The sequence below is a fragment of the Streptomyces subrutilus genome (genome assembly GCF_008704535.1).
Taxonomy (GTDB): domain Bacteria; phylum Actinomycetota; class Actinomycetes; order Streptomycetales; family Streptomycetaceae; genus Streptomyces; species Streptomyces subrutilus.
Genome location: NZ_CP023701.1, coordinates 7,360,866 through 7,476,208 on the forward strand (window position 1 = coordinate 7,360,866; position 115,343 = coordinate 7,476,208).

Sequence of the window (115,343 nt, forward strand, 5' to 3'; positions counted from 1 at the left end):
TCCCGGCCGTCCTCCACCATTTCCCCTACCGCCCTGCTGCCGCCCCGTGCCGCTGCGCCGGAGTCCGAACATCGATGCCCACCCGACTGTACGGGGCGGGTACCGACGGAAGGCCGGCCGCCCGGCCGGGCCCGCAGGACCACCGCCGTGGCCCCCGGGGCCGTGCGTCCGGCAGGGCCGGCCGGAGCGGTCCGCGTGGGCGTCCTCGCGCGACTCCGTCGACGTCCCGCCATCGAACGCCGCATTCTCCCGAAGCCGTTCGGACATCCCCGTGCCGTGCCGTGTCGTGGTCCGTGCCGTGCGCATGCGCCGGAAGCCCTTTCGAGCCCTCCGGCGCGGCGCGGATGTGCGGGCAGCACAGAGCGTGGGCCCCTCCCGGAGGGGAGGGGCCCACGCCTTTCGGATCCGGTAGGACCGCCGTCTACCAGCGGTACCAGCGGCCGCTGCCGCCCTTGGGACGGGCGACGAAACCGATCAGCCACAGCACCAGCACGGCGATGGCGACCCACCAGAGGATCTTCACCGCGAAACCGGCACCGAAGAGGATCAGGGCGAGCAGAAGAACGAGAAGCAGGGGAACCATGATTATCAACCTCCGAGCAACCTGGTGCCCGGCGCTCCCTCGACCATGCACCCGGAATTTAATCGGTTCTTATCGGTCCAGGTGGGAAGTGGAATGCGCCAGGGCGTCAGAGCCGTGGACCGGAGGATTTCCCCGCACCCCGTTTGAGACGTCCGTGACGGGCCAGACGAAGTGATGCAAGGCGATTTCCGATGCGAGGAGTGATGGTTGTGTCTGCTGACGAGAAGACCCAGGCCAAGACCGATCAGGCCAAGGGCAAGGTCAAGGAGGCCGCCGGTCGCGCCGTGGGCAACGAGCGCCTCACCGCCGAGGGCCGCGCCGACCAGGCGAAGGGCGATGCCCGCGAGGCCAAGGAGAAGGTGAAGGACACCTTCAAGCACTGACGTGCACGGAGGAGCGCCGGCCGGTGGGCCGGGCGCCGACGAGAACGCACCGCACGAGCGGTACACGCGTGGGGCCCCGGCCGAGAGCCGGGGCCCCACGCGTCATCACGGCCCCGCACCGGCGGCCGCGCGTCCCGCGCGCGGCCCCGCCCGGGCCGTCCACCTGAAGCACCTCGCCGACCGGAGAGCGAAGCGACGTGGACCAGATGATGCTGCTGTTCGCCGCCCGCCGCCCCGACGGACCCTCGTGGTCGCCGTACCTGGCCGTGGGCCTCTTCCTGCTCGTGACGACCTTCGTCGGGATCATGTACGGCAGGAAGCGCCGCTGACGGCCCGCCCGCGGGGTCCGGTGCGGACTCAGGGCCTGACGACCGCCGACCAGCCCACCGTGCAGCTCAGGGTCACGGTGCAGGAGGTCTCGTAGATGTCGCCCGCGGTCGTCAGGACCTTCACGTACACGCGGCCCGCGTCCAGCTTCACGGCGACCCCGCAGGCGTTGCGCGGGTATCCCGGCGTCCCCGCCCTGGTGAGGTCCCGCCAGGTGTAGGCGCTGGTCGCGGAGGCGCGGTAGCCCGCGAAGACCTTGCCGCGGGTGAGCGCCGCGCTGTACTCGCTGCCGATCACGGCGCCCGGGACGGTGTCGATGTTCACGCACGGACCGGCCGGTCCGCGGTCGCCCTTGGGGCCCTTCGAGCCCTGCGGTCCGCGCGTCCCCGTACAGCCGTCGTTCGCGCGGACCGGCTTCGCGGCGGGGCGCTTGCCGGGCTTGGCCTTGCCCGTCCGGTACTCAGGAAGCGTCTTGGCGCACTCCGCCCCCGCCACCGCCGCACCCCCGGGGGCGGCCATGGCCGGGGCGGACACCGAGGTGAGCCCGAGCGCCATCGGCAGGGCCAGGCCGCCGGTCAGCCACGCACGACGAGCCGTCTTCGATACAGCGATCATTCCTACTCCCTGTCTCGTACCTTCGAACAGAGGGGAGCATGACCTGAAAAAAGGATATGAGGACGGTATGGCGGCCAAAGTCGTGCGAACATCAGCGTTTTGGCGCAACGACGCGCCGTGCACCCGGGGCGCCGCCGCCCCGGGACGGCCTCGGAACGGAGGCCCGGATCGGACGGGAAGGCGCGCTGTGGGAGGATCAGCGGGCTTGGCGGGCCGCGAACGAGTGAGGGAGTTATGACACACGCGTCAGGGGACGACGCCCCGGGGACCGGTACGGGCATGCCGCTCGGCGCCCCGCCGCGCCCCGAAGCCGCGCCGCTCACCGAGCCCGCGGGGTACGCGGCGCCCGCGGGGTACGCGGCGCCCGCGCCGACCGGGCCCGCTCCGCTCACCGTGCCCGTCGGGTACGCACCGACCGCGCCCTCGCCGCTCACGGCGCCCGCTCCGCCCACCGCTGCCGTCCCGCCCTCCGAGACCCCGCCGCCCGCGACGGTCGCCGCCGCCCGCGCGGTGGTGGCGGCGCTCCTGGAGACGTACGGCCTGCCCGGGGAGGGCCGCACCGTCACGGACGCCCTGCTGGTCACCTCGGAGCTCGTCACCAACGCGATACGCCACGGCGGCGGGCTGGCGGCCTTCCGCGCCGAGGTGCACGACGGGGCCCTGCGCGTCGTGGTGGCCGACCGGACGCCGGAGCTCCCCGCGTCCCGGAGCGGCGACCCCGCCCTCGGCCACCAGATCGGCGGCTACGGATGGCCCCTGATCCGCAGCATCGCGGACGAGGTCACCATCACCCCGCACGCCGCGGGCAAACACATCACCGCGACGCTCCGCCTCCCCTGAGCCGGGGATTGGATCACGTTCCGCCGGGTAGGCGACGGCGAAACCGATGATCACAGAAGATCCACTGGTGAAGGGAACACCCATGCTGATGGCCCACCCGGCGGTACTGCCCGGCCTCGTCGACCGCTACTGGGCCCTGGCCGTGCTCGACGCCGCGGAGGGCGGCTCACCCGTGGGCAAGGAGATCGAGGACGTCGCGCGGGCCCTGTGCGTGGCCACCGGCACCACGGACGTGCACGCCGCCCTGATCGCGGCCCGACACCACCTGCCCGGCGCCGGCGCCCTCGACGACTCCGTCCTCGCCTCCTGAGCGCCCCGGCCGACCCCGGACGGGAGCACCTCCCGCCCGGGGTCGCGCCGGTCAGGTGCGGGGCGGGCGGGTGGCGGTGTCGAGGTAGAAGGCGTCGATGCTCTGCACGGCCCTCTCGAACTCGTCGAGGTTGACCGGCTTGGTCACGTACGCGTTGGCGTGGCTGTTGTACGCACCGGTGACGTCCTCGGGCGCGGAGGACGTGGTGAGGACGACGACGGGGATGGTCTGCAGGTTCTCGTCCGTCTTGAGGATCTGGAGCAGGTCGCGGCCGTTCATCCGGGGCATGTTGAGGTCGAGGACGATGAGGTCCGGACGGACGCTGCCGGGCGCGCGCAGGTGTTCCAGCGCGGCGACCCCGTCGGTGACCTGGACCAGGTTGCGCGTCCCGCGCTCGGAGAGGGCCTCCTCGATGAGCATGGCGTCGGCCATGTCGTCCTCGACGAGCAGCACGTCGTAGGCGCGGGCGGGAACGGTCATCATCGGATGCTCCGTGGGCTTGTCGTGTGAGTGGTTGAAGAGTCCGGGCCAGCGCCGTCGGGCGCCCTGCCGCGTGATGCCGCAGGCGTCGCCGAGCTGCGGGTAGCCCGCGCCGGCCCGCGCGGCGTCCGCGGCGGCGTCCTGCTGCAGTCGCTCCGCGGCCAGCCGTACGTGGTCCAGGACCCGCAGCAGGGCCAGCGCCTGCGCGGCGCCGTCCGCGTGTGGCGGCGGGCCGTCCGGGATCAGGCGGGTGAGGCGCTGCGCGAGGTCGGCGACCGCCCCGTCCACGGCGGCGGCCGTCTCCCGGGGCGTCGCCCCCGGTACGAAGTTGTTGCCCGGCATGTCCGGCACTCTAGCCTCCGGCGGCGGGACCTCGACAACAGTGGTTGTCCCGAACCGCTCTACAGTATGCAGGCCGCACCCGCATCCGGGTGAGCGGCCGCGACAGCAGAGGGGCGTACGAAATGACCGGCGAAGAGGGGCTGCCGCCCGCACGGGGTCTGTCCACCTGGACGACCCGGCGGTGGCTCCGCGCGGGCGTGGCCGCGTCCCTGGCGGTCCTGGCCCTGCTCGGCGTGACGGGGGCGTGGGTCCTGGGACGGACGGCGTCGATCAGCCAGGAGCTGGTGGACGTGAAGTCGCCCGCGCTGAACAGCTCGATCCGCCTGGAGTCGGCCCTGCTCAACCAGGAGACCGGAATCCGCGGCTACGGGCTCACCGGCACCGCGGCGTTCCTCGCCCCCTACCACCAGGGCCTGACCGAACAGAAGGCGTCCACCGCCCGGCTCGCGGAACTGCTGCGCGGCGACGCGACCGAGAGGAAGGGCCTGAAGGCCGTCGAGGACGCGGTGGAGCGGTGGCACGAGCGCTTCGCCCGGCCGATCGCCGCTTCGCCGGCCGGAGCGCCGACCCCGCTGGCCACCGAACGCGCCGTGGAGGGCAAGGCCGCCTTCGACGCCGTGCGGGCGGCCATGGCCGCCCAGCAGGAGGAACTCCAGACGGCCCGGGAAGAGGCGCGGGACGACCTGCTGGGCACCATGACCCTGCGCAACTGGGTCTTCTCCGCGATCGCCCTGGTCATCGTCGCGCTCGCCACCCTGGTCTTCGAGGGACTGCGCCGCGGCATCACCACCCCGCTGGACCGGCTCGGGGAGGACGCCCGTGCGGTCACCGGCGGAGACTTCGAACACCCCATCGCCCAGACCGGCCCCGCGGACCTGCGCCGGCTGAGCGCCGAGATCGACTCCATGCGCCGCCGCCTCGTCCGGGAACTGGCCTTCACCGAGGAGGCGCGGCTGCGCCTCGACGCGCAGGCCGCGGACCTCAAGCGGTCCAACGCCGAACTGGAGCAGTTCGCGTACGTGGCCTCCCACGACCTCCAGGAGCCGCTGCGGAAGGTGTCCAGCTTCACCCAGCTGCTGCAGCGCCGCTACGGCGGACAGCTCGACGCGAAGGCCGACCAGTACATCGACTTCGCGGTGGACGGCGCGAACCGCATGCAGATCCTCATCAACGACCTCCTCGACTTCTCCCGGGTGGGCCGCGTCCACCACACCCACCAGAGCGTCGACCTCGGGGCGGTCCTGAAGCGGACCCTGTCGGCGCTGAGCGTCGGCATCGAGGAGTCCGGGGCGGTCGTCACCCACGACGACCTGCCGAGCCTGGTCGCGGACCCCACGCAGATGGGGATGCTCTGGCAGAACCTGATCGGCAACGCCGTGAAGTTCCGCAGGGCCGGTGAAACGCCGAGGATCCACGTGTCGGCCGAGCAGGAGGGGGAGCTGTGGCGGTTCGCCGTCACCGACAACGGCATCGGCATCGCCCCCGAGTACGCGGAGAAGGTCTTCGTGATCTTCCAGCGCCTGCACACCAAGGACGCCTACGACGGCAGCGGAATCGGCCTGGCCATGTGCAAGAAGATCGTCGAGTTCCACGGCGGCACCATCGGGATCGACCCGGCCCACACCCGCGGCGCCCGCATCACCTTCACCCTCGCCACCACCCTGCCCGAGCACGCGGGGCACGCGGACGAGGGCGACGACGCGCGGCGGGCCGGGTGAACGGGGCGGACGGCGGGACGGCGCGGGCACCACGGCCGGGCCGGACGCGGCGCGGGGCCGTGTCCGGCGCCGGACGGTGAGCGGCGGCCCGGGACCGGGGTCAGTTGCCGGTGGTCAGGACCATGCGGAAGCGGGCCGCACCGCTGAGCATGCGCTCGTAGGCGTCGTTGACCTCGTCGAGGGGCACGGTCTCGATCATGGGGCGGATCCCCTTGAGCGCGCTGAAGGCCAGGGTGTCCTGCACGTCCTGCGCCGTGCCCGAGGGATGGCCGACGATCGAACGGCTGCCCATGATCAGCTGGATGGGGCTGATCTTGAGGGGCTGCGGGACGGCGCCGAGGACGATGAGCTGTCCCCGGTGGGTGAGGCCGTCGATGGTGGCGGTCATGGCGTCGGAGTTCGCGGCGGTGGCGAGGACCACCTTCGCCCCGCCGAGCCGCTTCAGCGCGTCGGCCACCTTGCCCGCGGTGCTGTCGACGTAGTGGTGCGCGCCCAGTTCCCGCGCCAGCGGCTCCTTGTCCGTGCCGCGGGCGATGGCGATGGTCTCGAAGCCGAGCTGCTGCGCGTACTGGACGCCCAGGTGGCCGAGGCCGCCGAGGCCCAGGACGGCCACCCGGTCACCGGGGCGGGCGGCGCTGTGGCGCAGGGCGTTGAACGTGGTCACGCCGGCGCAGCCCAGCGGCGCGGCCTCGGCGGCGCTCAGCTCGTCCGGAATGCGGGCGAGCGCGCTGACCGGGGCGACCATCGAGTCCGCGAAGCCGCCCTGATAGGCCCAGCCGGGCACCCGGAGGCGGGTGCAGTCGATGAAGTCGCCCTCGCGGCACGGCACGCAGTGGCCGCAGTTGCCGCCGAACCATCCGACCTCGACGCGGTCGCCGACCTTCCAGTCCGACACCCCTTCGCCGAGGGCGTCGATGCGGCCGGCCACCTCGTGCCCGGTGACCAGCGGGAACCGCACACCGGGGAAGGCCGCCTGGACGAAACCGGCATCGCTGTGGCAGATGCCCGCGGCCTCTACGGTGATCCGGACGTGGCCGGGGCCGGGCTCCTGCAGCTCACGCCGGACGATCTCGAACTTCTGGCCCGGGGAGCCGACCTGGGCGACACGCATCGACGTCATGGGGTTCCCTTTCACGGGGGAGTGCGGGGCGGACAGATGCAGGTACGACCTCAATCTATTGAAATGAGCTGATATCTTCCGCTACATCTGGTGACCGGTCGGGAAAAATCGAAACTGGTGCGGTGCCTGCGGTGCCGCACCGATGACACCCGCCGCGCGATCCGCCGAGAGCGGGGCGGGCGTCGAGGAGAGCGTGGAGGGTCATGGGGGCGGACGCGGTGGCCTTTCCGGCCGATCGGGAGGGCGCGAGGCTCCGGGCGCTGGCCCTGACGGGGCTGTCCGCGGCGCCGGATGTGGGGATGGAGCGGTTCGCGGGGATGGTCGCGCGGCTGCTCGACGTACCGGTGGCGCTGGTGTCGCTGGTCGAGGCGGACCGGCAGGTCTTCCCCGGGATGGTGGGGCTGGCCCCGCCGTGGGCCGGCGCCCGGCAGACTCCGCTCTCGCACTCGCTGTGCCAGTACGTGACGGCCTCCGGCCGGCCCCTGGTTCTGGCGGACGCCCGGTCCGAAGAACTGACCTGCAGCAGCCTCGCCATCCCCGACCTGGGCGTGGTGGCGTACGCGGGCATGCCCCTGACCGACGCCGAGGGCAACGTCCTGGGCTCGCTGTGCGCGATCGACACCAGCGTGCGGCACTGGACCGAGCGCGAACTGCGCGACCTCACCGACCTGGCGGCGGCCTGTTCGTCCGACCTCCAACTGCGCATCGCCTCCGGCCACCGCGAGCAGGCCCGCAGAGAGGCCCAGGCCGCCCGCGACACCGCCGAGCAGGCACTGGCCGGTACGGAACTGCTGCTGCGGGCGGCCGAGGAGCTGACCGGCGCGACGACCCTGAGCGATGTCCGCCGCCGGGTACGGGACCTGGTCTCGGGCCCGCTCAAGCCCTCCTACGTGGGGCTGATCCTGCTCCAGGACGGCGCCCTGCAGCGGATCGCGGACCCCGACGCCGTCCTCGCGATGGAACTGCACCACGAGCGCTACAGCGAGCACGACGGCTTCCCCACCGCCCGCGCACTGCGCGAACGCCGCACCGTGACCGTCCCCGACCGCGACCACCTCGTCGCCCACTACGCGCCCGAGGCGGTCGCCGCCTTCGACTCCCTGGGCCTCGCCTCGGCGGTCTGCCTGCCCCTGCACGGAGCGCGGCGGCTGCTCGGGGTCATCGTCCTGGGCTGGCCCCAGCCGCACGAGGCCGACCTCCGGGAGCGCGCCGTCCTGACCGCCGTGGCCGGCTACACCGCCCAGGCCGTCGAACGCGCGGTGTTCCTGGAGGAGCGCATCCACGTGGCCCACCAGCTCCAGCGCGCCATGCTCACCGCCGTGCCCGAGGTGCCCGGGTTGGAACTGGCCGCGCTCTACCTGCCGGCCGTCGCGCACGACATGGTCGGCGGCGACTGGTACGACGCCGTCACCCTGCCGGACCCGGCCGAGGGCCCGGACACCGACTCCGACGGGCCCCTCGACGCCGGCCCCCGCACCGACGCCCGACGCCCCCTGGCCGTCACGGTCGGCGACGTCACGGGCCACGACATGCACGCCGCCACCGTCATGGGCCAGATCCGCAGCATGATGCGCCAGGCGGCCCTCTCCCGCCCCGGCCGGGGACCGGCGGCCACCATGAACGACCTGGAGCGCGCGTTGCAGCACCTGCCGCTGAACGCCAGCGGCACCCTGGTCCACGCCCATCTCCATCCCCTCGGCGCCGACCGGGGGTGGCGGCTGACCTGGACCAACGCAGGGCATCCGCCGCCCCTGCTGCTGCGGCCCGACGGGCGCACCCGACGCCTCGACGCCCACGGCACCCTGTTCCACGAGGCCCTCGGCGCCCACCCGCGCACGGACCACGAGCTCGTCCTGGAACCGGGCAGCACCCTGCTCCTGTACACCGACGGCCTGATCGAGCAGCGCGGTCGCGACCTCGACACCGCCATCGACGACACGGCCGCCGCTCTGGCGGCCCACAGCGGCCTGCCCCTGGCCGACCTGCTCCGGCGCCTCGCCGCCCAGGTCGCGGGCGGCGGCGCCCGCGACGACATCGTGCTGCTGGCCCTGCGCACCGACGGCCGGACCTGACCCGCGCACGGGCGCGGGCGGAGCTCAGCTCAGCGCGTCGTGCACGGCGGCCGCGGCGCGGGCGGACAGGAACAGGCTGCTGCCGAGCACCAGGACGAGCGCGATCGTCGCCGGCCCGCCGCCGGGAGCCGCGGGAGGGCCGCCGAGGCGGATCGGGACCCTGCCGTCCGGATCGCGGGTCACCTGCACGGCCGCGCCGACCGGCGGTGCCCCGGCCCCGTCGAGTTCGAGCCGCGCGGCGCCACCGGCGGGCAGCGCCAGCTCGATCGCCGTCACCGCGTCCCGCACCCCGGCGAACGGGTCCGAGGTGCGGATCCACTGCGTCACCACGGCCCGCTCGGTCACACCGCGCTCGTGCACGGCCCTTTCCTCGCGCAGGTCGATCCTGAGGTGGACCAGCAGCATCCACGACAGGTTCAGGACCAGCACGACCACGGCGACGGCGGCGCCGTCGTGCCGGGCCGCCCACCAGACGGCCACCCAGTGGAGCAGGACCACCGAGAGGAACAGCGGCGCCGTCCACGGCCCGAGGCGACCCTCCCACGCGGCCCACGCCGCCAGGTACGTCCCTACGGGGACGCCCGCCAGCACCGCTCCCGATACGGCGAACCCCGCCACGCGCCCCGCCATGCGTCCCCCTGCCCCGTGACGGCGGCCCCCGCGCGCCGTCCCCCGTGAGTACCCCGCCCGGTCGGGCCGGAACCGTCCGAATGCGCCCCCCGTGCGCTCCGCCATTGTGGTTCCGTCGGCCAATTCAGGAACGTTTCAGCGGGATTCGGGTGATCCGGAGCGCAGCGCGGCGTGAAATGTCTGGACGCGGGAACCGAACCGCGGCTTCCCGGAGAGGTCGTGATGCGTACGCTCCACCGATTAGCCGTCGGCCCCCCCGCCCCGCGGCAGCCCGTACGCGCATCCGGGCGTGCGGGTGCCCGCGCGGGCGCATGCGGTGTGCGTGAGACGGCGGATCGTGGAGGAGAAGGGGCGGCCGTGGCTGCGAGATCGCGACGCGTGTTGCGGCATGCCGCCTATCCGGTCCTGCTGTCCGCCTTCGTGTCCACGACGTACTGCGCCCTGTCCCGGCAGTGGGACACCGGCCGCACCACGCAGCTCTTCCTGTTGGGGTCCATCGGCTATCTGGCGCTGCTGGAACGGCTGATCCCGTACGAGACGACGTGGCGGCCGAGCCGTGCCGAATGGGGCTGGTACGGCGCCTACTTCGTGCTGACGATGCTGGGCGGATCGCTCGCGCAACTGCCGGTGCAGGCCGTCGTGCGATGGCTGGCGCCCCTCCACCCGGCCCTGCCGCTGGGGGTCGAGATCCCGGCGGCCGTGCTGCTCGGCTCGCTCGCCAACTACCTGGTCCACCGCTGGTGCCACACCGACCGGCGGCTCTGGCGGCTCCACGGCGTGCACCACGTGCCGGACAAGGTGAGCGTGGGCAACAACGGCGTCAACCACATCGCGGACGTCGTCCTGACCCAGGCCGTCGTGCAACTGGCGCTCGCGCTGGCCGGCTTCTCCGTCGAGTCGGTGTTCGTGGTGGGCCTCTTCGTGATCGCGCAGGGGTACTTCGTGCACGCCAACATCGACGTCCGCATCGGCGTCCTGAACCACGTGCTCGCCAGCCCGGAACAGCACCGGCTGCACCACAGCACGGACCTGGCCGAGGCCGGCCACTACGGGTCCGACCTCTCGGTCTGGGACCACGCCTTCGGGAGCTTCACCTGGTACCCGGGACGCCGCCCCGCCGAGGTGGGCCTGGCGCGGCCGTCCGACTTCCCCCGTACGGACGCGCTGTTCGCCAGCCACCTCCAGGCCTGGTACCGCCCCGCACGGACCGGCGGCCGACGGGCCTGACCGGCGTTCCGCCACCACCGCACCCCTCCGCGCACCTCCCGCCCCCCGCTCGCCGGAAACGCTCCCGGCCCGTCCGGGACGGTGCGCGGCACCTTCCCGATGCCCACGCGACCCTGTCCCGCGCACAGGGCGCGCGACAGCAGCGACACAAGGACACCACCATGACGGATCCACGCCCCGCGACCTCCGCCTCCCCCGCCGTCCCCGCCGGACCCGACGGCCAACCGGAGAAGATCGCCATCATCGGGATCGGCTGCCGGCTGCCGGGCGGCGCCAACGACCACCGGGCCTTCTGGCGGAACCTGGTGGAGGGCAAGGACTGCATCACCGCGACCCCCGCCGACCGCTACGACGTCGCCACCCTCGGCAGTGCCGACCCGGCCCGCCCGGGACGGCTGGTCGGCGGCCGCGGCGGATACATCGACGGCTTCGACGAGTTCGACCCGGCGTTCTTCGGGATCAGCGGCCGCGAGGCCGACCACATGGACCCCCAGCAGCGCAAACTGCTGGAGGTGGCGTGGGAGGCGCTGGAGGACGGCGGACAGCGGCCCGCCGACCTGGCGGGCCGCCGGGTGGGCGTCTACATCGGCGCCTTCACCCTCGACTACAAGATCCTCCAGTTCGCCGACCTGTCCTTCGAGTCCATCGCCGCGCACACCGCCACCGGCACGATGATGACCATGGTGTCGAACCGCATCTCGCACTGCCTCGACCTGCGCGGCCCGAGCCTGTCCATCGACACCGCGTGCAGCTCCTCGCTGGTCGCCGTCCACCTCGCCTGCCAGAGCCTGCTGCGGGGCGAGACCTCGCTGGCCCTGGCCGGCGGCACCCTCCTGCACCTGGCGCCGCAGTACACCATCGCGGAGACCAAGGGCGGATTCCTCTCCCCGCACGGCCGGTCCCGCACCTTCGACGCCTCGGCCGACGGCTACGTCCGGGCCGAGGGCGTCGGCGTGGTCACCCTCAAGCGGCTCTCCGACGCGCTGCGCGACGGCGACCCCGTACACGCCGTCATCACCGGCTCCGGCGTCAACCAGGACGGCCGCACCAACGGCATCACCGTCCCCAACCCGGACGCCCAGGTCGAGCTGATCGAGCAGGTCTGCGCCCAGGCCGGGATCCGCCCGGGCGACCTCCAGTACGTGGAGGCGCACGGCACCTCCACGCCGGTCGGCGACCCGATCGAGGCCGGCGCCCTGGCCCGCGCGCTCGCGATCGGCCGGCAGCCCGGAGCGCGGTGCTACGTCGGCTCCGTCAAGACCAACATCGGGCACACCGAATCCGCGTCCGGCATCGCCGGGCTGGTCAAGACCGCGCTCGCGCTCAAGCACCGGCTGATCCCGCCCCACCTCCACCTGGAGCGGCTCAACCCCGCGATCGACCCGGACGGCCTGCCGTTCGAGATCCCGGCGACGGCCGTGCCGTGGCCCGACCACCAAGGGCCCGCCCGGGCCGGGGTCAACTCCTTCGGCTTCGGCGGCACCAACGCCCACGTCGTGCTGGAGGCCGCCCCCGACCGCGAGCCCGCACCTGCCCCGCCCGAGCCCGCCGGCCACACCGTGCTCCCCCTCACCGCCCGCGACGCGGCCTCGCTGCCCGGCCTCGCCGCCGGCATCCGCGGCGAACTGGCCGGCGTCCCGGACGGGGCCCCCGTGTCCCTGGCCGACCTCGGCCACACCCTGGCGCACCGCAGGGACCACCACGACCACCGCCTCGCCGTGACGTACGACTCCCGTGCCTCCCTGGACGAGGCGCTCGGCGCCTACCTGAACGCAGACCCCCACCCCCGGGTGTCCACCGGCAGGCGCCGCGCGGCCCGCCACCGCCGACTGGCCTGGGTGTTCACCGGCATGGGCCCGCAGTGGTGGGCCATGGGCCGCCGGCTGTTCGCGACCGAACCGGTCTACCGCGAAGCCGTCGAAGCCTGCGCCGCCCACGTCACGGAGCTCGCCGGATGGTCACTGCTCGACGAGCTCGCCGCAGACGAGCGGCGCTCGCGGATGGCCGAGACCTGGCTCGCCCAGCCCGCCAACTTCGCCCTCCAGACGGGGCTCGCCGCGCTCTGGCGCAGCCGCGGGGTCCACCCGGACGCCGTGGTCGGCCACAGCACCGGCGAGGTCGCGGCCTTCCACACGGCCGGCGTCTACGACCTGGCCGACGCCGTCAGGATCGTCGTCCACCGCAGCCGGCTCCAGCACACCCTCGCCGGGACCGGCGGCATGCTCGCCGTCGCCCTCTCCGAGGGCGAAGCCCACCGGCGCCTGCGCCCGTACGGCGACGCCGTCTCCGTCGCCGCGGTCAACGGCCCCGCCTCGCTCACCCTCGCCGGCGACGAGGGCGCCCTCGCCGAACTGGCCGCCGCACTCACGGCCGAGCAGGTCTTCGCCCGGCCGCTGGCCGTCGAAGTGCCCTACCACAGCGCCGGGATGGACCCCATCAAGGACGAGCTGCTCGCCTCCCTGGCGGACATCAAGGCGCGCCCCGCCCAGGTGCCGGTCTACCTGACCGCCCGGGAAGGCACCGCGACCGGTCCCGAGCTGGACGCGGACTACTGGTGGCACAACGTCCGCGACCGCGTCCGGTTCCGCCAGGCCGTGGAGCGCCTCGCCGACGACGGCCACCGCGTCTTCCTGGAGATCGGACCGCATCCCGTGCTGGGCCGCGCGATCGAGGAGAGCCTCGCGGCGGCCCCCGGCGGCGCGGACGGCGCCGGCGTACGGGTCCTGCCCTCGATCCGGCGCGAGGAGGACGAGGGCGCCCGCTTCACCGCCTCGCTGGCCGCGCTGTACGGCATCGGCGTCGAGGTGGACTGGTCCGTGCTGCAACCGGCCGGACGTCCGGTCCCGCTGCCCCGCTACCCCTTCAAGCGGGACCGACACTGGGCGGAACCCCGGGCCGTCGCCCAGGTCCGCCTCGGCGAGGTCGACCACCCCCTCCTCGGACGGCGGCTGGCCGGCGCCGAACCGGCCTGGGAGGCCCGGCTCGACGCCGAGGCGCTGCCCTACCTGGAGGACCACCGGATCGAGGGCAGCGTGCTCTTCCCGGCCGCCGGATACCTGGAGATGGCCGCCCAGGCCGTCCGCGCCGTGACCGGTGGCACGGACGCCGTACTGACCGACATCCACCTGCGCAAGGCGCTCTTCCTCCCCGACGGCGACGGCCGCACCGTCCAGCTCACGCTGTCGGCGCAGACCGGCGACTTCACGGTCTCCACCCTCACCGGCGACGGCCGGGAACGGACCGTGCACGCCTCCGGGTCCGTCCGGCCCGCGCAGCGCGGACGCCCCGGCCACGGCCTGGACGCCGACGCGGTGCGCGGACGCGCCGACCGCCGGCTGGCGGGCGCCGAGTGCTACCGGGCACTGGCCGGCCTCGGCTACCACTACGGCCCCGCGTTCCGGGGCATCGACGAGGTCTGGATCGGACCCGGCGAGGCCCTGGCCAGGATCCGTCCCACCCCGGCCATCGAAGGACACGACGGCCACCACGTCCACCCGGCGCTGATGGACGCCTTCTTCCAGACCCTGCTGACCCCCCTGCTCCTCGCCCCCGACACCCCGTCCGGCGCCGGCGTCAGACTGCCGGTCGCCATCGACGAGGTGCGGCTCGACGCGATCGGAGCACGCCCGGTCTGGGTCCACGCCACCGTCACCGGCGACAGCGCCGACGGACTCGTCGGCGACCTCGCCGTCTACGCCGAGGACGGCGCTCCGCTCGGCTCCGTCACCGGCTTCCGCGCCGCCGACGTGGAGAAGGCCGCCGGCGCCGCCGGCCTCGCCACCATCGACGGCTGGCTCGCCGAACTCTCCTGGACCGAGGTACCGGGGGAGGAGGCCCCGGACGCGGTCCGGGACCACCCCGACCACTGGCTGCTGTTCGCCGACGCCCACGGCGTCGCCGACGCACTCGCGGCCCGCGTCACGGCCCGCGGCGGCAGCTGCCGCACGGTGCGCCCCGGCGCGGCGTACGGGCGCACGCCCGACGGCGCCGCGTTCACCGTCCGGCCGGACCGCGCCGAGGACATCGGCCGCGTACTGGCGGCCGTCCGGGCGGACGGCGCCCCCGCCCCGGCCGCCGTCGCCCACCTGTGGAACCTCGACCGGCCGGCCCTCGCGCACGCCGACCGCACGGCCGTGGCCGCGCACACCGGCGCCGGCGCGTACAGCCTGATCGCCCTCGCCTCGGTGCTGCCCGCCGCACTGCCCGGCAGCCACCTCCACATCGTCACCCGCACCGCCCAGGCCGCCGCGCCCGGCGACCCGGTCGAACCCCTCGGCGCCCCGGCCTGGGGCATCGGCCGGGTCCTGCGCCACCAGGAACTGCCGGACCACCCCGGCAAACTCGTCGACCTCGGACCGGCCGCGGACCCCGCCGAGGAGGCCGAGGCCCTGCTGCGCGCCTTCGCCCTGCCCGACGCCGACGAGATCGCCCTGCGCGACGGCCGCCGCCTGACCAGCCGGCTCCGCCCGGCCGAGGGCCTGACCGGACCCCTGCCGCCCAACCTGCGCCCGGACGGCAGCTACCTGGTCACCGGCGCCTTCGGCGCGCTCGGCCGGCTGCTCTGCCGCACCCTGGTCCGCCGCGGCGCCCGCCGGCTCGTCCTGATCGGCCGTAGCCCGCTGCCCCCGCGCGACCAGTGGCGCGACCTCGACCCGCAGAGCCCCGCCGGGCGCGGCGTCGCCTTCCTGCGCGAGCTGGAGGCGCTCGGCGCCCACGCGGTCCCGGTGGCCCTGGACATCACCGACGAGACCGCCCTCGGCGCCTGGCTGGAGCAGTGGCACGCACTCGGCCGGCCGCCGATCCGAGGCGTCTTCCACCTGGCCGGACAGGTCCGCGACACGCTGGCCGGCGACCTGACCCGCGAGCTGTTCGACACCGTCCACGACCCCAAGGCCCTCGGCGCCCTCGCCCTGCACCGGCAGCTCTCGGGCGAACCCCTCGACCACTTCGTGCTGTTCGCCTCCATCGCCTCCCTGCTCACCACCGCGGGACAGACGAACTACGCCGCCGGCAACGCCTTCCTCGACGCCCTCGCGCACCACCGGCGGGCCCACGGCCTGCCCGCGCTCAGCCTGGACTGGGGGCCCTGGGCCACCGGCATGATCGAGGAACTCGGTCTGATCGACCACTACCGCACCAGCCGCGGCATGAGCTCGCTCGCGCCGGAGACGGGCATGGCCGTACTGGAGCGCGTACTCGGCCAGGACCGCGCGCAGCTCCTCGTCGCCACCGTCGTCGACTGGCCGGCCTTCCTGTCCTGGTACCCGGCGCTGCCGCCGCTCGTCGCGCACCTGGCCGCGGCCCGGGGCGAGGCCGCCCCCGACCGGCCGCGGAACAGCCTGCTGGAGCGGTTGCGGACCGCCGGCGAGGCGGAGCGCCGCACCCTGCTCGCCGAACGGTTCACCGCCCTGGCCGCCGCCGTGCTGCGGGTGCCCGCCGAACAGATCGAGCCCGGGACCGGGCTGAACGCACTCGGCCTGGACTCGCTGCTCGCGATGGAACTGCGGGCCCGCCTCACCACCGAGCTCGGGGCCACCGTGTCGGTGGTGGCGCTGCTCGGGGACGCGCCGGTCGGCGAACTGGTCGCCCAGCTCCACGACGGCCTGGCCGCGTCGCTCGCGGACGACGGCGAGGACCCGGCCGGGACCGCCGTCGAGCAGTACCGGGACGAGACGCGGTTCCCCCTCACCCAGAACCAGAAGGCGCTCTGGTTCCTCAAGCAGCTCAATCCGGACGGCTTCGCCTACAACATCGGCGGCGCGGTCGAGGTCCGGGCCGAGCTGGAACCGGAGCTGATGGCCGCCGCGTTCCGGGCGATGGTCGAGCGCCACTCCAGCCTGCGGGCCAACTTCGTGCTCGAAGACGGCCGGCCCGTCCAGCACATCGCGGCCGCGGCCGACCCGGACTTCGAGGTCTTCGACGTCCGCCACCTGGAGTGGGACGAGATCCACGAGATGATCGTCCGCGAATACCGCAGTCCCTACGACCTCGCGCACGATCCGCTCGTGCGGCTGCGGCTGTTCCGGCGCGGGCCGGACCGCTGGGTGATCATGAAGGCCGTCCACCACATCATCTCCGACGCGATCTCCACCTTCACCTTCATCGAGGAACTCCTCGCCGTCTACGAGGGACTGCGGCAGGGCCGGGCCCCCTCCCTGCCCCCGGTCGCCGCCCGCTACCTCGACTTCCTCAACCGGCAGAACGCCTTCCTGGCCGGCCGCGAGGCACCGCGGATGCTGGACTACTGGCGCTCCCACCTGCCCGCGGACGTGCCCGTCCTCGCCCTGCCCACCGACAAACCGCGCCCCGCCGTGCAGACCCACAACGGCGCCTCCGAGTTCTTCGCCCTGGACGAGGAGCTCAGCGCCCGGGTGCGCGCACTGGCCCACGAGCACAACGTGACCGTCTTCGTGGTCCTGCTCACCGCCTACTCCCTGCTGCTGCACGCCTACTCGGGCCAAGAGGACGTCGTCATCGGCAGTCCGGTGACGGGCCGCACCGACGAGGAGTTCGCCTCCGTCTACGGGTACTTCGTGAACCCGCTGCCCCTGCACGTCTCACTGGCCGGCGACCCCACGGTCGCCGCCCTGCTGGACCAGGTCCGTACGACGGTGCTCGGCGGCCTGGACAACCAGGAGTACCCGTTCGTGCTGCTGGTGGAGGAGCTCGGGCTCCGGCACGACCCGAGCCGCTCCGCCGTCTTCCAGGCGATGTTCATCCTGCTCCACCACAAGGTCTCGACCGAGCAGTACGGCTACCACCTCGACTACATCGAACTACCGGAGGAGGAGGGACAGTTCGACCTGACCCTGTCCGCCTACGAGGACGAGTCCGAGCGCCGCTTCCACTGCGTCTTCAAGTACAACACCGACCTCTTCCTCCCCGAGACGATGGCCCGCATGTCGGGCCACTTCGTCAACCTGCTCGACGCACTGACCCGTGCGGGCGCGGACCACCCGGCCACCGGGCTCGAACTGCTCGGCAGCGGCGAACGGGACCTGCTCCTGCGCCGGTGGAGCGGCGCCGGACACCGGGTGGACCACGAGGAGCCGCCCGTACACGAGCTGATCCTGAAGGCCGCCGCGACCCGCCCGGACGCCATCGCGGTGGCCGCGCCGGCCGGGGGCGGCCCGACCGCGCACCTGACCTACCGCGAGCTCGACGAGCGCTCCGGGCGGGCCGCCGCCGCACTCCGGGCGAGGGGCGCCGGACCGGGCACGGTCGTCGCCGTCTGCCTGGACAAGTCACCCGAGCTGATCGTCGCCCTGCTGGCCGTGCTGCGCACCGGCGCCGCCTACCTGCCGCTCGACCCCTCAGGCCCGGCCGACCGGCTCGCGTACATGACCGGGCACGCGGGCTGCACGCTGCTGATCGGCGACGCCGGGCGCCCGGGCGACCTGCCGCTCCCGGTCCTCGCGCTCGCCGACCTGACCGGGCCGGCCGACGCGCGCGCCGGAGGAGGCCCGTCCGCCGACCTCCCGGTGGACCCGGGCGCGCCCGCCTACGTCATCTACACCTCCGGCTCCACCGGCCGGCCCAAGGGCGTCCGCGTCAGCCACCGCAACCTCGCCTCGGCCTACCACGCGTGGTGCGCCGCGTACCGGCTGGACACCGACGTCCGGGTCCACCTGCAGATGGCCGGCGCCGCCTTCGACGTGTTCACCGGCGACCTCGTGCGCGCCCTCTGCTCGGGCGGCACCCTGGTCCTCGTCGACCGTGACCTCCTGTTCGACACCGCCCGGCTGTACGAGGTCATGCGCGCCGAGCGGGTGGACACCGGCGAGTTCGTCCCCGCCGTGGTCCGCCCCCTGATCCGGCACTGCGAGGACGGCGGCCTGCGGCTGGACTTCATGCGGCTGCTGGTGGTCGGCTCCGACGTCTGGAAGGTCGAGGAGTACCGGAGGCTGCGGGCGCTCACCGGCCCCGGCACCCGGCTGGTCAACTCCTACGGCCTGACCGAGGCCACCATCGACAGCGCCTACTTCGAGGGCCCGACCGGGCACCTCGAACCGAGCCGTACCGTCCCCATCGGCCGCCCCTTCCCCCACACCGCCCTCTACCTGCTGGACGCACAGGGCCGCCCCGTACCCCCCGGCGTCGCGGGGGAGCTGTGGATCGGCGGCGCCGGGGTCGCCCTCGGCTACCTCGGTGACGAACCGGCGGCCGACGCCCGTTTCGCCACCCTGCCGCTCGGCGGCGCCGACTGCTCCGAGCCCGTCCGCGTCTACCGGACCGGCGACCTCGCCCACTGGGACACCGAGGGCCGGATGCACCTGCTGGGCCGCGCCGACGCCCAGGTCAAGGTCCGCGGCCACCGCGTCGAGCCCGGCGAGATCGAGGCCCGGCTCGCCCAGTGGCCCGAGCTCGACCAGGCGGTGGTCACCGTCCGGCCCGACCGCGGCGGCGAAGAGGTGCTCTGCGCCTACTGCGTGCCCGCCCCCGGCCGGACCCTGGACCGACGGGCCCTGCGCCGCGACCTGGCCGGCCACCTGCCCACCTTCATGATCCCCACCCACTTCACCGAACTGGCGGCGCTCCCGCTCACCGCCAACGGCAAGGTGGACCTGGACGCGCTGCCCGAACCCGCCTCGGACGCCGGAGCCGAGGACGCCGAACCGCCCGTCACCCTCTACGAGCTCCGGATGGCGGAGCACTGGCGCGACCTGCTCGGCATCGAGGAGGTCGGCCTGCGGCACGACTTCTTCGAGTGCGGCGGCAGCTCCATCAAACTGATCGAGCTCATCCACGGCCTGCAGCGCGAGTTCAACATCGGCATCACGGTCAGCCAGCTCTTCAAGGTCACCACCCTGCACGGGATGGCGAGGACCGTGGAGCACATCGTCACCGGCCGCACCGAGGGCGCCGAACCCTACCTCTGGTTCAACCGGGAGCAGCGGCAGACCCTCTTCTGCTTCCCGCCCGCCGGCGGACACGGACTGGTCTACCGGCAGTTCGCCGCCCACCTGCCCGACTACCGACTGGTCGCCTTCAACTACCTGGCCGGGGACGACAAGGTGAGCCGCTACGCCGACCTCGTCGAGGCCGTCCAGCCCGACGGCCCCTGCGCCCTCCTCGGCTATTCCCTCGGTGGCAACCTCGCCTTCGAGGTCGCCGGAGAGCTCGAAGCGCGGGGCCGCACCGTACCGGACGTCGTGATCATCGACTCGCACCGCATCGCCGAGCCCTTCGAGCTCGCGGACGAACACCTCCGCGCCTTCGACCGGGAACTGTCCCAGCACCTGGAGCGGCACACCGGTTCCGCCATCGTCGCCCGGGAGACCAGCGAACAGGCCCGGGACTACCTGCGGTTCTGCAGCAGGACACCCAACCTCGGCGTACTCACCGCCCGCGTCAGCGTGGTCTCCGACGACGAGAAGACCGCCCTCTACGCCGCCGGCCGGCAGGGCGCCTGGTACGGCACCTCGACCACCGGCACCGCCGTCTTCACCGGGTTCGGCGCCCACGCCGACATGCTCGACCCCCGGTACATCGACCGCAACGCCGGACTGACCCGGGACATCCTCACCGGAGCCGCCGGCCGCACCACCTGACACCGGGCGCCCCGGTCGCCCCCACCGGAACCGGGACGCCCCCTCGGCACACACCCCCAGACCCCGACGAGAAGAGGCCCCCATGGCCGGGCAGCACGAGACGCTGGCCTACCCCTTCGAGCCCTCCGGACTCGAACTCCACCCCGACTACGCGGACCTGCGCAAACGCCCCCCGGCCAAGGTCCGGCTCCCGTACGGCGACGCCGCCTGGCTGGCCACCCGCTACGAGGACGTGCGCACCGTCCTGGCCGACCCGCGCTTCAGCCTCGCCGAGGCGATGGGCCAGGACCAGCCCCGCATGCGCGCGGTGGCCCGCACCGGAGCGGGCCTCTTCTCCACCGAACCGCCCGAGCACACCCGGCTGCGCTCGCTGGTGGCCAAGGAGTTCAGCGCCCGCCGCGTCGAGCGGCTGCGCGACCGGGCCGGTGAGCTGGCCGACACCCTCGTCGACGCGATGCTCGCCGCCGGCCGACCCGCCGACCTGGTCGAGGACTTCGCCGTCCCGCTGCCCACCACCATCATCTGCGAACTCCTCGGGCTGCCCGCCGAGGACCACCGGATGCTCTGGCACTGGGCCCAGACGGTCCTGTCCGCCGTCACCCCCGGCGAGGTCCTCGCGGTCGACGGCCGGGCCTTCATGGCGTACATGGCGGGCATCCTCGACCTGCGCGGACGCGAGCCGGGGGACGACCTGCTCACCGTCCTGGTCCGGGCCTGCCGCGAGCAGCACGTGATCGACGAGGAAGAGCTGCTGTCGATCGCCTGCGACCTGCTGATCGCCGGCTTCGTCAGCACCACCAACCAGATCGGCAACTTCTTCCACCAACTGCTCGTCACCCCCGGCGCGTGGGAGCGGCTGCGCGACCACCCCGAGCTGGTGCCCAAGGCCGTCGAGGAGCTGATGCGCCACGTACCGCTCCTCACCGGATTCAGCCTGCCGCGCTACGCCACCGCCGACGTGGAACTGGGCGGGGTGACGATCCGCGCCGGCGACGCAGTGATGATCGCCACCGCCGCCGCCAACCGGGACCCCGAGGTCTTCGACGACCCCGAGCGCCTGGTCCTGGACCGGCCGGCGAACCCGCACATCGGCTTCGGACACGGGGTGCACTACTGCATCGGCGCGCACCTGGCCCGGCTGGAACTCCAGGTGGCGATCGAGACCGTACTGCGCCGGATGCCCGGCCTGCGGCTGGCGGTCCCCGAGGACGAACTGTGCTGGAGGAAGGACGCCATGGTCAACGGGCTCCAGGCCCTCCCGGTCGCCTGGTGACCGGCCCGACCACCCAGAAGGACGCGAAGGACGAGAAGGACGAGGAGGCGACGGAAATGGCGCGGGTGACCGAGCCCGGTCGGCAACGGGAATCGATGATCATCATCGGGGGTGGCCTCGGCGGCCTGTCCACCGGCTGCTACGCCCGGATGAACGGCTACCGCACCCGGATCTTCGAGATGCACGAGATCCCGGGAGGCTCCTGCACCGGCTGGGAACGCAGCGACTTCACCTTCGACTGGTGCATCAGCTGGCTGCTCGGCAACGGCCCCGGCAACGAGATGTACCAGATCTGGCTGGAGCTGGGCGCCCTCCAGGGCAAGGAGATGCGGCACTTCGACACCTTCAACATCGTCCGCGGGCGGGACGGCCGGGCGGTGCGGTTCTACTCGGACCCGGACCGCCTGGAAGCCCACCTGCTGGGCATCTCCCGGGCCGACGCCCGGCCGATCAGGGAGTTCTGCGACGGCATCCGCACCTTCCGCAAGGCCCTTGCCGTCTATCCGTTCCTCAAGCCCGTCGGACTGATGGGCCGCGTCGAGCGGTGGCGGATGCTCGCCTCGTTCCTCCCGTACTTCAACACCGTCCGCAAGTCCCTCACCGTGCTGATGACGGACTACTCGACCCGCTTCCGCGACCCCCTGCTGCGCGAGACGTTCAACTTCATCCTCTACGAGAAGCACCCGGCCTTCCCCGTCCTGCCGTTCTACTTCCAGCTCGCCGCGCACGCCAACCACGCGGCGGGGGTGCCCGAGGGCGGCTCGCTCGGGCTGGCGCGGTCGATCGAGCAGCGCTACCGGCGGCTCGGCGGCGAGATCACCTACAACGCCAAGGCCGAGGAGATCATCGTCGAGGACGACCGGGCCGTGGGCGTCCGGCTCAGCGACGGCCGCGAGTTCCGCGCCGACATCGTCGTCTCCGCGGCCGACGGGTACACCACGGTGATGGAACTGCTCGGGGGCCGCTACCTCAACGACACCTACCGCAGGCTGTACACGTCGCTGATCGACGAGCCGGGCCAGCTGTCACCCGGCTACGTCAGCCTCTTCCTCGGCCTGCGCAAACCCTTCCCTGAAGGCGACCCCTGCACCACCTACCTGCTGACGGAGCAGGAGGCGCACGGCCTCACCGGCCTGCGCTGCCCCAGCATGAACGTGCAGTTCCGCACCCGGCACTACCCGGAGCAGGCGCCCGAGGCGTCCACCGTCGTCTTCGCCACGTACTTCTCGGACATCGAGCCCTGGCGGGCGCTGCGCGAAGGCCCCGAGCGGGCCTCCCGGATCCGGCGGGGCGAGGAACTGCACACGCTGCCCGTCCGGCACGGCCGCGAGTACACGGCGGCCAAGCGCCGGGTGCGCACCGGCATCGAGTCCTTCCTCGACGCGCGCTTCCCCGGGTTCACGTCGGCCGTCGCGGTCGCGGACGTGTCGACACCGCTGACACAGGTCCGCTACACCGGAGTCCACGACGGCACCTTCCCGGGCTGGAACCCGTTCGTGGAGGGCAGCGAGACCATCGAGCAGGAGATCAACAAGAACGGTCCGGTACTGCCCGGGCTGTCCGGCTTCTACCTCTCGGGTGTCTGGGCCACCATCGGCGGCCTGATCCGGGCCGCCGCCGCCGGCCGGCACGTCGTCCAGTTCATCTGCCGCGACGACGGGCGGGAGTTCACCGCCGGCATCGACGACACCGCGCCGCCGCCCACGCACCGCGTCCTGCCCGTCGAACGCCCGACGCGCCGGGCCGTACGGGACCGAGCGACCCGCCCGGCCGCCGCCGCCGAACCGGCGACCACGGAATCGGTCGGCACGGAATCGGTCGGCACGGAAACAACCACCGCAACGACAAGGACCCCGGTATGAAGATCGAGCAGTGGGTGGTCCGCGAGCACCTCGGCGGGGTGCCGGACGTCAACCGGATCTACCAGAAGACGGTGGAGGACGTGACGATCGACCTCCGCCCCGACGAGATGCTGCTGCGCACCAGGTACGTATCGGTCGACCCGTACCAGAACGGCCTCGCCCTCGAAACGCCGATCGGCCAGGCCATGGGCGCGGACTCGATCATGGAGGTGCTGGAGGCGGGCCCGCAGGCCGCCTTCCGGGTCGGCGACCTGGTCCAGGGCTTCGGCGGCTGGCGCAGCCACGTGGTCCACACCGGGGCCCAGGAGGTCTGGAAGACCGGCACCTTCCCGATGGTCTTCCCGGCCTACCGCCGTCTCGACCCGGCCGACCACGACGAGAAGCTGCCGCTCACCACCGCCCTCGGTGTGCTGGGGGCGCCGGGCATGACGGCCTGGGGCACCCTCGCGCACTTCATGACGGTTCGCCCGGGCGACACCGTCGTGATCAGCGGCGCGTCCGGCGCGGTGGGCACCCTGGTCGGCCAACTGGCCCGGCTCTCGGGCGCGGGACGCGTGATCGGCACCACCGCCTCGCGGGCCAAGGCCGCGTACCTGCGCGAGCTCGGCTTCGACGCGGTGGTCCTCTACGACCAGGCGGACGACGCGGACACGGCACGGCAGGCGCTGCTCGCGGCGGCTCCGGACGGCATCGACCGCTACTTCGACAACCTCGGCGGCACCATCACCGACGCGGTGTTCCCCCTGCTCAACGTGGACAGCCAGGTCGCCGTGTGCTGGCAGTGGGCGACCACGGTGAACGGCGAACACACCGGGCCCCGGCTCCTGCCGTACATCATGTTCCCGCGCACCACGATCCGCGGCATCTTCGCCCAGGAGTGGTTCACCGAACCGCTCCTGGCGCAGATGCGGGGCGAGCTGGGCGCGCTGATCCGGCGCGGTGACGTCCGCTACGACCAGACCGTCTTCAAGGGTTTCGACGAGATCCCCCATGCCTACGGCAGCCTCTACAGGGACCGCGACGCGAACCGGGGGAAGGTCCTGGTCGAGGTGTAGGCACCTGCACCTGCGCGACCGCCGCCCGCACGCCGGACGGCGGTCGGCGGTCGGCGGCGCTCCCGGGCGTGGCCGGTCCCGAGGGGGGAAGGCGAGCCCCGGGGCGCGTCGCGCACGCGTCCCGCCCCGCCGTGGGGCCGCCGTGAGAAGGAGCAGGGATGTTGGTGAAGGGCCTGAAGGGTTTCCGCGGATTCATCCTCCGCGGGAACGTGGTCGACCTCGCGGTCGGCATCGTGATCGGAGCGGCCTTCACCGCCGTGGTCAACGGGTTCGTGAAGGCGTTCCTCACCCCGCTGGTCGGCCTGGCCGCAGGGGTGCGGGGCAACTTCACGGCCCGGACGTTCAAGGTCGGGGGAACCCCATTCCCCTACGGTGCCTTCGTCGACGCGGTCATCAGCTTCGCCTTGGTCGCGGCCGCCCTGTATTTCCTCGTCGTCCTGCCGGTCAACAAGCTGCACGAGCGCTTCGCGCCCCACCAGGACGTCCAGGCCGACAAGAAGGACTGCCCGGCCTGCCTGAGCCCCGTCCCCGTGGCGGCCCGGCGCTGCGCGCACTGCACCGAGGAGCTGACGCCCGGACCGGCGGCGCCGCGGTACCCGCACGACGCGGTCGCCCGGCCGCGCGAGCGGGGATGAGCGGGAAGCCGCTGCTGCCGGGCCCCGGGCACCCCGGGCCCCCGGCGCGGGCCGCCCGGCAGCCCGAAGCGCCCTACCCGGCAGCCATGTCCGGCCCCGGCCGCAGCGTCTCGTCGAGGTGGTAGCCGAGCTGCGCCAGCCCGCGCGCGACCGCGACCGCCCGGCGGTGGCGTGCGGCGAGTTCCGCGGACGGGCCGGTCTCCGCGGTCGGGTCCGGACCCGGGTCCGTGCTCGGGTCGGGCGCCGGCGGGGTCGCGTCCTGCACGGCGTCCCAGGCCGCCCCCGCGACCTGCGCCGCCAGCCGGTCGTCGATGCGGCCGGTCGCACGCCAGCGCTCCAGATCCGCCCCGGCCGGGCCCTCTCCACGGTCGGCCGAGGGGCCCGCGAAGAAGGCGTCGATGGCCAGCCGTGCCTCGCGGACGTCGTCCGAATCGGCCGAACCGGCCGCACCCAGCTCAGGTTCTGTGGTCATGGGGCCAACCTAACGCGACGGGTCGCCCGCGGCCCGTACGGCAGCGCGGAAGGCGCCGCGCGTCCCCTCGCGCCCCTGCCGGAGCGGCCGGCGCAGGGCAACCGGCCGTCGGAGGGGTGCCGGGACGGTTGCGGGGTAGTCGCGCCGTCAGGGACGGAGCGGGTCGCCGACATCGGCGCCCACGGCCCCGAGCACACCCTCGACAGCGTCCAGGCCGACCTGGCCGAGATCGACGAGCCCCACGAGATCAAGGAGCAGGCACCGATGAACGACGACGCCCGAACCACCCTCGGCACCCCCGGCCCCCACCCCGGGAACCCCAGCCCCCTCCAACTGCGCGAGCAGATCGAGCGCACGCGCGACGAGCTCGGCCGGACCGTCGGGGCACTGTCGGCCGACACCGGTACCGCCGCGCACACCGACTCCCGCACCGACGCCGACGCCGACGCCGATGCCGACGGTACGGCCCGGGCCGCGGAGAACAGCGCCCCGGTCTCGGACCGGATCCGTCTCCGGGCCCGGCGGGCCGGGCAGTTGGTGACGGACCGTACGCCCGAACCCGTCCGGGAGAAGGCGGCCCGGGCCGCGGCGCGGGCACGCCGCAGTGCCACCCGGGCGGGGCGGTACACGGCGGCCAGGACGCCCGATCCGCTGCTGGACCGGGCCGGACGGGCCGCGACGGCCGCACGCGCCCACCGCACACCGCTGCTCGCGGTCGGCGCCGCCGTGACCGTCTTCCTGCTGGGACGCCGCAGCAGGGGACGCCGCCGCTGATCCGCGCGCCTCGGCACGTACCGCCGTGGCGGCTCCGGCCGCCGACCCGTTCCGGCGGCGGCCGGGCGGGGTCCGCGACCGTCAGGAGCCGTCCGCGAAGACGGCGTACACGGACCGCCGGCCCGCGTACTCGCCGAGGGTCCAGATCACGGACTCGCGGTAGGCCCAGTCGGCCGCGGTGGCGCTGTGGAAGCTCAGGTCCTCGCAGCCGACGCCGAGGCGGACGACGGTCGAGGGTGTGTCGGCCCCCGACCGGACCGTCCGCAGGTAGCCGTTGGAGGCCGGCCCGTCGCTGCGCGACAGGTAGTGCGTGCTCTGGCGGGAGACCACGCCCTGGAGCTTGCCCTGCTTCACCGTGACGGCTTCGGTCGCGGTGGTGGAGGCCGGTGCGCGCGTCGTGTGGTCGAGCGGCCACCGCACGATCTTGGGCGTCGCGATCGTGGTGCCGTTGCCGTTCCATCCGCTGCCGGAGTAGTCCACGACGGGAGAGTCCAGGCTGGTGGCGAACTCGGTGACGGTCAGGCTGTCCGGGCTCGACGCGCGGTCGAGGCCGATCGCCGAGAAGCGCAGCAGGGTGCCCGTGTTGTCGTAGGCGGCGATCTGCGGCGCGACGAACCGGTAGTCGTAGGCGTGGTAGTCGCCGTCCGTGTGCTTCCCGCAGACGTCCGGGAGGCCGTTCCCGACCTCGAACATCCGGTCCAGGTCGAAGACCCGCAGCCCCTTGTACGTGTCGACCACGTACAGCCGGTTGCCGTACCACGCGATCCCGCCCGCGTGCTTGGTGATGGGCTGGTAGCTCGCGGTGCCGTCGGCCAGCCGGACGGGCTCGACGAGCAGCACGTGCCGGTACGCGGGCGCGGAGGCGGAGCTGTGGTCGACGAAGCTGACGCGGATGCCCTTGTCGATCGCGAACTCGTCCGTCTTGTCCTGGTCGGGGTCGGTCTCGAAGTACCAGGACACCAGGACCACCCGCTTGCCGCCCGCGGGCCACAGGCCGGCGCCGAGCGCGTCGGCGCTGGTGGTGATCCCCTGCGGGATCCATTCGACGGCGTCCTGGTCGCCCGGGTTCCAGGTGAAGCCGTGCGAGAAGCCGCCGACGCCCGCCGGCGCCGAAGCGAGCCTGGTCGCGGGGCGGTTGGCCGTCGCCAGCACGTCGGAGACCCCTGCGGTGGGCAGGACCCGCGCCAGCGCCGCGATGTGGTCCGCGAACCGCCCCGAGGCGTTCGCGGTCCGCTCGGCCAGGGTGAACTGCCCCGCCGGGAGGGTGGCCGCCCGGGCCGTGGCGGGGGCGAAGGCGGCGCCGGCCGCGGTGACGAATGGCGCGGCGGCCATCCCCTTGATGAGCGTCCTGCGCGACATGGTCATGCGGCGAGAATGTAGATCGTCACCGGGCGCGGGGGCAAACTCCTGATGCGCGGTCAGATCGGCTGCACGGCGGACTGGTTCCACCAGGTCCGGGGGGTGGGCCGGAGTCGGGACGCCCGGGGCGGGCGTCCGTCGCCGGTGGCGCGGCCCGGGCGCGGTCAGGTCAGGCGGAGGGTGGCGCTGATGGTCTTGCCGCCGGGGTGGCTGCTGACGCTGACGCGCTCGGTGAGGCGCTGGATGAGCGGCCACCCGTAGCCACCCGGCTGGTCGGGGCTGCCCGTGCGCGAGAAGGGTGCGTGCGGGTTCGGGTCGCTGACGGCCAGTTGCAGGGCCTCGTCCACGATGGTGGTGTGGAAGGCGGTGACGCCCCCGCCGTGGCGGATGGCGTTGGTGACGAGCTCCGAGGTCACCAGCAGCGCGTCGGCGGCGGTGACGCTGTCCAGGCTGATGCCCGCGTGCCGCAGCAGGTCGCTGACCTTGCCGCGGGCCGCGGCCGCGGTCGAGGGCGTGACGGCAGCCGGACGGACGCGGTCCGTTCGCTGCGTGGAACCGCGGGTGCCGTCGGAAGCCGTGGGCGGGTTCATACCGTCATCGCCTGCCCCTGCTCGTGCGGGTCATGCCGGCACCTGCCGGCCGGGATCCGCTGTGTGGTGGTCAGCATGTCCTCGCGGTCTCCAGGCTGTCCGCCATCCGGAACGCCGATGCCGTCCCGGTGACCTCGAACAGCCGGCGGACCGCGACCTGGAGCGGACCGGCCAGGACGAGCGCCGTTCCGGCCGCCGCGTGGGCCTGCTGGGCGTCCAGGAGGACGTGGAGGACGGAGGAGTCCGCGAAGCGCGTACGGGACAGGTCGACCACCGTGCGCGGCGGTCCGCCCGTCGCGGCCTCGGTGAGGAACCCGGCGAGGACGGGCGTGCTGTCCTCGTCGATGTTGCCGCGCAGGCGGATGACAGTCACGTCGTCGTGCGTGGTCGTGGTGACCACCGGTTCGTCTCCGATCACCTCGACATCCTCCTACATCCGGCACCCGGGCCGGAATCCGGAGTCGGGTCTGGCGGGAGCGGGGTCGCCGTCAGGACGAGGGCGGCCTGGTCGTCGTCGATGCCGCCCGCCCCGGTGAAGGCGCGCACGGCGCGGGTCAGCGCGGTGATGACGGCCGGTGCGGTGGCCGGGCAGGGCGCCGCGGCCAGGGCCGCGACGAGCCGCTCCTCGCCGAACTGCTCGCCCGCGCCGTCACGGGCCTCGGTGATGCCGTCGGTGTACAGGAGCAGGCTTTCACCGGGCTGCAGCCGGATGCGGCGCGCGACGAGGTCCGGGGCGCGGGTGATGCCCAGGAGCAGGCCGTCGCTGGCGACGGGGCGCGGTTCCCGCCCGACCCCGATCAGGAGCGGGTGGGTGTGGCCGGCCCGGACGAAGGTGAGGTCGAGGCCGCCGTCGGGCACGGGGGAGAGGTGCCCGTAGACCAGGGTGACGAACCCGGTTCCGTGACTGCTGGGGCGGTCGAGGAGTGCCTTGTTCACCGCGCGGACCACGGCCTCGGGGCCGGGGAGCAGCGGGGCGACGGCGCGGGCGGTGTGGCGCACGAGGGCGGTGGTGGTGGCCGCGGTGGCGCCCCGGCCGCAGACGTCGCCGAGCATGAAGGCCCAGGCGCCGTCGTCGAGGGGGAACACGTCGTAGAAGTCCCCGCCGACGTCGAGGCCCTCACCCGCGGGATGGTAGTACGTGGCGATCTCGGTCCCGGGCACGGTCGGGACCTGCGGCAGCAGCAGCCCGGACTGGAGGTCGCGGGTGAGGGCGGCGCGCTGGGTGTACTGGCGGGCGTTGAGGGCGGCCGAGGCGGCGCGGCGGGCCAGTTCCTCGGCCAGCGCCACGGTGTGCCCGTCGAAGGCGTCCTCGCCGGTGGTCAGCAGGGTCAGGACGCCGAAGGCCTCGCCGCGGTCCAGCAGCGGGGCGCACAGGTACCCCGTCACCCTCAGGGCGCTCCACGGCCCGGACCCGGTGGGGGCGCGGCGCGCGACCTCGCTCTGCCCGGTCGCGAGCACCCGGCCCACGGCGTCGTCCACCGCGTCGTAGACCGGGAGGTGCGAGGCGAGGAGCCCTTCCTCGCGGGCGGTGGGCGCGGTGACGGCGAGGCGTTTGACGCGGCCGGCGTCGACCACGTCGACGGTGCACAGCGGGGCCAGGGCGGGAGCGCAGGCGGTGGCCAGCCGGCGCAGGGTCTCGGTGTAGTCCAGGTCGGAAGAGAGCGAGGTGCTGGCGGCGAGCAGGAAGGCGAGGTCCCTGCGCGCGGCCTGCTCACGGGCCTCGGCGGCGGCCCGGGCCTGCTCGGCCTCGTGCCGCTCGATGGCGAGGGCGGCCGTGCCCGCGAACACCCGGGCCAGGGCCAGGTCGGACTCCTGCGGCGCCCGGGGCGCGCGGTGGTACATCGCGAACGTGCCCAGCAGCGATCCGTCCCGGGCCAGGATCGGGGTGGACCAGCAGGCCCGCACGCCCGCCTGCTCGGCCAGGTCGCGGAAGTCGTCCCAGAAGGGGTCCGTGGCGATGTCCGTGACGATGACCGACTCCCGCCGGTGCGCCGCCGTGCCGCAGGAGCCCACGCCCTCGCCGGCGGCGATGCCGTCGATGGCCCGGTTGTAGAAGTCGGGCAGGCTCGGGGCGGCTCCGTGGCGCAGGTGGCGGCCGTCGGCGGCGGCGAGGAGGACGGAGACGAGGACCTCTTCGGGCGCGAGGTCCTCGATCGCGCGGGCCATCCCGTCGAGCACCTGCTCCAGCGGTGCCTGCCGGGCGATCTGCTCCAGCAGGGCCCGGTGTTCGGCCGTCAGCCGCTGCGCCTGTTTGACCTGCGTGGTCTCCACGCCGGTGACGAGCACGCCCATCACGTTGCCGCCCACGTCCAGCCGCGGCTCGCAGGTGAGGTCGAAGGATGCCTCGCGCAGGGAGGGACCGCGGCCGACGACGACGCGGGTGTCCGGGCCGGTACGGGATTCACCGGACCGGTAGACCCGGTCCAGCAGCGGCAGGAGCCCCGCGCCACCGCCACGGGGGAACAACTGCCCGAGCGGTACTCCGGTGCGGACGCCGAGGTCCTCGGCGCCGATCACCGCGAAGAAGGCCTCGTTGGCGTGCTCCACCATGTGGGCGGGCCCGGCCAGGGAGGCGAAGACGCCCGAGGACTCGCCGAACAGGACCCGGATGTCCTGGTCGGCCCCGCGGACAGCACGGCCCGGGTGCCCCCCGGTGCCGGGCGCCGCCGGAGGCTGCTGCTGCGGAGCGCGGGTCACCGGCCCGCCGACCTCTCGCCGAGCGCACGCCCGGGCGCCGCGGCGTCCGAGGGCGCACCGCCGCCGTTCAGGGCGGTCTCGGCCGTCGGGTGTACGGGGATCACCCGGTCCAGGCCGGTCAGCGCGAGCACCCGCGCCACCGACCCCGGAACCGCGGCGATGCGCAGCGCGCCGGAGTGCGCCGACAACTGCTGGTAGATCTTGATCAGTCCGCCGATGCCGGAGGAGTCGCAGAAGGCGAGGGCGGTGCAGTCGACGACGACCAGCCGCGGCTGGTCCGGCCCGGTCAGCACCGAGTCGGCGGCCTCCTGCAACTGGACGGCGCTGTCGAAGTCGAGTTCGCCGCACAGCGCGAACACGCATCCTTGTTCGGCCCGCCTGATGTCTACCGCGAACACCCGCACCTTCCTCCACGTCGTCGTCACCCGTACCGACCCGATGATAGTGACCGCCCCGGCGTGACCGCGGGGCCCGGTCCCCGCCGGGGCGTCCGACGCGACGGGAGGCGGCCGCTGCCGCCTTCGTGTGACTGCGGTCACGCGGGCCCGTGTTGCGGAGGCGGTGTGCCCATCCCGTGCCCGTGCGGTGGCGAACGGCCTTGCGAGGGCGGCGCGGTTGCGAGAGGAGCGTCTGATGGAGGATGGTTGCCGCAGGGCAAGGTTTCCTTCGAGGCGATGAGGTGAGGGGTTCGCGCAGCGGGCCTTCAACGTTTGGCGAATTCCACCCAGGCAACGTCCAGCACGATCACGGCAGCGGGTGTTCCGTGGGGTGAGGCCCCTTACCCGGTGCTCCTCGTCGACGCCCAGGCCCGCCTGGTCTCCGTCAACGACGCGGCCGCCCTGGTCTTCCCCCGCGCCCGGCCGGGCGCCCTGCTGGCCGACACCGTGCCCGCCTGGCTGTCCACGGCGCACGCGCAAGGCCCCTCCCCGGTCCCCGCCCAGCGTCCGGGGCTGCCCCGGGCCGGCGGGCAGCACCCCGAGACCGACCGGGACCGGATCGTGCAGGGCCCGGTGGGGGACCGTACCTACGAGGCGCACCCGACGGTCCGCGGCGACGGCACGGTGGTCTGGTGGCTGGTCGACGACACCGACCACCGTCTGGCGCGCGAAGCCCTGCAGATGGAGCGCGAGCGCACGGCCTTCCTGACGCAGGCGTCCAACCTGCTGCTCTCCTCACTCAATCTGGACCGGTGCATGGACGTCACGGCGCAGATGGCCGCGGAACACCTCGCCGACGCGGCGCTGGTGATCGCTCCGTCCAACGGCCGTGACCTGCCGGTGGTCGCCTGTCTGCGCGGCGGTACGCCGTCGATGTCCCGCGTGGCCGTCGACCCCGAAGAGGTACCGGGACTGGGGGAGGCCCTCCAGGGCTTCCCGCCCGTACCCTCCCGCTGGATCGATCCCTCCGCAGCCCCGGCCTGGCTGATCCCGGACGGCTTCGGCGCGGTGGGCTCGATCGTCATCACCCCGCTGCCCGGGCACGGCGTGCCCGCCGGCGCCCTGGTCCTGCTCCGCAGGACCGGCGCCGCGGCGTTCACCGAGGGCGAGGAGGTCTTCGCCCGACTGTTCGCCGCCCGCGCCGGCGCCGCGATGTCGGCCGCCCGGCTGTACGCGGAACAGTCCTCGATCACCGAGACACTGATGCGCGACCTGCTGCCCCCGTCGCTGCACCAGGTCTCGGGAGTGGAGTACGCGGGCGGCTACCGCCCCTCGCAGGACCACGAGCGGATCGGCGGCGACTTCTACGACGTCCACCCCGCCGCCGTCGCGGGCGACGCCTCGCTCGTCGTGCTCGGCGACGTGTGCGGCAAGGGACTGGAAGCCGCGGTGATGACGGGGAAGATCCGCAACACCCTGCACGCCCTGCTGCCGATGGCCGACGACCACCACCGGATGCTGAGCCTGCTCAACACCGCGCTCCTGAACACCCACAACGCCCGCTTCGCCACCCTCGTGCTGGCCTCCGCGACGCGCGAGGGCAACACGGTGCGGCTGCGGTTGACCAGCGCCGGCCACCCCGCGCCGCTGATCCTGCGCTCCGACGGCCGGGTCGAGGAGGCGCCCACCCAGGGCACCCTGGTCGGCGCGCTGCCCGACGTCGTCACCCAGACGGCGCTGGTGACGCTCGCACCGGGCGAGACCTGCGTCCTGCACACGGACGGGATCACCGAGGCGCAGGGAGGTCCGCTGGGCGGGGACATGTTCGGCGATGCCCGCCTGCGCCGGGCGCTCTCGGAGTGCGCGGGCATGCCCGCCGAGGCCGTCGTCGAGCGGGTGCAGATGCTCGCCTCCCAGTGGGTCGGGACCGGCCGCCACGACGACATGGCCCTCGTGGCCATCTCGGCTCCGCGCACCAACCACCTCAGCGCCGTGGACGGCCACACCCGCGGCCGGTTCACCGCGTGAGCCCACGGCACACCACTGCCCCCGCCGCGGACCGGTCGGCGAAGGAGCTCTGGGAATCGGTCATCGACCTCGACGAACCCGGGGCGATGGCGGTCGTGCGCCGGGCCCTGGACGCGGGCCTGGACGCGGAGAGCGTCCTGCTCGACGTGATCGCCCCCGTCCAGGGGCAGGTGGGCGAGGAATGGGCCGCCAACCGCATCACCGTCGCCCAGGAGCACGCCGCGACCGCGATCAACGACCGGGCCGTCGCCGCACTGGCCCGGCACCCCTCGGTGCGTGCGACGCCCACCCGCGGCCGGATCACCGTGGCCTGCGTGGACGGCGAATGGCACGCGCTACCCGCACGGCTGCTGGCCGAGGTGCTGAAGCTGCGGGGCTGGCACGTCGACTACCTCGGCGCCCAGGTGCCCGCGCCGCACCTGATCGCGCACCTGCACCGCACCGGCCCCGACGCCGTCGCCCTCTCCAGCTCGATCGCCACCCGCCTGCCCACCGCCCACGCGACGATCACCGCCTGCCAGGCCGCCGGCACGCCCGTACTCGTCGGCGGAGCCGCCTTCGGGCCCGACGGACGCTACGCCCGGCTCCTGGGCGCCGACGCCTGGGCGCCCGACGCCCGCGCCGCCGCCGACGACCTGGCCCGCGGTCCGCTGCCGCGCCCCCAGCCCGACCACCAGGCCATCGACGACCTCCCCCACCTCGCCGACCAGGAGTACACCCTCGTCGCGCGCAGCCGCCCGCACCTCGTACGGGTGGTCTTCACCGGGCTCCAGGACGCCTATCCGGCGATGCGCGACTACAGCGACCTGCAGCGCGAGCACACCGCCGAAGACCTCTCCCGCATCGTGGAGTTCCTCGCCACCGCCCTCTACACGGACGACGAGGAGCTCTTCTGCGGCTTCCTCCTGTGGACCGCCGACGTCCTGAACGCCCGCGGGGTCCCGGCCCGCTCCCTCCTTCCGGCCCTGGCGCTCCTGGGCCGCGAACTGAAGGACTTCCCCCGCGCCGCCGGCATCCTCCGGTCCGGCGCCGACCGTCTGACCAGTGCCCCTCTCACCGCCGCAGGGATCGCCGAATGACCAGCCTGCCCCCCAGCCCGCTCCACCTGACGTGTGTCGATGCGCACGACACCGTGCGCATCGAGCTGCGCGGCGACCTCGACCACCACTGCGCCGACATCCTCCTGGACGCCGTCACGCGCGTGCTGTCCGAGCGGACGGGCCTGCGCGACCTCCACGTGCACTGCGCCGACCTCACCGCCGTCGATTCGAGCGGGCTCTCGACGCTGCTGATGGTCCGGCGCCGCACCGGCGCGGCGGGGGTACGCCTCCACCTCGACGACCGTCCCGTGAAACTCGACCGGCTGCTGAAGATCACCGGTACGCTGGAGCACTTCACCACCCCGGACGCGGGAGCCCGGCCCGGCTCCTCCGGGCCGGAGAGACGGTCCACCGCTCCGGAGGAATCCATACCGGCCCGCTCCGGCGGCCCGGACACCAGCACCTGACGCCGGCCCGCTCCGGCGCCGCCGGACGAACCGCTCGGGTGGAGGGAACGCAGATGCCGGTACCGGCCCCCGGGCCACGCAGCACCGACCACGACGCCGCACGCTCCGTCAGTGACATCGTCGAACTCCTCGACGTCGTATGGGAAAGGGCCCGCCAGACCACCACCGCGGCCCCGGCCTCGGCCTCGCAGCTCCGCCTGATGTACCTCGTCGACGGCCGGCCGGGCATCCGCATGCGGGCCCTGGCCCACCTCCTCGACGCCGCCGCGCCCTCCGTCACCCGCCTGTGCGACCGCCTCGAAGCCATCGGCTTCCTCGAACGCCACCCCTGCCCGGACAGCGGCCGCGAACTCACCCTCAAGCTGACCCCGGCCGGAGAGGCGCACCTCGCACAGATACGCGAGAGCCGCGAGCAGACCCTCTCCCACGCCCTCGGCACGATGACGGCCGACCACCGCCGCGCCCTGGTCACCGGCCTGGCCGCCCTGCACCTCGGCATCACCGGCGCGGCCGCCGGCCTGCCGCAGCAGCGCGACTGCGCCCCCGACGCGCAGGACGCCGTCACCCGACTGTCGGGCTGAGGGACCCACGGGCCGCGGGGCGCGACCCCCGGCTGCCGGCCCGGACGTCCGACGCCTGGCGTCCCTAACCGCAGCCGGGTCGGCCTCCTGCTGCGCGCCCGCGCTCAGGAGCCGGCCCGAGCCCACGCCGTTCGCCTCGTCTCCCGAAGCGGACTAAATTGGTTGAAGTCAAGCAAGTAAGTCGGCCATGACGTCCCAGTGGAAGTGATCCCCGTGGGAACAGGCCCGCACCCTCCAGGGCGACCCCTCACCCCTTCCCCCCGCTACAAATGGGTCGCGCTCTCCAACACCACCCTCGGCGTCCTCATCGCCTCCATCAACATGTCGGTCATGCTGATCGCGCTCCCCGACATCTTCCGGGGCATCGGCGTCGACCCCCTCCAGCCGGGGAACACCGGGCTCCTCCTCTGGCTGATCATGAGCTACCTCGTCGTCACCGCCGTGCTCGTCGTCAGCTTCGGACGGCTCGGAGACATGTACGGCAGGGCCCGGATGTACAACGCCGGATTCGCGATCTTCACCGTCTTCTCGGTGCTGCTGTCCGTGACCTGGATGCACGGCACGGCGGCGGCGCTCTGGCTGATCGCCATGCGCGTCCTGCAAGGCGTCGGCGGTGCCATGCTCATGGCGAACTCCAACGCGATCCTGACCGACGCGTTCCCCTCGCACCAGCGCGGCCTCGCCCTCGGCCTGAACCAGGTCGCCGGCATCGCCGGCTCGTTCCTCGGACTGATCATCGGCGGACTGCTCGGGCCGATCGACTGGCGGCTCGTCTTCCTCGTCTCCGTGCCCTTCGGGGTCTTCGGAACGGTCTGGGCCTACCTCCGGCTCCGCGACACCGGGGTCCGCTCGCCCGCCCGGCTCGACTGGTGGGGCAACATCACCTTCGCCGTCGGGCTGATCGCGGTGCTGGCCGGCATCACCTACGGCATCCAGCCGTACGGCGGCCACCCCATGGGCTGGACCAACCCGGCCGTGCTCGCCACCATCGCCGCGGGCATCCTCGTCCTGATCGTCTTCTGCGTGGTGGAGACCAAGGTCCCCGCGCCGTTGTTCCAGCTCAAACTGTTCCGGATCCGGGCCTTCACCGCCGGCAACCTCGCCAGCCTGCTGGCCTCGCTCGGCCGCGGCGGCCTGATGTTCATCCTGATCATCTGGCTCCAGGGCATCTGGCTGCCCCGCCACGGCTACGGCTTCTCCGACACCCCGCTGTGGGCCGGCATCTACATGCTGCCGCTGACGGTCGGGTTCCTGGTGGCCGGACCCGTCTCGGGCTGGTTCTCGGACCGCTTCGGGGCCCGGCTCTTCGCGACCGGCGGCATGCTCCTCGCCGCCGCCACCTTCGCCGCGCTCCAAGCGCTGCCCGTCGACTTCAGCTACCCGTACTTCGCGGCGATCCTGCTGCTCAACGGCATCGGGATGGGACTGTTCGCCGCCCCCAACCGGGCCGCCGTCATGAACAGCCTGCCGCCCGACCAGCGCGGGGTCGGAGCCGGAATCAGCACCACCTTCCAGAATTCGGCCATCGTGCTCTCCATCGGCATCTTCTTCTCGCTGATGATCGCCGGCCTGTCCTCGTCCCTGCCCGGCGCGCTCACCGGCGGGCTCACCGCCCAGGGCGTGCCGGCGGCCGACGCCGCCCGGGTCGCCGCGCTGCCGCCCGTCGGGGTGCTGTTCGCCTCGCTGCTCGGCTACAACCCGGTCGGAACCCTGCTGGGCTCCGGGGTGGTGGACCGGCTGCCGCCGGGCAACGCCTCGTACCTGACCGGCCGCGAGTTCTTCCCGAAGCTGATCTCCGGCCCCTTCGAACAGGGCCTCTCGGTCGCCTTCGGCTTCGCGATCGCCTGCTGCCTGATCGCCGCCGTCGCCTCCCTGCTGCGCGGTGGGCGCTACGTGCACGACGAGGCGGTGGCCCGGGAGGCGGAGGCCACCGCGCGGACGACGGCCAAGACGGCCAAGAGGCCGTGATGGACCCGACGGGCACCGCCGGCCGGGCCGTCGGTGCGGCCGGTACGCCGGATGTGCCGGACCGACCGGGGGCACCCGGCGCACCGGACGCCGTGGAGCTCGCCGAACGGCTGCGCGGGGCGATCCAGGCACTGGTGCCGCTGGTCCGCGGGCACACCGCGCACCCCGACCTCACACCGAGCAGGCTCACCGCCCTCGGGGTGCTGGACGCCGCCGGGCGCCCGCTGCGCATCGGCGAACTGGCGTCCCGTACGGGCATCGCCCTCTCGACCGCCTCCCGCATGGTCGACCTCCTCGCCGACTCGGGCTGGATCGACCGGCAGCCCGACCCCGCCGACCAGCGCGCCTGTCTCATCGGGCTCAGCGCGGCCGGGCGGGCCGTGCTCGGTGCGGCCCGCCGGGAGACCACCGGCGCGCTCGCCCGGAAGATCGCCCGGTTGGACCCCGACCAGCGGGGCGTCTTGCGCCGGGCCCTGCCCGCACTGGAGGCTCTCTCCCGACCGGGCGGCGAACCCGCCCCGGACCGCCGCTGAACCGGGCCGGCCGGCCCCTCTACGGCGAGGACCCCCATGTACGACGCGCTTCTGGCAGAGACCGTCACCTTCACGGGCCACGGCGGTGACCGGGTGGAGGCCTACGCGGCGCGCCCGCTGGCACCGGGCCCGTTCGGCGGCGTCGTGGTGATCCACCACATGCCCGGCTACGACCGCGCCACCAAGGAGATCGTGCGCAGGTTCGCGGCCGAGGGCTACGCCGCCCTCTGCCCCAACCTGTACAGCCGGGAGGCCCCGGGGGCGAGCCCGGAAGAGGCCTCGGCCATCGCCCGGTCCCGGGGCGGCGTCCCCGACGAACGCCTCGTCGGCGACGTCGCGGGCGCCGTCCGCGAGCTGCGCGGGCTGGCCTCCTCCAACCAGCGGGTGGCCGTCGTCGGGTACTGCTCCGGCGGCCGACAGGCCCTCCTGGCCGCCTGCGAGCTGGACCTCGACGCCGCCGTCGACTGCTACGGGGCGTTCGCCACCCGGCTTCCGCCCGAGGACTTCCCGCTCGCGGTCACCCCCGTCACCCCGCTGCTGCCGGGCCTGTCCTGCCCGCTGCTCGGGCTGTTCGGCGCCGAGGACACCACGCCCTCCCCGGAGGAGACGGCAGAGCTCGAAGCGGCCCTGAAGGCCCGGGGCAAGGAGTACGCGTTCCACACCCTGGCCGGAGCCGGGCACGCCTTCTTCGCGGTGGACCGCGAGCGCTACCGCCCCGAGCCCGCGCTGGAGGGCTGGCGACTGCTCCTCGACTTCCTCGCCCGGCACCTCGCCACGGACAGCGGGGCCCGCGCGACGCGGTGAGCACCCGGCACGCCCCGCCCGGGGGTCCGGTCGGCGCGCGCACCCTTGCGGGGCCCACGCGCCGACCGGGGCGGCCGCATGGTCATTTATGCTTCAAGGCGGTGACGGGGCAGTGCCGCGTCACCGTACGCGACCACCTCGAACCGGCCCGTCGGGCCGGGCGGGGCGGGTCGCTTGCGTGGCTTGCGTGGGGACCTTGGTCCGGACGGGACCACATGACGCTGATCGTGAAGGGCTCGGGGAATCGAGTGACCGCCGGCACGCGTCCCGGTGGTGTGGGGCGCCCGGCTCCCGCCGCCAGCGAACAGAAGGCCCCCAGGGAGAAGTGAGGTATGCCAGTGATCTGCGTCGGCGGCATGATCGGAATCGGCAAGACGAGCGTGGCCGAGATGCTCGCCAAGGCACTGGGCAGCGAGGTCTTCTACGAGAGCGTGGAAGACAACCCGATCCTTCCGCTCTTCTACACGGCGAGCCCCGAGGAGATCCAGGCGAAGCGCTACCCCTTCCTGCTCCAGCTCTACTTCCTGCAGACGCGGTTCGCCTCGATCAAGGAGGCGTACAAGCAGGGGGACAACGTCCTGGACCGGTCCATCTACGAGGACTGGTACTTCGCCAAGGTCAATCACGACCTGGGCCGGATCAGCTCCCTGGAGATGGGGGTGTACGAGGGACTGCTGGGCGAGATGATGCGCGAGATCGACGGCCTGCCGTACCGCAAGGCGCCCGATCTCATGGTGTACCTCAAGGCGGACTTCGAGACGGTGCTGCACCGCATCGGGCTGCGGGGCCGTGACTTCGAGCAGGACGAGAGCCTCGTCGCGTACTACCGGACCCTGTGGTCCGGATACGACGACTGGGTGCACAAGCACTACTCGGCCAGCGAGGTCCTCGTCGTCGACATGAACCGCACCGATGTCGTGAACGACCCCGAGGACGCGGCCCGCGTGGTGCGGGAGGTCAAGGACGCCCTGGCGGCGGCCAGGCGCCGGAGCTGAGCCGACCGTTCCCCGCGGCCGTCGCACCGGTGGCGTGGACGGCCGCGGCGGGCGGTCCGGTCAGGGGGCGGGGCGGGGGCCGCGGGGCCTGAACCGCTCCACCCCCACGGTGTGCCGCACCTGACCGGCCGCACGATCACCGCGACCCGCAGCTCTCCCGGCATGATCCGCTCGAAGCGCTCGCTGCCCAGGTACTTCCGGGCCAGCCGGTCCATCCGCTCGTGCGCCTCCCCGCCCGTGACGAAACGGGACACCACACCGCTGATCCGGACGCGGTCGAAGGGATCGGCGGCGACAAGCCAGGCCGCGGCCGCCGGGCCCGGGCACGCCCGGTCGGCGGCCGCGGCCCTGCCCGCTCGCGGGCCCGGTCGTTCCGCTTCCCGCTCAGGCGGGGTCGGGTCCGGGCCGGGTGACGGAGGCCGTCCAGCCCTGCTCCAGCAGGAGGCAGGCCTGCTCGATGGCGGCGACGGGGTCGGGGCGGGTGCCGGCGAAGGCGAGGGTGTCCAGGGTGAACCGGGCGTAGGCGGCGCAGAGGAGGTCGTCGTGCGGGCGGCCGGTCTCGTCGGCCAGGGCCGAGGCCAGTGCGGTCTCGTGGCGGAGGGACATCGCACGGGCGTACGCGCGCAGGGCCGGTGTCTGTCGGACGAGCTGCCGCAGACCGGCGAAGCGGGGGTCCCGGGTGTGGGCCGACGTGACGAACCCGGTGAAATGGGACCGCAGGGCCTCGGGGATCGTGCGGCCCGGGGGCCGGTCGGTGACCGCGCGGATCAGGGCCTCCTCGTTGTCGGCGTCCTCGTCGAAGACCAGGGCCTCTTTGCCCTGCGGGAAGTAGTTGAACAAGGTCGACACGGACACGTCGGCGACTTCGGCGATCTCGCGGACGCCCACGTGCTCGTAGCCGCGCTCCAGGAACAGCCGCAGCGCGGCGTCGGCCAGCGCCTGCCGCGTGGCGGCCTTCTTGCGTGCGCGCCGCCCGCCCGAGGGTGCTCCGTCGATCGTCTCGTCCATGCCCCGAACCCTACCGCGAATATTCGAACCACTGTATTTGTGGAACAGTTGCATGTTTGTAGTCGTTCGATATATTAGTCGGGCCGGACACGACCGCGGCACGGGCCGCATGCCGGCACGACAGAAGGGACCCCCATGAACTCCGTGGCACCCGCGCGGGCCCGCATCAGCATCATCGGCGCCGGACCGGGCGGCCTGACCTGCGCGCGCATCCTGCAGCGGCGCGGCCTCGCGGTCACCGTCCACGACCGCGAGGCCGGCCCCCGGGCCCGCGACCAGGGCGGCACCCTGGACCTGCACGCCGACAACGGCCAGATCGCCCTGCGCGAGGCCGGCCTGCTGGACGAGTTCCTCGCGCTGGCCCGCCCCGAAGGCCAGGAGATGCGCCGGCTGGACCCGGCCGGCACGATCACCTCCCACCAGGTCCCCGAGGCCGGAGAGCTCTTCAAGCCCGAGATCGACCGCGGCCGGCTGCGCGACCTCCTGCTGGGCTCCCTCCGGCCGGGAACCGTCCGCTGGGGCCGGACCCTCGACTCGGTCACCGGCCCCGCCGACGGGCCCCGCCGACTGCACTTCGCCGACGGCACCACCGTGGAGAGCGATCTGGTCATCGGCGCCGACGGAGCCTTCTCCCGGGTGCGGGCGGCCGTGTCGGGCGCCGTGCCCGCCTACTCCGGGGTGAGCTTCCTGGAAGCGTGGTTCGACGACGTCGAGAACAGCCACCCCGAGATCGCCGCACTGGTCGGTCAGGGCGGCGCCCACGCGGCCGACGGCGAACGCGGCATCTTCGCCCAGCGCAACGGCGGGGACCACATCCGCGTCTACCTCGTCCAGCGGGTCCCCGTCGACTGGATCGGCCGCAGCGGCCTGACCCTCCGGGACACCGACGGCCTGCGGACCCTGCTCCTCGACCGGTACGCCCACTGGTCGCCGAGCATGCGCCGGATGATCACCGACAACGACGGCCCCTACGTCCACCGTCCGATCTTCGCCCTGCCCGTCCCGCACACCTGGGAGCACCAACCGACCGCGACCCTGCTCGGCGACGCCGCGCACCTCATGCCCCCGCTGGGCGTCGGCGTCAACCTCGCCATGCTCGACGCCAGCGACCTCGCCCTGGCCCTCGCCACCTCGCCGACCGTCGGCGAGGCCGTCCGCACCTACGAGCAGACCATGCTCCCGCGCTCCACCGAGACCGCCGGGATCCTCGAAGGCGGCGCCGCAGACCTGCTGTCCGACGAACTCACCGCCCCCGACGCCGACGACCACGCCGACGGCGACTGACCACGACCACGCCGACAGCCACGACGGCCGGGCCCGGCGCTGAAGGTCTCGTGGCGCCGACAACGCGCCCGGTTCGCGCCCTGCCGTATCCAACCTTCCGGTTCTACCGTTGGGGGTTCGGACCCGTGAGGAGGCTGCTGTGACAGGGATCGTGGACGGCAAGCACCGGTCGCCGATCGGTGACGACGGACACCAGCCGAACCGGCCGCTGCCGCCGCCCCCACCACCGCCCCCACCGCCCGCCGGTCCCGGCAAGCAGGCGTAGCAGCCCGTGGCCGCCACGCCGCACCGCAAGACGCACGCTCCCGACCCCGACCCGCTCGTCGACGGGCTGCTCGTCGCGGTCCGCGAACAGCTCGGCGGGCCCCCGCCCGCCCGCCTGCGGCAGGCGTTCCACCGCGTGCGGCGCCACCGGTTCCTGCCCGGCCGGATCTGGCTGCGGGACGGATCCGGTGGCTACGAGCCCGTCGACCGTGCGGCCGACCCCGACCGGTGGGCGGCGGCGGCCTACTCGGACGAACCGCTCGTCACACGGTTCACCGACGGTCAGCCGTCCTCGTCCGCCTCGATGCCGTCGATGGTCGTCCGCATGCTGCTCTTGGCCGGCCTCGGCGAACCCCGGGGGAGTCGGCAGGGCGCCGGCGCCCGGGTGTTGGAGCTGGGCACCGGCACCGGGTACAACGCGGGCCTGCTGTGCGCGCTGGTCGGCGACCGGCAGGTGACCACCGTCGAGCTCGACCCCGTACTCGCGGCCGAGGCGCAGGAGAACCTCAAGGCGTCCGGCTGCGCTCCGACGGTCGTGGTCGGGGACGCCGCGGACGGGTGGCCGCCGGGCGGCCCCTACGACACGGTCCTCGCCACGTTCTCCGTCGACCGCGTCCCGCCGGCCTGGCTCGGGCAGGTCCGGTCCCCGGGCGGGCGGATCGTGGTCCCGTGGGCCTCGGCCTGGTGCACGTACGGCACCCTCGCGCTGACGGCGGGCCGGGCGGGCCGCGCCGAGGGCCGGTTCCACTCCTTCGCCTCCTTCATGCAGATGGCCCGCCCGGACCCGGACCGCCCCGAAACGGCCGGCCCGGGCTCCGTGCCGAAGCGGTGCGGGCCGCGGAGCGGTGCGAGCGCAGCGGCGTGCGCGTCGACCACGTTGTCGCCGTGGGCGGTGGCGGGCGGGGACCTGGACGCCGAGTTCCACATCGGCCTCGCCGTCCCCGGCGCTTCGTTCGCCTGGGACACCAGCGGTGAGCACGCCCCCACCCGCCTCCTGGTCGACGACGCCACCACCGGCTCCCGGGCGACCGTCGACTACGACGGCCGCTCGGCGGCCGCCTTCTCCGTCACCCAGGCCGGGCCCCGGCTCCTGTGGGACGAGGTCACCACGGCGTTCCGGAGATGGGAGGAGCTCGGCCGGCCGGGCGTCGACCGGTACGGCCTGAGCATCGAGGAGGGAGCGGCCGAGTTGTGGGTGGACTCTCCCGGGACGGCCGTGACCGCCCGCTGACTTCGTCGCCCCCGATCCGGCCCGCACCACCGCACCACCCACGGGCTCGCGCAGTTCGCGGCCCGCACACCAGTGGAGGACCGATGACCGAAGAGGCATCCCGCGGACACGCCGTCCTCGTCCACGGAGGGTTCGTGGACGGCTCCGGCTGGCAGGGCGTGTACGACGCCCTCAAGGCCGACGGCTTCCAGGTGGCCGTCGTGCAGAACCCCGCGCGCTCCCTGGACGGCGACGTCGCCGCCACCCGGCAGGTGATCGACGCGCTCCCGGGGCCGGTCACGCTGGTCGGCCACTCCTACGGCGGGGTCGTGATCACCGAGGCCGGCAACCACCCGAAGGTGAGCTCGCTCGTCTACATCGCCGCCTTCGCCCCCGACACGGGCGAATCGGTGAGCAGCCTGACCGCAGACCCGCCCCCCGGCGCCCCCGTCCCGCCGATCCTGCCGCCCCGCGAGGGCTTCCTCCTCCTCGACCGGAACAGGTTCGCCGCCTCCTTCGCCGGTGATCTGCCCCGCGCCCAGGCCGAGTTCATGGCGGACGCGCAGGTCCCCTGGGGCGTGGACGCGCTGGCCGGCGCGGTGTCCCGGCCGGCTTGGCGGACCAAGCCGTCCTGGTACCTGATCGCCGCCGACGACCGCATGATCCCGCCGGCGGCCCAGCACGCGATGTCCCGCCGGATCGGGGCGCGGACCGTCGAGGTCGGCGCCAGCCACTGGGTCCACATCTCGCAACCCGAGGCCGTCGCCGCGCTGATCCGCCGGGCGGCCCACGGCTGACCCCGACGAAGGCCGGCCCGGTCGAGGGACGCCGGGGCGGTTCGCGTCAGCGGCCCGAAGACGGGCATGAGCACCCCATGCCGAACAGCCTTCCCCCGCCCGATGACGCACCAGCCGCCACGAGCGGCCCGCCCGAGGCCGGCAGCGGCCCGCCGCAGGGCGCGTCGCCCGCCTCGGAACTGCTCGCGCTGCTCGACCCGCGGCGCCGGAGCGAGCCCGAGAAGATTCCGGGCCAAGAGCCCCTGTTCTGAACCCCCGCCATCCGGTTCGGGCCCACGGTCCCCGAATCGCGCGATTACCTGACAACCCACCGGTAAGGGTGAAATTGCACCGAGAACCCTTTGTGCCCCGGACATGATGCGCTGTCATATTCCTGCCAGATTGCCCCGTTCATCTCGGTGTACCCACCAGGGGAAGGCAGGAAAATGGGCAGGTTCAGGTACGGAACCACGGCGTCGGCCATCGCGCTGGCCGCTTTGGGATCGCTCGCGGCCGCGGGAGGCACGGCGCACGCGGAAGCGGGCCAGGACAGCATCACCATGCTGAAGCAGGAGAAGTCCCAGTGGTGCTGGGTCGCCTCCGGGCTGACCATCGCGAAGTTCCAGGGCTTCGGCTCCACGCAGACGGACTTCTGCAGCCGGGCCCAGCCCGCCTACGGCTGCAACAACCAGCCCGCCACGCTCGACGACATGGCCAGGGGCTGGAACAGCCTCGGCATGACGCACACCGGCTCGGGTCTGAACAGCGCGGCCACGTTCAACCAGGTGTACACCGACGTCAAGGCGGCCCGGCCGATCGGTGCCCGGATCGGCTGGACCTCGGGCGGCGGCCACATGAACGTGGTCTACGGCTTCGACACGTCGAACACCACCATCGCGGTGGCCGACCCGTGGCCGGACACCACCACGTACACCTGGTGGAACTACAACGACTACGTGAGCAACAGCTCGTCCAAGTGGACCCACTCCCGCATCGGTATCTCCCGCTAGGCAGGCGACATGCGCGACATCAGCGGCACCCCATCGTCCGGCACGCGGTCGGCCTCCGGCCTCTCCCGCCTGTCCCTCGTCATCGCACTGAGCGCCTCCGCTCTGCTGTCCGTCGTCGGCCCCGCCCACGCGGCCCCGGCCAAGGACCCCCTCCCGGCCGACATCCCCGACTACCAGGCGGCGCTCAACGCGGTGAAGTCCATCGCCGTACGCGACACCGTCTGCCGCTTCCTGCGCACGCCGGTCCCCACCGGCGACGCCGGCGGACGGGTGCAGGCCCTTCCCGATACGGCCGAGCCGTGCCGGGGACTCCCGGCCTTCACCATCAAGGATCCGGTGGCCCTGAACGAGATCACCGCCGGGTTCGTCGCCGGCACGGACCAGCCGCTGCCCACCAAGGCGGTCAAGCTGACGCAGCTGGTCTCCTCGCTGAGCACCGCCGTCAACGGCCGCAACGCCACCGTCATGCTCGCCCCCACCCAGGGCGGCGGCTGGCACCTGGCGGGCGTGCGCGACGGCGACAACGACGCCGCGTACGCCGCAACGGCCACGGTGGGCACGCTGGTCTTCACCGAGCCGCAGATCCGCGGCTGGTACCAGCTCGAACTCCTCACCGTCAAGCCGCTCAACGACCAGGCCAGGCAAGGACTGGACGGCCGGGCATCGGTGTCACTCAGCGAGTACCAGAAGCTGGTCAAAGCCCGCTACGCCGACAAGCTCCCCGGTTCGCCGTACGACACCCAGGGCTACTCCAGCGGCAACAGCACCGCGCGCCCGCAGGACGCCGCCCCGTCCTCCACCCTGCTCCTGGCCGGCGGGTCCGGCGCGACCCTCGCCCTCCTGGGCGGAGCCGCCGTGCTCCACCGCCGTCGGCGCGCGGGCGCCAGCTGATCCCGATACCCGCCCGCCGGATCGATCGGCCGACAGAGAACGTCTCCGATCCTTTCGCAATCGCGTGCGAGAGGGGGCGCTGATCGGCGAATTCCCCCGGGCCCGCCAGCACTATCCGGCATTCGCCGCCCGCGCCGGGCCCGTCCCTGCGATGCTTCCGCCGCTACCTCGGGGCCCGTTGGCCTCCAACGGGCCCCGAGGTACCCGTGCGACGGGGGCGCCGACGTACCACGCGGCGCCCGACTCCGTCGTACGCGAGCGTCCGGTACCGGCTTCCCAGGAGTCTTCACCTCCGGCCGCCACCGGGCGGAGGCGAGAGGGGGGAGTCCGATGTCTTCGACTGCTGTGGGGAACCGGCCGCGCACCCGGTGGCGGCGCCGGCTGGTGGCGGTGGCCGCGTCCACCGCGCTGACCGCCGGGGGTCTGACAGTGCTGGCGGGCCCGGCCGCGGCGGACGGGGTGTGCGCCGACCCCGTCGTGGCGGGCGGCACCACCACGATCACCTGCGCGGCAGGCGGTTCCGGGAGCGTCACCGTGCCCGACGGCTATTCCAGCGGGGTCGTGACCCTCGAAGGCGCCGGCGGCGGGAACGCCGCCGACGGCACTGCGGGAGGCAAGGGCGCCCGGCTCGTCGCGACCCTCCCCGTCACGCCGGGAGAGACGTTCGACGTCACCGTCGGCAGACGCGGGGCCAACGGCGCCTCGAACCCGCAGTTCGGCGTGCCCGGCTTCGGCGGCGCCCTCGTCGCCGTGACCACCGCCACCGGGGCACCGCTGCTGACCGCCGGCGCCGGCGGCGGCGCGGGCGGAGCGGGCACAGGCACCCCGGCCTACCGGGGAGCGGTCGGCGGCGACAGCGGCAGCCCGGGCGCCGACGGCAACGGCCTGACCCCCGAGGCCCAAGGCGGCGCCGGCGGGGGAGCGGGCACCGCCACCGCCGGCGGCGCCGCGGGGGCCGGAGGGCCCGGAGTGGACAACGAGGGCCCGAACGGCTCCCCGGGCGCCCATCCGAACGGCCCCGGCGGCGCGGCCGCACAGAGCGTCTTCAGGCCGACGGGTGCCGGCGGCCGAGGCGGAGCCGGATACGGCGGCGGAGGCCGGGGCGGAGGCGGTGGCAGGTACGGCGCCACCGGTGGCGGGGGCGGCGGCGGAGGCGGCGGATCCAGCCTGGTCTCCGGAACGGTCCCCGGCTCGCCCGTCACCCTGATCGACGGAGCCAACGCCGGGGACGGGCGGATCGTCTTCGCCTTCACCCCCGCCCCGACCGTCACGGCCGTCAGTCCGAACACCGGGCCCGCGGCCGGCGGTACCGAGGTGACCGTCACCGGCACCGATCTGACGGACGCCGCCCTCACCTTCGGCCCGGGCAACCCGGCGACCGGCGTCAGCTGCACCCCCACCTCCTGCACCGCCGTCGTGCCGGCCGGGACCGGCACCGTCGACGTGCGGGCCACCACCGCCGGCGGCGCCAGCGCCCCGTCTCCGTCCGGGCGGTACGTCTACCTTCCGGCGCCCGTGGTGACCTCGCTCAGCCCGTCCGCCGGCACCACCGACGGCGGTACGGCCGTCACCGTCAGCGGCACCGGCCTGAGCGGCGCCACCTCCGTGACCTTCGGCCCCGGCAACCCGGCCACCGGCCTGTCCTGCACCGCCACCGCGTGCACCGCCACCGCGCCCGCCCACGCGGCGGGCCCCGTCGACGTCCAGGTCACCACGCCCGGCGGCACCAGCGCCGTCGTCGGGGCCGGCCGGTACACCTACCAGCTCGCGCCCGCCGACATCGACGTCGACCTGACCGCGCAGCCGGGCCTGAGCCTGCTGGTCCCGTACATCACCTACACCCTCACCGCCCGCAACACCGGCCCCGGCACGGTCACCTCGGCCACCCTCACCGCGAGCCTGCCGCCGGGCACCACCGCCACCGGCCTGTCCCCGGGGTGCACGACCGGCGCGGCCACCGTGACCTGCGCCCACGGCACCCTCGCCGCGGGCGCCGGTTCCGTCAAGACGTTCCGGGTACCGGTCGGCCTGCTCACACTGGGCCGCGTCTCGGTCACCGGCACGCGCACGGCGTCCGCGCCGACCGACCCCAACCCGCTCAACGACAGCGCGACGGCCCACTGCACGGTCATCTCCGTCCTCCTCGTCACCTGCCCCTGACACCGCTCGGCGCGCCGACCCCGGAGGGCCGGACTGGACGGGGGCCTCTTTCCGGGACCCGGGGAGAGGCCCCCTGGAGTCCGCGCGCCGCTCACCGACCGAGGGACGCCGCCACCGGCAGGTGATCGCTGCCGGTGGCCGGCAGGGTCCACGCGCTCGGTGGCGAGGGCCGCGGCGAGCGACCGCTACCCGCCGTGGACGGTGGTGAGGTCGCTGAGGCCGGAGATGGTCAGGACCGGCTCCAGGAGCGGGTTGGTGACCAGCTCGATGCGGTCGGCGTGCGGGAAGAGCACGCTGAGACCGGCGCTGTCGAGGTACTCGACACCGGTGAGGTCCAGGACCAGCGGTCCGGCCGTGCCCGCGAGGGCGGCGGCCAGCTCCCCGGTGTTGCTCATGTCGATCTCGCCGACAGCGGTGAGCAGGGCGGTACCGTCCGGCCGTCGTCCGGCGGTGAGGGTCAGGGGAGTGGTCATCAGGCGATCCTCGTGTGCATGTCGACGGTGGTACCGGACGGTCCGGGAGTGACGGTGACCCTCTGCATCAGCGCGCGCATCAGGCCCATCCCGCGACCGCGGTGGGCGTTGAGCTCGGGCTGCGGGGCTTTCCAGCGGCCGGTGTCGGCGATGGTCAGGTGCAGCTTGTCGACGTACGCCTCGGCCCGGAAGTAGATCGTGTCGCCGGGGGCGTCGCGGTGGCCGTGCTCGATGGCGTTGGCACACGCCTCGCCCGCCGCCACCAGGACGTTCTGCACGGTGGTGGGGGGCAGGTCGCACTGGTCGAGCCAGCCGCGCAGCGTCTTGCGGACGGGGGCGAGCTGGGACGACTCGGCGGGGAAGGACATCTCCAGCGGGGCCGGGTGGCGGTACAGCAGCAGCGCGACGTCGTCGTCGTAGCCGCCGGACGGGGCCAGCCGGGACATGACGTCGGTGGCCAGGTCGTCGACCGAGGTGTCCCGGCCGTCCTGCAGGGCCTCGCTCGCCTGGTCGATGCCCGCACTGAGCGGGCGGCGGCGGCGTTCGACGAGCCCGTCGGTGTACAGCAGCAGCGTCGACCGGGCCGGGATGGTGCAGGCGCCCTCGGGGCGCTGCTTGCCGGGCCGGACCGCCAACGGCAGCGAGCGGCCGTCCTCCAACAGCTGCGACGTGCCGTCCGGATGGACCAGGATGCCGGGCGGATGGCCGGCGCTGGAGTACGTCAGCTCACCGGTATCGGCGTTGAGCACGCCGCAGAACACGGTGGTGCAGACCGCGCCCGGCACGCCGGCGGCGAACTGGTCCAGGGCCATCAGCGTCTGGGCCGGGCTCGCGTCCTGGAGCAGCAGGGCCCGGCAGGCGCTGCGCAACTGGCCCATGACGCTGGCGGCTTCGAGGCCGCGCCCGACGCAGTCGCCGACGACGATGCCGATCCGGCCGTCCGGCAGGGTGACGGTGTCGTACCAGTCGCCGCCGACCTCCAGGGGCTGGGTGGCGGGTTCGTACCGCACGGCGAAACCGGCGGGCAGCTGGGCGGGGCCGAGGATCGCGCGCTGGAGCGCGATCGCCGTCTCGCGCTGCTGGTCGATCTGGTGGGCGCGGCTCAGCCCCTGGGCGAGGTGACCGGCCAGGAGGGACAGCAGCAGCTGGTCCTCGTTGGTGAACGGCCGGTTCTCGCCGAGGTCGATCCACAGGGCGAGCGGGCCGTCGGGGAACTCCAGGAGGATGCCGGCCCCGGTGTGGTCGGCGACCGGGGTCAGGATCGGGCCCTGGCGCAGGACGTCGAGGGTCTCGCGCCGCACGCCCGGCAGCTCCGGCCAGGTGAGCGGTGCGCCGGTGGAGGTCAGCGTGGGCGCGTCGCCGTGGTCGAAGACCGCCGCCACGACCGACCGGGCGCGCCACAGCTTCTGCAGCTCGCCCAGCGCGCCCGACAGCGCCTCGGGGAGGCTGGTGGCGCGCGACAGGCAGGTGCTCAGGGCCGCCAGCGCGCTCTCGCGCTGGATGGCGTAGTGCTCGGCGGTGACGTCGCGGAAGGTGCCGACGGTGACGCGGCGCCCGGTGTCGGGATCGTCGACCTGGTTGAAGGTGGCCGTCGCCCACAACCGGTGCCCGTCGCTGTGGGTGATCGGAATGGTGTACGAGCCCTTGGTGCTGCCGAGCAGCAGCGCGAAGGCGTCGCTGACCTGCCGGTGCGCCTCGGCGTCGGTGGCGGCGTCGGGCCACCAGGGGTGGATCGGCCGGTAGGGCAGGCCCTCGGGTCCGTACCCGAGGATGTCGGTGAACGCCGCGTTGATCTCGATGACGGTGCCGTCCTCGTCGCAGACGAAGAAGGCCTCCTGCAGCGAGTCCACCAGCGCGGTGCGCCAGCGTGCGTGGTGGCTGCGCAACCGGGCCAGCTCTATCGTCGCCCGTACCCGGGCGAGGAGCTCGGCGGCCGCGAACGGCTTGACGAGGTAGTCGTCCGCGCCGGCCTGCAGGCCCTCGATCGACGCCTCCTGCCCGGCGCGGGCGGACAGCAGCAGCACGGGCACCGAGGCGGTGCGCGGGTCGGACCGCAGCGCAGCGACCAGGGCGAGCCCGTCGAGGTGCGGCATCATCACGTCGCTGACCACCAGGTCGAAGGCCTTGGCGCGGACGGCCGTCAGTGCCTCGCGGCCGTCGTTGACCGCACTGACCTGGTATCCGGCACCGCGCAGCAGGCGGATGAGGTACTCGCGCATGTCGGCGTTGTCGTCGGCGACCAGGACGTGGAGCGGGAGCGCCGTCCCCGGGGCTCCTCCGTCCGAGCTCCCGTCGGCGACGGGCTTGACGAGGGCGGGCGTCGTCGTGGTCTGCTCGCCCGGCAGCCAGCGCAAGGCCTCCTGGACGAAGGGGTCGGTCGCGGCCGGAGCGGCGCCGGTGGCCGCCTCCGAGACCACGGCGTCGGCGGGCAGGTGCGCGGAGCCGAAGGGCAGCCGGATGGTGAACCGGGTGCCGCGGCCCTCGGCGGACGTGGCGTCGATTTCCCCGCCGTGCAGCCCGACCAGCTCCTTCACCAGGGCCAGGCCGATGCCGCTGCCCTCGTTGGAGCGCGACCGGGCGTTCTCGATGCGGTGGAACCGCTCGAACAGCCGGGGCATCTCCTGCGCCGCGACCCCGATGCCGGTGTCGTCGACGGTCACCACCGCCGCACCGTCCTCGGCGCCCACCGCTACGCGGATCGTGCCGTCGAAGGTGAACTTGAGGGCGTTGCTGAGCAGGTTGAGGACGACCTTCTCCCACATGCTCCGGTCGATGAACACCGGTTCGGGCAGCGCGGCGCAGTCGACCCGGAACTCCAGACCGGCCCGGTCGACGGCGGAGCGGAACACGCTGGCGAGCTCGCCGGTGACCGCGGCCAGGTCGACCGGCTCGTAATGGGCCTGCATCCGGCCCGCCTCGATGCGGGAGAAGTCGAGCAGGGTGTTGACCAGCTTGCCGAGCCGCAGCCCGTTGCGGTGGACGACCTCCAGCTCCTCGCGCACGCGCGGGTCCGCGTCCGTGAGCCGGTCCCGCAGCTCTTCCACCGGTCCCATGATCAGGGTGAGGGGGGTGCGGAACTCGTGGCTGATGTTGGAGAAGAACGTCGTCTTCGCCCGGTCCAGCTCCGCGAGCTCCTCCGCGCGCCGCTGCTGCGCCTGGTAACTGCGGGCGCTGGCGACCCCGGTGGCGACGTGCCCGGCCACCAGCTCCACGAAGCCGCGGTACCCGTCGTCCAGGTCCCGGTAGCGGTTCAGGCCCACCACCATGAAGCCGTACGGGTCCCCGCCCTGCTGCCGCAGCGGCACCACCAGCGCCTGGAGCGGCGCCTCCGGCCATCCGCCCCGTGGCAGGTCCGCGAACACGGCGCCGTCCAGCGGCACCAGCGCGGAATCGCCCCGGGCCGCGGCGACCGTCGGCCACACGCCGTGGGCGCCCGGGGGCAGGTGGTCCACGGCGGCGGGGTGGTCGGTCCCGATGCCGGTGACCGCGGCCAGAGCGGCGCCGCCGTCCTCCTGGAAGAGGTAGGTGAGGGTGAACGGCAGGTCGTGCGGGTTGCGGCTCAGCTGCAGGCGGGCGAAGTCGAGCATCTCCTGCTCGGTGCGGACCACACTGGGGTCGGAGCCGAGATCGCGCAGCGTCGCCATCCGGCGTTCGCCGATGACCCGCTCGGTCTCCTCGCTGACCACGCACAGCATGCCGACGACGACGCCGTCGTCGTCGCGCAGCGGGCTGTAGGAGAACGTGTGGTAGCTCTCCTCCTGGTACCCGGAGCGCTCCACGAACAGCAGCAGTCCCTGGTCCCAGGTGGCCTCGCCGGTGGTGAGCACGGTGTCGATGCGGGGCCCGATGTCGCTCCAGATCTCCGCCCACACCTCGCTCGCCGGCCGGCCCAGCGCCCACGGGTACTTCCGGCCCAGGGTGTCGCGCCGGTAGGCGTCGTTGCAGAAGAAGGTGAGTTCGGGTCCCCAGGCCATCCACATGGAGAACTTCGACGACAGCAGGATGCTCACGGTCGTCTTCAGGCTCTGCGGCCAGCCCTCCGGATCCCCGAGCGGCGAGGTCGCCGCCCAGTCCACCAGGGCCAGATCCCGGCCGACCGTCTCGTCGGCGGTGAACACCTCGGCCCCGACCGCCGCCCTCGCCGCCGGATCGGCACCCTCGGAACGCGTCACTGCCCACCCCTTCGATCATGACAGCCGATGCCCGAGCGCAGCCTGCCGGCTTCCATTGTGCTGGCCCCTCCACCCGCCGCGGACCCGTGACCGGGAGGTTCCCGTCCGACCGCCGGATCGTGGGGAGGAGCTTGTTGACGTGAACCGTAGGATAGGACAGCCGCGCCGCGGTCCAACAGGCGAGGCCAACAGGAGGGGCGGGGGCGACATGACGGGGGCCGGTTACGCCTTCCACCACGGGGACGCGGAGGCCGCGGCGGCGGCCGAGCAGCGGCGGCTCGCCGCGGTGCGCCGCTACGCGGTCCCGGACACCCCGTCCGACGGCACCTTCGACAAGATCGCCTCCCTCGCGGCCCGCATCTTCGACGTCCCCATGGCCACGGTGGCGATCGTGGACAGCGACCGCGTGTGGTTCAAGGCGGCGCACGGCCTGCGGGGCATCGGGGAGATCCCCCGCGACCCGGCCACCGGTACCGGCCCGCGCGTCTGCGCCGCCGCTCCCGACGAGCCGCACTGCGCCTGCCCCCTCGCCTACGACGAGCCGTACGTCGCCACCGACGCCCGCACCGACCCGCGCACCGCCGCCGGGCCCCTCGTCCACGACGACCTGGACGTGCGCTTCTACGCCGCCGCCGCCATCACCACGGCCGACGGCCACCGCCTGGGCACCGTCAACGTCCTCGACACCCGCCCCCGCCGTCCCACCGACGACCAGCTCGCCGCCCTCCAGGACCTGGCCGCACTCGTCATGGACGAACTGGAGCTGCGCCTGTCGGCCCTGCACACGGTCGCCGCCGAACGCGAACGACGGGCCGACGCCGAACGCCTGGCCCGCACCCTCCAGCGCACCCTGCTGCCCCCGGCCCTGCCCGCCGTGCCGGGACTGCACGCGGCCGCCGCCTACCACCCGGCCTCCGTCGACGAGATCGGCGGCGACTTCTACGACCTGTTCCCCCTCGACGACGGCCGCTGGGCGTTCTTCCTCGGCGACGTGTGCGGCAAGGGCGCCGAGGCCGCCGCCCTGACCTCGCTGACCCGCTACACCCTGCGCGCCGCCGCGATCTACGACCCCGATCCCTGCACGGCCCTGGCCAACCTCGACGCCGTCCTCAAGGGCGAGTACCAGGGCGACACCCCGCGCTTCTGCACCGCCGTGTTCGGCGTGCTCGACGCCGCGTCCGACGGGTCGTTCACCGTGACCCTGGCCGGCGGGGGCCACCCCCCGACCCTGGCGGTGCGCGCGGACGGCACCGTCGAGCCGGTGTCCACCGCCGGCGGCCAGCTGATCGGGCTCCTGCCCGACCCCCACTTCGTGCAGGCCACCACCCGCCTCGCCCCCGGCGACGCGCTGCTGCTGTACACCGACGGGCTGATCGAGGCCCGTACCGCGGACGGCAGCATGCTCGGCGAGGAGGGCCTGGCCCGCCATCTGACCGGCCACGCCGCCCGCGGAGCCGACGGCCTGTTGGCCACGGTGCACAAGCTCTTCACCGATCTGGGAAGCGGAGTGAGCGACGACACCGCGCTGCTCGCCCTTTCCGTCCCGCCCCGCCGCACACCCCGAGCCGCCCAGGAGAACCGGTGACCAACCGCACTCTGACCGCCACCCGACACACGCACCCCGGCGGCGCCGCCGTGGTGGAGGTGGCCGGCGAACTCGACCACCACACGGCGCCGGAGCTCACCCGCGTCATCCAGGAGACGCCCTTCGGCCCGGACGCACCCGTGCTGATCGACCTCTCCGCGCTCACCTACTGCGACTCCACCGGCATCACCGTGCTCGTCATGGCCTACCACCGCGCGTGCAAGGTGGACGCACCCCTGTTCCTCGTCGGGCTGAACACCGACCTGATGCACGTCTTCCGCATCATCGGCCTCGACCAGCTCTTCAGCTTCCAGCCGACCGTGGAAGACGCCGTCAAGTCCCACCGCGGGTAGCGCGCCCCTCGCCGACGCCGCGGTGCCCTCGATCCCGGCCCGGCCGACAGGGCCGGGCCGGCGTGCGTCCGGGCCCCGGCCGGCCCGCGACCGGGCCGGGTGGGACAGCGGGAGCGGCCCGTCCCAGAGGGCTCCCCCCTGGGACGGGCCGGTCACGCGGCCGACGGGCGGCACACGGCGAAACGATCAGTCGGGCCTCGCCGCCCGGGGGTTCAGCAGGCGCCCAGGTCCTGCCAGACGCCCCACTGACCCGTGGTGCCGGGCTCCTCGCCCGTCGTCCACCACTTGGCCTTCCAGTTGTGGCCCTTGTGCGCGACCTGCTGGCCGCCGGTGTAGACGGAGGACGTGACCCACGGCGCGGCCGTGCAGGCGGTCGTGCCGCCGGTGACGGTCAGGGTGAGGACCGCCGCGTGACCCGCCGAGGCGCTCGCCCCGTTGACCACGATCTGGTACGTCCCCGACACCGCGGCCGCCGTCGCGGCGACCGTGAGGGTCGACGAGCCGCCGGCCGTCACCGAGGCCGGGCTGAGCGAGGCGGTGACGCCCGCGGGCAGCCCGCTGACCGTGAGGTTCACCGGCTTCGCCGTACCGGCGGTCACCGCCGTCGACACGGTCGCGGTGGTGGAGGCGCCCGCCGCGACGGTCGCGGCGGCGGGCGTCACGGCCACCGAGAAGTCGTCGGCGGGGGCGGTGGTGCCGCTGGTGAACGGCGCGAAGACGTGGGAGAAGTCCCAGGTGTTCTGCTGGATGCCGGAGCAGTTGTCGGCGGCCGCGCCACCCGGGCAGCCGCCGTTGTCGCGCTGGAGGGCCCAGAAGGACAGCGTGTTGACGCCCTTGGAGACCGCCCAGTCGTAGACCGTGCGGGCGTTGGCGAGGCTGAGCGTCTCGGCCGGGCCGAAGTCGTCCACGCCGATCATCTCGGTGATGCCGACCGAGCCCCAGAGCTGCGCGGGCGTCTTGGCCGGATACAGCTTGGCGAGCTGGTCGTACAGGCCCTGCGCGGCCGTCTTGGTGTCGGCGGCCATGTCGTGGGCGGCGTTGTCGTAGTAGTCGAAGGTCATGAGGTTGACGACGTCGACCCGGGCGCCGTTGGCCACGGCGTTCTTGAGGACGTTGAGCCCGCTGGCGGCGAGGCCGCGGGTGGTCGTCGGCAGGGTGTACGAGACCTCGATCTTGCGGCCGTTGGCCGCGGCCCAGTCCTGGAGCACCTTGATGGCCTTGTTGCGCCGGTCGATGCCCGCGGTGTTGTCCAGCGAGTCGACCTCGATGTCCATGTCGAGCCGGGTGACGTCGTAGGTCGTGATGACCTTCTGGTAGACGGCGGCGATCTGGTTGACGTCGGTGCAACTGTCGGCGATCTCGGTGCCGGTGGTGTCGGCCGTGTACCCGCCGAAGGACGGGATGACGTCACCGCCCCGGGACTGGATCGTCTTGATGTCGGCGCCGAAGGAGGACGCGGCGACCGGGGTGCCGGTGTCGCCGTTCCAGTACGCGGTGCACGAGCCCTTCGCGGCCGTCTGCAGGAACGCCATCGTCAGGTGCTTGGCGCCCGACTGGGCGCTGAGGGCGGCCGGGCTCTCTCCGGTCCAGGCCTCGAAGTACGGGGCGAAGACGTGCGCGGGGAGCGGGGTCGCGGCCTGGGCGGGGGCGGCGGTGGTCGCGGCGAGGCCCAGGGCGGCCACGGCGGTGACGGCCGCGGTGAGGGCGGAGCGGAGCGGCCGTAGACGTCTCATCATGGGCAGTCCAATGCTTCGTGGGGGGAGGAGTGCGGGAGGGCACGGGGCACGCCAACGCCGTTGTTGCGCACCGCTGTCGAGCTACCGAAGCGGCAGGGTCACCGCGGCGTCAATGACCGTGCCGATGACTTGACCAGAACATGGACTAGACCAATGCCGTGGTTCGTTGAGTGGTACATCCGGTCACGTCGGCAGGTACGGGAGCGACGCGCGCGACCGGACGGATTGGTCCAACGGGCCGCACCCCGCCGGCCGGTCGGCGCCGACGTTCCGGGGCTCGGGACCGGCGGCCGTCCGGGCGGGGCGGTACCCCGCCGCCCGATGTGCCGGCCCGACGGGCGGTGGCGCCGGGCTGACGGCGGGCCGCGGGTCGGGTTCGCGGGCCGGGTTCTCACAGCGGGGGGAGCGGTTGCCGGGGCCCCGGTACGCGGGTGGCCGCCGGGCAGGCTAGTTTGCTCGGATGAGTCTTCTTGATGATGTGGCCGAGCGCGACGGCTGGCGTTGCTGGGTGTGTGACGAGCCGGTCGACCCCGACGAGTCGGTGAACGACCCGCGCGGGCCGAGTGTCGACAGCCGGACCGCCGACCGAAAGGCCAAGGTCGCCGAGCGGCTCGCGCACCGCGGGTGCAACACCCGCAAGGGTGCGGTCAAGGTGGTCATCGCCTGGCCGGAGCGCCTGTACGTGGTCGAACCCGCGCCGCTGATCGCCGTCGCGGACAGGCTCCAGCGCAAGGGAGGCCGCGAGATGGTGGGCCGTTGTCCTACCAGGAAGGACGCCCGGGCGGCAGCGGACTGGCTGGTGGACCGGTTCTCCCGACTGGTCCCGGGGATGCCGGTCACCGCGGACATCGAGGCGGGCGGCGGCCAGTTCCTCGTCATCCTGGCCACGGGCCGCCGCTGACCGCGAACCGCCCGCGGTCACCCGCCCGCGTCATGCTCACGTCCCTGTACCGGGAGGTCGCCGACGGCGGCTTCGGCCCTGCCTATCAGCTGCTGCCACTGCTCGGTCCGGGCTCCAGCGTCGTGGACGCATACCTGACGCGCGCGGACCACTGTGCTCCGCGGTCGGAGAAGGATAGGCGGGGGCACGAGGGGGATTGAGATCGTGGGAAGAGCCGATGACCTGGCAGAGCGCGTCGGCACGTCGTGCCCGGAGTGCGGGGCGGCCGTGCCCGTCGACGAGCGGTACGTGGTGTGGTGCGCCGTCTGCGACTGGAACGTGGATCCCGGTGCGCCCGATCCGGAGCCCGGCTGGATCGCCGCGGCCCGGCGGAGGATGGCCCGGAAGTACGGTGAGCAGCTCGCAGCGGAGATGGAGCGGGACGGCGGGTCGTTCGGCCGCGTGAAGCGCGATGCGGGCACGCTGCTGGCGCTCTCGATCGCCGTGCTCGTGAACGCCGGGACCGTGCTCCTCGCCGTGGCGGGGGTCCTGTTGCTGGTCCTGGGCTGGGACACCGGGATCCTGCCGGCGGTCGGCGCCCTGATGCTGGGCCTGGCCTGGGTCATGCGGCCGCGGCGCATGCGCCTTCCGCAGGAGGGGCCGTTGCTGTACCGGGCTGATGCGCCGGAGCTGTTCGCGCTCATCGACGAGGTCGCCGGCGTCGTGGGGACGACCGGGGTGCACGTGGTGGTGGTCGAAACGGAGGCCAACGCCTCGGTCACGACCTACGGTCTGCGGGCGCGGCGGGTCCTCACCATCGGCCTCGGGCTCTGGGAGGTCCTCTCGCCCCAGGAGCGGGTGGCCCTGCTCGGGCACGAGCTGGGGCATTTCGCCCATGGGGACACCCGCCGCGGCGTCTTCATGTCAGACGCACTGCGTGCACTGGCGACCTGGCGCTACGTCCTGACGCCCATTTCGTCGGGCGGCGTCGTGGACCGGCTGGTGAGCGTGCTGGCCTTCCTGCCTCTGACGGCCGTCATCGGGCTGCTGTCGCTCCTGGACCACTTGACCCTGCGCGAATCGCAGCGCGCTGAGTACCTGGCCGACGTGAGCTCGGCCCGGGCCGGCTCCACCGTGGCGGCCGTGGCGCTTCTGGACCGGCTCCTGCTCTGTGGCTCCGTCGCGAACTACCTGCGTCGGGAGTCGGTGGCGGCCCGGGGCAAGGGCGGGCCGGGCAGGCTCCCGGTCGCTGCGCGGCCGGAGGACGGGTTGTGGGAGCGGCTGGCCGAGTACGTCGCCGGTGTGCCCGAGCACGAGTACGAGCGCCTGCGGCGGGTGGCGGCCCGGCGCGGGCACGGCGTCGATGCCACGCACCCGCCCACCCATCTGCGCCGCCGGTGCGTCGAGGTGCCCGGCCCCTTCGCGCCGCAGGTCCCGTACGGCGCCGCACGGGCGGCCGCGGTGGCCCGCGAACTGGGCCCGGCCCGGGCCCTGCTGGCCCGGGAGGTCATCCGCGACCACGCGGGCTGACGAACTCGTGCTGTGGGGAGCAGGGATCAGGGGGTCACAGGGCCGCCGGTCGATGTGATCGCCCGACTCGTGCCCGCCGTAGGGGGCTGTCGGCGCAAGACCGTCTGCTCTTCATCGACCACCTCGGCGCCGGCGTGCTGCTGCACAGGGCAGGATCTCCGCGGACCGGGTCGGCCGGGAGGGCCGCGCGGGGGAGCCGGGCCGGGTCAGCCCGACAGCCGGGTGAGGGCCAGGGCGTGGGCGCGGGCGAGGGAGTCGGGGGCGGCGCAGGGGACGTCGGGCTGTACGCCGGTGCCCTCCCAGTTCGTGCCGGAGACGGGGTTGACGGCGCGGCCGACCGGAACGGTGGCTTCCAGGTGCGGGTGCACGGTCCAGCCCTGGCACGGGTGTGCGCCGCCGCGGGTGGCCTCGCCGACGACCACGGCGCGGCCGAGCTGTTGGAGGTCGTACGCCAGCTCCTCGGCGGCGGAGAAGGTGCTGTCGCCGGCCAGCACGTACAACGGCTTGCTGCCGCCGAAGCGCGCGCCGGGAACGTGCGGCAGGCTCCAGGACTGCTCGCCGCGCTCGCCGCCGCGCCAGTGCATGGTGTTGAGGTGGGTGCGCTCGTCGAGCAGGTAGCTGCAGACGAAGGCGACGGCGTCCGGGTCGCCGCCCCGGTTGCCGCGAAGGTCCACGATCAGCGCCCGGGCGCGGGAGGCCAGGGTGAGTGCGGCGCTCAGCGGTTCGGCGGCCCACTCCAGCGGAAACAGCATCGGTGCCAGCTCCACCACGGCGACCCCTCCGTCGAGCAACTGCACCCGGGGCGCACCGCCGAGGGAGGCGTCGAAGTCGCGGCGCATGGCGTCCCGGGTGGCCGCCCCCTGCTTCGGGGGGACCGGGACGGTGTGGTGCTTCAGTCTCAGGTGCCGGTCGCCGTTGACGGACTGCAGGTCGGCGGTGACCAGCCGGGCGAGCTCTTCGGCACCGTCGACGTCGTAGGCGCCCTCGGTGAGGCGTCGTCGCAGCAGGGCGGACAGCTGTTCGGCTATCCCGGGGAAAACGTAGTGCTCGGTCAGCAGCCGGGCGGTCTCGTCGATGACAGGGGCGGCCGCGAGCTTCGTCGGTGTCGTCATGGCAGGGAGTAGAGCACTGCCCTTGCGGAAGTGCCAAAGGATTTGGGTACTTTCGAAGTGCGTGATCAGCCCTCCCACCTGCCGCCCCCTGAGGACGTACCGGAGAACGGTGCGCCCGAGCGGTTCGCGGCGCTCGCCCACCCGTCGCGTCAGCGGTTGCTGTCGGGCCTGGGTCACGCGGGGCCGGGCCGACTACCGGACGGGGCGGCCGGTGCGGCCCAGCCGGTGGAGCGGAAGCCGTCCGGCCGGCGCGGTCCGTGCCGGCCGGTGAGCCGGTCCACGCGTGCGGGAGGCCCGGGCGCTCGCGGGAGCGGGGTCCCGCGAGCTCGGTGACGGCGGCCTTGCCGCTGTGCGGCAGGGCCCGCCGCAGCGGTTCGTGGGGTGCGGCGCCGGCGCCGGAAGGGCCGACTGGGGCGTGCGCCGGCGCATCCGTTCCGCTCCGGACTTCGCGTGCGTGCCGCCGGGGGGAACCCGCCGGGCCGTGGCGGCATCCTCCACGGCGAGTCCCCTCAGGAGGTTGTGAACAGATGGGTATGGACGCGGACATCGTCAGGCCCCTCCCGGAGTTGCTGCGGGAGCACGCCCGGAGCATCGGGGAGAAGGTCGCCTTCGAAGACCGCCGCACCCGGCTGACCTACCGGGAGCTGGAGCGCAGGACCGGGCGGCTGGCGGGTCACCTGGCGGGGCTCGGCGCGGTGCGGGACGAGCGGGCGGCGATCCTGCTCGGCAACCGGGTCGAGGCGGTCGAGAGCCTGCTCGCCGTCACCCGGGCGAGCGCGATCGGCGTGCCGCTGGACGCCGGGAGCTCCGAGGGCGGAGCTGGCCCACCTGCTGGACGACAGCGGCGCCCGCGTGGTCGTCACCGACCGCGCCCGGCTGACCCGGCTGCGGCCGCTGCTGGCGGCGCGCCCCGTTCTGACCGTGGTACTGGCCGAGGGCGGAGAGGGGAGCGGGCCGGAGCGGGCCGTGTCCCGGGAGCCGCACGGCGCCGACGCCGGCCCGCTGCGCTACGAGGACCTGGCGGCCACGGAACCGGGAACGCCCGCGCCGGACGACCTCGGGCTGGACGAGGTGGCCTGGCTGCTCTACACCTCCGGTTCCTCCGGCGCCCCCAAGGGCGTGCTGAGCACACAGCGCAACCGCCTCGCGCCCGTGGCCGCCGGACTCGCCGGTGTCCTCGGCATGTCCCGGCGGGACCGGCTGCTGTGGCCCCTGCCGCTGCACCACGCCATGAGCCAGGTGGTCTGCGTGGTGGGAGTGGCCGCCACCGGGGCGAGCGCCACCATCCCGCCCAGGTTCACGGCGGCGGGGGTGCTCGCCGAACTCCGCCGTACGGACGCCCCCCACACCCTCCTCGGCGGCGTGCCGACCACCTGCTCCGCCCTGCTCGACGCCGTGCGCGACGGGGACGGCACCGGCCTGGGCACACCCGCCCTGCGCGGGTGCGTCAGCGGCGGCGCCTCGGCGGGGCCGGCGTTCCGGCGGGCGTTCGAGGCGGCCTGCCGCGTCCCCTACCTGGAGCACTACGGCAGTACCGAGGCGGGCCCCGTCACCATGGCGGCCCCGGACGACGGCACGGCGGCGGCGACGGATGGGCCGCGCGGGATTCGCCCCGCTCACCCCGGAGGAGGGTCTCGCGCTCTTCGACGCGGCCGTCCGCGGCGCCGACCCGGCCCCGGTGGCGGCCCGCCTCGCCCCGTCCCTCGTGACCGGAGCCCGCTCCCGTACGACCGCCCGCTCGACCCGGTCCACCGGCCCCGCCGCCCATCCCGCCACCGGACCGTCCGCCCCGAGCGGGCCGGCCACCACCCCGGCCCCACGGCTCGCCGACGCGACGCCGGACGGGCGCGCCGGCCTGCTGCTCGCCGAGGTCCGGGCGCTGGCGGCCGAGGTGCTCGGCCACACCGAGGCCGACGAGGCGATCGGTCCGGACGACCGGCTGGCGGACCGGGGGCTCGACTCGCTGGCCGCGGTCGAACTGCGCAACCGCCTCGCGACGGCGACGCAGTCGACCCTCCCGCCCACGCTGCTGTTCGACTTCCCCACCCCGCGCGCGGTCGCCACCCACCTCGCGGAGCGGTACGTCCCGCGCACCACGCAGCCGACCGCGGCCCCGGCCCCGGCATCGGACACCGGCGCCGCGGCGGGCGACGCGTTCCCGGACTCCCTCGGCACCCTGTTCCGTACCGCCTGCGCGCAAGGGCGGACCATGGACGGGATGGCCCTGCTGACGGTCGCCGCGCGCCCGCGCCCGGTCTTCGACAGCGCCGAGGCGCCCGGCGAGGTCCCGGCGGCCGTCCCGCTCGCGACCGGCGGGACGGGCCCCAGGCTGCTCTGCTTCCCGGCGCTGAGCGCGCTCGCCGGGCCGGAGGAGTACGTCCGGCTCGGCCTGCGACTGCGCGGCCTCCGGCCGGTCACCGCCCTGCCGCATCCGGGGTTCGCACGGTCACAGCCGCTGCCGGCCACCCTGGACGCCTTCGTCACGGCGCAGGCCGCCGCGGTCCGCGCCGCCGCGGAAGGGGAGCCGTTCGCCCTCCTCGGGCGTTCGGCGGGCGGGTGGGCGGCCCAGGCCGTCGCGCAGCGGCTGGCGGCCGAGGACGCCGCCCCGGTCGCCGTCGTCCTGCTGGACACCTATCCCGCCGGCCGCGCCGACGGCGAGGAGGCGCTCTCCGCCATGACGGCCGGCATGCTCCGGCGGGCCGCTCGGTTCGCCTCGTCCGATCCCGGCCGGCTGACGGCCATGGCCGGTCATTTCGCCCTGTACTCCGGCTGGCGGCCCGCGCGGCCGGCGGCCCCGACCCTCTTCCTCCGGGCCCGGGACCCGCTGCCCGGCACACCCCCGGCTCCCGCCTGGCCGCTGCCGCACACCGAAGTCACCGTCCCCGGAGACCACTTCACCCTGCTGGAGGCACACGCCGACACCACCGCCCTGGCCGTCCAGCACTGGCTGACCGGCCTGCCCCGCCGGTGACGCCGCGGCCGGGTCCCACGATGCGGGCAGCTCGGGCGCGCCGCACGCGGCGACCCGGCAGGCCGTGCGGCTGACCTCGGCGCCGCCTTCCCGGCAGGCGCCCGAGCAGCGCCGACCGGCTTCATCCGCCGGCGGCGTGGCGGCGGACGACCGGCTCCGGGTAGTCCACGTGCGGCCCGGCGCGGCCGGCCAGCTCCCGAGGTGAGTGCACGAACGCGATGCCGTCCGGTTCGGGCTCGCGTCCCTGGTCCCGCTCGGCGTCCGCAGCGCTGGCGAAGGCCGCGCGCAGGGCCGTCTCGGGAAGGGCCGGAGCGACGTGGGTCAGGCCGACGCTGCCGTGCTTCCCGCGGGTGACGGCCCACAGCCTCAGGGTCGCCGGGGCCGCGTGGACGCCCACCTCTTCGATCAGCTCCCGTGCGGCCTGGCCGGCCAGGCCGCACACGTCCAGTCCCGCACCGTCCGGGGGCGGCTCCACGCAGCCGCCCGGCAGTTGCCGGCGGCCGGGCGTGGCCGTGGAGGGGGACATCCTCGCCACCGTCACACGGCCGTCATCGGTGGGCTGGACGACGTTCACGAACAAGGAGGCGAGCGCCGTGGCGCCGGGAACGCGGCGAAGGCCGTAGTGCCGGTAGGTGACCCGCACCCAGGACAAGCGCAGGATGCGCGGGCCCGTGCGCTCCAGCCCCGCACAGGCCACCACCGGCCCGTCGAACAGAGCCGGGTTGGCCAGGACCGCCCCGTCCCAGACCAGGTCCCTGGCCATCGCGTCGGAGGGCGGCAGCGGCGGCTCTTCCGCCTCCGCGAGGTGCAGTCGCTCGACGTCGAAGAGATCGATGCCCCCAGGGGGCGGCGTCCGGGTCACCGGTTCAGCGTAGGGGCGGCAGCGGCGGGTGCGGGGGGACGTGGCGAGCCGGCGTGCGATGCGGTGCCGGCCGGTGGGTCCGGTCCGGGGCTAGAACACGTCGCCCAGGGTCTCCAGGAGGCGGGCGATGTTCGCCTCGTCGCGGCGGTAGTAGGTCCACTTGCCCCGTCGGGTGGCGACCACCAGCCCCGCTTGCCGCAGCATCGCCAGGTACTGCGAGGTGGTCGACTGCCCCAACCCCGCACGCTGCTGGATGTCGGTCACGCAGACACCGATCCCGACGTCCTCGGGCTCCTGGCCGGGGAAGCTCATCGGCTCCTTGAGCCACACCAGCATCTGACGGCGGGCCGGGTTGGACAGGGCCCGGAACACAGTCAGCAACTCCGCCTCCGAAAACACCAGGTGATCGTAACGCATGGACATATTGATAATTCGCGATATCTCGATCTAAGATCACCGCATGCCGACTTCGATGCGTGTGATGGAACTCGTCCGCTTCGGTGACGCGGACACCGCGTTCGCCGCCCGAGAGCTGCCAAGGCCCGATCCCGGCCCCGGGCAGCTGCTGGTGCGCGTGAGGGCCACGTCCGTGAACCCCCTGGACCTGCAGACCAGGCGCGGCGACTACCGCGACCAGGTGGCACTGCCCGCGGTGATCGGCAACGACGTGTCCGGCGTGGTGGTCGAGACCGGACCCGGGGCGGGCGACTTCCAGCCGGGTGACGAGGTCTGGTACCTGGCGCCGGTGTTCGCCGGGCAGGGAACCTACGCCGAGTTCCACGTGGTCGACCAGGCCCTGGTCGCCCGCAAGCCCGCACGGTTGTCGCACGTGGAGGCCGCCGGGCTCGCGCTCGTGGGCGTGACGGCGTGGGAGGCGCTGGTCGAACGGGCCGGTGTGCGGGCCGGGGAACGGGTCCTGGTGCACGGCGGAGCGGGCGGGGTCGGCTCGGTCGCCGTCCAGGTCGCCAGCGCGCTGGGAGCCGAGGTGGTGACCACCGCGCGGGCAAGGGACCACGAGTTCGTCACCGGACTGGGAGCCGACCTCGCGATCGACTTCTCGGCCGGTGACTACGTGCCGCAGGTCCGCGCGCTCGGTGGGGTGGACGTCGTGCTGGACACGGTGGGCGGGGACACCCTCGCCCGCAGCGCGGAGGTCCTTGCCGACCGAGGCCGCGTGGTGTCCATCGTGGACATCCCCGAACCGCAGAACCTGCTCGCCGCGTGGGGCGTGAACGCGACCTACCACTTCCTCTTCGTCAGCCCCGGCCGGGCCAAGCTCGCGGCCCTCGGCCGACTGGTCGACCAGGGCGGACTCCGGCCGGTGATCGGCGCCGTCCTCCCGCTGGCCGACATCGCTCAGGCGCACGCACTGCTGGAAGGAGGCTCTGCCGGCGAGGGCCGCCGACGCCCGCGCGGCAAGATCGCCGTCGCGGTGCACCACCCCCTGGACGGGCCGCCGCACCGGACGGCGACGTCGCCGTGACCGACTCGGCTCCGACGGGTCGATGCGGACGCCGGGGTGCACGTCGAGGATGCCGGGGACCGTCCGTTCCGCGATCGCGGTGATGGACGCCCGTACGAGGCAGGCGTGTTCTCCTCGTCCGAAGGGGACCGGAGGCTGCCGTATCGGCGGGTCGGGCCCTCGGCCCGTCGCCCCGCAACCGGGGAGGTGCGGGGCGACGGGCCGGTAAGCGCGTGCGTGGCGCTCCGGCCGGCCGCCGCGGGGTCAGCGCTGGTGGGGGAGCGGGGGGCGTTCGGCGTCCTTGTCGTCGGTGCGGTCGAATGCTCCTGGCTGGGCGAGGTCGTCGAGGAGTTCGTCGATCAGCTCCTGCGTGACGTGGGGCATGACGTAGACGTGGCTGTAGTCGTGCCGGCGGCCGCCGAGGTTGAGGGGGACGCAGGCCAGGGAGTACTTGCGGGTGATCTCGGCGCGGGGCTGCTGGAACCAGACGCTGAGGGCGTGTTCGCCGTGGCCGACTTCGATGCCGTCTTCGGCCCAGGGCTCCTGGCGGTCCCGCAGCCGTGTGCTGAGCTCCCTGAGGCGTTCGGCCGTGTATTCGGCGATCCTCAGGACTTCGGCGGCCTGCCGCACCTGCTGCTCCTCGCCGGATTGCGCGAGGTGGTTCCACATGGCGAGGGAGGCGAAGCCGCTGCGCGAGCCGGCGAAGGTGCTGTCGGGGGAGGAGACGACCGCGGGGTCGGACGGCGGACGGAGTTTGGAGCCGGCGCGGGACATGTAGATGCCGGTGGGGACGGGGGCCCCGGGGTATTTGTGGCCGCTGGTGACGATGGAGGACACCTCGGGGATCCGGAAGTCGAAGACCGGTGGTGCGCTGTCGATGAGTCCGCTGTCGCGGGCCTTCTCCAGGTAGGGGGCGTAGGCGCCGCCGAGGGCCCCGTCGACGTGGATCCAGTAGCCGTTGCGGATGCTGACGCGCTCGGGGTCGTCGGGGTCGAAGCGGACGGTGCGGTCGACCAGGCCGTGTCGCGCGAAGACCGGGCGCAGGCGTTCGCAGGCGCCCTGGACGTCGTCGTAGGCGCCCTTGAAGACGCTGCCGATGTTGAAGTTCACCAGGACGGGGTGTCCCTTGGCCGCGAAGAAGTCCACGAGGGCCACGAGTGCGTCGACGTCGACGGTGCCCGGTCCCTCGTCGCCGCCGGTGGTCGGGACGCCGCCGAGCGGCCAGCCGTTGTAGGTCTGCGTCCCGGTGCCGCTCACGTCGATGGGGCACTCGCCCGGGTAGAGGCTTCCGCCCAGGTCGTAGAAGGTCGGGATGTCCAGCACCCGCATGGCCTTGATGTGGGAGTAGTGGGTCTCCTGAGAGAAGAACGCCACGGGGGTGTAGGCGTTGGGGTTGTCGTCGGGGTGCTGGGCCCGCAGGTAGCTGGTACGGCAACTGGCGTCGCCGGAGACCTCGTCGCGGACCAGGGCGTTGCCGTCGAGGTAGTCCCGGGCGTTCCACATGGCGTAGAGGTTGCCCTCGGTGCTGCCCATCGACAGGACGTATCCCCACCCGTCCTCGTCACGCGGGCGGGCCGGGTCCTGTGGCAGCGGTGCGTGCCACAGACCGGCGTAGTGCTCCAGGACGGCCCGCTCCAGCCACCGGGAGTGCAGGCTGTAGTTGCTGTCGACGAACGGGTCCCCGATGTTGTTGATGTGATAGCCCAGGAACCGGCCGAGAGCGGCGTGCCCGTCGAGCGACAGGTTGACCTGGTACCCCAGGAAACGCCCGCGCCGCTCACCGAGGTAACCCTCCAGCTTCGCGAGGACGGCACCCCGCTCCTCATCGGTGTAGGCGACGGTGCCCAGCCGGTAGTCGTCGTTGGCCGGCAGTCCCGCCGGGCGAAGATCGGAGTGTTCGATGGTCATTCCATGTCCGATTCTGGGCGATCCTTCGAAGCGGAATTCAGGCGATGAATCACCACCGGGCGAACATGACTTCGGCAGACGCTCGTATCTGAAGGGATGAAGGAGGTGCGAGGACCGTCGGACGGTATGCCGACAGTGCATCCGATGGGTGAATTGCCTTATGGGCGGCGGCAACTGCCGTGCTCGAATGCCGTGCCCAGGCCCTCGCGGCACACAGGATATGTGCGTCACGGAGCCCTGCTTGCCCGGCTGTCCACGTTTATCCTCGCTCTGGCTATTTCGACTGAAGATTGTTTACTCAGGGCTTGCTGGATGCGCCTTGGGAAGTGACGTTTCGGCAGCGCCCGGGGCGGCGGGTTTGGGTCCTGAAGATTGCCCGGACGGCCATATGCGCCTACGGCCGGTGCGTCCGAGCACGAGAACGCAGTTGAGGCCCATGCCTCCACAACGGCCCTGCTCGGACCCGATTCGGCAAGTACGCCCTTTCCGTCCGTCCGACCGGGAGCTGCCGTCGTCGGGTTGTCCGGCAGCCGGGGGTGGCGTCTCAGAGGGCGAGAAGGGCCCGGGGCGCCCCGCGGAGCGACGGGAGCGGTGAGAGCGGTGAGAGCGGTGAGCGGGGCGTTACGGGGTTACCAGGGGATGGTCCCGTCGTCCTCGAAGAACGAACCGGTCGGGCCGCCGTCCGGCAGTGTGGCGAGGCGGATCGCCGTGGCCGCGCCCTGCTCGGGGGTGCGGGGTCCGTGGAAGCCGGTGAAGTCGGTCGCGACCAGGCCGGGGCAGGCTGCGTTGATCAGGATGCCCGTGCCGGCGAACTGGCGGGCGTACTGCACGGTGACGGCGTTGAGGAACGTCTTCGACGGCGCGTAGGCCCCCATGACCGGACCGATCTCGATGTCCGGGTCCGCCTGCCGGGTCAGGGAGCCGACGGCGCTGGAGACGTTGACGATGCGGGGCGACCTGGAGCGCCGCAGCAGCGGCAGCATCGCGTTGGTCACCTGGATGACGCCCAGCACGTTGGTCTCCACCACCGTCCGGACCACGTCGAGATCGAGGCCGGTCGGATCCTGGACCCACCCCGGCCCCGTCTCCCCGGAGATTCCGGCGTTGTTGACCAGGACGTCAAGGCCCCCGGCCTCCCGCTCTACCAGTTCGACGGCCGCGGTGACGCTGCGTCGGGTGGTCACGTCCAGCGGCACGCCGAACGCGTCGACCCCGGCGGCGCGCAGCTTCTCCACGGCGGCCTCAAGCCGGGCCTCGTCACGGGCTCCCACGCCCACGCGGTGCCCCAAGGCGCCCAGACCGGCCGCGATCGCATACCCGATGCCCTTGTTCGCGCCGGTCACCAGCACGATCTTCTCTTTGCTCATGTCGTCGATGCTCGCCCTCTGCCGAGCGGAGCGTCCAACACCGAAACGGTATCCTGCGACACCCGCCAGGTATCAGCCCAGGAAGGGGCAGCCGTGGACGCCTTGGAGACCCGCGAGCTCAGGTACTTCATCGCCGTCGCCGAGGAGCTGCACTTCGGCCGCGCCGCCGAACGCCTGGGCATGGCCCAGCCGCCGCTGTCCAGAGCCATCCAGCGCCTTGAGAAACACCTCGGGGTCTGTCTGCTGGACCGAGACCGCCGCGGTGTGCGCCTGACCGGCGCCGGTCAGGTACTGCTGCACGAGGGCCGCGCGGCCTTGGACGCCACCGCCGCCGCCGCACGGCGCACCCGCCGCTCCGGCAGCACGGACCATCCGGGCGGCCCCCGAGAACGCCTGGTCATCGCGGTCAAGGCCGCCGCCTCCCACGATCTGTTGCAGCGGCTGCTCGACGCCTACGCCGCCGAGCCCGACGCAGCCGAGATCGAGGTACTGGCCGGGGGTTTCACCGAGCAGGAGCAGATGCTGCGCGACGGCCGTGCCGACGTCGCGCTCCTCATCGTGCCGTTCAACTCCCTGGCCGGGTTCGACAGCGAGGAACTGCTGACCGAGGGGCGGATCGCCGTCCTGCCCGCGCGACACCCGCTCGCGGCGCGCACGGTGCTGTCCATGGCCGACATCGGCGACGTCCCCGATCTCCCGATCGCCCGCTGGCCACGACACGGTGTATACGCACCCGGTCCGGGCCCGGAAGTCCGCGACCACACGCAGCTGGCCCAGCTGATCGCCCTCGGGCGCACCATGGCCGTCGTCCCGGACTCCGCGCGCACCTGGCTGTGGCACCAGCACGCCGCCGTTCCCCTGACCGACGCACCCCCCGTCCACACCCACATCGCCTGGCCCCCGCACAGCCGCTCACTCGCCCTCGCCAGTCTGATCCGCACGGCCACGCGGCTGATTCCGGACACCGCGCCGGCGCACTGAGCGGCGGCCACCACGGAGTGGCCGGTCAGGGCGCTGTGGGGTGCTCGTGCTGCCCGTGGCCGGTCGCCCGGCCCGGGGGACGGGGTCAGTCCGGGGCGCACACCGGTCGGGTCGGGACGCGTACCGGGAGGCTGCTCCGTTCGTCGTCGGTGAACTTCCTGTTGCCGATGACCTTGCACAGGTCGCGCTGCCAGGCCCGGGGGTCGAGGGGCAGGGGGCCGCCCGGCCCCGACGGATCGGCGTAGATCACCGTCTTGCCGTCCTTCGAGGCGTCCAGGAACGAGAACGTCCGCTTGTAGCTGCCGCTCGGCGGCTCACCGAACTCGTACGAGACCAGGGGCGCGCGCTCCCCGACGCGGTAGGTCCGTACGGCGTTGTTGGCGGCGATCAGGAAGCGGCCGTCGCCGTCGAGGAAGCGGGTGACGGTCGGGGTGCTGAGGTCCTCCGCGGTGCTGCGCAGGGGACCGAGCTCCTTGCGCAACGGGTCGCGCCGCCACAGCTCGACGATCCCCCCGCGCCGCATCAGCCCGAAGAAGCGCAGGCTCGGGTCGAACTGCACGGCGAGGACGTCCTCGGTGGTCCGCACGCTCTCCACGACGGCGCCCGTGGTGATGTCGACGATGCGCACCACCGGATCGCCCCAGACGGTCACGGTGATCCTGTTCGGGGCGGGGTAGGGGCCGATGAGGGTCTTGGGCGGGTTGCCCGTGGTGGGCAGCAGGACCTTGGCGTCGTAGTGGGCGAGCTCCCGGCCGGTGTGCGGATCCCATTGCCGGACCAGGGTGCCCGACACGGTGAGGACGTTGCCTCCGGCGTCGAAGTGGTGCTGGAAGTCGAGCTCCTTGGCGATGTCCGGCTCCTGGGTGCTCCCCGGGTCCGCTGCCGGCGTCGCCGCGGTGCCTGCCGGGGCCGGGTCGGCGGCGTTGATGGTGGCCAGCCGGCGCAGCGTGGCGGCGTCGAGGACGGCCACCACCTTCGCCCCCTCCTGGTCCGCGAGCAGCCGCCCGTCCCTGCTCATTTTGAGCAACTCGGTGCTGCCGGGCTTCCGGTAGGGCGTAGGGCGCTGGGCCTCGGCCAGGAGCTGGTCGTTGGTGCCCGGCGCCGTGGGCCGTAGCTGAAGGGCGGACCCGTCGGAGAGCACGCTGATCGTCTTGCTGCCGTCCTGGGTGAGGATCTGCTGGCCCACGCCGAGTATCGATTCTCCGGTGGGGAGTTCGGTATAGGTGATCAGCGAGTCCTTCCAGCCGACCTGGAAGAGCCTGCCCTCTGCCGACACCAGCTGGCGTGACCACAGGGTGGATGTCGAGGGGACCGCGGAGACCACCTTGTTCTGGAGCAGGTCGACCACCCGCAGGGTGTCGGAGTACCAGAGCGCCACCCGGGTCCCGTCCGTACTGACTGCCTGCGGCAGGCACACGCTCGACTTGAAGCGTTGATCCTGCTCGCTGTACGGCTGACCCTGCCGGGCCCCGTCGGAAATCCTCAGGAGGCTCACGACCGTGGTGTCGTTCTCCTTCCGGCACACCACGGCGGCGGTCCGGTCACCCGAGAGCTCGATGTCGGTCACGTCCTTCGCCACGACGCGGGTCGTGTCGGTCGCCGTGTCGTGGGCGAGCAAGGCCGTGTTGTTGTTCCCGATGCCGGTGCGCCGCAGCAGCAGGGTCCGGTTGTCCGCTCCGATCCACACGTCGTCGGAGCTGCCGTCGGTCTGGATCGTGGGCGCGCGCGTCGTCCGTGCGATGGAACCGCTGTCCAGGTTCCACCAGACCAGGCGGTCCAGCACCCGGTAGGCGATCAGCGTGCCGTCCGCCGACATCGAGGGGTTCAGGCCCTTGTCCGAGCCGACGGCGGTGCCCGGGGCCGCGGCCAGCCTGTGCAGGTCTCCCACCGGCTGGTCGCGGTCGGCGTGCACCGGGAACCACGCCGCGACCCCGTCCTCCTGGACGTAGGCCGCCCGCCTACCGTCGGCCGAGACCAGCGGATACGCCACCTGACCGACCGAGGACATCTGCGCGCTGCGGACGTTTCCGCTGGTGACGCCCGTGAAGAGCATCGCCCGTCCGTTCCTCGAGGTCGCCAGGACCACATCGCCGTCGAGGCTGGTCTGCAGGGTCCGCACCGTACCCAGCAGCCCCGAGATCACGCGGCTCCTGTCCGCGTACGCCAGGTGCTCGCGCAGGAGCTGGTTGCGGGCCTCCTGGGTCGGTGAGGTCTGGTAGGCCGCCAGCGCGAGCATCACCGACTGGGCGGGATCGGCGGCGGAGGCGTCCTGCGAGGCCTGCGTCAGGGCGCGGGAGGTGGCGAGGGCGTCGCGCTCCCGGCTCTCCCGGCGCGTCACCACGAACAGCGACCCGAGGGTGAGGGCCAGCACCAGGACGACCGAGACGGCGGACCAGCCGGCGCGCCTCAAACGGGCCCGTGAGCGGCGGTAGCTCCGCCCGGACTCCAGATAGCCGCGCTCCGCGGCGGACAGGTCACCGGCCCGTTCGGGCACCCACGCACGGGAGGCCGCCAGGTCGAGCGCGGTCGGAAGCAGCTCGGGGGCGCGCCCGGCGCGCTCCCACCGGTCCATGTCGTGGCGCAGGGCCTCCCGCCACTCCAGGAAGGAGCGGTCCTCCGCGGTCCACTGCGCCAGCTTGTCCCAGCCGCTGATCAGGGCCTCGTGCGCGAGTTCCACCGTCTCGACGCCCTCGGCGCTGCGACCGGTCACGAGGAGGCGGGTGGCGGCGAGCTGCTGGGCGACGCGCCACTGCTCCTGGTCCAGGTCGACGCGCAGGGCCATGCGCCGGGTCGCCGCAGGTGATCCCAGCGGGACCCTGATGAGCTGGGTGAACAGCCGCCGGGCCACCGCTTCGTCCCCTTCGGGGACGTACTCCCGCCAGACCTGGTCGGCGTGGGTGCCGAGTGCGCCCGTGACACCGCCGAGGTCGTGGTAGGCCTGATAGGTGAGCAGACCGCCCCGCTGCTCCTGCCACAGCAGATCGAGTGTGAAGCCGAGCAGGGGCAGGGCGCCCGGTTCGGTGCCGGTGTCCTCCAGGATGCGGTCCACGAGGGTCGGCTCGTAGCGCACGCCGGGGACCGCGTCGACGGGGGCGGTCACGACCTCGCGCAGCCGCTCGGAGCCCAGCGGCCCGAGGGCGTGGACACGGCGGCCGATGACGGCCCCGAGTCTGGGATGCGCCAGCGCGATCTCCAGGAAGTCGGCCCGCAGGGTGGTCAGTACGCGCACCGACTGCGGCAGGGCGGCGCCGAACAGGACATCGGCCAGTTCGTCGACGGCTGCGGGGGCGAGCGCGAGCAGCTCCTCGAACTGGTCGACCACGACGAGCAGGCGGCGGCTGTCGGACAGGTCCAGGATCCGGGCCACGACATCGGCCAAGCCGCCCTGCCGCAGCACCCCGGTCAGCTCGGAGACCTTCACGAGGCGGTGGATCTCGGAGAGTTCCGGCTCCAGCAGCGGTAGCAGCGCGGCCGCCAGGACGGCCAGCGGAGTGGTGCCGGAGGTCGGCCGTACCACGACCGCCGCGGCGCCCGACGTCCGCAGGCGCGGTACGACCCCGGCGAGCGCCAGGGAGGATTTGCCCGCCCCGGAGGCGCCGACGATGGTGACCCAGGGTTCGCCGGTCAGAGCCCGGGCCAGCTCGTCGCTCTCGGCCTTCCGGCCGTGGAAGTGCGGGGCGTCGTCCTCCCGGAACGCCGTCAGGCTGCGGAACGGCGACGGAGGGAGGGCCAGGCCGCGCAGGTCGGGCCACGCCTCCAGGAGGCCGGCGGTCGGGATCAGGTAGCTGACCCGGGGCTCGCCGGCCTCGGCGACGGCGACCATGCCGACCACGCCGACCAGGTTCTCGTCCCAGGCGGGGGTGCCACTGAAGCCCCGGGAGACCGGATAGCCCCGGCCGGCCAGATCGGCCTGCACCCATCCGTAGGCCTGCGCCTCCCGCAGGATCCCGGAGTGCCAGACGCCTCCCGGGCGGCCTTCGGGGAAACCGAAGGCCCGTACCGGATGCTCCCAGACCTGCTCGGCCTCGATCAGGCGCACGGGGGCGCCGGGCAGCGGGGCGTCCAGCCGAAGGACCGCCATGTCCCCGCCGCCCCCGTCGCGCGGCGGCATCCAGCGCTCGACGCGGGCGGTCACACCCGTGGGGTCCTGCGCGGAAGCGGGCAGCAGCGGGAGGTCGACGTGGAGCCGGGCGGAGGGCGGCGGCTCCTGGTCCTGCGCGGTACCGAGCGCCGCCGAGACCACGTGAGCGCACGTCAGCGCGAGCTCGGGTGAGACGAGGAAGCCCAGGCCGACGGGGTCTCCGCGCACGTCCCGGATCCGCAGGACCGCCGCGTTCAGCGCCTTCGGGCCGATGCCCTCCGCCGTCCGCGGCCCCGGCCGGGTCATGGCGCGGGCTCCGGAGCGGGCGTCGGAGCGGAACCCGGTGTCCGAACGGCCTCCGGCGCGGACCCCGGAGCCTGCTCCGTCCGAGGGCAGTCCTCGGCCGGGGAGCGATTCCAGGTGAGCGAGATCCTGAAGTTGGCCTGGGCTGCCGTACTGGAGATCACCACATCGGCCTCGGCGGAGATCGACAGCCCGAACTCCAGGTTCAGTTCGTCGGGCGCCTGGGCCATGCCGCGAAAGCCGTCGACGAAACTCTGAGCGACCGGTCGTATGCCCGTCACCATCTCGCCCAGCGACCGCGAGGCCCGTGCCATCACCTGCCCCGGCCGCGCCACCCGGACCAGGCCGTCCTCGCCCGTCTCCGCGATCTCGACCCGCACCACATCCTGCGGTCCGTCCGCCGCGCCGACCGGTAGCTCCACGTGGTAGACCACGGTTTCCCCCTCGCCCCGTCTCCCCGTCCCCTACAAGGACAAGTCTGGAGCGTCCTGCACGAAACTGGAAGTAGTTCTAGAAAAAAATCCAGAAAAAGTGTTCTACGCTGTACGCGACGACCACAGAGATCCGCCGAGACGAGACCGAGGACGCCTGCTCGATGAGCCCGAAGCAACAACGCGGCGAAGCCACCGTCGAACAGGTCCTGGACGCGACCCTCCGCCTCTACGCCTCGTGGGGGGAGTCCGGCCTCTCGCTCGGCGCCATCACCAAGGCCAGCGGGGTCAGTTCCGGCAGCATCTACCACCACTTCGGCAGTCTCGACGGCGTGGTCACCGCGCTGGCACAGCGCTCGTTGGAACAGCTTCTGACGACACTCGCGGAAGCGCTGCTCCGGGCCGTCGACGCCCGTTCCGGGATCCAGGCCGTGGTGCGGGCCTACCTGGATTTCGCGCAGGCCCATCCGGACGCGGCCCGCCTCATGCACTCCGTCACCGCCGATCGCGAGGGCATGGCCCACGCGAGGCAGATCCGCGACTCGCAGGAGGCCAGGCTGGCACCGATCGCCCTCTGGATCGAGGCGCACCAGGAGACCGGCGAACTCGCCGACCTCTCCGTCCCGATGATCGAATCCCTCGTCCTGGGCCCTGTCGTCGGCGCCGTCCGCCGCTGGCTCACGGTGGGCGACATCGACCTGGAAGAGGCCGGCGCCGCACTGCCCGAACACATCTGGCGGTCGGTCCGGAGCTAGTACTGCAACGGTGCCTGCTGTGACTGATGGCCAGGTCAGGGGCTGTGTCCGCGTCGCTTGTAGTGACTGGTGCGGGCTTGGTGTTGTCGTCGTCGGCGCCAGGTCGACCAGTGCAGGATGTGCTCGACGGGCGTGGGGCGGCGGTCGGTGAGGCGGGTGATCAGGCGTCGGATCTCGGCGAGGCTGAGGTGGATGAGCTGAGAGGATCCGTTTCTGCTTTCCCGGTATCCAGCTCGCGGGCTCGCAGGACGGTCAGGCAGGCGTGGGCGGCCATGGCGAGGGTCATGTGGCGGTGCCAGCCGGGATAGCGGCGGACCTGGTAGTCGTCCAGGCCGCATTCCTGCTTCGCGGTCTGAAAGCATTCCTCGATGGCCCACCGGCTGCCCGCGACACGTATCAGCTGGTCGAGGGTGGTTCCTGCGGGGCAGTAGGCGATGTGGTAGGAGATCTCGTCGGGCCGGTGGACGCTGCGGCGGGCGATCACCCAGTGCCGGCGATCCTCGCGGTGCCAGGGCCGCACCTCGACGCGAGCCCAGTCGTAGACCCGCTGGCCGTGGGCTCCCGCTCCGCAGGAACGACGCTTCCACTTCTGCCGGGCAAGGCCGGTGAACAGGTCGTGGACAGGGTGGTCGAGGGCCCAGCGGGTGACGACGGTGTCGTGCCGGGTGGTGGCCATGACGTGGAAGACGTCCGCCTGCTCGAGCTCGAACCGCCAGCCCTTGGAGAAGCCGTAGGCGGCATCCGCGGTCACCCAACCGAACGGGATCTTGTCCGCGATGGCTTTGCGGACCATCGCCTTGGCCATGGCCACCTTCGTCTCGAACGCCACCTCGTCACTGATGCCGGCCCGACGACACCGCTCGCGGTCATCCGTCCAGGAAGTAGGCAGATACAGGCGGCGGTCGATCAACGTTCTACCTCGGTCGGTGGCATAGCCGAGGAACACGCCGACCTGGCAGTTCTCCGTCCGTCCGGCGGTGCCGGAGTACTGCCGCTGAACGCCGGCCGACCGCGTTCCCTTCTTCAGGAATCCGGTGTCGTCCACGATCAGGACCGCCTCGCGATCCCCGAGGTTCTCGATCACGTAGTCACGGACGTCGTCGAGGGCCTCGTCAGCGTCCCACTCGATGCGGTTCAGCATCCGCTGGATACGGTCCGGACCGTCATGACCGGCCTGTTCTGCCACGGTCCAGCCGTTCTTGCGTTGCAGCGGAGCAATCAGTCCTCGCATATAGGCCAGTGCCGACTCACGCGGCTCCGACCTGCTGAAACGGTGCACGAACCGCTCGTGCACCGCGTCCAGTTCACGTGCCCACAACCTGACACCAGCAAGGTCCCCACCCATACCCACACCAACGACCAACCTGGCCATCAGTCACAGCAGGCACCGTTGCAGTACTAGGCCGTCTCTTTCGGATCTTGCCGGGCCCGCGACGCCTGGCACCGTGCCTGGCCGCACTGCCGAGGCGACCACGTACGTCCAGTACGCGAGCGCCCCGGCAGCACGCCCAGGCACGGCACCAGACGCCGCGGGCTCGGCCGACAAGATCCGAAAGAGACGGCCTAGTGACCTGAGTCAGAGATTCGGTGGCAGTAGGCGGCGACTTTGTCGAGGATTTCGTCGGCTGTCTTCGTCCAGACGAAGGGCCTGGGCTGGTCGTTCCAGTCGCTCAGCCAGGCCCGGATGTCGCGTTCGAGGGCCTGGACGGAGCGGTGGGCTCCCCGCTTGAGCTTCTTTTGTGTGAGCTCGGCGAACCACCGCTCGACCAGGTTGAGCCAGGACGCGCTGGTGGGTGTGAAGTGCAGGTGGAACCGCGGGTGGGCCAGCAGCCACTTCTTGATGTCCGGGGTCTTGTGGGTCGCGTAGTTGTCGAGGATCAGATGGACCTGAAGATCCGCCGGGACCTCTTTGTCGACCTTGGTCAGGAACTTCTTGAACTCGGCGGCCCGGTGGCGGCGGTGGAGTGATCCGATGACCTTGCCGGTGGCGACTTCCAGGGCCGCGAAGAGGGTGGTGGTGCCGGCGCGGATGTAGTCGTGACTACGGCGCTCGGGAACGCCGGGCATCATGGGCAGGACCGGCTGGGACCGGTCCAGGGCCTGGATCTGCGACTTCTCGTCCACACAGAGGACCAAAGCCTTCTCCGGCGGGTCGAGGTAGAGACCGACCACGTCACGGACCTTGTCGATGAACAGCGGGTCCGTCGACAGTTTGAACGTTTGGGACCGGTGCGGGGCCAGCGCGAACGCCCGCCAGATCCTCGAGACCGTCGACTGGGACATCCCGGTTGCCGCGGCCATCGACCTCGTCGACCAATGCGTCGCGTTCTTCGGCGTCTCTTCCAGGGTTTTGACGATGACCCGCTCGACATCCGCGTCGGTGATCTTCCGCGGGACACCCGGACGCGGCTCGTCGCCCAGCCCGTCCAGGCCGTGCTCCAGGAAACGCCGCCGCCACGTGCGGACCGTGTCCGGAGCGATCCCCAGCCGCCGCGACACCTCCATGACCGAGTGCCCACCCGCGCACTCCAACACGATCCGCGACCGCTGAGCCAAAGCCTGGGCCGTCGAGCGACGACGCAACCAACCCTCCAACACAGCCCGCTGGGCATCAGTGACCGACAACGGCGGAATCTTCGGACCCGGACGACTCATACCGAACCAACGACAAACCTCAGACTCAGGTCACTAGTCCTGCGCCCGACGGCTGGCCGGCCCGGTCGGGGTGCGCCGAGGTGGTCCCGCGCCCGGCCGTCGACCGGGGTGATGCGTAGGAGGGGCCGAGGCGGGGCTTCGACGTGGGCCGGGCGGTCGTCCGGCGGGACGTGCACCGCTCCGGACGGGTGTGGACCGGACACGCACTCCGGGTCGTCGAGGACACCGGCGAGGCGCTGGTGACCGCCTGCGCACCGGGAGCGCAGGCCCGCTGGCCCTCCCTGTACGCCGAGGCGCGCGCCCCGGACGACGACCGGACCGTGCGCACCGAGGAGTTCGACGCGATGGCCGCAGAAGAGCGGGACCTCGCCGGCGGCGTAGGGCAGGCGACGGAGGTGCTGCTCACGTGGAAGGACGAGGACGAGTACGCCCACGTGAGGCGCCTCGGCATCATCGGCGACGCCGAGCACCGTGCCGTGGACGAGGCCCGTGCCCGCGTACTCGGCGTGCTCGCCGACCGCACCGGCCCGTTCGCGATGGCGTCCCGTGGAGCGGTGGGCCGGTTGGCGTTGGGACCCGAACCGGCCGACGCCGCGCTTGCCGAGGTCCGTTCCGGCCGGGGGCGACGGCTGAACTGGTGCGGACCGTACGGGTCGTACGGGTCGTCCGGGTCGGTGCGTCCGGGGCCCCGGTGCCGTCGGGGCCGGGCGGCCGGAGCTTTGGTGTGTGCGGTGCCCGACGGCCTCTGGTCAGACGCGCCGTCATGCCCTAGTCCTGTACCCATGGACGCTGTCGCATGGCTCGCGTGGAGTACGGGCGGACTGCTGGTGGTCGCGAACCTGGGGGTCGGCGGTGTGGCCCTGTGGTGTCACCGTGCGGGACGCCGCGCTGCCGCGCGGCTGATCGCCTCGGGTGAACTGGACGCGTACCGGGCGACCTGGCTGGCCGGCACCGGATACGCGCGCTGGGCCGCCCCGTACCGGCAGCGCGACGCGGCGGAGATCGCCTTGGGGGAGTTGGTCGCGGCGGGGTTGCCGGTGGTCGGAGAAGGGGGAGCGCCGCTGACGTCGGGCGGGCGGGGCCGGGTGGCCGAGGAGGCGACGGGGGCGGGAGCCCATCCGCTGGTCCGTGAGGCCTGGCGGTACGTCCGGGCCGCGCCGGGCCGCGTCACGGCGGTGACGGCGCGGGAACTCGCCGCCGACCCCGCGTTCGCGAGGGCCTGCACCGCCCACGCGGACGGACTGTCCGGGTACCTGCCGGGGTACCGCACCCGGCGCGACGACCTCCAGCGCAGGGCGCCGCGGACCGCCGCCTGGATCACCACGGGATGGGTGACGGCGGCGGGGACCGTGCCGCTGGCGCGCCTGGCCACGGGCACGGCCGATGCCCGCGGGGCCGGAGCCGTCGAGGTCGTCCTGAGCGTGGTGGCCGCGGCGCTGGGCACCGCGGCGCTCTCCGGCCTCCTCCTGCTCACCGGGCACCACGTCCTCTGGCTGCGCTGGCAGAACCGCTGGCCCCGCACCCTGCGGGACCACTGCGCGGCCGTGGCCGCCCGCGGTCCCGCACCGCTGCGCCCGTAGCGGTCCGCTCCGGGAGACGTTCGCGGGCTGAGCGGGCCGAGCGGGCCGAGCGGGCTGAGCGGGTCGATCGGGTCGATCGGGTCGATCGGGCGGCGGGGTCCCCCGGTCGGTCGGTCGGCGGGCGGGGCGTCAGGGTCCGGACCACCACCGTGTCCACGGACCGGGGGCCCTCACACCGCGGACCGGGCCTGGATCGCACGGCCGAGGGCAGTCTGCTCCCCGTCCGGAAGGCGACGTTCTGCGTGGAGCATGCGCAGGGCGCCGGTGATGCGTTCCTCGTCCTCGGGTGTGCCGAGGCTGCCCATGTACGGAGGCAGCAGCAGGCTCAGGGCTTCGAGGTCCGTGCGTGCGCAGAGCCTGATGAGGAGGTCACCGACCAGGTCTTCGTGGTGCCGTGGTGCGGCCGGAGCGGTGGCGCGCAGTCCTGCGGCGATGCGGTGGCGGAGCCACTGCCGGTGGGGGCCGGGCGGGACGTCGTCGATGTGCTCGGCCGCGGACTCGAAGTGGTCGCGGGCCCGGTCGATCCGGCCGAGGTCGCGGTGGGCTCGGGCCATGTTGCCGTGCAGTGAGGCGTAGAAGCCGCGGACACGTCCGTCGCCGACCCGGTCGGCCCGGTTCAGGCACTCCTGGTTCCAGTGCAGGGTCTCCTGCGGGGTGGGCTGATGCCGGGCGAGGTAGTGCGCGGCGATGCAGGCGTCGTAGTCGTCCTCGGCCGCTTCCCACGCGCGGAGGAACAGCTCCCGAGCCCGGGTGTCCCGTCCTTCGGTCTCGGCCTGCATGCCCCGCACGCACAACCGCACGACGACGTTCTCTGGATCGGTCACGGTTCTCCTGTGGTCATGAGGACGTGGTGTCGAGCGAGGGGCGGTCGGAGCCGGGGAGGGCGGTCGGCATGACCAGGGTGGTGAAGCTGCCCTGGTCGGCGGAGCGCACCACGACAGGCCGGTCCGCGGTGGAGATCTCCAGCAGGACGTCGGGTCCGACGCCGGACTCCAGGGCGGGAGCGAGGACCGCGGGGTCGAAGCCGATCCGTTGGGGCAGGTCCGCGTGGCAGACCGCGGGCAGGGTGGCGGCGTCGGAGTGATCGGCACGAGAGACGGTCATCGCGGCGCCGGCGAAGCCCAGAGCGATGAGCGCGGCGTCGCCGTGGACGTTGACCGCATCGCGCAGGGCCAGGCGATCGACGATCACGCGGTACCCGGGCGGGGCCAGAGCCGCAAGCATCTCGCGGTAGGCAGGGAACCGGTCATCGACCGTCGGCAGGGCCCAGGACTCCGACGTGCTGCGTGCTCGCCACCCGTCCGGTCCGGCCCGGAGGGTGACCTGGTGGAACCGTGCCGCCCATTGCCCGAACTCGATCAGGTCGGCCGCGGGTACCAGCAGGCGGCAGGGCCCTCCGTCGAGCGACTCCGGCCTCAGGACGCGCATCGACAGGCGACGGCGATCGGTGGCCACCAGACGGACCTCACCGTCATCGATCTCGATGAGGACGCAACCCAGCGCAGGGTGTTCCACGTCGGAGGCCGCGGCCGGCGCCACCTGCCGGACGGCACCGGCCACCTCCACACCGCCGATCCGCGCCTCCGTCACGGTGCCGGCGTTCGAGAGGGAACGCAGAGCCAGCGCGATGGCCGCCTCGGCCGTCTGCGTCTGGTCCCGCATCCTCTTCACGTGCCGCTCCAGCACCTCCCGTCCCTCCCGCTCGGGCCCGTCGAGCACCACGGTGACCTCGGCCAGCGGCAGTCCCGCCTCGCGCAGAGCGCGGAGCAGCGCGGCACGGGGTTCCTGCCCAGGGCTGTAGAAGCGGTATCCCGTCGTCCCGTCGACCCGTGCCGGCCGCAGGACGCGGCAGTCGTCATAGAAACGCAGGGCGCTCGGAGCGAGCCCGACTCGCCGTGCGAAGGCGCCGATGCTCAGTAGTTCCGTGGTGCCGTCCATGGGCCCGATTGTCGACGTTCATCCCACTCGAAGGTCAACCGCGCACGGGAACTGCTTCGGCGTCGGCCTCCGGAGCATCTTTGGAGCCGATCATTCAGGCACGTCTGAACAGGGCGTATTCGAGGAGGTCGGGGGCGGCGTCGGAGGGCCAGGAGTCGGTGGCTGCCAGTTGGCGGGAGGCTGCCTGCATGAAGGACAGGTAGACCCCGTAGCGGTGGGGCGACCATCCCCACCCGCTCCACGCCCATGCCGCCGCCGAGCCGTCGGGGTCGATGCCGCTCGCCCGGCCCGCCTCGACGGCGAAGGACCTGAGGCGCAGGGACAGGACGCGGTCCAAAATGAGCGGCTGTGGCCGTGGCTGCGGGTCCGGGCCGCCCGCGAGCGGCTGGGCCCGGCCGGCGAAGTACAGGAACTTGGTGGAGAAGGACGGGCCCCACCCCGGAATCTTCCGGTGGAGTACCGCGTAGGCCGCTTTCGGTCCCCGGTCGGCGAGTGCGGTGACCGCGGCCGACAGGGACGCGTCGATGTCTTCGGCGGTCAGGATCTTTCGCAGCGTCGCCGGTCCGCTCCCGCCGGGCGTGCCGCTCTTGCCCTTCCCCCACACGTAGGTCGCGACCAGAGCCTCCGTGAAGGCTTCGCGGCGCAGCGCGTCGGCGACCGCGGAGGTCACCTGTGCACGGTTGACTTCGGCGTCGCCGGCCTCGGACGGGGGAGCGAGGTGGCAGGGCCAGGGGGTGATCCCGTCCCAGTGGTTCGGGGTGTAGCCGACTGCGTGGCGGTCGTGTGGGCGGGTGTTCGGGTCCGAGGGGGTCCGGGGCCTCTCGTCCCACCAGTGGCCCAGCGCGGTCAGCGCGGTGCCGGGCAGCGGGCGGGCGGCCATCTCCCGGTCCAGCGCGTCCAAGCGGTCCTGCCTGTCCACACGCTCTTGCCCGTTCACGCACCGCCCCCGTGATCCGTCCGTCGCGTGCCCGCTCGGCCCGGCCGCCCCGAGGCGCCGGGGGAGGGGCCGGAAGGGACAGCCTGGACCTCGCCGGGCGGGGCGCGGTGGGGGCCGAGTCCCTTGAGGGTGTCGGCCAGTTGGGTGGGCGTCAGAGCGGGCCGGGGCAGCGGCGATGCGGGGGACGGGGGGCGTAGCCCCGCCAGGAGGAGGGCGAGGGGGCGGCGCCAGGACCGGGGACCGGCCGCGGAGGCCAGGGCGGGGACCGCGCGGCCGAGCGCGGCCAACGCGAAGAGGAGGTCTTCGGTGGTCGCGTCCGCGCGGACGGTGCCTTGTTCGCGGCCGCGCCGGAGCAGGTCGTCGATGGTACGGCGGTTGTGGGCGTGGACGGCCCGCAGCGATTCGACGCCGTCCAGGGCGGTGGTCATGAGGTCGTTGGTGCCGCGGTCGGCGGCCAGTACCGCGAAGACCTCGTCGAGGTAGTCGGTCAGTCCCGCCCAGGCGTCGTCGTGGTGACGGGCCCGGTCGCCGACGGCCATCGTGTCCGCCAGGGTGTCGTGGAAGACCGCCTCGACGAGCGCGGCCCGGCTGGGGTAGTGCCGGTAGAGCGTGGCATTGCCCACTCCCGCGCGGCGCGCGATCACGTCCAGCGGTGCCTCCAGGCCGAGTTCGGTGAAGACCTCGCGGGCCGCCGCGGTCAGACGGTCGCGGCTGCGCTGTGCGTCCCGGCGCCTGGCGGGCGGAGCGGCGGTCTCCGGTCGGTCCGGCATTCCTGCTCCTCCGGTTGGCGGGGCGTGCTCCCCGGTGGCGATGTTATCGTTCCGGACAGAAACGGGGACCAGTCCCCGTTTCCTTCGAGCCGCCGGCGTGACGGAGGGAAAGCACGATGCAGGCACCCACGCTCCAGGAGCTGGCCCCGGCGGGACACGACCTCGCGGCCGATCCGCATTCCGTGTACGCCGCACTGCGGGCCACGGGGCCCGTCCACCGCGTACACGTCCCGGACAGTGGCGACGCCTGGCTGGTGCTGGGCCACGCCGAGGCGCGGGCCGCGCTCGGCGACCCGCGGCTGCGCAACGACATCCGCCACTCCGCCACCTGGCAGGACGACGGCGGCCAGGCCGTCGGCCGCAACATGCTCCAGACCGACCCGCCCCGGCACACCCGGCTGCGCCGGACGGTCGCCGGGCACTTCACGCCCGGGCGGGTGGCCTCGTACCGCCCGGGGATCGAGGACATCGCCGTGCGGCTGGTCGACGCCTTCGCCGGCGACGGCCGCGTCGACGTCGTGAGCCGGTACGCACTGCCGCTGCCCGTCATGGTGATCTGCGACCTGCTGGGGGTGCCGAAGGATGACCGCGACACTTTCCACGCGTGGTCGCGGGAGCTCGTGGCGCCGACCTCGCGGACCGCCGCCGGCGAGGCCTCGGCGGCCCTCGCCGGATACCTCGCCGGGCTGATCCGGCGCGCCCCCGGAGCACCCGGCTCCTCCTTGCTCGGCGAACTGGCCGGGGACGCACACGACCGGCTCGGCGCCGAGGAGATCCTCGGCATGGCCTTCCTCCTTCTCGTCGCCGGCCACGAGACGACCGTCAGCCTGATCTCCGGAACACTGCACGGCCTCCTCACCCACCCCGCCCAACTGGCGCAGGTGTACGCGGATCCCGCGCTGATCGGGCGGGCCGTGGAAGAGTCGCTCCGCTTCCACACCCCCGTGCACGCCAGCGCCTTCCGCTTCGCCGCCGACCCCCTCGACCTCGGCGGTACGCGCATCGCCGCCGGCGACAGCGTGATCGTCTCGCTCGCGGCCGCCTCGCGCGATCCGCTGCGCTTCGCCGACCCGGACCGGTTCGACCTGCACCGCGAGCCCGGCGGGCACCTGGCCTTCGGGTACGGGGTCCACCACTGCCTCGGCGCCCCGCTGGCACGTGCCGAGACGGAGATCGCCCTGCGCGTCCTGCTCGAACGCCACCCCGCGCTCGGTCTCGCCGCGGACCCCGCCCCGCTCGTCTGGCGCACCGGCACCCTGCTGCGCGGGTTGGTCCGCCTGCCGCTCGACCTCGGCTGAGGGGGCCGCCCGCCCGGGCGCCCGGCCGGGCATGACGAGGGGCACGGCGCAGTGCCGGGCTGCCCGGTCCGGTCCGGCACGATCCGAAAGAGACGGCCTAGGGCCGGCCCCATTCGGCGGGGCCGCCGCCCTGCCAGTCGATGAGGCCTTCGCCGTACGGGGCGGCCTCGTCGGGGTCGATGCCCGCCCGACGGAGGAATTCGAGGACGTCGGCGGGGCCGAGGGCGATGCCGACGCTGCGCCCGTCGACGTGGACGCGGCGCCCGCCGTGCTCGTCGGGCGGTCGGACGACAACGTGGGGTCCGTCTCCGGTCATGTGTCCAGGGTGCGGCTCACCGGTCGCTCCAGCACCCCGAGGATCGCGCCCGCGCCGCCCGACCCCGCCCGAGCGCGCCGCCCCGGCCTCGCGGCGCTCCCGGGTCACCCCCGCCAGTGCGCGCGGCCCCGATCTCGGCCCCGTGGTTCAGAACGACCACCGCGTGTGGGTGTAGACCCCGTTGTCCCGGCCGAAGCCGTACGCCGTGGCCGGGGAGAGCGCGAACACCACGGCGGCGCCCGTGCGGAACGCGTCCCCGATGCCGTGGAAGGTGCCCTCGGGCGACGTGATGTGCGCCCCGTACTTCGCCTCGTACGCGGCGATCACCTCCTCCACGACGGACGGGTCCGTCACCGGGCGCGCGGTGCCCTCGACCACGAGGTCGAGCCCTTCGGTGAGCGAGTTCCCGCCGGTGGTCAGGGCGCAGTGCCCGTCGTGGGCGAGGTTCTTCGCCTTCTGTTCGTCCGGGCCGGTGGAGAAGTACAGCGTCCCCTCGTGCCAGGCGGCGATCAGGGGCGTCACGTGCACCCGGCCGTCGGGCCGTACGGTGGACACCCAGAAGATCTCGGCGGCTTCCAGCTGCCGCTGGGCCTCGGTCCACTCGGTGGCGGTGACGTCGGCGGCACCGGGGAGCGGGCGGAGCGCGGAGCTGTAGCGGGTGTCGAGTGCGGTCGTGGGCTGCCGGGAGGGCTGTCGTGCGGGCATGGCGGATCTCCTTTTCCTCCCCCTAACGACCGGCCGGCCGGTCGGAAATCATCGCCGCGCACGCGTGACCCGTCCGGAGCCGCCGCACCCGGTCAGTGCAGGATGCTGACGGCGCGGGCGATGACGAGGAGCGAGGTCAGCAGCGCGGACACGCTCTGGACGGCCATCAGCAGCTTGGCGCGCGTGGAGAGTGGCATCGTGTCGGTCGGGCTGAAGGCGGTGGAGTTGGTGATCGAGACGTAGAGGTAGTCCGGGAGGGTGGGGATCCAGTCGGACGTGCCGCTCGCGCCGTCGGAGACCTCGCCGACCGCGTCGTCGTTCTCGTCCTGGGAGAACCTGAAGTCGGCCAGCGGCAGCTCGGCGCGCGGGAGTTGGGTGCGGCTGACCGGGCCGCCGCGGTCGAGCTCCCAATAGGCCAGGCCGAAGGCGATGACACTGGTGAGCCAGACCTGGAGGGCCGCCACGAGGAGCGCGTGCCCGTCGGCGGCCCGGGCGTTCAACAGCTCGTCGACGAGGATGCCGAGGGCCGCCAGGTTGCTGGCCGCGATGAGCAGGACGAGCGTCAGCGACAGGACGCGGAAGGTCCTCGTCTGCCGGGTCAGCCGCCGCGGATTGATCGCGATCAGCGGCACCAGGAGGAGCACCTCCAGCGCGGGCAGCACGAAGCGGGGGCCGATCAGCAGCTGCTGCGGCAGCGCCAGGTAGAGGGCGATGGCGATCAGCGTCACGATCACGGCGGGCAGCCGGGCCTCGCCGCGCCGCTCGTGCCGGGGGTGCAGGGTCGGGGCGTCTGCTCGTCGTCGCGACACGGGTGACGGTCTCCTCGGGGTACGGGGGCCGCCGTCCGCCGGCCCGTCCCACTGGTACCGCACCGGGTGGCGATCGCCGGTGTCAGCCCGCCGCGCCGGCCGGCGCGGGGGCCCGTACGGACGCACCCGCACGGCCCCCGCAGCCGGCCCCCCGCCGCCGTCAGGCGCTCCAGCGCCAGTCCGTGATCTCCGCCGGGTCGACGCCCGTGCGACGCAGCTCCGCCCGGAGCGCGTCGCGGTGGGCGGCGTGGCGTTCGGCGAGCGCCCGTGCCTTCGGGTGGCGGTCCTCCAGGTGGGCCAGCGCGGTGATCGCGAGGTCGTGGCGCGAGGTGCCGTTGGCGGCGAGGAGGTCGTACGGGGTGGTCGTGGTGCCTTCCTCGACGTAGCCGCGGACGTGGAAGCGGTCGGGTCGCGGCCGCCCGTGCAACAGCTGGTGCACGGCCGAGGGATAGCCGTGGAAGTCGAGGACGACGGGGAGGTCCGTGCCGAACAGGGCGTGGAAACGGCCGTCGGCCATGCCGTTCGGGTGCCGGTCGGCGGGGGCGAGCGCGCACAGGTCCACGATGTTGACGACCCGGATCGCGGCCTCCGGCAGGTCCTCGCGCAGCAGCCGGGCGGCGGCCAGGGTCTCGACGGTGGGGATGCCGCCCGCGCAGGCCAGGACGAGTTCGGGCGCGGCCGGTTCGCCGTGGGACGCCCAGTCCCAGACGGACGCCCCGGCCGCGCAGTGGGCGCGGGCCTCGTCCAGGCCGAGCCACTGGGCGGCCTCGTGCTTGCCCGACACGACGACGTTGACCTTGCCGGTCTCGTCGAGGAGGCGCTCCATCGTGACCAGCAGGGTGTTGGCGTCCGGGGGCAGGTAGACGCCGGTCACCGTGCTCTTCTTGGTGATCAGGTTGTTGATGAACCCCGGTCCCTGGTGGCTGTAGCCGTTGTGCTCCTGGCGCCAGCCCTCGCTCGTCAGCAGGTACGTGAGGCTGCTGACGGGGGCGCGCCACGGGACCTCCCGGGACGTCTTCAGCCACTTCGCGTACTGGTTGACCATGCTGTCCACGACGGAGGCGAACGCCTCGTAGGTGGGGAACAGGCCGTGCCGGCCGCTCTGCAGGTACCCCTGGAGCCAGCCCTGGCAGTTGTGCTCGGAGAGGACCTCCATCACGCGGCCGTCGCGGGACAGGTGCTCGGCGTACCCGTCTACGGGCCAGGTGCCGGCGCGGTCCGTGGCCGCGAGGACGGCGTCCAGCTTGTTCGACGCGAGTTCGTCGGGCGAGACGATACGGAAGTCCCGGCGCTCGGCGCTGCGGCGCACGACCTCCGTCAACCACGAGGCGAGGACCTCGTTGGGGCCGGCCGTGGTGCGGCCCCGCCCCTCGCCGAGGTCGACGGCGTGGGGCGCGAGCGGGGGCAGGTCGAGGGGCGTGCGCAGCCGGCCCCCGTCGGCCGCTGGCTGCATGCCGATGCGCCGGTCCCCCTCGGGGCAGTGCGAGGCCACCTCGGGGACGGGCCGGCCCTCCTCGTCGAAGAGCTCCTCGGGGCGGTACGAGCGCAGCCACGCTTCGAGGGCGCGCAGCTGCTCCGGGTCCTCGTGGACGTCCGGCAGGGGCACCTGGTGGGCGTGGAACGTCCCCTCGATGCGGGTGCCCTGCACCTCGGCGGGCGCGCCCTGGCCCTTGAGGCTGCGCAGCACGATCATCGGCCACGCGGGACGCGGGTCGGGGGCCTCGGCGGAGCGGGCCTGCCGCTGGATCGCGGTGATCGCGGTGTGGGCGTCGGCGACGGCATCGGCCAGTTCGGAGCGGTCGCCGCGGTCGCCGCGGTCGGGACGGTCGGGGCCGCCCGCGCCGTCGGGGGTGACGTCGACGATCCGCGGATCCCAGCCGTAGCCGCGGAAGAGGTGGGTCAGTTCGGTGTCGGACATCGTCGCGAACAGACTGGGGGAAGAGATCTTGTACCCGTTGAGGTGCAGGAAGGGCAGGACGGCGCCGCCGGTCTCCGGGTCGAGGTGCTTGGGGGAGTGCCAGGCCCCTGCGGTCGGACCGGTCTCGGCCTCGCCGTCGCCGACGATGCAGGCCACCACCCGGCCCGGTGCGTCCAGCGCCGCTCCGAAGGCCGTGGCCAGGGCGTACCCGAGCTCCCCGCCCTCGTGGAGGGTGCCCGGCACGGCCGGCGAGAGGTGGCTGGGGAAGCCGTCCGGAGCGCAGTAGCGACGGCTCAGTTCGCGCAGTCCCTCCGCGTCCCGGCTCAGGGCGGGGTCGTAGGCGGCGTGGGTGCCTTCGAGCCACAGGTTGGCGTGGACGGCCGGTGCGCCGTGCCCGGGGCCCGTCACCAGCAGGACGTCCGCGTCCCGTTCCCGGACCAGCTGGTCGAGGGCGGAGTACACCTGGGTGATGCCCGGGCAGGTGCCCCAGTGGCCGAGCAGGCGCGGCTTGAGGTGCTCGGGGCGCAGCGGCTCCGTGAGCAGCACGTTCTCCCGCAGGTAGATCAGGGCCGCGGCGACGTAGTCGGCCGCCCTCCGGTACGCGTCGGGGCGGGCCGCCCCCGACCGGTCTTCGTGGGTCTCGCGTGGCATCGGTGGTCTCCTCGTGGGTGGATCAGCGATGGACTCCCCGCCGGAGGTCGTGCGGGCAGGCGTTCCCGGTCGCGCGGGCGGAGCCGGTCCGTCGGCCCGGCCCCGTGGCCCCGCGCCTGCCCCGCCGGGTGCCGGCCAATCCGCGGCGCGGGACCGGGCCGGGCGGGACGGCCGGACGGGGCGCGGGGGAGTACCGGCCCGGCGCGGCGTACGGCAGGGTGGTGGGCCGGTACAGCAGCCACGAGGGAGGGCCCGTGCACACACGAACGGGAGCCACGGCCGACCAGCCGGACCCGGACCCGAAACCGGGTGCGGACCCGGACCCGAAACCGGGTGCGGACCGGCCGGCGCAGGTGCCGCCGGCCGCGGAGAGGGTGAAGGGGCGGGGGACCGGGGCCTCCCGCGACGTCGTCCATCGCTACGGCGTGCTGAACGCGCTGCTGGAGGGGGGCGTCGACAGGGACCGGATCGAGGTGTTCCACGACGTGGAGGACGGCGGCGTCCACTGGGTCGTCACGCTGGACGGCGGGCGCGCGGCCATACTGACCGACGACACGGAGGAGCACGTGGTCCACATGGAGGGGCCGTGGCCCTACAAGGCCGTGTTCCTGGGCCCCGACGGTGTCCGCACCAGGATCAACCACTCGATCGGGGTGCTCACGGACCGGATCGTCGACTGGTACGCACGGGCCACGGGGGGCGGGGCGTAGGCCCGCCCCAGGGCGCGCGGCCGGCGGCCGGGCCGGAGCACCGGCCGGGTGGATCTTTCGTGCCGGGGCGGTAGTCGGGCACGGGGCCGGGTAGCCGGGCGGTATGGATACCAACGAGACCACTCCGCTGCGCGCCGTCGCCCTCGTCTGCACGCTGTCGCCCTCCCCGAAGCCGTCCAGCTCCCAGCTGCTGGCCGAACAGGCCATGGCCGCCCTCGCCGAGCACGGCGTGACCGGGAAGGTGATCCGCGTCGCGGACCACGACGTCAAGCCGGGCGTGGAGGCGGACATGGGCGACGGCGACGCCTGGCCGGAGATCCGGCAGGTGATCCTGGGTGCGGACATCCTGATCCTGTCCACGCCGATCTGGCTCGGCCACGCCTCCAGCATCGCCCAGCGGGTCCTGGAACGTCTGGACGCCGAGATCTCCGAGACCGACGACGAGGGCCGGCTGCTCACGTACGGCAAGGTCGCCGGTGTCTGCGTCGTGGGCAACGAGGACGGTGCGCACAAGGTCAGCGCCGACCTCTTCCAGGGCCTCAACGACGTCGGCTTCTCCCTCGCGCCGGGCGCGGTCACCTACTGGGTCGGCGAGGCGATGCAGGGGACCGACTACCAGGACCTCGACAAGACGCCGGACGCGACGCGGTCCACCACGGCCACCCTCGCGGCCAACACCGCACACCTCGCCCGGCTGCTCAAGCGCGCCGCGTTCCCCGCGAGCTGACCCCGCGCGCCGACCCGGCGCCGCCCGCCCGGTCCGGAGCGGGAACGCCCGCCCCGAACCGAGTGCGCCCCGAACCGTGTGGACCCCGAACCGTGCCGGCCCCGCCGTGTACCCGTAGTGCACGCCTCCCGGCTCCCGGGGCGAAGGCGGGGATACGAACATACGATGGGCGGGAACCGGCACGGACGGCCCGCCGCGCCGCCTGCCAGCCCAGGCCGCTCGGGGTGGGAGAGACATGGCAGAGGTCGCCGACAGCGCTCGGACCGTCATCCTGACCGTGGACGACGATCCGGGGGTCTCCCGCGCCGTCGCCCGTGACCTGCGCAGACGCTACGGTGCGACGTACCGGATCGTGCGGGCCGAGTCCGGCGCGTCCGCACTGGAGGCGCTGCGCGAGCTGAAGCTGCGGGGTGACCTGGTGGCCGTGATCCTGGCCGACTACCGCATGCCGCAGATGAACGGCATCGAGTTCCTCGAACAGGCCCTGAGCGTCTACCCGGGGGCGCGGCGCGTGCTGCTGACCGCGTACGCCGACACCAACGCGGCCATCGACGCGATCAACGTCGTCGACCTCGACCACTACCTCCTCAAGCCGTGGGACCCGCCCGAGGAGAAGCTCTACCCGGTCCTGGACGACCTCCTCGCCGCCTGGCGCGCCAACGACTACCGGCCGGTGCCCACCACCAAGGTCGTCGGACACCGCTGGTCGGCGCGCTCGTCGAACCTGCGCGAGTTCCTGGCCCGCAACCAGGTGCCGTACCGCTGGTACTCCTCCGACGAACCCGAAGGGCGGCGGCTGCTCGAAGCGGCCGGGGCCGACGGGCAGCGGTTGCCGCTGGTGATCACTCCGGAGGGAGCCGTACTGATCGAGCCGGAGGCGTCCGACCTGGCGGCCCACGTCGGGCTCGCCACGACGCCGGCGGCGGACTTCTACGACCTCGTCGTGATCGGCGGCGGCCCGGCCGGGCTCGGTTCGGCCGTGTACGGGGCCTCCGAGGGGCTGCGGACCGTGCTGGTCGAGCGGTCGGCCACCGGCGGGCAGGCCGGGCAGAGCTCCCGCATCGAGAACTACCTCGGCTTCCCGGACGGCGTGTCGGGCGCCCAGCTCACGGAGCGCGCCCGCCGCCAGGCCGGCCGGTTCGGCGCGGAGATCCTCACCACCCGCGAGGTCACGGGGCTGGAGGCCAACGGCGCGGCGCGCGTCGTCCGCTTCTCCGACGGCTCCACGGTCGCCGCGCACAGCGTGATCCTGGCGACCGGCGTGACGTACCGGCAGCTCCAGGCGCCCGGCTGCGACGACCTGACCGGCTGCGGGGTCTACTACGGCTCCGCGCTCACCGAGGCGTCCTCCTGCCAGGGGCAGGACGTGTACATCGTCGGCGGCGCCAACTCCGCCGGACAGGCGGCGATGTACCTGGCGCGCAGCGCCAAATCGGTCACGCTGCTGGTGCGCGGAGCGTCCCTGACGGCATCGATGTCGTACTACCTGATCCAGCAGATCGAGGAGACGCCGAACATCACGGTGCGGACCCGCACCGTCGTCGAGGCCGCGCACGGGGACGGGCACCTGGAGCAGCTCACGCTGCGGGACGTGGAGGGCGGTGCGACCGAACTCGTCGACGCGCAGTGGATGTTCGTCTTCATCGGCGCCGCCCCGCTGACCGAATGGCTCGACGGGACGGTGCTGCGCGACGAGCGCGGCTTCATCCTGGCCGGGCCGGACCTCACACCGGACGGACGGCCCCCGGCCGACTGGGAGCTGGACCGGCCGCCCTACCACCTGGAGACCAACGTTCCCGGCGTGTTCGTCGCGGGCGACGCGCGCGCGGAGTCCGCGAAGCGCGTCGCGTCCGCCGTCGGAGAAGGAGCCATGGCCGTGATGCTCGTCCACCGGTACCTGGAGCAGTCGTGAGCGGCCGGGTCATGCCCTGCAGCCCGCAGGAGATCGCCTCGCTGTTCCTGTTCGAGGAGCTGTCCCCGGAGCAGCTCGGCAGGCTCTGCGCCGAGGGGCGGGTGGAGCGGTTCGAGCCCGGTCCCGTGTACGCCGAGGGCGACGAGGCCACCTGCTTCTACGTGATGATCGAAGGCACCGTCGTGCTCTCCCGGCGGGTCGGCGCCGACGACGTCGAGGTGAGCCGGACCTCGCAGCGCGGGGTGTACGCGGGGGCCATGCAGGCGTACCTCGGCGACCGCGTGCCGCAGACGTACAACAACTCGATGCGGGTGACCGAACCGACGCGGTTCTTCGTGCTGCCCGCGCAGTCGTTCGCGGACGTCATGCACGAGTGGTTCCCGATGGCCGCGCACCTGCTGGAGGGGCTGTTCTTCGGGTCGAAGAACACCCAGCGGGCCATCGGCCAGCGCGAACGGCTGCTGGCGCTCGGATCGTTGTCGGCCGGGCTGACCCACGAGCTCAACAACCCGGCCGCGGCGGCCGTACGGGCCACGGCGACGCTGCGCGAACGGGTCGGCAAGATGCGGCACAAGCTGGCCGTCATCACGCAGGGCCCCTACTCCCGCGAAGCGCTGGCCGAACTCATCGAGATCCAGGAGCGTACGGCCGAACGCGTCGCGAAGGCACCGGTGCTGACGCCGATGGAGGCCGCCGACCGGGAGGACGAGCTGTCCGACTGGCTCGACGACCACGGCATCGCGGAAGGCTGGCGCATCGCACCGACCTTCGTACAGGGCGGGCTGGACGTCGACTGGCTGGAGCAGGTCGCGGCGACGGTGGCCGAGGACGTCCTGCCGGGAGCGGTCGGCTGGCTCAACTACACCGTCGAGACCGAGCTGCTGATGGACGAGATCGACGACTCGACCACGCGCATCTCGCACCTCGTGGACGCGGCCAAACAGTACTCGCAGCTCGACCGGGCCTCGTACCGCGTCGTCGACGTCCACGAACTGCTGGACAGCACTCTGCTGATGCTCTCCGGGAAGATCGGCCGCGGGGTCCGGGTGGTCAAGGACTACGACCGCACGCTGCCCGACGTACCCGCCTACCCGGCCGAGCTCAACCAGGTGTGGACCAACCTCATCGACAACGCCGTCTTCGCCATCGGCAGCACCGGGGGCGGGGCCGGTCCCGGGGGCGACGGCACGCTGACGGTCCGCACGGCGCGGGAGGGGGACCGGCTGCTGGTGGAGTTCCGCGACACCGGGCCCGGCATTCCGGCGGACATCCGCAGCCGCATCTTCGACCCCTTCTTCACCACCAAACCGGTCGGCGAGGGCACCGGCCTCGGCCTGGACATCTCCTGGCGGATCGTCGTCAACAAGCACCACGGCAGCCTCCAGGTCGAATCCGTCCCGGGCGACACCCGCTTCCAGGTGCTGTTGCCCCTGACCGCCCCGGAAACCGAGCCCGCCCCGGAGTCCGAGCCCGCCCCGCCTTCCGGAGCCGGGCCCGGGACCGAGACCACCGAGGAGTCCACATGAGCGACACCGCAGGCATCGACCCGAGCGTCCCGCCCTCCGGCACCGGCTGCGCCGACTGCGACGCGTCGGGAGGCTGGTGGTTCCACCTCAGGCGCTGCGCCCGGTGCGGCCACATCGGCTGCTGCGACTCGTCTCCCGGCCAACACGCCACCGCCCACTGGAAGTCCGCTGGCCACCCGCTCGTGCAGAGCTTCGAGCCGGACGAGGAGTGGTTCTGGGACTACGGCACCGGCGAGCTGTACGAGTCCGGACCCGAACTGGCTGCGCCGACCGGGCACCCGGCCGACCAGCCGACACCCGGGCCGGCCGGCCGGGTCCCCGAGGACTGGGCGCGCCTGCTGCACGACTGAGCGACGACGGACCGGCCCCGGGCCGCCGCCTGCGGGCATGCGAAAGGGCCGGCATCCGTTGCGGATGCCGGCCCCGGGCCCGTCACAGGAGGCCGAGTTTTTCCTGGACGACCTGGGCGAGGGCCGTCGCGCCGAGGAACGAACCCCCGGAGTAGGCGACGGCCTCCAGGCCGGTCGCCTCCAGGTGGCGGCTGAGGGTGAAGGCGGAGACGGCGGCGACGAGGCCGCACAGGAGCGCGATGGTGAGGGCCATGACCTTGACGGTCCGGCTCGGGCCGGGAGGCGTGGACGTCGGCGGGGTGGTGGCCATGAGGGGTGATCCGTCCTTCTCGTCGCGGGGACTGTCTCGGAGCGCGGGCCTCGTGGCGCTCCTGCGCAAGGCCGGAGCGCCACGACGACAACGCTAGGGACGGCCCGGCCGGCCGGACAGCCGTCTGGGGGTCCATGGACGCGGGTCCATGGACGGGGGGCCATGGACGGGGGGGATGGACGGCGAGGGGATGGACACAGAGGGGATACCGCACCCCCGTCCCGTGCTGCCACGGTGGAGCCATGAACCCGCCCACCGCTCCACAAGCCGCTCCCCCGGAGAGCGCACACGATCGGACCCGCCGCATGCTCGTACGTGCCCTCGCCGCGCTGAGGGGTGCCCAGTTCCTGCTCGGGCTGGTCGTCCTGCCGCTCCGGGGGCTTCCCGAGCGCCACACCGGCATCATCGTCGGCGGCTACGCGCTGGCCGCGGTCTCCGCCGCGGTGATGTTCACCCTCGGCATCCGCCGCCGTACGCTGTCGCCGCGCTGGATCGCGGCCGACGTGGTGCTGGCCGTCCTGTACGCGGTCGTGGTGAGCCGGAGCTACCCGCCGGCCGACGCGGCCTCGATCGGGAACTGGGTGATCCCGCCGCTGTGCGGAGTCGTCGTCACGGCGGCCATCTACGGCGGCCGGTACCGGATACCGGCGGTCGCCGTCGTCGTCGCCTCCTGGGTGGTGGGCGCGTGGCCGGCGCTGGCGACCCCCAGCGGTCAGGAACTCATCTCGAACACCACCATGATGACCGTCTTCGCGGGGGTCGCCGGGCTGACCGGCAGCCTCCTGCTGCACGCGGCGCAGGACGCGGACTCCGCCACCGCCCGCGCGGTCGCGGCCGAGCACCAGGCCGCCCGGGCGGAAGAACGGGCGGAACAGGCCCTGGACTTCCACGACTCCGTCCAGGTGACCCTCGACGTGATCGCGGCGGGCACCTACCCGGCGGCGAAGAACCAGTGGCTGGCCCAGCGCGAAGCCGACTACCTGCGGGTGCTGACCACGAGCCGCAAGCACGGGGACCGCGCGGAACTCGCCACCGCGCTGGCCCGCATGATCCGCGACCACCCCGCCCAGGAGCTGATCGGCGGCGGCGTGGAGACGAGGATCGACGTCCTGCCGACGGCCATGGGCCCGGAGGTGGTGGAAGCCTTCGTCAAGGGAGCGCGCGAAGCCCTGAACAACGCCGTCAAGTACGCGCGGACGGACGAGATCTGCGTGACGGCGGCGGCCGACGGACGGGGCGGGGCGCGCGTCGCCGTCATCGACCAGGGCATCGGCTTCGACCCGGCGAGCCGGCCACCGGGGCTCGGCACCACGTACTCGATCAAGCGCATCGTGGACCTCGGCGGTGAGGTCGTCATCGACAGCGCGCCCGGCGAAGGAACCACCGTGGAGCTGACATGGACCCCCTGATCACCATCGGAGCCATCGACGACGACCTGATGGGCCTGGAGGGCAAGGCCCTGTGGTTCGAGGTCAAGAGCAACGTGCGCGTCCTGGTCACGGCCGCCTCGGTCGCCGAGTTCCTGGCCGCGGACCCGCCGCCGGGGATCGTCACCCTCGACCTGAACCTGGGCAACGGCACGCTGCCGGCCGACAACGTCCGCGCCCTCGTCGGGGCCGGCCACAAGGTCGTCATCGTGACCGTGGTGCCGGAGAAGAGGTGGATCATCGAGACCACCGAGGCGGGTGCGTCGGCCTACCTGACCAGCCGGGCCTGCAACCTGGGCAAGCTCGTCGACGTCATCCGGGCCCTCGACCGCGGCGAACTCCCGACGACCGCCGAACACGCCTTCTGGCTGGCCCAGGACGACCGCCCCGACAAGCCCCGGCTGACGCCCACGGAGAGCCAGGTGCTGCGCCTGGTCGGAGACGGGATCAAACAGGAGTCGGTCGGACGCCGGCTGGGCATGGCCCGCAGCACGGTGGCCACCCACCTCACCAACATCCGCGGAAAGTACGGCGATTCGGGCCTTCCGTACGCCGGGGCCGCCGACTACCGCGACTGGGCGAAGCAGCAGGAGCTCGACCGGGACCGCCACGATCCGGCCAAGGGCCAGGCACCGGCCCCGGACGTCGAACCCTGAGTCGTGGCGGCAGCCGTCGTCGGGGCGGCCGGGTCCCCGAAGGCCTGGGCGGCCAGGTCCGCGCCGTCGACGTGGACCTACGGCATCCGCGATACGGGCGCTTCGGCCGCCTTCCCGATCGGCGCGCCCGGGTACACGTTCGACGACCTGCTCGGGGACGCCCTCGGCGTCCCCGACGCGTACGGCCTCCCGGCCGCCCACGTCGTCGGGGTCTCCATGGGCGGCTGGCTCGCCCAGCGCCTCGCCGGGAGCGCGGTCGACCGCAGTGCCGACCCGGCCGCGGCCTCCGACCACCGGCTGATCGAAGGCGGCGACCCGGTCCGCGACCGCCTCGGCGGGATCACCGCGCCCACGCTCGTCCCGCACGGCACCGCCGGTCCGCTCTTGCCGTACGGCCAGGCCGAGGCGCCGGCCCGCGAGATACCCGGTGTGACCCTGGTCCCGCCGCCGGGCATGGGCCACCGGATGCCGCCGCCCGAGACCTGGGACACGGTCCTGCCCGCCCTCGTCGCGCACACCGGTGCGAGGCGCGGGACGAGGGCGGGCGGCGCTCAGCGCGCCGGGTAGTCCGTGTAGCCGCGGGCGTCGCCGCCGAAGAAGGTGGCCGGGTCCGGGGTGTTGTACGGGCCCTCGGTGCGCAGGCGGTCCGGCAGGTCCGGGTTGGCGAGGAAGAGGGCGCCGAAGGCGAGGAGGTCGGCGGTGCCGTCCTCGATGAGCGTGAGCGCGCGGTGGTCCGTGGGCCCCTCGGTCGCCGGGTTCAGGACGAACGGGCCGTCGAAGCGCTTGCGCAGCGAGAGCGTGGTCTCGCGGGCCTCCGGTCCGAACTCGGTGACGTGCAGGTACGCCAGTCCCAGCCCGTCGATCTCCTTGACCAGGGCCTCGTACACGGGTCGCGGGTCGGGCTCGGAGATGCCGTTGTACGGGTTGCCGGGGGAGACGCGCAGGCCGGTGCGCTCGGCGCCGATCGCGGCGGCGACCGCCTTGACCGTCTCCACCGCGAAGCGGATGCGGTTCTCGGTCGGGCCGCCCCATTCGTCGGTGCGCAGGTTCGTGGCCGGGGCCAGGAACTGGTGGATCAGGTAGCCGTTGGCCCCGTGCAGCTCGACGCCGTCGAAGCCCGCCTCCACCGCATTGCGCGCGGCCTGGGCGAAGTCGGTGATGGTCGCGCGGATCTCGTCGTCGGTGAGCTCGTGCGGGGTCACGAAGTCCTTGAGGCCGTCACCGGCGAACAGCTGTCCGGGTGCGGCGACCGGGGACGGGGCCACGGGGACGAGCCCGTCCGGCAGCAGCGACGGGTGGCCTATGCGGCCGGAGTGCATGAGCTGCGCGAAGATCCGGCCGCCGGCCGCGTGCACCGAATCCGTGACCTGGCGCCAGGCCGCCACCTGCTCGGCGCTGTGCAGGCCGGGGGTGAAGGGGTAGCCCTGCCCGACGACCGAGGGCTGGACGCCCTCGGTGACGATCAGTCCGGCGGTGGCGCGCTGCGTGTAGTACTCGGCGACCAGAGCGGTCGCGAGGCCGCCCTCGGTGGCGCGGCTGCGCGTCATCGGGGCCAGGACGATGCGGTTGGCAAGGGTGGAGCCGGCGACGTGAACCGGTTCGAAAGCGCTGGTCATATTCGCCCCACAGAAATTAGTTGGTCGGCCAATCGATGGCTGCGCAATGCAGCGTACCCCAATACTTGGCCGGCCAACGTAAAATCTGTGTGGCGGGTAGGATCCACGGACGCGGGCCGCTGGAAAGCGGTCCCGGCCAGGACCGATCCGGCCCGCACACGAAGGAGGAGCGCCGCCATGACCGCGGAAACCGCTCGGGAGCCTCGCACCACCCCCTCGGCGTGTGCGGCGGGAGCGCCCAGCGCCGTACTGGACGGGCCGGTCAGCCACGCGATCAGCCGGGTGTCCCGGCTCCACCGGATCGCGGCGGGCCGCGCCCTGCGCGACCTGGGACTGCACCCGGGGCAGGAGTTCTTGATGATGCACCTGTGGGACACCGGGCCGGTGCGCCAGGCCGAACTGATCAAGGCGGTCGGCCTCGACCCCTCCACGGTGACCAAGATGCTCCAGCGCCTGGAGCACGCCGGCCACGTCCGCCGCCGTCCCGACCCCGCCGACCGGCGCGCCTCCCTCGTCGAGGCCACGGACACCAGCTGCGGGCTGCTCGTCGAGGTACGCCGGGCCTGGGGCGAGCTGGAGCGCCAGACCCTGGCCGGCCTCGACGCGTCCGAACGGACCGAGCTCGCGCGCCTGCTGGGCAAGGTGGAGGGGGCCCTGTGCACGGAGGCCGCCCGGGGCGGCGGCGCCTGCGACGGCGCCGCGCCCGCGGGGACGGACCCCTGCTCCGAGCCGCGCCCGGCCGAGCCGCCGCTCCTCTGACTGCCGGGCCCGGCCCCCCGGCGTACGTTGGAAGTGGTCCCGGGGGCGGCGCGGCAGGAAGGTCAGGCCCATGGCGCAGGCAGCCGATCCCGATCCCGCTCCGGGTTCCGCAACCGCAGGCGGGTCCGGGACTCCGCTCCGTGAACGGGTGGCGGGGATCCCGGACAGCCCGCTCGTCGGGATGTCCCCCTGGATCGTGTTCTCGCTCCTGGTGGGTCCGGGACGCTTCGAATGGGCGGTGGGGGCGGCGCTGCTGATCTCGCTGGCCCTCGTCGTCGGCCACCAGATGAGCCACCGCGGCGCCTCCGTGAAGATCCTCGAAGTGTCCGACGCCGTCTTCTTCGCGGTGATGGCCGTCATCGGCCTGGTCGCGAGCCCCGGTACGCACCGCTGGCTGGAGACGTACGCGGGCGAGGTCTCCAACATCGCCCTGACGCTCATCGCCTTCGGCTCCATGGCGGTCGGTACGCCCTTCACCCTCCAGTACGCCCGGGAGCGGGTCGACCCCGCCTACTGGAAGAAGCCCTCCTTCCTGCGGACCAACCACCTCATCACCGGGGCGTGGGGCGCCGCCTTCCTGGTGGCCGCCCTCGCCGGCGCCTACGGCGACCTGGTCCTGCACGACCCCGGCAACGTCTGGACGGGATGGATCATCCAGATCCTGGCGATCGTCGCGGCCCTGCGCTTCACGGCCTGGTACCCCGACGTCGTCCGGGCCCGCGCCCGCGGGGACCGGCGGGTGCCGTCGCTGTCCGACCTCTTCGCCCCGCTGGCCGGCCTGCTCGTCCCCGTGGGCATCGCCGTCATGGTCTTCGAGGGGCACCTGTGGTGGCTCGGGGCCGCCTTGATCGTCGTCGGCGGCTGGCTCGCCCGCCACCTCAAACGCCAGGGGGACGGGGGCGAAGCCACCCCTGAGCCCGGGCGCGCGGCGCACTGAACGCTCCCGCCCCGACCGGCCCCGCACCCCCGCCCCGACGGGCCGCTCACTCCTCGGTGGGGAGCCAGGCGCCGTGCAGGCCCAGCGGGACCCGGACCGGGATGCGGACCCGGGCCACCGGTCCGGACGACGGATCCTCGGCCGCGAACACCAGCAGCCAGCTGGTGGCGTCCGTACGGTCGGTCGCGAAGGTCAGCCAGTAGCCCCGTCCGGCGTCGCCCGGCCCGCTGCCCGCGGCGGGGGCGAACACGGGCTCGCCCACCGACAGGTCGCCCGCCCGCCAGGTCCGGGAGCCGCCGCCCGCCGTGTCGTACCAGCGCAGGGCGTCGTACTCGGAGGGCCGCAGGTCCAGCGTGCCCGTCTCGGCCGCCACGGCCACCGGCCCGTGGCGGCGCCCGATCAGCCGGTCGTCCACGCGCGGGAACTCGACCGGCGCGTCGTCCAGCAGAGTCCGGCGCACCGAGCCCGCGGCCGGGTCGAACACGGCGCGGGCCAGGCCGCCCGGGTTCGGGCCGCCCCCCGGGCCCAGGCCGAGGTGGTCCCACTGCACGTACTCCAGGACGACGTCGCCCGCGGGACCCTCGTCGTACGCGTTCACCGTGTGCCACAGCCAGAAGGCCTCGTCCGCGGTCCAGCGCACGGGGCCGCCGTCGCGCGGGATCAGCGCCGTGCGCGTCCCCTGCCCGGGCCGCCAGTCGATCAGTGAACCGCCCCGCATCGCCCCCGCGATGTCGAAGAAGGCGGGGGCCAGGACGAGCACCAGGTACCGCTCGGTCAGCGCCATGTCGTGGATCATCATCGGCTCGTCCACACCGGCGACCGGGGTGGGGCCGCGCCGGACCGTGCCCTCCGGACCGATCACCGACCAGGTCAGGAAGGGCTCCTCCAGCGCGTAGCAGAACACCGCCATCTCGCCGGTCGCGGGATCGACCTTGGGGTGCGCGGTGATCCCGGCCGGCAGGGCCCCGCCGAAGGTCTCCGGCCCCACGGTCTCCAGGCCGGGGGTGAGGCGGAACGGGCACCCGGATTCGGCCAGGGCCAGGAGCCGCCCGCCGTGCCGGACGACGTTGATGTCCGGCAGGTCCCGGAAGGTCCCGGCGAGGTCGGGACCGACGTCCGCCTCGCCCGGCACGATCATCGACTCCAAGCCGCCCCACAGGGCCCGCCCCGCCCGCTCCTCCGCGAGGAACGCGGGCGTGCGCACGAACCGGTTCCGGTAGCGGGCCGCGCCCTGCGAGATCCACACGCCGTGCAGCATCCCGTCGCCGTCGATCGGGTACAGGTACGAGCCGATCGGGCTGAACCGCGGATTCGGGCCGTTGCGCAGGTACAGGCCGTCCAGGTCGTCCGGCAGCTCGCCGGTCACGGCCAGGCCCACCTCGTCGACCTCCTCGGTCACCGGGGCGTACCGCCCGGAGAGGTGGGCGACCCGGGTGGGGTCGAAGGACGACCGTGCGGCGTGCGTGGTCATGGCTGCCTCCCGGCGCGCAACCGGGCGGGGCGGGCACCCGCCCGTGCGCCACCCTCCAGTCAAGCCCGGCCACCGGCCCGGGGCAACGCGGCGTGAGCCCCGTCACTTCCCGTGGCGGATGGGACATGCGGGTCGGGGAAAGGGGCAACCGCGGGTGATGCAAGATCACCGCGGGTCCGCCGCGGTGTCGGAACCGGAGGTACAGCGCGTCGTGTCGGAGCAGCAGACGATTCACATCGCCGGAGAATGGCGGCCCGCGATCTCGGGGGCGACCCGGGAAGTCCTCGACCCCGTCGACGCCACCGTGCTCGCCGTGGTCGCCGAGGGCGCCGCCGCGGACACCGACGCGGCCGTCGCCGCCGCCCGGGCCGCGTTCGACGGCGGAAAGTGGCCGCGGACCCCGGTCGCCGAGCGGGCCGCACTGCTGCGCCGCACCGCGGACCTGCTCGACCGCGACCGCGAGCGGATCGGCCTGCTGGAGAGCCGGGACGCGGGCAAGACCCTCGAAGAGGGCCGGGTGGACGTGGACTGCGTGGCCGCGGCCTTCCGCTACTTCGCCGACCTCGCCGCGGGCGGCAGCGCCGGGCGCGTGGTCGACGCGGGCTCGCCGGAGGTGCACAGCGTCGTCGTGCACGAGCCGGTCGGTGTCTGCGCCCTGATCACCCCGTGGAACTATCCGCTGCTCCAGGCCAGTTGGAAGATCGCCCCGGCCCTCGCCGCGGGCAACACCTTCGTGGTCAAGCCGAGCGAGATCACCCCCCTGACCACCGTCGCCCTCATCGAGCTGCTGGTGGAGGCCGGACTGCCGGCCGGCGTGGCGAACCTGGTCACCGGCGCCGGCGACCCGGTCGGCGCCCGCCTCGCCGACCACCCCGGGGTCGACCTCGTCTCCTTCACCGGCGGGCTGACCAGCGGCACCAAGGTCATGCGCGCCGCCGCGGACTCGGTCAAGAAGGTCGCCCTGGAACTGGGCGGCAAGAACCCGAACGTCGTCTTCGCCGACGCCTGCGCCACCGAGGAGGACTTCGACACCGCCGTCGACCAGGCCCTCAACGCCGCGTTCATCCACAGCGGCCAGGTGTGCTCCGCCGGTTCGCGGCTGATCGTCGAGGAACCGCTGCGGGAGCGCTTCGTCGCCGAACTCGCCCGGCGCGCGGACCTGATCCGCCTCGGCCGCGGCACCGACCCCGGCGTCGAGTGCGGCCCGCTGGTCTCCGCCGCCCAACTCGCCCGCACCGAGGAGTACGTGGCCTCCGCCCTGGCGGAGGGGGCGGTGCTGCGCGCGGGCGGCCTGCGGCCCGAGGGCCCCGGCTACTTCTACCGGCCGACCGTCCTCGACGGCTGCCACCGCGGGATGCGCGTCGTACGGGAAGAGGTCTTCGGCCCGGTCCTGACCGTCGAGACCTTCCGCACCGAGGACGAGGCCGTCGCCCTCGCCAACGACACCGAGTACGGACTCGCGGGCGGCGTGTGGACGGCCGACCCGGGACGGGCCCGCCGCGTGGCCGGCCGGCTGCGCCACGGAACCGTCTGGATCAACGACTTCCACCCCTACCTGCCGCAGGCCGAATGGGGCGGCTTCGGCAAGTCCGGCATCGGGCGGGAGCTCGGACCGGCCGGACTGGCCGAGTACCAGGAGGCAAAGCACGTGTACCAGAACCTCGCCCCGCGCCCCGTGCGCTGGTTCGCGGGCTGAAGGGGGACAACCGGATGACCCAGATGAACGAGACGACCACGGACGCGCAGCACCCGCGGTACGGGCAGCACCCGGACCACGCGACCGACCGGGACCGCGCGCCCGCTGCGCCCGCACCCGGCACCAGCCCGGCCGCCGCCGCGCACCAGGAGCCCGGGCCGGCCGCACCCGGCGGATCCGTCACCCTGGAGTACGACTACGTCGTCGTCGGCGGCGGCACCGCCGGCTCGGTGATCGCCTCCCGCCTCACCGAGGACCCCGACGTCACCGTCGCCGTCATCGAGGGCGGCCCCAGCGACGTCGACCGCCCCGACGTGCTCACCCTGCGCCGCTGGATGGGCCTGCTCGGCGGCGAGCTGGACTACGACTACCCCACCACCGAGCAGCCGCGCGGCAATTCGCACATCCGGCACAGCCGGGCCCGCGTCCTCGGCGGCTGCTCCTCCCACAACACCCTCATCGCCTTCAAGCCGCTGCCCTCCGACTGGGACGAGTGGTCGCGGGCGGGCGCCGACGGGTGGCACGCGGCGGCGATGGAACCGTACTTCGACCGCCTCCTCAACCACATCGTTCCGGTGGCCGAGCAGGACCGCAACGCCATCGCCCGCGACTTCGTCGACGCGGCCCGGGCCGCACTCGGCGTCCCCCGGGTCGAGGGCTTCAACCGCAAGCCCTTCCACGAAGGGGCCGGCTTCTTCGACCTCGCCTACCACCCCGAGGACAACAAGCGCTCCTCGGCCTCGGTGGCCTACCTGCACCCGGTGATGGACCGCCGCCCCAACCTCCGGATCCTGCTGGAGACCTGGGCGTACCGCCTCGAACTGGAGGGCACCCGGGCGCGCGGCGTGCACGTACGGGCCCAGGACGGCACCCGCTCCCTGGTCCGGGCCCGCCGCGAGGTGCTGGTCTGCGCCGGCGCGGTCGACACCCCGCGCCTGCTGCTGCACTCCGGAATCGGACCGCGCGGGGCCCTCGAAGCCCTCGGCATCCCCGTCGCCCACGACCTGCCGGGCGTCGGCGAGAACCTGCTCGACCATCCGGAGTCCGTGATCGTCTGGGAGACGGACGGGCCGATACCGGAGAACTCGGCGATGGACAGCGACGCCGGACTCTTCGTGCGCCGCGACCCCGAATCCCCGGGTCCCGACCTGATGTTCCACTTCTACCAGATCCCCTTCACGGACAACCCCGAGCGCCTCGGCTACGAACGGCCCGCGCACGGAGTCTCGTTGACCCCGAACATCCCCAAGCCGCGCAGCCGCGGCCGCCTCTACCTGACCAGCCCGGACCCCGAGGTCAAACCGGCCCTCGACTTCCGGTACTTCACCGACGAGGACGACTACGACGGCCGCACGCTGGTGGACGGCATCAAGCTGGCCCGCGAGATCGCCGCGACCCAGCCCCTCGCCGGCTGGCTCAAGCGCGAGGTCTGTCCCGGACCGGAGGTCACCAGCGACGAGGCGCTGAGCAGCTACGCCCGCTCGGTCGCGCACACCGTCTACCACCCGGCGGGGACCTGCAAGATGGGCGCCGCCGACGACGAGACCGCCGTCGTGGGACCGGACCTCAAGGTCCGCGGCCTCGACGGCATCCGGATCGCGGACGCGTCCGTCTTCCCGACGATGCCCGCGGTCAACCCGATGATCGGAGTGCTCATGGTCGGCGAGAAGGCCGCCGAACTGCTGGGAGGCGAGAACCGGTGAACCCGATGGACGCAGCGACGTGCGAACCGGCGACGACCGGCGCCGAGGCCACCCCCGTCTTCTCCGTCGGTGGCCTGTGGAAGGTGTTCGGCCCGAAGGGCGCCGCGGCCAAGGTCCCCGGCTCCGAGCACGCCGACCTCCCCGCCGCCGAACTGCGCGAGCGCACCGGCTGCACCGCCGCCGTCCGCGACGTCACCTTCGACGTCCGCAAGGGCGAGGTCTTCGTCGTCATGGGCCTCTCCGGCTCCGGCAAGTCCACCCTGGTGCGCTGTCTGACCCGGCTCATCGAGCCCACCGCCGGAACCCTCGCCATCGACGGCGAGGACGTCCTCGCCATGGACGCGGGCCGGCTGCGCTCCCTGCGCCGTCACCGCGCCGCCATGGTCTTCCAGCACTTCGGCCTGCTGCCGCACCGCACCGTCATGGACAACGTCGCCTACGGCCTGGAGATCCAGGGCGTGAGCCGCGCCGAGCGCCGCGCCAGGGCCGCCGACATGGTCGCCAAGGTCGGCCTCGAAGGGCTGGAGGACCGCCGGCCCGGTCAGCTCTCGGGCGGCCAGCAGCAGCGCGTCGGGCTCGCCCGCGCCCTCGCCGCCGACCCCGAAGTCCTGCTGTTCGACGAGCCGTTCAGCGCGCTCGACCCGCTGATCCGGCGCGAGATGCAGGACGAGGTCGCGCGCCTCCATCACGACGAGGGCCGCACCATGGTCTTCATCACCCACGACCTCGCGGAGGCACTGCGCCTCGGCGACCGGATCGCCCTGATGCGCGACGGCCGGATCGTCCAGCTCGGCACCCCCGAGGAGATCGTCGGCTCGCCCGCCGACGACTACGTACGGGACTTCGTCCGCGACGTCCCGCGCGAGCAGGTGCTCACCGTGCGCAGCGCCATGCGGCCCGCCGCCGTCGGGGAGTCCGAGCGCGGCCCGGCGCTCGCCCCCACCACGACCGTGGTCGACGCCATCGAGGCCGTCGCGCGCAGCGGCGGCCCGGCCCGCGTCGTCGAGCGCGGCCGCTGCCTGGGCATCGTCGACGACGCCGCCCTCCTCGCGGTGGTGGCCGGCCTGCCGGCCGCGACCCGGCGGGAGGTGGCCGCGTGAGGCGACGACCCCCCTGTACCGTCCCCGCTCCCGGAGCCGGGAGGTGGGGCGCGTGACCTCGGCCGCTCCCTCCGTACGCGGACCCCACGAGCCCGCGGACCCCCGAGACCGGGACGCGAGCCGTCCCGGCCGCACCTCCCACGGCCGCGCCCCCACCGGACCCGGGTCCGCCACCGCGACCGCGACCGCCGACCGGGCGCAGGCCGAGAGCCGCCCCGGCCGTTCCGGCGCCGCCGACCCGGCCCCTTCCCCGCAGCGCCCGCTGCTCCGCCACCGCGCCGCCCGCAAGCTCCTGCCGCTCGCCGTCGTCGCGGCGGCGCTGGTCCCGCTCGCCCTGCTGTTCCCGGGCGCGGGCAGCTGGCCCGCCCCACTGGCCGTCGACCTCTCCGGACCGCTCGGCAGGGCCGGTGACTGGATCATCGACAACCGCGACAGCCACCCGCTCTTCCTCTACTTCTTCGGCCACGTCAGCAACGCCGTCGTGATCTGCGTCCGCGCCGTGTACAGCGTCCTGCTCGCCGCCGGCTGGCTGGGCGTCACCGCCTTCGCCGGCCTGCTCGCCTGGCGTCTCGCCGGCCTGCGGCTCGCCCTCACCTGCGTCGCCTCGTTCGTGGCCTGCGGACTCCTCGGCATGTGGGTGCCCACCCTGCAGACCCTCGCACTGATGGCCGTCGCGGTCGGCGCGGCCGTCGTCGTCGGCGCGCTCCTCGGGCTCGCCGCCGGCCTCTCCGCGCGCGCCGACCGCGCCCTGCGCCCCGTCCTCGACACCATGCAGGTCCTGCCCGCCTTCGCCTACCTGCTCCCCATGGTGCTGGTCTTCGGCATCGGCGTGCCCGCCGCCGTCCTCGCCACCGTCGTCTACGCGGCCCCGCCCATGGCCCGCCTCACGGCGCTCGGCCTGCGCGAGGCCGACGCCGGAGTGCTGGAGGCCTCCGCCTCGCTCGGCGCCACCGGACGGCAGCGGCTGTTCACCGCACGGCTCCCGCTCGCGCGCCGACAGCTCCTGCTCGGCGTCAACCAGGCCATCATGACCGGCCTGTCCATGGCCGTCATCGCCTCGGTGATCGGGGCCGGCGGCCTCGGCGACCGCGTCTACCAGGCCCTCGCCTCCGTGGACGTCGGCGCCGCGCTCGCCGCGGGCATCCCCATCGTGCTGCTGGCCGTGGTCCTCGACCGCACCGCCGATGCCGCCGGCAACCGACTCGGCGCCTCCACGCCGGGTCCGGCGCGCGAACGGAGCCTGCTGCGCCGGGTGTTCGCCGGCTGGTACGGGCGGCTGCTGACCGTCCTCGCGGCCGTCGCGGCCGCCGTCGCCGGCCGCATCGCGGGCGCCGCCCTGTGGCCCGACTCCTGGCTCGTGCCGATCGCGGAGCCCGTCAACCGGGCCGTCGCCTGGATGACCGCCCACCTCTACACCGGCGTCCCCGTCATCGGCGGCACCGCCGACTGGGCCGCCCGCTTCACCGGCTGGATCCTGGACCCGATGCGCACCGGACTGCAGGCCGCCCCCTGGTGGCTGCTCCTGCTGCTCGCCGGCGCGCTCGCCCTCCTCGTCGGCACCTGGCGCACCGCGCTCACCGCCGTCCTCGCCCTCGCCGCCATCGGCGTCCTCGGCGTCTGGGAGCCCTCCCTCGACACCCTCTCGCAGGTGCTGGCCGCCGTCGCCGTCACCCTCGTGCTCGGCTTCGCGATCTCCCTCGTCGCCGCCCGCAGCGCCCGCGCCCAGCGGCTGCTGCGCCCGGTGCTCGACGTGTGCCAGACCATGCCGCAGTTCGTCTACCTCATCCCCGTGGTCGCGCTGTTCGGCGTCGGGCGCGCCCCGGCCGCGGCCGCGGCGATCGTGTACGCGCTGCCCGCCGTCATCCGCATCACCACCCAGGGCCTGGGCGAAGTGAACCCGGCGGCCGTCGAGTCGGCCCGCTCCCTCGGCGCGACCCGCTCGCAGCTGCTGCGGCAGGTGCAACTGCCGCTCGCGCGGCCCGCCCTGCTGCTCGCCGTCAACCAGGCGGTGGTGCTGGTACTGGCCGTCGTCATCATCGGCGGACTCGTGGGCGGCGGCGCGCTCGGCTACGACGTCGTCCTCGGCCTCGCCCAGGGCGACCTCGCCACCGGTCTGGTCGCCGGCGCGTCGATCGTCTGCCTCGGCCTGCTGCTCGACCGCGTCACCCAGCCCGCGAAGGAGGCCTGAGATGCCCGCCCGACACCCCGGAACCGGCCGCACCCGCACGGTGGCCGCCGCCCTCGCCGCGGGCACGGCCCTCGCCGTGCTCACCGGCTGTGGCGCGGCGGACATGACGCGCCAGTCCTCCCCGTACGCCGCCGCGCGCGGCGCGAAGACCGTCACGCTCTCGGTCCAGTCCTGGGTCGGCGCGCAGGCGAACACCGCCGTCGCCTCCTACCTGCTCGAACACGAGCTGGGCTACCGCGTGGACACGGTCCAGGTCGACGAGGTCCCCGCCTGGGACGCGCTCAGCCAGGGCCGCGTCGACGCGATCCTGGAGGACTGGGGCCACCCCGAGCAGGAGAAGCGCTACGTCACGGACAAGAAGACCGTCACCCCGGGCGGCGACCTCGGGGTGACGGGCCACATCGGCTGGTTCGTCCCCACCTACTTCGCCGAGCGGCACCCCGACGTCACGGACTGGAAGAACCTGGACAGGTACGCGGACCAGCTGCGCACGCCCGAGAGCCGCGGCAAGGGCCAGCTGATGGACGGCTCGCCGTCGTACGTCACGAACGACAAGGCCCTGGTGAGGAACCTCGACCTGGACTACGAGGTCGTCTTCGCCGGGTCCGAGGCCGCGCAGATCACCCAGATCAAGCAGTTCGCCAAGGAGGGCAAGCCCTTCCTGACCTACTGGTACAAGCCGCAGTGGCTGTTCGAGCGGGTGCCGATGACGGAGGTGAAGCTGCCCGAGTACCAGCAGGGCTGCGACGCCGACCCGGAGAAGGTGGCCTGCGGCTATCCGCACACCCCGCTGCGGAAGTACCTGAACACGCGCTTCGCCGAGTCCGGGGGGAAGGCGGCCGCCTTCCTGAAGAAGTTCCACTGGACCGTGGAGGAGCAGAACGAGGTGTCGCTGATGATCGCGGAGGAGAAGCTGCCGCCGGAGCAGGCCGCCGAGAAGTGGGTCGAGCGCAACCGGGCGGTGTGGGAGCCGTGGACCGGCTGACCCGCTGACCTGCTGACCCGCGCACCTGCTGCGGGGACCGCACCTGACGCGGCCGAGGCCCGCCGCACCCGATCGGGTGCGGCGGGCCTCGGCCCTTGGGGCGGGTGCTACTCGGCGGAGATGTTCAGCAGCTTGTTGGGGGTGCCGCCGCTGGGGTTGGTGATCTTTCCGGCGGTGGCACCGGAGGTCAGGGCCTGCGCGACCTGGGCGGGCGTGGCGTCCTTGTGTCCGGCCAGGTAGAGGGCGGCGGCACCGACCACGTGCGGGGTCGCCATCGAGGTGCCGGAGATGGTCTTCGTGCCGGTGTCGCTGTCGTTCCAGGCCGAGGTGATGTCGGAGCCCGGGGCGTACAGGTCGACGACCGAACCGAAGTTGGAGAACGAGGACTGGGCGTCGTCCACGGTGCTGGACGCCACGGTGACGGCCTCGGGGACCCGCGAGGGCGAACCCTGGCCGGCGTCGGCCGACTCGTTGCCCGCCGCGACGGCGAAGGTGACGCCGGAGGCTATCGACCGGCGCACCGCCTCGTCGAGCGCCTCATCGGCGCCGCCGCCGAGGCTCATGTTGGCCACCGAGGGACCGCTGTGGTGCTGCGTGACCCAGTCGATGCCCGCCACGACCTGCTCGGTGGTGCCCGACCCGTTGTCGTCGAGGACACGGACGGCGACGACCTTGGCCTTCTTGGCCACCCCGTGGGAGGTGCCCGCGATGGTCCCGGCGACGTGCGTGCCGTGGCCGTTGCCGTCGTCCGCGCTGTCGTCGTTGTCCACGGCGTCGAAGCCGTGCTCGGCGCGGCCGCCGAAGTCCTTGTGGGTGATGCGCACACCGGTGTCGATGACGTAGGCCGTCACGCCGTCACCGCCCGCGTCCGGGTAGGTGTACTTCTCGTCGCCGGCCGTGTCGGCCTGGTCGATGCGGTCGAGACCCCAGGAAGGCGGATTCTCCTGCGTGGTGTTGATGGAGAACTTCTTGTTCTGGACGACCTTGCCCACGGTCGGTTCCGCCGCGAGGCGCTTGGCGTCCTGCTCCGAAAGGCCGGTCGCCGCGAAGCCGTTGACGGCCGAGCCGTACTCGCGGCTCACCTCGCCGCCGTACTTCTTGGCAAGTGCCTTCTTGTCCGCCGACTTGTCCAGGATGACGATGTAACTGCCGCTCAGCGCGCCGGGTGCGCCGAGGCCGTAGACCGTGCCCTCGGCCGGAGTGGCCGCACCGGCGAGGGGGGAGAGCAGCATGGTCACGCCCGCTACGGTCGCGGCTCCCGTGATCACGGCCACGATGCGGAATCCGCGGGAACCGGTGCGTGCGTGCTGGTGAGTTGACATGAAGAGGGTTCTCCTCGTGTTGACGTGTGGGGCGTCACAGCGTTGTCGCGCAAACCCTCCGGAGGCGAAAGATCTCCGGGAGTTGGTTCGAAACCCTGACCGATTCGCGGAGGTGATTCAAGGTCACATCGACTCTCGGGGATATTCAACAAGGTTTCTTAAAGGGAACTCCTCGTCCGCTCCCCGGGACGGTCACACTCTTCGAACCGTCTCCACGGGATGATCACTTCTCGTGTGCGTTCGCGAATGCCCGGGCGCGCCGACCGTGGGACCCTGGAACCCGGAACCGATCGTCGTCGGGCGGACGGGCATGGACGGCACAGACGGCAGGGACGCGGCCGCGGAAGCGGAAGCGACGGAGGGCGGCAGCAGGGCCACACGGTCCCGCCGCCGGTCGCCCGCGCTCACCTCCGGGCCGGTCTCCGCCCGGTCCCGGGCGGCCGCCGCGATCGTCCTGCTGCGGGACGGCACGGGCCCCGTGCCCGCCGCGGCCCGCCGCTCCGTCCGGGTCACCCTGGCCGCGTGCATCGGCTTCTACGGATTCCTCCACCTGCTGGACCGGCCGACCGCGGCGACGTACGCGCTCTTCGCGGCCGTCGCACTGGCCGCGCTGGCCCGGATCCCCGGAACCGGCCGCCAGCGGTCCGCCGAACTCGTCAGCGCCCTGCCCGTGGCCTGCGCCCTGGTGACCGTCGGCACCCTGCTCGCCGTCCGCACCTGGACCGCTGTGGCCGGCATGCTCCTCATCGGCTTCTGCCTGGCCTTCGGAGCGGCCGGCGGCCCCCGCCCGGCCGGCACCGCCCCCGGGCTCCAACTGCTCTACATCCTGCCCTGCTTCCCCCCGTACGCCCCCGGCGAACTCGGCGAGCGGCTGCTGGGCACCCTCACGGGGCTCGTCCTGCTGATCCTCGCCGAGGCGTTCGTCCTGCCCGACCCGCGCGTCCCCTCGTACCGCGACCGGGCCGCCGAGGCCGTCCGGGCCGCCGCCCGGTGCGCCGCCGTGCTGCGCGAGCCGCCGTACGCCCTGCCCACGGCCGTCTCCGCCCACGCCGCCGCGTCCGCCCAGGCGCTGCGGCCGTCCTCGGTCCCCGAAGCGGAGCGACCGGCCGGCCCCGGGGTGCGCGAACGCGCGCTGGCCCACACCGGGCTGGCCGCACGGACCCTGCTGTCCCGGCTGCGGGCCCTGCCCGCCCCGCGTCCGGGCACCCGGCCGGAGGCCGCGGAGCTGCGGCTGACCCGGTCGGTGGAGCGGGCCGCGCGCGAGACGGCCGCGCTCCTCGCCGCGGGCGCCACGGGGGAGGGGGCGGGAGGGGGAGAGGCGGCCCGCACGCTGCTGCGGGTGCGCGCCGAGAGCGCCGATCACGTGCCCTGCGCCCCCGCCGACCGTCGCAGGCACGCCGCCCTGCTGGAGGTGGCGGACGCGGCGCTGGTCCTCGGCACCGCCGCGGACATCGCCGTCCGGGGGCGCGGCGCCGTCGGGGACACGGACTTCGGACGCTTCTGGTACGCCCGCACCGGCACGCTCCGGCTGTGGTGGATCCGGCTCGTGGGCAACGCCGGTCCGCGGTCCGTCCACTTCCAGAACGCGGTGCGGATCAGCCTGGCGCTCGGCGTGGCCCGCGTCGTGGCCGGGCTCGACTCGCTGCCGCATGGCTTCTGGGCCATGCTCGCGGTCCTCTCGCTGACCCGGACCACGGCCGTCCAGACCCGCTCCACGGTCCGCACCGCACTGATCGGCACCTGCATGGGCGCCCTGGCCGCCGGCAGCGTGCTCGCCCTGGCCGGCGAGGCCAGCACGCTGTACGCGTACCTGCTGCCGCCGCTGATGCTGGTCGCCTTCACCGTGGGACCGGTGCGCGGCGTGGGCTGGGCCCAGGCCATGTTCACCCTGGTCGTCGCCGTGGTGTTCGCGCAACTGGCACCGGCCACCTGGCAGTTGGCGGAGGTCCGGTTCCTCGACGTACTGATCGGGAGCGTCATCGGCATCGTCTGCGGGCTGTTCGCGTGGCCCCGCGGGGCCCACGACGAGCTGGGGCGCGCGGTGGCCCGGCTGCTGCGGGCGGCCGCCGCCGATGTCGCGGCCACCACGAAGGCCGTCAGCTCCGGGGCCGGGCCCCTCCCGGACCGGGACGACGACCCCGGGGTCCAGCACGCGCTGGCGCTCGCCGAGACGGCGTACGCCCAGTACCAGGGGGAGGCCCAGCGGGCGGCCGGGCCGACGCCGGACTGGCAGGGCGCGCTCATGTCCGGCCACCACGTGCTGTGGGGCGCGCGGCGGGTGCTCACGGCCGCGGCCGACGGTTCGCCGCCGGACCCGCGGGCGGACGCCCGGCTCAGGGCGTACGGGGCCTGGGTCGCGGAGGGGTTCGCGCTGGCCGCGGCGCGCTTCGACGTACCCGAGGGGCCCCGGGCGGAGGCAGGACCGGTGGCCGGGTCGGTGGTCGGACCGGTGGCCGGGTCGGTGGTCGCGGGCGGCGAGGGCGGGCGGGTCTCCCGGGGCGGGGGAGCGGGTGCGGGCGGGCCGCAGGCCTCGGACTCCGACCTGGACGCGCCCCCGCTCTTCTTCACCACCACGACCTGGCTCGACTCGCTGACCGTGGACCTGACCCGTATGGCGGCTGCCCACGCGGTCGAGGGACCCGTCCCCCGCGCGGTCCCCGGAAGCGCGCCGGGGCACCGGGCCCGGTCGCGGGGATCAGCGCCGCCCGGCCCGGACGCCTGACGCGGGCGCCGACCGGGTGCGGGGTCGGATGATCGGACTGTTATCGTCCGGACCATGCCCGAGCTGATCCCGCCCTCCCCGAGGCTGCACGCCTCCTGGCTCGCCGCCCGCGAGGAGTGGGGCGACGAGCCACGCATGGACGGCGCCGGCCTCGGCTACGACGACGACGTGGAGAGCGCCGACGGGTTCGCGGCCTGGGTCGGGCGGCTGCGCGCGTACGGCGACCGCACGCTCCCCGTCGAGCAGGGCCGGGTGCACGCCACGTACTGGTGGATCGCCGACGGCGACACGTTCCTCGGCGCCATCGACCTGCGGCACTACCTCAACGGCTTCCTGCTCGATGCCGGCGGTCACATCGGCTACAGCGTCCGGCCCTCGGCGCGCGGCCGCGGCGTCGCGACCCGGGCCCTGGCCGAGGTGCTGTACGAGGCGCGGCTGCTGGGGATGGACCGGGTGCTGCTCACCTGCGACCCGGACAACACCGCTTCGATGCGCACCATCGAGCGGGGCGGCGGTGTGCTGGAGGACGTCCGCGAGACGCTGATCGGCCCCAAGCGCCGGTACTGGATCGACCTCTAGGAGGCTTCGGCCCCGCCGTCGCCCGCCGGGCGGCTCCCGATGGAGCGTGCCGCGCCAAAGCGATGCACAAAGGGGGCAACTCGCCGCCGCGGTCCCGTCTCCCTAGATTCGTAGCCGTCGGCCCCTCGCCTTGAGGGGGCGACTCTCCGGTCAACGACTCGAAGGAGAACTCCCATGATCGTCAAGAAGCTGCACGACGCCGGGGTCACGAGCGAGCACGCCTATCTGGCGGGGACCGTGTCGATCGGCCTCTCGCTCGCGTCCTGGATCGCCTCCAACAGCCGGGAGGACCTGGAGCGCGCGGACCGCTGGGGCATCTTCGTCGGAGAGTGGGCACCCACCTTCTTCGGCCTGGGTCTGGCCCTCGCCAACTACGAGCGGTGAGGAGCGGGCGGCTCACCCCTCCGGCGGCCCCTCCCTGGTGATGCGGTCGAGCAGTTCGGTGAGCAGGAGGCGCTCGCCGGGGGTCAGGGCGGGTGCCTGGGGGAGGAGGGCCTGGAGGGCGATGGCGGCCGCGGCCGGTCCGGGGGGCGCGCCCAGGGGGGCGTCGGTCGTGATGGCGGAGATGACCGCTTCCCTCGCGAGACGGGAGACGCCGAGGTCCCGGTGTTCCTCGGGGGTGGCGATGAGGGCCAGGGTGGTGCCGCCGCCGACCGCGTGCACGAGCCGCGCGGCCCGCTCCTCGTCCACCACGAGCCGCCCGGCCTCGGCGATCCGGTGGATGTGGGCGCCGAGGATCTCCAGCGCGGCCGAGGCGGCCGGGGGGAGGGAGCCGGGGCGGGGTTCGCCGTACATGAGGGCGTACAGGGCCGGGTTGGCGAGGCCGAAGGCGGTGTTGAGGTCCCAGCCGGCGCGCAGGTCCTCGACCGGGTCGCCGCTGGGCTCCAGGACGGCCTTCTCGCTCAGGTGGGCGGCGAAGCCGTGCGCGGCGACCTCGTCGAGGAGGCCCTGCTTGTCGCCGAAGAGCCGGTAGATGGTCGGGGCCTGGACGCCCGCCGCAGCGCTCACGGCGCGGGTCGAGACCGACTCGCGGCCGCCCTCGGCCAGGAGCGCGGCTGCGGCGGCGATGATCCGGTCACGATTGCTCTCCGCGGGGGCGGAACGGTCGATCTCCATGTTTCCAACGATAACAGCAACCTGTTAGCGACTTGCGCGGTGGTCGATAACGTGTTTCTGTTATCAGCGGAAACGAGAGGTCGGTGCCACGTTCCGACCTCGCCCCGTCACCCGCTCCGGAGCTTGCCATGATCGTCATCACCGCTCCCACCGGCCGGATCGGCCATCAGGTCCTCGGCACCCTGATCGACAGCGGACGTCCGCTCCGGGTGATCGCCCGGGACCCCGCGCGGCTGGAGCCGCGGACGCGCGAGCGCGTCGACATCGTCCAGGGTTCCCACAGCGACCCCGAGGTCTTGGCCGAGGCCTTCGCGGGGGCCGACAGCCTTCTGTGGCTGGTCCCTCCGGACCCCCGGGCCGAGAGCGTCCAGGACCACTACCTCGGCTTCACCCGTCCGGCCTGCGAGGCCCTCACCGCCTGCGGGGTGAGGCGCGTCGTCGGCATCACCAGCCTCGGCCGCGCCTACGGCGGGCCCGCCGGACTGCTGACGCCCGCGTTCGCGATGGACGCGCTCATCGAGGAGACCGGGGTCGACTACCGGGCCCTGGCCATGCCCTTCTTCATGGAGAACCTCCTCCACCACGTCGAGGCCCTCACGTCGACGGGCACGTTCTCCACGGCGAACACGGTCGACCGCCCGCTCGCCACCGTCGCCACCCGCGACATCGCCGAGGTCGCCG

96 protein-coding genes and 3 pseudogenes (2 of these 99 cut by a window edge) are annotated in these 115,343 nt (G+C 73.4%); 61 read left to right on the forward strand and 38 right to left on the reverse strand.

Annotation, left to right across the window (positions count from 1 at the left end; genetic code table 11):
* Together CP968_RS32750 and CP968_RS32755 are read right to left on the reverse strand one after the other, a co-directional pair.
* Positions 1-20, reverse strand: partial view of a BlaI/MecI/CopY family transcriptional regulator gene (locus tag CP968_RS32750; RefSeq protein ID WP_150521420.1) — the 5' end (the start) only. Its footprint begins 361 nt before the window's first position; only the first 20 of its 381 coding nucleotides appear in the window; it begins with the start codon at positions 18-20; the stop codon falls past the left edge of the window.
* A gap of 401 nt (positions 21-421) precedes the next feature.
* On the reverse strand, positions 422-583 hold the full coding sequence (locus tag CP968_RS32755) for a hypothetical protein (protein WP_037792689.1): 162 nt from the start codon (positions 581-583) through the stop codon (positions 422-424).
* 209 nt (positions 584-792) lie between these two features.
* On the opposite strand from CP968_RS32755, the gene CP968_RS32760 reads away from it, so the two are divergent.
* Both CP968_RS32760 and CP968_RS35460 read left to right on the forward strand, forming a co-directional pair.
* A complete protein-coding gene (locus CP968_RS32760) occupies positions 793-966 on the forward strand; it encodes a CsbD family protein (RefSeq protein WP_150521421.1) in 174 nt (57 codons plus the stop codon).
* Between the two features lie 197 nt (positions 967-1,163).
* Positions 1,164-1,295 carry a hypothetical protein gene (locus CP968_RS35460; RefSeq protein ID WP_268253276.1) on the forward strand — a complete coding sequence of 44 codons (132 nt, stop codon included), beginning with the start codon at positions 1,164-1,166 and terminating at the stop codon, positions 1,293-1,295.
* Between the two features lie 28 nt (positions 1,296-1,323).
* Here CP968_RS35460 and CP968_RS32765 read toward each other — a convergent pair whose 3' ends face one another.
* Complete coding sequence (locus CP968_RS32765; protein ID WP_150521422.1) at positions 1,324-1,908, reverse strand: hypothetical protein; 585 nt, start codon at positions 1,906-1,908, stop codon at positions 1,324-1,326.
* 234 nt (positions 1,909-2,142) lie between these two features.
* Here CP968_RS32765 and CP968_RS32770 point away from each other — a divergent pair, with 234 nt between their 5' ends.
* Entirely contained in the window at positions 2,143-2,748 is a 606-nt protein-coding gene (locus tag CP968_RS32770) for an ATP-binding protein (protein WP_229886460.1), read from the forward strand.
* A gap of 82 nt (positions 2,749-2,830) precedes the next feature.
* Positions 2,831-3,058, forward strand: a complete 228-nt coding sequence (locus CP968_RS32775) for a DUF5133 domain-containing protein (RefSeq protein ID WP_150522278.1) — start codon at positions 2,831-2,833, stop codon at positions 3,056-3,058.
* Between the two features lie 51 nt (positions 3,059-3,109).
* Here the strand turns inward: CP968_RS32775 and CP968_RS32780 are convergent, their stop codons facing one another.
* Positions 3,110-3,880: a response regulator gene (locus CP968_RS32780; protein WP_150521423.1), complete on the reverse strand. Its 771-nt coding sequence runs from the start codon at positions 3,878-3,880 to the stop codon at positions 3,110-3,112.
* Positions 3,881-4,002: 122 nt separating this feature from the next.
* On the opposite strand from CP968_RS32780, the gene CP968_RS32785 reads away from it, so the two are divergent.
* The gene (locus tag CP968_RS32785; RefSeq protein WP_150521424.1) at positions 4,003-5,598 is read left to right on the forward strand and encodes a sensor histidine kinase; all 1,596 of its coding nucleotides are present in this window, start codon (positions 4,003-4,005) and stop codon (positions 5,596-5,598) included.
* 100 nt (positions 5,599-5,698) lie between these two features.
* On the opposite strand, the gene CP968_RS32790 is transcribed toward CP968_RS32785, so the two are convergent.
* Positions 5,699-6,718 (reverse strand): alcohol dehydrogenase, encoded by a 1,020-nt coding sequence (locus tag CP968_RS32790; protein ID WP_150521425.1) that lies wholly within the window; start codon positions 6,716-6,718, stop codon positions 5,699-5,701.
* 203 nt (positions 6,719-6,921) lie between these two features.
* Here CP968_RS32790 and CP968_RS32795 point away from each other — a divergent pair, with 203 nt between their 5' ends.
* Positions 6,922-8,790: a GAF domain-containing SpoIIE family protein phosphatase gene (locus CP968_RS32795; protein ID WP_150521426.1), complete on the forward strand. Its 1,869-nt coding sequence runs from the start codon at positions 6,922-6,924 to the stop codon at positions 8,788-8,790.
* A gap of 24 nt (positions 8,791-8,814) precedes the next feature.
* Here the strand turns inward: CP968_RS32795 and CP968_RS32800 are convergent, their stop codons facing one another.
* Positions 8,815-9,420 carry a hypothetical protein gene (locus tag CP968_RS32800; protein WP_150521427.1) on the reverse strand — a complete coding sequence of 202 codons (606 nt, stop codon included), beginning with the start codon at positions 9,418-9,420 and terminating at the stop codon, positions 8,815-8,817.
* A gap of 357 nt (positions 9,421-9,777) precedes the next feature.
* On the opposite strand from CP968_RS32800, the gene CP968_RS32805 reads away from it, so the two are divergent.
* The 6 genes from CP968_RS32805 to mscL all read left to right on the forward strand — a co-directional run bounded on the left by CP968_RS32805 (position 9,778) and on the right by mscL (position 25,023).
* Positions 9,778-10,647 carry a sterol desaturase family protein gene (locus CP968_RS32805; protein ID WP_229886462.1) on the forward strand — a complete coding sequence of 290 codons (870 nt, stop codon included), beginning with the start codon at positions 9,778-9,780 and terminating at the stop codon, positions 10,645-10,647.
* A gap of 161 nt (positions 10,648-10,808) precedes the next feature.
* Positions 10,809-20,198 carry a non-ribosomal peptide synthetase/type I polyketide synthase gene (locus CP968_RS32810; protein WP_150521429.1) on the forward strand — a complete coding sequence of 3,130 codons (9,390 nt, stop codon included), beginning with the start codon at positions 10,809-10,811 and terminating at the stop codon, positions 20,196-20,198.
* Positions 20,199-20,280: 82 nt separating this feature from the next.
* Positions 20,281-21,471: a cytochrome P450 gene (locus CP968_RS32815; RefSeq protein WP_150521430.1), complete on the forward strand. Its 1,191-nt coding sequence runs from the start codon at positions 20,281-20,283 to the stop codon at positions 21,469-21,471.
* A gap of 95 nt (positions 21,472-21,566) precedes the next feature.
* The gene (locus CP968_RS32820) at positions 21,567-23,333 is read left to right on the forward strand and encodes a phytoene desaturase family protein (RefSeq protein WP_150522279.1); all 1,767 of its coding nucleotides are present in this window, start codon (positions 21,567-21,569) and stop codon (positions 23,331-23,333) included.
* The gene (locus CP968_RS32825; protein ID WP_150521431.1) at positions 23,330-24,388 is read left to right on the forward strand and encodes an MDR family NADP-dependent oxidoreductase; all 1,059 of its coding nucleotides are present in this window, start codon (positions 23,330-23,332) and stop codon (positions 24,386-24,388) included. The genes CP968_RS32820 and CP968_RS32825 overlap by 4 nt, the downstream gene beginning before the upstream one ends.
* 158 nt (positions 24,389-24,546) lie before the next feature.
* Complete coding sequence (gene mscL / locus CP968_RS32830; protein ID WP_150521432.1) at positions 24,547-25,023, forward strand: large conductance mechanosensitive channel protein MscL; 477 nt, start codon at positions 24,547-24,549, stop codon at positions 25,021-25,023.
* Positions 25,024-25,096: 73 nt separating this feature from the next.
* Here mscL and CP968_RS32835 read toward each other — a convergent pair whose 3' ends face one another.
* Positions 25,097-25,495 carry a hypothetical protein gene (locus CP968_RS32835; RefSeq protein ID WP_150521433.1) on the reverse strand — a complete coding sequence of 133 codons (399 nt, stop codon included), beginning with the start codon at positions 25,493-25,495 and terminating at the stop codon, positions 25,097-25,099.
* Positions 25,496-25,759: 264 nt separating this feature from the next.
* On the opposite strand from CP968_RS32835, the gene CP968_RS32840 reads away from it, so the two are divergent.
* Positions 25,760-26,269: a DUF3618 domain-containing protein gene (locus CP968_RS32840; RefSeq protein WP_150521434.1), complete on the forward strand. Its 510-nt coding sequence runs from the start codon at positions 25,760-25,762 to the stop codon at positions 26,267-26,269.
* 81 nt (positions 26,270-26,350) lie between these two features.
* Here CP968_RS32840 and CP968_RS32845 read toward each other — a convergent pair whose 3' ends face one another.
* The 5 genes from CP968_RS32845 to CP968_RS34300 form a co-directional block, all read right to left on the reverse strand.
* Entirely contained in the window at positions 26,351-27,634 is a 1,284-nt protein-coding gene (locus CP968_RS32845; RefSeq protein WP_150521435.1) for a hypothetical protein, read from the reverse strand.
* Between the two features lie 158 nt (positions 27,635-27,792).
* Positions 27,793-28,218, reverse strand: coding sequence for an ATP-binding protein (locus CP968_RS32850; protein WP_150521436.1), 426 nt, complete (start codon positions 28,216-28,218; stop codon positions 27,793-27,795).
* Between the two features lie 70 nt (positions 28,219-28,288).
* Positions 28,289-28,636 carry an STAS domain-containing protein gene (locus CP968_RS32855; protein WP_150521437.1) on the reverse strand — a complete coding sequence of 116 codons (348 nt, stop codon included), beginning with the start codon at positions 28,634-28,636 and terminating at the stop codon, positions 28,289-28,291.
* Positions 28,633-30,915, reverse strand: a complete 2,283-nt coding sequence (locus CP968_RS32860) for a GAF domain-containing SpoIIE family protein phosphatase (protein WP_229886465.1) — start codon at positions 30,913-30,915, stop codon at positions 28,633-28,635. The genes CP968_RS32855 and CP968_RS32860 overlap by 4 nt, the downstream gene beginning before the upstream one ends.
* Positions 30,912-31,340, reverse strand: coding sequence for an STAS domain-containing protein (locus CP968_RS34300; RefSeq protein ID WP_167536903.1), 429 nt, complete (start codon positions 31,338-31,340; stop codon positions 30,912-30,914). The genes CP968_RS32860 and CP968_RS34300 overlap by 4 nt, the downstream gene beginning before the upstream one ends.
* 360 nt (positions 31,341-31,700) lie before the next feature.
* On the opposite strand from CP968_RS34300, the gene CP968_RS32870 reads away from it, so the two are divergent.
* The 8 genes from CP968_RS32870 to CP968_RS32905 all read left to right on the forward strand — a co-directional run bounded on the left by CP968_RS32870 (position 31,701) and on the right by CP968_RS32905 (position 39,708).
* Positions 31,701-33,320 (forward strand): PP2C family protein-serine/threonine phosphatase, encoded by a 1,620-nt coding sequence (locus tag CP968_RS32870; RefSeq protein ID WP_150521439.1) that lies wholly within the window; start codon positions 31,701-31,703, stop codon positions 33,318-33,320.
* Entirely contained in the window at positions 33,317-34,399 is a 1,083-nt protein-coding gene (locus CP968_RS32875; protein WP_229886467.1) for a cobalamin B12-binding domain-containing protein, read from the forward strand. Before CP968_RS32870 ends, CP968_RS32875 begins: the two co-directional genes overlap by 4 nt.
* Positions 34,396-34,827 carry an STAS domain-containing protein gene (locus tag CP968_RS32880; RefSeq protein WP_150521440.1) on the forward strand — a complete coding sequence of 144 codons (432 nt, stop codon included), beginning with the start codon at positions 34,396-34,398 and terminating at the stop codon, positions 34,825-34,827. The genes CP968_RS32875 and CP968_RS32880 overlap by 4 nt, the downstream gene beginning before the upstream one ends.
* A 53-nt stretch (positions 34,828-34,880) precedes the next feature.
* Positions 34,881-35,408 (forward strand): MarR family winged helix-turn-helix transcriptional regulator, encoded by a 528-nt coding sequence (locus CP968_RS32885; protein ID WP_150521441.1) that lies wholly within the window; start codon positions 34,881-34,883, stop codon positions 35,406-35,408.
* Positions 35,409-35,729: 321 nt separating this feature from the next.
* The gene (locus tag CP968_RS32890; protein WP_373304074.1) at positions 35,730-37,376 is read left to right on the forward strand and encodes an MFS transporter; all 1,647 of its coding nucleotides are present in this window, start codon (positions 35,730-35,732) and stop codon (positions 37,374-37,376) included.
* Positions 37,376-37,909: a MarR family winged helix-turn-helix transcriptional regulator gene (locus CP968_RS32895; RefSeq protein ID WP_150521443.1), complete on the forward strand. Its 534-nt coding sequence runs from the start codon at positions 37,376-37,378 to the stop codon at positions 37,907-37,909. The genes CP968_RS32890 and CP968_RS32895 overlap by 1 nt, the downstream gene beginning before the upstream one ends.
* Before the next feature lie 36 nt (positions 37,910-37,945).
* Positions 37,946-38,713 (forward strand): dienelactone hydrolase family protein, encoded by a 768-nt coding sequence (locus tag CP968_RS32900; RefSeq protein ID WP_150521444.1) that lies wholly within the window; start codon positions 37,946-37,948, stop codon positions 38,711-38,713.
* A gap of 332 nt (positions 38,714-39,045) precedes the next feature.
* Entirely contained in the window at positions 39,046-39,708 is a 663-nt protein-coding gene (locus tag CP968_RS32905) for a deoxynucleoside kinase (protein WP_150521445.1), read from the forward strand.
* 384 nt (positions 39,709-40,092) lie between these two features.
* On the opposite strand, the gene CP968_RS32915 is transcribed toward CP968_RS32905, so the two are convergent.
* Positions 40,093-40,716, reverse strand: coding sequence for a TetR/AcrR family transcriptional regulator (locus CP968_RS32915; protein ID WP_150521446.1), 624 nt, complete (start codon positions 40,714-40,716; stop codon positions 40,093-40,095).
* A 135-nt stretch (positions 40,717-40,851) separates the two neighbouring features.
* On the opposite strand from CP968_RS32915, the gene CP968_RS32920 reads away from it, so the two are divergent.
* From CP968_RS32920 to CP968_RS35470, 8 genes are all read left to right on the forward strand, one after another.
* Entirely contained in the window at positions 40,852-42,000 is a 1,149-nt protein-coding gene (locus CP968_RS32920; RefSeq protein ID WP_150521447.1) for an FAD-dependent oxidoreductase, read from the forward strand.
* A gap of 139 nt (positions 42,001-42,139) precedes the next feature.
* Complete coding sequence (locus CP968_RS35465) at positions 42,140-42,265, forward strand: hypothetical protein (RefSeq protein WP_268253277.1); 126 nt, start codon at positions 42,140-42,142, stop codon at positions 42,263-42,265.
* Between the two features lie 6 nt (positions 42,266-42,271).
* Complete coding sequence (locus tag CP968_RS32925) at positions 42,272-43,495, forward strand: methyltransferase domain-containing protein (protein ID WP_229886469.1); 1,224 nt, start codon at positions 42,272-42,274, stop codon at positions 43,493-43,495.
* An 83-nt stretch (positions 43,496-43,578) separates the two neighbouring features.
* Complete coding sequence (locus tag CP968_RS32930; protein WP_150521448.1) at positions 43,579-44,271, forward strand: alpha/beta fold hydrolase; 693 nt, start codon at positions 43,579-43,581, stop codon at positions 44,269-44,271.
* Positions 44,272-44,348: 77 nt separating this feature from the next.
* A complete protein-coding gene (locus tag CP968_RS34305; protein WP_167536904.1) occupies positions 44,349-44,522 on the forward strand; it encodes a hypothetical protein in 174 nt (57 codons plus the stop codon).
* 174 nt (positions 44,523-44,696) lie between these two features.
* On the forward strand, positions 44,697-45,260 hold the full coding sequence (locus CP968_RS32935) for a papain-like cysteine protease family protein (protein ID WP_150521449.1): 564 nt from the start codon (positions 44,697-44,699) through the stop codon (positions 45,258-45,260).
* Between the two features lie 9 nt (positions 45,261-45,269).
* Positions 45,270-46,151 (forward strand): hypothetical protein, encoded by an 882-nt coding sequence (locus CP968_RS32940; protein WP_150521450.1) that lies wholly within the window; start codon positions 45,270-45,272, stop codon positions 46,149-46,151.
* Between the two features lie 330 nt (positions 46,152-46,481).
* Positions 46,482-48,311 carry an IPT/TIG domain-containing protein gene (locus CP968_RS35470; protein WP_150521451.1) on the forward strand — a complete coding sequence of 610 codons (1,830 nt, stop codon included), beginning with the start codon at positions 46,482-46,484 and terminating at the stop codon, positions 48,309-48,311.
* A gap of 185 nt (positions 48,312-48,496) precedes the next feature.
* Here CP968_RS35470 and CP968_RS32950 read toward each other — a convergent pair whose 3' ends face one another.
* Together CP968_RS32950 and CP968_RS32955 are read right to left on the reverse strand one after the other, a co-directional pair.
* A complete protein-coding gene (locus CP968_RS32950) occupies positions 48,497-48,784 on the reverse strand; it encodes an STAS domain-containing protein (protein ID WP_150521452.1) in 288 nt (95 codons plus the stop codon).
* Positions 48,784-52,956 (reverse strand): SpoIIE family protein phosphatase, encoded by a 4,173-nt coding sequence (locus tag CP968_RS32955; RefSeq protein ID WP_150521453.1) that lies wholly within the window; start codon positions 52,954-52,956, stop codon positions 48,784-48,786. Before CP968_RS32955 ends, CP968_RS32950 begins: the two co-directional genes overlap by 1 nt.
* A gap of 208 nt (positions 52,957-53,164) precedes the next feature.
* Here CP968_RS32955 and CP968_RS32960 point away from each other — a divergent pair, with 208 nt between their 5' ends.
* A complete protein-coding gene (locus tag CP968_RS32960; RefSeq protein WP_150521454.1) occupies positions 53,165-54,541 on the forward strand; it encodes a PP2C family protein-serine/threonine phosphatase in 1,377 nt (458 codons plus the stop codon).
* Positions 54,538-54,894, forward strand: a complete 357-nt coding sequence (locus CP968_RS32965) for an STAS domain-containing protein (protein ID WP_150521455.1) — start codon at positions 54,538-54,540, stop codon at positions 54,892-54,894. The genes CP968_RS32960 and CP968_RS32965 overlap by 4 nt, the downstream gene beginning before the upstream one ends.
* A 212-nt stretch (positions 54,895-55,106) precedes the next feature.
* Here the strand turns inward: CP968_RS32965 and CP968_RS32970 are convergent, their stop codons facing one another.
* Positions 55,107-56,627 carry a chitinase gene (locus tag CP968_RS32970; RefSeq protein WP_150522283.1) on the reverse strand — a complete coding sequence of 507 codons (1,521 nt, stop codon included), beginning with the start codon at positions 56,625-56,627 and terminating at the stop codon, positions 55,107-55,109.
* Positions 56,628-57,090: 463 nt separating this feature from the next.
* On the opposite strand from CP968_RS32970, the gene CP968_RS32975 reads away from it, so the two are divergent.
* The 3 genes and pseudogenes from CP968_RS32975 (at position 57,091) to CP968_RS32985 (ending at position 59,040) form a co-directional block, all read left to right on the forward strand.
* Positions 57,091-57,531, forward strand: coding sequence for a hypothetical protein (locus CP968_RS32975; RefSeq protein ID WP_150521456.1), 441 nt, complete (start codon positions 57,091-57,093; stop codon positions 57,529-57,531).
* A 35-nt stretch (positions 57,532-57,566) separates the two neighbouring features.
* Positions 57,567-57,674 (forward strand): annotated as a pseudogene (locus CP968_RS35755) (SMI1/KNR4 family protein); the annotation flags it as partial.
* A gap of 61 nt (positions 57,675-57,735) precedes the next feature.
* A complete protein-coding gene (locus CP968_RS32985; protein ID WP_150521457.1) occupies positions 57,736-59,040 on the forward strand; it encodes a M48 family metallopeptidase in 1,305 nt (434 codons plus the stop codon).
* A gap of 206 nt (positions 59,041-59,246) precedes the next feature.
* Here CP968_RS32985 and CP968_RS32990 read toward each other — a convergent pair whose 3' ends face one another.
* Complete coding sequence (locus tag CP968_RS32990) at positions 59,247-60,152, reverse strand: S41 family peptidase (protein ID WP_150521458.1); 906 nt, start codon at positions 60,150-60,152, stop codon at positions 59,247-59,249.
* A 533-nt stretch (positions 60,153-60,685) separates the two neighbouring features.
* On the opposite strand from CP968_RS32990, the pseudogene CP968_RS35760 reads away from it, so the two are divergent.
* The 3 genes and pseudogenes from CP968_RS35760 to CP968_RS33005 form a co-directional block, all read left to right on the forward strand.
* Positions 60,686-60,937 (forward strand): annotated as a pseudogene (locus CP968_RS35760) (AMP-binding protein); the annotation flags it as partial.
* Between the two features lie 25 nt (positions 60,938-60,962).
* Positions 60,963-61,712, forward strand: a pseudogene (locus tag CP968_RS35765) (AMP-binding protein); the annotation flags it as partial.
* Positions 61,713-61,743: 31 nt separating this feature from the next.
* Positions 61,744-63,123 (forward strand): thioesterase domain-containing protein, encoded by a 1,380-nt coding sequence (locus CP968_RS33005; protein ID WP_150521459.1) that lies wholly within the window; start codon positions 61,744-61,746, stop codon positions 63,121-63,123.
* 121 nt (positions 63,124-63,244) lie between these two features.
* Here CP968_RS33005 and CP968_RS33010 read toward each other — a convergent pair whose 3' ends face one another.
* Positions 63,245-63,985, reverse strand: coding sequence for an NUDIX hydrolase (locus CP968_RS33010; RefSeq protein ID WP_150521460.1), 741 nt, complete (start codon positions 63,983-63,985; stop codon positions 63,245-63,247).
* Positions 63,986-64,075: 90 nt separating this feature from the next.
* The gene (locus CP968_RS33015) at positions 64,076-64,384 is read right to left on the reverse strand and encodes an ArsR/SmtB family transcription factor (RefSeq protein WP_150521461.1); all 309 of its coding nucleotides are present in this window, start codon (positions 64,382-64,384) and stop codon (positions 64,076-64,078) included.
* A gap of 61 nt (positions 64,385-64,445) precedes the next feature.
* On the opposite strand from CP968_RS33015, the gene CP968_RS33020 reads away from it, so the two are divergent.
* Positions 64,446-65,468, forward strand: a complete 1,023-nt coding sequence (locus tag CP968_RS33020) for a zinc-binding dehydrogenase (protein ID WP_150521462.1) — start codon at positions 64,446-64,448, stop codon at positions 65,466-65,468.
* 243 nt (positions 65,469-65,711) lie between these two features.
* Here CP968_RS33020 and CP968_RS33025 read toward each other — a convergent pair whose 3' ends face one another.
* A complete protein-coding gene (locus CP968_RS33025) occupies positions 65,712-67,355 on the reverse strand; it encodes a PLP-dependent aminotransferase family protein (protein WP_150521463.1) in 1,644 nt (547 codons plus the stop codon).
* 629 nt (positions 67,356-67,984) lie between these two features.
* The gene (locus CP968_RS33030) at positions 67,985-68,722 is read right to left on the reverse strand and encodes an SDR family oxidoreductase (protein WP_150521464.1); all 738 of its coding nucleotides are present in this window, start codon (positions 68,720-68,722) and stop codon (positions 67,985-67,987) included.
* 93 nt (positions 68,723-68,815) lie between these two features.
* Here CP968_RS33030 and CP968_RS33035 point away from each other — a divergent pair, with 93 nt between their 5' ends.
* Positions 68,816-69,703, forward strand: a complete 888-nt coding sequence (locus CP968_RS33035; RefSeq protein WP_150521465.1) for a LysR family transcriptional regulator — start codon at positions 68,816-68,818, stop codon at positions 69,701-69,703.
* Between the two features lie 85 nt (positions 69,704-69,788).
* On the opposite strand, the gene CP968_RS33040 is transcribed toward CP968_RS33035, so the two are convergent.
* Both CP968_RS33040 and CP968_RS33045 read right to left on the reverse strand, forming a co-directional pair.
* The gene (locus CP968_RS33040) at positions 69,789-74,090 is read right to left on the reverse strand and encodes a S1 family peptidase (protein WP_150521466.1); all 4,302 of its coding nucleotides are present in this window, start codon (positions 74,088-74,090) and stop codon (positions 69,789-69,791) included.
* Entirely contained in the window at positions 74,087-74,521 is a 435-nt protein-coding gene (locus tag CP968_RS33045) for a CU044_2847 family protein (RefSeq protein ID WP_150521467.1), read from the reverse strand. The genes CP968_RS33040 and CP968_RS33045 overlap by 4 nt, the downstream gene beginning before the upstream one ends.
* A 161-nt stretch (positions 74,522-74,682) precedes the next feature.
* Between CP968_RS33045 and CP968_RS33050 the strand changes: the two genes are divergently transcribed.
* Positions 74,683-75,273: a TetR/AcrR family transcriptional regulator gene (locus CP968_RS33050; protein WP_150521468.1), complete on the forward strand. Its 591-nt coding sequence runs from the start codon at positions 74,683-74,685 to the stop codon at positions 75,271-75,273.
* 160 nt (positions 75,274-75,433) lie between these two features.
* On the opposite strand, the gene CP968_RS33055 is transcribed toward CP968_RS33050, so the two are convergent.
* Together CP968_RS33055 and CP968_RS33060 are read right to left on the reverse strand one after the other, a co-directional pair.
* Positions 75,434-76,618 (reverse strand): IS701 family transposase, encoded by a 1,185-nt coding sequence (locus CP968_RS33055; protein WP_150522285.1) that lies wholly within the window; start codon positions 76,616-76,618, stop codon positions 75,434-75,436.
* A gap of 218 nt (positions 76,619-76,836) precedes the next feature.
* Positions 76,837-77,928: an IS630 family transposase gene (locus CP968_RS33060; RefSeq protein WP_150521469.1), complete on the reverse strand. Its 1,092-nt coding sequence runs from the start codon at positions 77,926-77,928 to the stop codon at positions 76,837-76,839.
* 143 nt (positions 77,929-78,071) lie between these two features.
* Here CP968_RS33060 and CP968_RS35180 point away from each other — a divergent pair, with 143 nt between their 5' ends.
* On the forward strand, positions 78,072-79,508 hold the full coding sequence (locus tag CP968_RS35180; protein WP_229886705.1) for a hypothetical protein: 1,437 nt from the start codon (positions 78,072-78,074) through the stop codon (positions 79,506-79,508).
* Between the two features lie 170 nt (positions 79,509-79,678).
* Here CP968_RS35180 and CP968_RS33080 read toward each other — a convergent pair whose 3' ends face one another.
* The 4 genes from CP968_RS33080 to CP968_RS33095 all read right to left on the reverse strand — a co-directional run bounded on the left by CP968_RS33080 (position 79,679) and on the right by CP968_RS33095 (position 83,153).
* Positions 79,679-80,332: a hypothetical protein gene (locus CP968_RS33080; protein WP_229886707.1), complete on the reverse strand. Its 654-nt coding sequence runs from the start codon at positions 80,330-80,332 to the stop codon at positions 79,679-79,681.
* Positions 80,333-80,345: 13 nt separating this feature from the next.
* On the reverse strand, positions 80,346-81,446 hold the full coding sequence (locus CP968_RS33085; RefSeq protein ID WP_150521472.1) for a DNA polymerase III subunit beta family protein: 1,101 nt from the start codon (positions 81,444-81,446) through the stop codon (positions 80,346-80,348).
* A gap of 94 nt (positions 81,447-81,540) precedes the next feature.
* The gene (locus CP968_RS33090; protein WP_150521473.1) at positions 81,541-82,365 is read right to left on the reverse strand and encodes an 8-oxoguanine DNA glycosylase OGG fold protein; all 825 of its coding nucleotides are present in this window, start codon (positions 82,363-82,365) and stop codon (positions 81,541-81,543) included.
* 14 nt (positions 82,366-82,379) lie between these two features.
* Positions 82,380-83,153, reverse strand: a complete 774-nt coding sequence (locus CP968_RS33095; protein WP_150521474.1) for a TetR/AcrR family transcriptional regulator — start codon at positions 83,151-83,153, stop codon at positions 82,380-82,382.
* A 116-nt stretch (positions 83,154-83,269) separates the two neighbouring features.
* Here CP968_RS33095 and CP968_RS33100 point away from each other — a divergent pair, with 116 nt between their 5' ends.
* On the forward strand, positions 83,270-84,451 hold the full coding sequence (locus CP968_RS33100) for a cytochrome P450 family protein (RefSeq protein ID WP_150521475.1): 1,182 nt from the start codon (positions 83,270-83,272) through the stop codon (positions 84,449-84,451).
* Between the two features lie 97 nt (positions 84,452-84,548).
* Here CP968_RS33100 and CP968_RS33105 read toward each other — a convergent pair whose 3' ends face one another.
* The 4 genes from CP968_RS33105 to CP968_RS33120 form a co-directional block, all read right to left on the reverse strand.
* Entirely contained in the window at positions 84,549-84,767 is a 219-nt protein-coding gene (locus CP968_RS33105; RefSeq protein WP_150521476.1) for a hypothetical protein, read from the reverse strand.
* 147 nt (positions 84,768-84,914) lie between these two features.
* A complete protein-coding gene (locus tag CP968_RS33110; RefSeq protein WP_150521477.1) occupies positions 84,915-85,472 on the reverse strand; it encodes a pyridoxamine 5'-phosphate oxidase family protein in 558 nt (185 codons plus the stop codon).
* A 92-nt stretch (positions 85,473-85,564) separates the two neighbouring features.
* Positions 85,565-86,281 (reverse strand): hypothetical protein, encoded by a 717-nt coding sequence (locus CP968_RS33115; protein ID WP_150521478.1) that lies wholly within the window; start codon positions 86,279-86,281, stop codon positions 85,565-85,567.
* Between the two features lie 160 nt (positions 86,282-86,441).
* Complete coding sequence (locus CP968_RS33120) at positions 86,442-88,850, reverse strand: phosphoketolase family protein (protein ID WP_150521479.1); 2,409 nt, start codon at positions 88,848-88,850, stop codon at positions 86,442-86,444.
* A 254-nt stretch (positions 88,851-89,104) separates the two neighbouring features.
* On the opposite strand from CP968_RS33120, the gene CP968_RS33125 reads away from it, so the two are divergent.
* The 5 genes from CP968_RS33125 (at position 89,105) to CP968_RS33145 (ending at position 94,075) form a co-directional block, all read left to right on the forward strand.
* Entirely contained in the window at positions 89,105-89,560 is a 456-nt protein-coding gene (locus CP968_RS33125) for a hypothetical protein (RefSeq protein ID WP_150521480.1), read from the forward strand.
* A gap of 103 nt (positions 89,561-89,663) precedes the next feature.
* A complete protein-coding gene (locus tag CP968_RS33130) occupies positions 89,664-90,287 on the forward strand; it encodes a flavodoxin family protein (protein WP_150521481.1) in 624 nt (207 codons plus the stop codon).
* Between the two features lie 235 nt (positions 90,288-90,522).
* Positions 90,523-92,199, forward strand: a complete 1,677-nt coding sequence (locus CP968_RS33135) for an NAD(P)/FAD-dependent oxidoreductase (protein WP_150521482.1) — start codon at positions 90,523-90,525, stop codon at positions 92,197-92,199.
* Complete coding sequence (locus tag CP968_RS33140) at positions 92,196-93,725, forward strand: ATP-binding protein (RefSeq protein ID WP_150521483.1); 1,530 nt, start codon at positions 92,196-92,198, stop codon at positions 93,723-93,725. Before CP968_RS33135 ends, CP968_RS33140 begins: the two co-directional genes overlap by 4 nt.
* Positions 93,722-94,075, forward strand: a complete 354-nt coding sequence (locus tag CP968_RS33145) for a UBP-type zinc finger domain-containing protein (protein ID WP_150521484.1) — start codon at positions 93,722-93,724, stop codon at positions 94,073-94,075. The genes CP968_RS33140 and CP968_RS33145 overlap by 4 nt, the downstream gene beginning before the upstream one ends.
* Before the next feature lie 82 nt (positions 94,076-94,157).
* On the opposite strand, the gene CP968_RS33150 is transcribed toward CP968_RS33145, so the two are convergent.
* Entirely contained in the window at positions 94,158-94,385 is a 228-nt protein-coding gene (locus CP968_RS33150; protein ID WP_150521485.1) for a hypothetical protein, read from the reverse strand.
* Positions 94,386-94,690: 305 nt separating this feature from the next.
* Here CP968_RS33150 and CP968_RS33155 point away from each other — a divergent pair, with 305 nt between their 5' ends.
* The 3 genes from CP968_RS33155 to CP968_RS33165 are packed head-to-tail and all read left to right on the forward strand — an operon-like array spanning position 94,691 to position 97,035.
* Positions 94,691-95,794: a sensor histidine kinase gene (locus CP968_RS33155; RefSeq protein ID WP_167536905.1), complete on the forward strand. Its 1,104-nt coding sequence runs from the start codon at positions 94,691-94,693 to the stop codon at positions 95,792-95,794.
* Positions 95,782-96,468, forward strand: coding sequence for a DNA-binding response regulator (locus CP968_RS33160; protein ID WP_150521487.1), 687 nt, complete (start codon positions 95,782-95,784; stop codon positions 96,466-96,468). Before CP968_RS33155 ends, CP968_RS33160 begins: the two co-directional genes overlap by 13 nt.
* A 3-nt stretch (positions 96,469-96,471) precedes the next feature.
* Entirely contained in the window at positions 96,472-97,035 is a 564-nt protein-coding gene (locus CP968_RS33165; RefSeq protein ID WP_189828974.1) for an alpha/beta fold hydrolase, read from the forward strand.
* Here CP968_RS33165 and CP968_RS33170 read toward each other — a convergent pair.
* Entirely contained in the window at positions 97,020-98,084 is a 1,065-nt protein-coding gene (locus tag CP968_RS33170) for an alkene reductase (RefSeq protein WP_150521488.1), read from the reverse strand. The genes CP968_RS33165 and CP968_RS33170 overlap by 16 nt on opposite strands.
* A gap of 177 nt (positions 98,085-98,261) precedes the next feature.
* On the opposite strand from CP968_RS33170, the gene CP968_RS33175 reads away from it, so the two are divergent.
* Entirely contained in the window at positions 98,262-98,843 is a 582-nt protein-coding gene (locus CP968_RS33175; protein ID WP_150521489.1) for a MarR family winged helix-turn-helix transcriptional regulator, read from the forward strand.
* Between the two features lie 181 nt (positions 98,844-99,024).
* A complete protein-coding gene (locus CP968_RS33180; protein ID WP_229886708.1) occupies positions 99,025-99,780 on the forward strand; it encodes a hypothetical protein in 756 nt (251 codons plus the stop codon).
* A 46-nt stretch (positions 99,781-99,826) separates the two neighbouring features.
* On the opposite strand, the gene CP968_RS33185 is transcribed toward CP968_RS33180, so the two are convergent.
* Positions 99,827-101,251, reverse strand: coding sequence for a carotenoid oxygenase family protein (locus CP968_RS33185; protein ID WP_150521491.1), 1,425 nt, complete (start codon positions 101,249-101,251; stop codon positions 99,827-99,829).
* 157 nt (positions 101,252-101,408) lie between these two features.
* On the opposite strand from CP968_RS33185, the gene CP968_RS33190 reads away from it, so the two are divergent.
* From CP968_RS33190 to CP968_RS33210, 5 genes are all read left to right on the forward strand, one after another.
* Entirely contained in the window at positions 101,409-102,947 is a 1,539-nt protein-coding gene (locus tag CP968_RS33190) for an aldehyde dehydrogenase family protein (protein ID WP_150521492.1), read from the forward strand.
* A 14-nt stretch (positions 102,948-102,961) separates the two neighbouring features.
* Positions 102,962-104,650: a GMC family oxidoreductase gene (locus CP968_RS33195; protein ID WP_229886710.1), complete on the forward strand. Its 1,689-nt coding sequence runs from the start codon at positions 102,962-102,964 to the stop codon at positions 104,648-104,650.
* 5 nt (positions 104,651-104,655) lie between these two features.
* Entirely contained in the window at positions 104,656-105,750 is a 1,095-nt protein-coding gene (locus CP968_RS33200) for a quaternary amine ABC transporter ATP-binding protein (RefSeq protein ID WP_150521493.1), read from the forward strand.
* A 262-nt stretch (positions 105,751-106,012) separates the two neighbouring features.
* Complete coding sequence (locus tag CP968_RS33205) at positions 106,013-107,938, forward strand: ABC transporter permease subunit (protein WP_150522288.1); 1,926 nt, start codon at positions 106,013-106,015, stop codon at positions 107,936-107,938.
* 1 nt (position 107,939) lies between these two features.
* Positions 107,940-108,923 carry an ABC transporter substrate-binding protein gene (locus CP968_RS33210; protein WP_150521494.1) on the forward strand — a complete coding sequence of 328 codons (984 nt, stop codon included), beginning with the start codon at positions 107,940-107,942 and terminating at the stop codon, positions 108,921-108,923.
* Between the two features lie 107 nt (positions 108,924-109,030).
* Here the strand turns inward: CP968_RS33210 and CP968_RS33215 are convergent, their stop codons facing one another.
* A complete protein-coding gene (locus CP968_RS33215) occupies positions 109,031-110,245 on the reverse strand; it encodes a S8 family peptidase (protein WP_150521495.1) in 1,215 nt (404 codons plus the stop codon).
* A gap of 310 nt (positions 110,246-110,555) precedes the next feature.
* Here CP968_RS33215 and CP968_RS33220 point away from each other — a divergent pair, with 310 nt between their 5' ends.
* The 3 genes from CP968_RS33220 to CP968_RS33230 all read left to right on the forward strand — a co-directional run bounded on the left by CP968_RS33220 (position 110,556) and on the right by CP968_RS33230 (position 113,930).
* Positions 110,556-112,967 (forward strand): FUSC family protein, encoded by a 2,412-nt coding sequence (locus CP968_RS33220; RefSeq protein ID WP_150521496.1) that lies wholly within the window; start codon positions 110,556-110,558, stop codon positions 112,965-112,967.
* A gap of 54 nt (positions 112,968-113,021) precedes the next feature.
* The gene (locus tag CP968_RS33225; RefSeq protein ID WP_150521497.1) at positions 113,022-113,546 is read left to right on the forward strand and encodes a GNAT family N-acetyltransferase; all 525 of its coding nucleotides are present in this window, start codon (positions 113,022-113,024) and stop codon (positions 113,544-113,546) included.
* Positions 113,547-113,720: 174 nt separating this feature from the next.
* Entirely contained in the window at positions 113,721-113,930 is a 210-nt protein-coding gene (locus tag CP968_RS33230) for a hypothetical protein (RefSeq protein ID WP_150521498.1), read from the forward strand.
* Positions 113,931-113,942: 12 nt separating this feature from the next.
* On the opposite strand, the gene CP968_RS33235 is transcribed toward CP968_RS33230, so the two are convergent.
* Positions 113,943-114,662, reverse strand: a complete 720-nt coding sequence (locus tag CP968_RS33235; RefSeq protein ID WP_150521499.1) for a TetR/AcrR family transcriptional regulator — start codon at positions 114,660-114,662, stop codon at positions 113,943-113,945.
* A gap of 128 nt (positions 114,663-114,790) precedes the next feature.
* Between CP968_RS33235 and CP968_RS33240 the strand changes: the two genes are divergently transcribed.
* On the forward strand, positions 114,791-115,343 hold the 5' portion of the coding sequence (locus tag CP968_RS33240; RefSeq protein ID WP_150522289.1) for an NAD(P)H-binding protein. It continues 326 nt past the right edge of the window; only the first 553 of its 879 coding nucleotides appear in the window; its start codon is at positions 114,791-114,793; its stop codon lies beyond the right edge, outside the window.

Bases quoted from the DNA above. Each gene is read 5' to 3' on its own strand.
- CP968_RS32755 (WP_037792689.1), bottom strand. From the start codon at position 583: ATGGTTCCCCTGCTTCTCGTTCTTCTGCTCGCCCTGATCCTCTTCGGT.
- CP968_RS32765 (WP_150521422.1), bottom strand. From the start codon at position 1,908: ATGATCGCTGTATCGAAGACGGCTCGTCGTGCGTGGCTGACCGGCGGC.
- CP968_RS32770 (WP_229886460.1), top strand. From the start codon at position 2,143: ATGACACACGCGTCAGGGGACGACGCCCCGGGGACCGGTACGGGCATG.
- CP968_RS32775 (WP_150522278.1), top strand. From the start codon at position 2,831: ATGCTGATGGCCCACCCGGCGGTACTGCCCGGCCTCGTCGACCGCTAC.
- CP968_RS32780 (WP_150521423.1), bottom strand. From the start codon at position 3,880: ATGCCGGGCAACAACTTCGTACCGGGGGCGACGCCCCGGGAGACGGCC.
- CP968_RS32785 (WP_150521424.1), top strand. From the start codon at position 4,003: ATGACCGGCGAAGAGGGGCTGCCGCCCGCACGGGGTCTGTCCACCTGG.
- CP968_RS32790 (WP_150521425.1), bottom strand. From the start codon at position 6,718: ATGACGTCGATGCGTGTCGCCCAGGTCGGCTCCCCGGGCCAGAAGTTC.
- CP968_RS32795 (WP_150521426.1), top strand. From the start codon at position 6,922: ATGGGGGCGGACGCGGTGGCCTTTCCGGCCGATCGGGAGGGCGCGAGG.
- CP968_RS32800 (WP_150521427.1), bottom strand. From the start codon at position 9,420: ATGGCGGGGCGCGTGGCGGGGTTCGCCGTATCGGGAGCGGTGCTGGCG.
- CP968_RS32810 (WP_150521429.1), top strand. From the start codon at position 10,809: ATGACGGATCCACGCCCCGCGACCTCCGCCTCCCCCGCCGTCCCCGCC.
- CP968_RS32815 (WP_150521430.1), top strand. From the start codon at position 20,281: ATGGCCGGGCAGCACGAGACGCTGGCCTACCCCTTCGAGCCCTCCGGA.
- CP968_RS32820 (WP_150522279.1), top strand. From the start codon at position 21,567: ATGATCATCATCGGGGGTGGCCTCGGCGGCCTGTCCACCGGCTGCTAC.
- CP968_RS32825 (WP_150521431.1), top strand. From the start codon at position 23,330: ATGAAGATCGAGCAGTGGGTGGTCCGCGAGCACCTCGGCGGGGTGCCG.
- mscL (WP_150521432.1), top strand. From the start codon at position 24,547: ATGTTGGTGAAGGGCCTGAAGGGTTTCCGCGGATTCATCCTCCGCGGG.
- CP968_RS32835 (WP_150521433.1), bottom strand. From the start codon at position 25,495: ATGACCACAGAACCTGAGCTGGGTGCGGCCGGTTCGGCCGATTCGGAC.
- CP968_RS32840 (WP_150521434.1), top strand. From the start codon at position 25,760: ATGAACGACGACGCCCGAACCACCCTCGGCACCCCCGGCCCCCACCCC.
- CP968_RS32845 (WP_150521435.1), bottom strand. From the start codon at position 27,634: ATGACCATGTCGCGCAGGACGCTCATCAAGGGGATGGCCGCCGCGCCA.
- CP968_RS32850 (WP_150521436.1), bottom strand. From the start codon at position 28,218: ATGAACCCGCCCACGGCTTCCGACGGCACCCGCGGTTCCACGCAGCGA.
- CP968_RS32880 (WP_150521440.1), top strand. From the start codon at position 34,396: ATGACCAGCCTGCCCCCCAGCCCGCTCCACCTGACGTGTGTCGATGCG.
- CP968_RS32885 (WP_150521441.1), top strand. From the start codon at position 34,881: ATGCCGGTACCGGCCCCCGGGCCACGCAGCACCGACCACGACGCCGCA.
- CP968_RS32890 (WP_373304074.1), top strand. From the start codon at position 35,730: ATGTCGGTCATGCTGATCGCGCTCCCCGACATCTTCCGGGGCATCGGC.
- CP968_RS32895 (WP_150521443.1), top strand. From the start codon at position 37,376: ATGGACCCGACGGGCACCGCCGGCCGGGCCGTCGGTGCGGCCGGTACG.
- CP968_RS32900 (WP_150521444.1), top strand. From the start codon at position 37,946: ATGTACGACGCGCTTCTGGCAGAGACCGTCACCTTCACGGGCCACGGC.
- CP968_RS32905 (WP_150521445.1), top strand. From the start codon at position 39,046: ATGCCAGTGATCTGCGTCGGCGGCATGATCGGAATCGGCAAGACGAGC.
- CP968_RS32915 (WP_150521446.1), bottom strand. From the start codon at position 40,716: ATGGACGAGACGATCGACGGAGCACCCTCGGGCGGGCGGCGCGCACGC.
- CP968_RS32920 (WP_150521447.1), top strand. From the start codon at position 40,852: ATGAACTCCGTGGCACCCGCGCGGGCCCGCATCAGCATCATCGGCGCC.
- CP968_RS32930 (WP_150521448.1), top strand. From the start codon at position 43,579: ATGACCGAAGAGGCATCCCGCGGACACGCCGTCCTCGTCCACGGAGGG.
- CP968_RS34305 (WP_167536904.1), top strand. From the start codon at position 44,349: ATGCCGAACAGCCTTCCCCCGCCCGATGACGCACCAGCCGCCACGAGC.
- CP968_RS32935 (WP_150521449.1), top strand. From the start codon at position 44,697: ATGGGCAGGTTCAGGTACGGAACCACGGCGTCGGCCATCGCGCTGGCC.
- CP968_RS32940 (WP_150521450.1), top strand. From the start codon at position 45,270: ATGCGCGACATCAGCGGCACCCCATCGTCCGGCACGCGGTCGGCCTCC.
- CP968_RS35470 (WP_150521451.1), top strand. From the start codon at position 46,482: ATGTCTTCGACTGCTGTGGGGAACCGGCCGCGCACCCGGTGGCGGCGC.
- CP968_RS32950 (WP_150521452.1), bottom strand. From the start codon at position 48,784: ATGACCACTCCCCTGACCCTCACCGCCGGACGACGGCCGGACGGTACC.
- CP968_RS32960 (WP_150521454.1), top strand. From the start codon at position 53,165: ATGACGGGGGCCGGTTACGCCTTCCACCACGGGGACGCGGAGGCCGCG.
- CP968_RS32970 (WP_150522283.1), bottom strand. From the start codon at position 56,627: ATGAGACGTCTACGGCCGCTCCGCTCCGCCCTCACCGCGGCCGTCACC.
- CP968_RS32975 (WP_150521456.1), top strand. From the start codon at position 57,091: ATGAGTCTTCTTGATGATGTGGCCGAGCGCGACGGCTGGCGTTGCTGG.
- CP968_RS32990 (WP_150521458.1), bottom strand. From the start codon at position 60,152: ATGACGACACCGACGAAGCTCGCGGCCGCCCCTGTCATCGACGAGACC.
- CP968_RS33005 (WP_150521459.1), top strand. From the start codon at position 61,744: ATGGGCCGCGCGGGATTCGCCCCGCTCACCCCGGAGGAGGGTCTCGCG.
- CP968_RS33020 (WP_150521462.1), top strand. From the start codon at position 64,446: ATGCCGACTTCGATGCGTGTGATGGAACTCGTCCGCTTCGGTGACGCG.
- CP968_RS33025 (WP_150521463.1), bottom strand. From the start codon at position 67,355: ATGACCATCGAACACTCCGATCTTCGCCCGGCGGGACTGCCGGCCAAC.
- CP968_RS33030 (WP_150521464.1), bottom strand. From the start codon at position 68,722: ATGAGCAAAGAGAAGATCGTGCTGGTGACCGGCGCGAACAAGGGCATC.
- CP968_RS33040 (WP_150521466.1), bottom strand. From the start codon at position 74,090: ATGACCCGGCCGGGGCCGCGGACGGCGGAGGGCATCGGCCCGAAGGCG.
- CP968_RS33050 (WP_150521468.1), top strand. From the start codon at position 74,683: ATGAGCCCGAAGCAACAACGCGGCGAAGCCACCGTCGAACAGGTCCTG.
- CP968_RS33055 (WP_150522285.1), bottom strand. From the start codon at position 76,618: ATGGGTGGGGACCTTGCTGGTGTCAGGTTGTGGGCACGTGAACTGGAC.
- CP968_RS33060 (WP_150521469.1), bottom strand. From the start codon at position 77,928: ATGAGTCGTCCGGGTCCGAAGATTCCGCCGTTGTCGGTCACTGATGCC.
- CP968_RS33085 (WP_150521472.1), bottom strand. From the start codon at position 81,446: ATGGACGGCACCACGGAACTACTGAGCATCGGCGCCTTCGCACGGCGA.
- CP968_RS33095 (WP_150521474.1), bottom strand. From the start codon at position 83,153: ATGCCGGACCGACCGGAGACCGCCGCTCCGCCCGCCAGGCGCCGGGAC.
- CP968_RS33100 (WP_150521475.1), top strand. From the start codon at position 83,270: ATGCAGGCACCCACGCTCCAGGAGCTGGCCCCGGCGGGACACGACCTC.
- CP968_RS33105 (WP_150521476.1), bottom strand. From the start codon at position 84,767: ATGACCGGAGACGGACCCCACGTTGTCGTCCGACCGCCCGACGAGCAC.
- CP968_RS33110 (WP_150521477.1), bottom strand. From the start codon at position 85,472: ATGCCCGCACGACAGCCCTCCCGGCAGCCCACGACCGCACTCGACACC.
- CP968_RS33120 (WP_150521479.1), bottom strand. From the start codon at position 88,850: ATGCCACGCGAGACCCACGAAGACCGGTCGGGGGCGGCCCGCCCCGAC.
- CP968_RS33130 (WP_150521481.1), top strand. From the start codon at position 89,664: ATGGATACCAACGAGACCACTCCGCTGCGCGCCGTCGCCCTCGTCTGC.
- CP968_RS33135 (WP_150521482.1), top strand. From the start codon at position 90,523: ATGGCAGAGGTCGCCGACAGCGCTCGGACCGTCATCCTGACCGTGGAC.
- CP968_RS33145 (WP_150521484.1), top strand. From the start codon at position 93,722: ATGAGCGACACCGCAGGCATCGACCCGAGCGTCCCGCCCTCCGGCACC.
- CP968_RS33150 (WP_150521485.1), bottom strand. From the start codon at position 94,385: ATGGCCACCACCCCGCCGACGTCCACGCCTCCCGGCCCGAGCCGGACC.
- CP968_RS33155 (WP_167536905.1), top strand. From the start codon at position 94,691: ATGCTCGTACGTGCCCTCGCCGCGCTGAGGGGTGCCCAGTTCCTGCTC.
- CP968_RS33160 (WP_150521487.1), top strand. From the start codon at position 95,782: ATGGACCCCCTGATCACCATCGGAGCCATCGACGACGACCTGATGGGC.
- CP968_RS33170 (WP_150521488.1), bottom strand. From the start codon at position 98,084: ATGACCAGCGCTTTCGAACCGGTTCACGTCGCCGGCTCCACCCTTGCC.
- CP968_RS33175 (WP_150521489.1), top strand. From the start codon at position 98,262: ATGACCGCGGAAACCGCTCGGGAGCCTCGCACCACCCCCTCGGCGTGT.
- CP968_RS33180 (WP_229886708.1), top strand. From the start codon at position 99,025: ATGTCCCCCTGGATCGTGTTCTCGCTCCTGGTGGGTCCGGGACGCTTC.
- CP968_RS33185 (WP_150521491.1), bottom strand. From the start codon at position 101,251: ATGACCACGCACGCCGCACGGTCGTCCTTCGACCCCACCCGGGTCGCC.
- CP968_RS33190 (WP_150521492.1), top strand. From the start codon at position 101,409: ATGCAAGATCACCGCGGGTCCGCCGCGGTGTCGGAACCGGAGGTACAG.
- CP968_RS33195 (WP_229886710.1), top strand. From the start codon at position 102,962: ATGACCCAGATGAACGAGACGACCACGGACGCGCAGCACCCGCGGTAC.
- CP968_RS33200 (WP_150521493.1), top strand. From the start codon at position 104,656: ATGGACGCAGCGACGTGCGAACCGGCGACGACCGGCGCCGAGGCCACC.
- CP968_RS33210 (WP_150521494.1), top strand. From the start codon at position 107,940: ATGCCCGCCCGACACCCCGGAACCGGCCGCACCCGCACGGTGGCCGCC.
- CP968_RS33215 (WP_150521495.1), bottom strand. From the start codon at position 110,245: ATGTCAACTCACCAGCACGCACGCACCGGTTCCCGCGGATTCCGCATC.
- CP968_RS33220 (WP_150521496.1), top strand. From the start codon at position 110,556: ATGGACGGCACAGACGGCAGGGACGCGGCCGCGGAAGCGGAAGCGACG.
- CP968_RS33225 (WP_150521497.1), top strand. From the start codon at position 113,022: ATGCCCGAGCTGATCCCGCCCTCCCCGAGGCTGCACGCCTCCTGGCTC.
- CP968_RS33230 (WP_150521498.1), top strand. From the start codon at position 113,721: ATGATCGTCAAGAAGCTGCACGACGCCGGGGTCACGAGCGAGCACGCC.
- CP968_RS33235 (WP_150521499.1), bottom strand. From the start codon at position 114,662: ATGGAGATCGACCGTTCCGCCCCCGCGGAGAGCAATCGTGACCGGATC.